The organism is Chryseobacterium sp. sg2396 (assembly GCF_042610505.1).
Lineage (GTDB): Bacteria > Bacteroidota > Bacteroidia > Flavobacteriales > Weeksellaceae > Chryseobacterium.
Genome location: NZ_JBHGAQ010000006.1, coordinates 1 through 90,000, shown reverse-complemented (window position 1 = coordinate 90,000; position 90,000 = coordinate 1). Strand labels below are relative to the sequence as shown.

General features: G+C 39.9%; 83 protein-coding genes and 1 rRNA gene (1 of these 84 only partly in view). 43 read left to right on the top strand and 41 right to left on the bottom strand.

Annotation, left to right across the window (positions count from 1 at the left end; all coding sequences use genetic code 11):
- The 21 genes from ACED20_RS08225 to ACED20_RS08125 all read right to left on the bottom strand — a co-directional run.
- A 16S ribosomal RNA gene (locus tag ACED20_RS08225) occupies positions 1-967 on the bottom strand; it reaches 550 nt to the left of the window's first position.
- Positions 968-1,575: 608 nt separating this feature from the next.
- Positions 1,576-2,058, bottom strand: a complete 483-nt coding sequence (locus ACED20_RS08220) for a hypothetical protein (RefSeq protein ID WP_294200741.1) — start codon at positions 2,056-2,058, stop codon at positions 1,576-1,578.
- 837 nt (positions 2,059-2,895) lie between these two features.
- Positions 2,896-3,567, bottom strand: coding sequence for a hypothetical protein (locus tag ACED20_RS08215; RefSeq protein ID WP_294200740.1), 672 nt, complete (start codon positions 3,565-3,567; stop codon positions 2,896-2,898).
- Positions 3,568-3,571: 4 nt separating this feature from the next.
- Positions 3,572-4,438, bottom strand: a complete 867-nt coding sequence (gene rfbD / locus ACED20_RS08210; RefSeq protein ID WP_378104157.1) for a dTDP-4-dehydrorhamnose reductase — start codon at positions 4,436-4,438, stop codon at positions 3,572-3,574.
- Positions 4,438-4,923, bottom strand: a complete 486-nt coding sequence (locus tag ACED20_RS08205) for a thioesterase family protein (protein ID WP_294200738.1) — start codon at positions 4,921-4,923, stop codon at positions 4,438-4,440. The genes rfbD and ACED20_RS08205 overlap by 1 nt, the downstream gene beginning before the upstream one ends.
- A 69-nt stretch (positions 4,924-4,992) precedes the next feature.
- The gene (locus ACED20_RS08200) at positions 4,993-5,496 is read right to left on the bottom strand and encodes an OmpH family outer membrane protein (protein ID WP_149247356.1); all 504 of its coding nucleotides are present in this window, start codon (positions 5,494-5,496) and stop codon (positions 4,993-4,995) included.
- A gap of 61 nt (positions 5,497-5,557) precedes the next feature.
- The gene (locus ACED20_RS08195) at positions 5,558-6,103 is read right to left on the bottom strand and encodes an OmpH family outer membrane protein (RefSeq protein ID WP_294200737.1); all 546 of its coding nucleotides are present in this window, start codon (positions 6,101-6,103) and stop codon (positions 5,558-5,560) included.
- Between the two features lie 8 nt (positions 6,104-6,111).
- Positions 6,112-8,649: an outer membrane protein assembly factor BamA gene (gene bamA, locus ACED20_RS08190; RefSeq protein WP_294200736.1), complete on the bottom strand. Its 2,538-nt coding sequence runs from the start codon at positions 8,647-8,649 to the stop codon at positions 6,112-6,114.
- A gap of 28 nt (positions 8,650-8,677) precedes the next feature.
- Positions 8,678-9,427, bottom strand: coding sequence for an isoprenyl transferase (locus ACED20_RS08185; RefSeq protein ID WP_294200735.1), 750 nt, complete (start codon positions 9,425-9,427; stop codon positions 8,678-8,680).
- 1 nt (position 9,428) lies between these two features.
- Positions 9,429-10,322, bottom strand: coding sequence for a DUF6089 family protein (locus ACED20_RS08180; protein ID WP_294200733.1), 894 nt, complete (start codon positions 10,320-10,322; stop codon positions 9,429-9,431).
- Between the two features lie 211 nt (positions 10,323-10,533).
- A complete protein-coding gene (locus tag ACED20_RS08175; protein WP_378104155.1) occupies positions 10,534-13,029 on the bottom strand; it encodes a polysaccharide biosynthesis tyrosine autokinase in 2,496 nt (831 codons plus the stop codon).
- A gap of 4 nt (positions 13,030-13,033) precedes the next feature.
- Positions 13,034-13,900, bottom strand: a complete 867-nt coding sequence (locus ACED20_RS08170) for a polysaccharide biosynthesis/export family protein (RefSeq protein ID WP_378104223.1) — start codon at positions 13,898-13,900, stop codon at positions 13,034-13,036.
- 31 nt (positions 13,901-13,931) lie between these two features.
- Positions 13,932-15,059, bottom strand: coding sequence for a glycosyltransferase family 4 protein (locus tag ACED20_RS08165; RefSeq protein ID WP_378104154.1), 1,128 nt, complete (start codon positions 15,057-15,059; stop codon positions 13,932-13,934).
- A 108-nt stretch (positions 15,060-15,167) separates the two neighbouring features.
- Complete coding sequence (locus ACED20_RS08160; protein ID WP_294200725.1) at positions 15,168-16,169, bottom strand: glycosyltransferase family 2 protein; 1,002 nt, start codon at positions 16,167-16,169, stop codon at positions 15,168-15,170.
- 3 nt (positions 16,170-16,172) lie between these two features.
- Positions 16,173-17,243 (bottom strand): formimidoylglutamase, encoded by a 1,071-nt coding sequence (locus tag ACED20_RS08155; protein ID WP_294292970.1) that lies wholly within the window; start codon positions 17,241-17,243, stop codon positions 16,173-16,175.
- A gap of 116 nt (positions 17,244-17,359) precedes the next feature.
- Positions 17,360-19,942, bottom strand: coding sequence for a type I DNA topoisomerase (topA, locus tag ACED20_RS08150; RefSeq protein WP_294241229.1), 2,583 nt, complete (start codon positions 19,940-19,942; stop codon positions 17,360-17,362).
- A 50-nt stretch (positions 19,943-19,992) separates the two neighbouring features.
- Positions 19,993-21,141, bottom strand: coding sequence for a hypothetical protein (locus ACED20_RS08145; protein WP_294200719.1), 1,149 nt, complete (start codon positions 21,139-21,141; stop codon positions 19,993-19,995).
- A gap of 135 nt (positions 21,142-21,276) precedes the next feature.
- Positions 21,277-24,786 carry a T9SS type A sorting domain-containing protein gene (locus tag ACED20_RS08140; RefSeq protein ID WP_378104151.1) on the bottom strand — a complete coding sequence of 1,170 codons (3,510 nt, stop codon included), beginning with the start codon at positions 24,784-24,786 and terminating at the stop codon, positions 21,277-21,279.
- A 400-nt stretch (positions 24,787-25,186) separates the two neighbouring features.
- Positions 25,187-26,248, bottom strand: coding sequence for an acyltransferase (locus tag ACED20_RS08135; protein ID WP_294241232.1), 1,062 nt, complete (start codon positions 26,246-26,248; stop codon positions 25,187-25,189).
- Positions 26,249-27,388 (bottom strand): EpsG family protein, encoded by a 1,140-nt coding sequence (locus ACED20_RS08130; protein ID WP_294202459.1) that lies wholly within the window; start codon positions 27,386-27,388, stop codon positions 26,249-26,251.
- Positions 27,389-27,391: 3 nt separating this feature from the next.
- Positions 27,392-28,393: a hypothetical protein gene (locus ACED20_RS08125; RefSeq protein WP_378104149.1), complete on the bottom strand. Its 1,002-nt coding sequence runs from the start codon at positions 28,391-28,393 to the stop codon at positions 27,392-27,394.
- A gap of 189 nt (positions 28,394-28,582) precedes the next feature.
- On the opposite strand from ACED20_RS08125, the gene ACED20_RS08120 reads away from it, so the two are divergent.
- The 24 genes from ACED20_RS08120 (at position 28,583) to ACED20_RS08005 (ending at position 49,172) form a co-directional block, all read left to right on the top strand.
- Positions 28,583-32,236: an MMPL family transporter gene (locus ACED20_RS08120; RefSeq protein ID WP_378104147.1), complete on the top strand. Its 3,654-nt coding sequence runs from the start codon at positions 28,583-28,585 to the stop codon at positions 32,234-32,236.
- A 40-nt stretch (positions 32,237-32,276) separates the two neighbouring features.
- The gene (locus ACED20_RS08115; RefSeq protein WP_294225796.1) at positions 32,277-33,191 is read left to right on the top strand and encodes a dialkylrecorsinol condensing enzyme DarA; all 915 of its coding nucleotides are present in this window, start codon (positions 32,277-32,279) and stop codon (positions 33,189-33,191) included.
- A 1-nt stretch (position 33,192) separates the two neighbouring features.
- Entirely contained in the window at positions 33,193-34,332 is a 1,140-nt protein-coding gene (locus ACED20_RS08110; protein ID WP_294202465.1) for a beta-ketoacyl-ACP synthase III, read from the top strand.
- Positions 34,332-34,763, top strand: coding sequence for a hypothetical protein (locus tag ACED20_RS08105; protein ID WP_294202466.1), 432 nt, complete (start codon positions 34,332-34,334; stop codon positions 34,761-34,763). Before ACED20_RS08110 ends, ACED20_RS08105 begins: the two co-directional genes overlap by 1 nt.
- A 4-nt stretch (positions 34,764-34,767) precedes the next feature.
- Complete coding sequence (locus ACED20_RS08100) at positions 34,768-35,211, top strand: ABC transporter permease (protein ID WP_294225799.1); 444 nt, start codon at positions 34,768-34,770, stop codon at positions 35,209-35,211.
- Between the two features lie 155 nt (positions 35,212-35,366).
- Positions 35,367-35,771, top strand: a complete 405-nt coding sequence (locus tag ACED20_RS08095; protein WP_294202469.1) for a hypothetical protein — start codon at positions 35,367-35,369, stop codon at positions 35,769-35,771.
- Positions 35,772-35,806: 35 nt separating this feature from the next.
- Positions 35,807-36,802, top strand: coding sequence for a BtrH N-terminal domain-containing protein (locus ACED20_RS08090; RefSeq protein WP_294202470.1), 996 nt, complete (start codon positions 35,807-35,809; stop codon positions 36,800-36,802).
- 1 nt (position 36,803) lies between these two features.
- Positions 36,804-37,559 carry an ABC transporter ATP-binding protein gene (locus tag ACED20_RS08085; protein ID WP_294225803.1) on the top strand — a complete coding sequence of 252 codons (756 nt, stop codon included), beginning with the start codon at positions 36,804-36,806 and terminating at the stop codon, positions 37,557-37,559.
- Positions 37,546-38,814 (top strand): ABC transporter permease, encoded by a 1,269-nt coding sequence (locus ACED20_RS08080; protein ID WP_294225806.1) that lies wholly within the window; start codon positions 37,546-37,548, stop codon positions 38,812-38,814. Before ACED20_RS08085 ends, ACED20_RS08080 begins: the two co-directional genes overlap by 14 nt.
- Complete coding sequence (locus ACED20_RS08075; RefSeq protein WP_294225808.1) at positions 38,804-39,229, top strand: thioesterase family protein; 426 nt, start codon at positions 38,804-38,806, stop codon at positions 39,227-39,229. The genes ACED20_RS08080 and ACED20_RS08075 overlap by 11 nt, the downstream gene beginning before the upstream one ends.
- Positions 39,230-39,276: 47 nt before the next feature.
- On the top strand, positions 39,277-40,419 hold the full coding sequence (locus ACED20_RS08070; RefSeq protein ID WP_294241238.1) for a beta-ketoacyl synthase N-terminal-like domain-containing protein: 1,143 nt from the start codon (positions 39,277-39,279) through the stop codon (positions 40,417-40,419).
- A 42-nt stretch (positions 40,420-40,461) separates the two neighbouring features.
- Complete coding sequence (locus ACED20_RS08065; RefSeq protein WP_378104143.1) at positions 40,462-40,713, top strand: hypothetical protein; 252 nt, start codon at positions 40,462-40,464, stop codon at positions 40,711-40,713.
- The gene (locus tag ACED20_RS08060) at positions 40,710-40,997 is read left to right on the top strand and encodes a type II toxin-antitoxin system RelE/ParE family toxin (RefSeq protein WP_294202481.1); all 288 of its coding nucleotides are present in this window, start codon (positions 40,710-40,712) and stop codon (positions 40,995-40,997) included. Before ACED20_RS08065 ends, ACED20_RS08060 begins: the two co-directional genes overlap by 4 nt.
- Before the next feature lie 18 nt (positions 40,998-41,015).
- Positions 41,016-41,567 (top strand): 3-oxoacyl-ACP synthase, encoded by a 552-nt coding sequence (locus tag ACED20_RS08055; RefSeq protein ID WP_294225817.1) that lies wholly within the window; start codon positions 41,016-41,018, stop codon positions 41,565-41,567.
- A gap of 82 nt (positions 41,568-41,649) precedes the next feature.
- A complete protein-coding gene (locus tag ACED20_RS08050; RefSeq protein ID WP_294225820.1) occupies positions 41,650-41,907 on the top strand; it encodes a phosphopantetheine-binding protein in 258 nt (85 codons plus the stop codon).
- A gap of 82 nt (positions 41,908-41,989) precedes the next feature.
- A complete protein-coding gene (locus ACED20_RS08045) occupies positions 41,990-43,189 on the top strand; it encodes a beta-ketoacyl-[acyl-carrier-protein] synthase family protein (RefSeq protein WP_378104141.1) in 1,200 nt (399 codons plus the stop codon).
- The gene (locus ACED20_RS08040; protein WP_378104139.1) at positions 43,186-44,247 is read left to right on the top strand and encodes a beta-ketoacyl synthase N-terminal-like domain-containing protein; all 1,062 of its coding nucleotides are present in this window, start codon (positions 43,186-43,188) and stop codon (positions 44,245-44,247) included. Before ACED20_RS08045 ends, ACED20_RS08040 begins: the two co-directional genes overlap by 4 nt.
- Positions 44,248-44,380: 133 nt before the next feature.
- Entirely contained in the window at positions 44,381-45,109 is a 729-nt protein-coding gene (locus tag ACED20_RS08035) for a polysaccharide deacetylase family protein (protein ID WP_378104137.1), read from the top strand.
- A gap of 185 nt (positions 45,110-45,294) precedes the next feature.
- On the top strand, positions 45,295-45,921 hold the full coding sequence (locus ACED20_RS08030) for an outer membrane lipoprotein carrier protein LolA (RefSeq protein ID WP_294202494.1): 627 nt from the start codon (positions 45,295-45,297) through the stop codon (positions 45,919-45,921).
- 61 nt (positions 45,922-45,982) lie between these two features.
- Positions 45,983-46,522, top strand: coding sequence for a hypothetical protein (locus tag ACED20_RS08025; protein ID WP_378104134.1), 540 nt, complete (start codon positions 45,983-45,985; stop codon positions 46,520-46,522).
- A 6-nt stretch (positions 46,523-46,528) separates the two neighbouring features.
- Positions 46,529-47,131, top strand: a complete 603-nt coding sequence (locus ACED20_RS08020; RefSeq protein WP_378104132.1) for an outer membrane beta-barrel protein — start codon at positions 46,529-46,531, stop codon at positions 47,129-47,131.
- Between the two features lie 4 nt (positions 47,132-47,135).
- Complete coding sequence (locus ACED20_RS08015) at positions 47,136-47,516, top strand: 3-hydroxyacyl-ACP dehydratase (protein WP_294202499.1); 381 nt, start codon at positions 47,136-47,138, stop codon at positions 47,514-47,516.
- On the top strand, positions 47,513-47,989 hold the full coding sequence (locus ACED20_RS08010) for a hypothetical protein (RefSeq protein WP_294202501.1): 477 nt from the start codon (positions 47,513-47,515) through the stop codon (positions 47,987-47,989). The genes ACED20_RS08015 and ACED20_RS08010 overlap by 4 nt, the downstream gene beginning before the upstream one ends.
- Positions 47,990-47,993: 4 nt before the next feature.
- Positions 47,994-49,172, top strand: a complete 1,179-nt coding sequence (locus ACED20_RS08005) for a DUF2062 domain-containing protein (protein WP_294241247.1) — start codon at positions 47,994-47,996, stop codon at positions 49,170-49,172.
- A 491-nt stretch (positions 49,173-49,663) separates the two neighbouring features.
- On the opposite strand, the gene ACED20_RS08000 is transcribed toward ACED20_RS08005, so the two are convergent.
- The 7 genes from ACED20_RS08000 to hutH all read right to left on the bottom strand — a co-directional run bounded on the left by ACED20_RS08000 (position 49,664) and on the right by hutH (position 57,892).
- Entirely contained in the window at positions 49,664-51,367 is a 1,704-nt protein-coding gene (locus ACED20_RS08000) for a C45 family autoproteolytic acyltransferase/hydolase (RefSeq protein WP_378104129.1), read from the bottom strand.
- A complete protein-coding gene (locus ACED20_RS07995; protein ID WP_378104127.1) occupies positions 51,357-52,895 on the bottom strand; it encodes a phytoene desaturase family protein in 1,539 nt (512 codons plus the stop codon). The genes ACED20_RS08000 and ACED20_RS07995 overlap by 11 nt, the downstream gene beginning before the upstream one ends.
- Before the next feature lie 94 nt (positions 52,896-52,989).
- The gene (locus ACED20_RS07990) at positions 52,990-53,874 is read right to left on the bottom strand and encodes a lipid A biosynthesis acyltransferase (RefSeq protein WP_294232918.1); all 885 of its coding nucleotides are present in this window, start codon (positions 53,872-53,874) and stop codon (positions 52,990-52,992) included.
- Between the two features lie 102 nt (positions 53,875-53,976).
- Positions 53,977-54,231, bottom strand: a complete 255-nt coding sequence (locus tag ACED20_RS07985) for an acyl carrier protein (RefSeq protein ID WP_146940807.1) — start codon at positions 54,229-54,231, stop codon at positions 53,977-53,979.
- Between the two features lie 4 nt (positions 54,232-54,235).
- Positions 54,236-55,456 carry a beta-ketoacyl synthase gene (locus tag ACED20_RS07980; protein WP_294314706.1) on the bottom strand — a complete coding sequence of 407 codons (1,221 nt, stop codon included), beginning with the start codon at positions 55,454-55,456 and terminating at the stop codon, positions 54,236-54,238.
- A gap of 114 nt (positions 55,457-55,570) precedes the next feature.
- Positions 55,571-56,302 (bottom strand): 3-oxoacyl-ACP reductase FabG, encoded by a 732-nt coding sequence (gene fabG, locus ACED20_RS07975; RefSeq protein ID WP_294225853.1) that lies wholly within the window; start codon positions 56,300-56,302, stop codon positions 55,571-55,573.
- A 69-nt stretch (positions 56,303-56,371) separates the two neighbouring features.
- A complete protein-coding gene (gene hutH, locus ACED20_RS07970; RefSeq protein ID WP_294225855.1) occupies positions 56,372-57,892 on the bottom strand; it encodes a histidine ammonia-lyase in 1,521 nt (506 codons plus the stop codon).
- 98 nt (positions 57,893-57,990) lie between these two features.
- Between hutH and ACED20_RS07965 the strand changes: the two genes are divergently transcribed.
- Positions 57,991-59,235 (top strand): NAD(P)/FAD-dependent oxidoreductase, encoded by a 1,245-nt coding sequence (locus ACED20_RS07965; protein WP_378104123.1) that lies wholly within the window; start codon positions 57,991-57,993, stop codon positions 59,233-59,235.
- Positions 59,236-59,273: 38 nt separating this feature from the next.
- Here the strand turns inward: ACED20_RS07965 and ACED20_RS07960 are convergent, their stop codons facing one another.
- Together ACED20_RS07960 and ACED20_RS07955 are read right to left on the bottom strand one after the other, a co-directional pair.
- A complete protein-coding gene (locus tag ACED20_RS07960) occupies positions 59,274-59,873 on the bottom strand; it encodes a hypothetical protein (protein WP_378104121.1) in 600 nt (199 codons plus the stop codon).
- A 21-nt stretch (positions 59,874-59,894) separates the two neighbouring features.
- Complete coding sequence (locus tag ACED20_RS07955) at positions 59,895-61,190, bottom strand: phenylacetate--CoA ligase family protein (protein WP_378104119.1); 1,296 nt, start codon at positions 61,188-61,190, stop codon at positions 59,895-59,897.
- 256 nt (positions 61,191-61,446) lie between these two features.
- On the opposite strand from ACED20_RS07955, the gene ACED20_RS07950 reads away from it, so the two are divergent.
- The 12 genes from ACED20_RS07950 (at position 61,447) to trpS (ending at position 74,161) form a co-directional block, all read left to right on the top strand.
- Positions 61,447-64,077: a hypothetical protein gene (locus ACED20_RS07950; RefSeq protein ID WP_378104117.1), complete on the top strand. Its 2,631-nt coding sequence runs from the start codon at positions 61,447-61,449 to the stop codon at positions 64,075-64,077.
- A gap of 969 nt (positions 64,078-65,046) precedes the next feature.
- Complete coding sequence (locus ACED20_RS07945) at positions 65,047-65,376, top strand: hypothetical protein (RefSeq protein ID WP_378104115.1); 330 nt, start codon at positions 65,047-65,049, stop codon at positions 65,374-65,376.
- 5 nt (positions 65,377-65,381) lie between these two features.
- The gene (locus ACED20_RS07940) at positions 65,382-65,642 is read left to right on the top strand and encodes a hypothetical protein (protein WP_378104113.1); all 261 of its coding nucleotides are present in this window, start codon (positions 65,382-65,384) and stop codon (positions 65,640-65,642) included.
- 70 nt (positions 65,643-65,712) lie between these two features.
- Positions 65,713-66,033 (top strand): hypothetical protein, encoded by a 321-nt coding sequence (locus tag ACED20_RS07935; RefSeq protein ID WP_378104112.1) that lies wholly within the window; start codon positions 65,713-65,715, stop codon positions 66,031-66,033.
- A gap of 111 nt (positions 66,034-66,144) precedes the next feature.
- A complete protein-coding gene (locus tag ACED20_RS07930; RefSeq protein WP_378104110.1) occupies positions 66,145-66,456 on the top strand; it encodes a hypothetical protein in 312 nt (103 codons plus the stop codon).
- A gap of 604 nt (positions 66,457-67,060) precedes the next feature.
- Positions 67,061-70,468: an isoleucine--tRNA ligase gene (ileS, locus tag ACED20_RS07925; RefSeq protein ID WP_378104109.1), complete on the top strand. Its 3,408-nt coding sequence runs from the start codon at positions 67,061-67,063 to the stop codon at positions 70,466-70,468.
- A gap of 61 nt (positions 70,469-70,529) precedes the next feature.
- Positions 70,530-70,910, top strand: coding sequence for a TraR/DksA C4-type zinc finger protein (locus ACED20_RS07920; protein WP_294225865.1), 381 nt, complete (start codon positions 70,530-70,532; stop codon positions 70,908-70,910).
- Positions 70,911-70,991: 81 nt separating this feature from the next.
- A complete protein-coding gene (locus tag ACED20_RS07915; protein WP_294197811.1) occupies positions 70,992-71,237 on the top strand; it encodes a DUF6576 domain-containing protein in 246 nt (81 codons plus the stop codon).
- Between the two features lie 18 nt (positions 71,238-71,255).
- The gene (locus tag ACED20_RS07910) at positions 71,256-71,447 is read left to right on the top strand and encodes a DUF2683 family protein (RefSeq protein WP_294197813.1); all 192 of its coding nucleotides are present in this window, start codon (positions 71,256-71,258) and stop codon (positions 71,445-71,447) included.
- Positions 71,447-72,088: a lipoprotein signal peptidase gene (locus ACED20_RS07905; protein ID WP_294197815.1), complete on the top strand. Its 642-nt coding sequence runs from the start codon at positions 71,447-71,449 to the stop codon at positions 72,086-72,088. The genes ACED20_RS07910 and ACED20_RS07905 overlap by 1 nt, the downstream gene beginning before the upstream one ends.
- A 17-nt stretch (positions 72,089-72,105) precedes the next feature.
- The gene (locus ACED20_RS07900) at positions 72,106-72,750 is read left to right on the top strand and encodes a vancomycin high temperature exclusion protein (RefSeq protein WP_294241349.1); all 645 of its coding nucleotides are present in this window, start codon (positions 72,106-72,108) and stop codon (positions 72,748-72,750) included.
- A gap of 442 nt (positions 72,751-73,192) precedes the next feature.
- Complete coding sequence (gene trpS, locus ACED20_RS07895) at positions 73,193-74,161, top strand: tryptophan--tRNA ligase (protein ID WP_378104107.1); 969 nt, start codon at positions 73,193-73,195, stop codon at positions 74,159-74,161.
- A 58-nt stretch (positions 74,162-74,219) separates the two neighbouring features.
- On the opposite strand, the gene ACED20_RS07890 is transcribed toward trpS, so the two are convergent.
- The 5 genes from ACED20_RS07890 to ACED20_RS07870 all read right to left on the bottom strand — a co-directional run bounded on the left by ACED20_RS07890 (position 74,220) and on the right by ACED20_RS07870 (position 78,948).
- A complete protein-coding gene (locus ACED20_RS07890; protein ID WP_378104105.1) occupies positions 74,220-74,915 on the bottom strand; it encodes a YjjG family noncanonical pyrimidine nucleotidase in 696 nt (231 codons plus the stop codon).
- Positions 74,916-75,116: 201 nt separating this feature from the next.
- Complete coding sequence (locus ACED20_RS07885; RefSeq protein ID WP_294197824.1) at positions 75,117-75,707, bottom strand: RNA polymerase sigma factor; 591 nt, start codon at positions 75,705-75,707, stop codon at positions 75,117-75,119.
- 198 nt (positions 75,708-75,905) lie between these two features.
- Positions 75,906-76,397 (bottom strand): hypothetical protein, encoded by a 492-nt coding sequence (locus tag ACED20_RS07880; protein ID WP_378104104.1) that lies wholly within the window; start codon positions 76,395-76,397, stop codon positions 75,906-75,908.
- A gap of 85 nt (positions 76,398-76,482) precedes the next feature.
- Positions 76,483-77,763 carry a methionine adenosyltransferase gene (gene metK / locus ACED20_RS07875; RefSeq protein ID WP_345766698.1) on the bottom strand — a complete coding sequence of 427 codons (1,281 nt, stop codon included), beginning with the start codon at positions 77,761-77,763 and terminating at the stop codon, positions 76,483-76,485.
- A gap of 234 nt (positions 77,764-77,997) precedes the next feature.
- Positions 77,998-78,948, bottom strand: coding sequence for a LysR substrate-binding domain-containing protein (locus ACED20_RS07870; RefSeq protein WP_294197830.1), 951 nt, complete (start codon positions 78,946-78,948; stop codon positions 77,998-78,000).
- A 133-nt stretch (positions 78,949-79,081) separates the two neighbouring features.
- Here ACED20_RS07870 and ACED20_RS07865 point away from each other — a divergent pair, with 133 nt between their 5' ends.
- From ACED20_RS07865 to ACED20_RS07845, 5 genes are all read left to right on the top strand, one after another.
- Positions 79,082-80,569, top strand: coding sequence for a catalase (locus tag ACED20_RS07865; RefSeq protein ID WP_294197831.1), 1,488 nt, complete (start codon positions 79,082-79,084; stop codon positions 80,567-80,569).
- A gap of 111 nt (positions 80,570-80,680) precedes the next feature.
- On the top strand, positions 80,681-81,448 hold the full coding sequence (locus ACED20_RS07860) for an enoyl-CoA hydratase-related protein (protein ID WP_345766699.1): 768 nt from the start codon (positions 80,681-80,683) through the stop codon (positions 81,446-81,448).
- Between the two features lie 48 nt (positions 81,449-81,496).
- Entirely contained in the window at positions 81,497-81,919 is a 423-nt protein-coding gene (locus ACED20_RS07855; RefSeq protein WP_294197835.1) for a dCMP deaminase family protein, read from the top strand.
- A gap of 7 nt (positions 81,920-81,926) precedes the next feature.
- The gene (gene xerD / locus ACED20_RS07850) at positions 81,927-82,841 is read left to right on the top strand and encodes a site-specific tyrosine recombinase XerD (RefSeq protein WP_294232955.1); all 915 of its coding nucleotides are present in this window, start codon (positions 81,927-81,929) and stop codon (positions 82,839-82,841) included.
- Positions 82,838-83,353, top strand: a complete 516-nt coding sequence (locus ACED20_RS07845) for an NUDIX domain-containing protein (RefSeq protein ID WP_378104103.1) — start codon at positions 82,838-82,840, stop codon at positions 83,351-83,353. Before xerD ends, ACED20_RS07845 begins: the two co-directional genes overlap by 4 nt.
- A gap of 67 nt (positions 83,354-83,420) precedes the next feature.
- Here the strand turns inward: ACED20_RS07845 and ACED20_RS07840 are convergent, their stop codons facing one another.
- From ACED20_RS07840 to ACED20_RS07825, 4 genes are all read right to left on the bottom strand, one after another.
- A complete protein-coding gene (locus tag ACED20_RS07840) occupies positions 83,421-83,879 on the bottom strand; it encodes a heme-binding domain-containing protein (protein WP_294225904.1) in 459 nt (152 codons plus the stop codon).
- A 1-nt stretch (position 83,880) separates the two neighbouring features.
- A complete protein-coding gene (locus tag ACED20_RS07835) occupies positions 83,881-85,638 on the bottom strand; it encodes an Ig-like domain-containing domain (RefSeq protein ID WP_378104101.1) in 1,758 nt (585 codons plus the stop codon).
- A 25-nt stretch (positions 85,639-85,663) separates the two neighbouring features.
- Entirely contained in the window at positions 85,664-86,920 is a 1,257-nt protein-coding gene (locus ACED20_RS07830; RefSeq protein ID WP_345766703.1) for a serine hydrolase domain-containing protein, read from the bottom strand.
- Between the two features lie 234 nt (positions 86,921-87,154).
- A complete protein-coding gene (locus ACED20_RS07825; protein ID WP_345766704.1) occupies positions 87,155-88,084 on the bottom strand; it encodes a 2-hydroxyacid dehydrogenase in 930 nt (309 codons plus the stop codon).
- Positions 88,085-88,180: 96 nt separating this feature from the next.
- Between ACED20_RS07825 and ACED20_RS07820 the strand changes: the two genes are divergently transcribed.
- The gene (locus ACED20_RS07820) at positions 88,181-88,540 is read left to right on the top strand and encodes a DUF1648 domain-containing protein (protein ID WP_294241329.1); all 360 of its coding nucleotides are present in this window, start codon (positions 88,181-88,183) and stop codon (positions 88,538-88,540) included.
- Here ACED20_RS07820 and ACED20_RS07815 read toward each other — a convergent pair.
- Positions 88,530-89,054, bottom strand: a complete 525-nt coding sequence (locus ACED20_RS07815) for an acyl-CoA thioesterase (protein ID WP_294241327.1) — start codon at positions 89,052-89,054, stop codon at positions 88,530-88,532. The two genes, ACED20_RS07820 and ACED20_RS07815, sit on opposite strands and share 11 nt — an antisense overlap.
- Positions 89,054-89,839, bottom strand: coding sequence for a hypothetical protein (locus tag ACED20_RS07810; RefSeq protein WP_294225922.1), 786 nt, complete (start codon positions 89,837-89,839; stop codon positions 89,054-89,056). Before ACED20_RS07810 ends, ACED20_RS07815 begins: the two co-directional genes overlap by 1 nt.
- Positions 89,840-90,000 lie beyond the last annotated feature (161 nt).

Sequence of the window (90,000 nt, the reverse complement as noted above, 5' to 3'; positions counted from 1 at the left end):
AGGTTCCTCGCGTATCATCGAATTAAACCACATAATCCACCGCTTGTGCGGGCCCCCGTCAATTCCTTTGAGTTTCATTCTTGCGAACGTACTCCCCAGGTGGCTAACTTATCACTTTCGCTTAGTCTCTGAACCCGAAAGCCCAAAAACGAGTTAGCATCGTTTACGGCGTGGACTACCAGGGTATCTAATCCTGTTCGCTCCCCACGCTTTCGTCCATCAGCGTCAGTTAAGACATAGTGACCTGCCTTCGCAATTGGTGTTCTAAGTAATATCTATGCATTTCACCGCTACACTACTTATTCCAGCCACTTCTACCTTACTCAAGACCCGCAGTATCAATGGCAGTTTCACAGTTAAGCTGTGAGATTTCACCACTGACTTACGGATCCGCCTACGGACCCTTTAAACCCAATAAATCCGGATAACGCTTGCACCCTCCGTATTACCGCGGCTGCTGGCACGGAGTTAGCCGGTGCTTATTCGTACAGTACCTTCAGCTACCCTCACGAGGGTAGGTTTATCCCTGTACAAAAGAAGTTTACAATCCATAGGACCTTATTCCTTCACGCGGGATGGCTGGATCAGGCGCTAACCCATTGTCCAATATTCCTCACTGCTGCCTCCCGTAGGAGTCTGGTCCGTGTCTCAGTACCAGTGTGGGGGATCACCCTCTCAGGCCCCCTAAAGATCATCGACTTGGTGAGCCGTTACCTCACCAACTATCTAATCTTGCGCGTGCCCATCTCTATCCACCGGAGTTTTCAATATCAAGTGATGCCACTTAATATATTATGAGGTATTAATCTTCCTTTCGAAAGGCTATCCCTCTGATAAAGGCAGGTTGCACACGTGTTCCGCACCCGTACGCCGCTCTCAAGATCCCGAAAGATCTCTACCGCTCAGCTTGCATGTGTTAGGCCTCCCGCTAGCGTTCATCCTGAGCCAGGATCAAACTCTCCATTGTATGTTTGTCTTGACTCACTCAAAGTTTTTTTACGCTTTAGTTTTTCCTTACTTGGTTGTTATATTGTATGTCAATGATCTTCTTTATCTCTCGCTTTTTTCCGAAGCTCCTTCTCTGTCAGTGTTGCTCCGTATTTGCGAGTGCAAAAGTAATAACTTATTTTTTAATGACCAAATCTTTTTGAATAAATTTTAAAGTTTTTTTATTAACCCCAAACATCCAAATCAATCAAATCATCCTACTCCTGCGCTCCCTTTATCGGGACTGCAAAGATACACTTCTTTTTTTATTCCGCAACTCTTTTCTTAAAAAAAATCGCAGCCTTCAAATCGATAGAACATATCTTGTAAGTAGTTCTCTTTACATTAATACCGCTTATCTAAAAGCTCTTCTGCGCTACTGATATACTCTCGTTTTCAGTGCGGCAAAGATAGGGCAACCCGACAACACAAAACAAGTTTATTTAACTTAAATTTCATCTTTACGTAATATTTAACCCTAAAAGACTGATTCATAAGACCAATATTTTTAAACAAAAGTTTGACTTTTTTTCCTACACCTCTGTTTGAATGTTCTTTTCCGCTTAAAATATATAGAACTGAACAATATCATTGGTCTGATTTTTTAGGTTTTTCGATAGTTAATCCGCATGGATGTATTTTAGCCGGCAAATAAGAATCGTATTTTATGTATTCCTTTTTCCAGCTTGCTTCTTTACAGTAGATGTAATCGGAATATAATAATCGGGGACTTTTAATACATATCAAAAGAAAAGATAATGTTAATAATGGCAATTGCAGCTTTGAAGAAATTCCCACATTGATCAATTCACAAAGTACTAGGAAAGAAGATCCTGTTATTATACAATTGTATCTTTCTGAATCCAAGTTTGGTAAAACCCTTGTAAGGTCTACAAATATTGTAATTCCCAACAAGGTTATTACCGTAATCAATTTTTCTCTGTTCATTTTACGATAAAAGCACAGAGCTGCAAAAAAGATTAAATAATAGTTTTTATAAAGAAATTTTAAATAATCCTTATCTTCGATCAGCTGTATTTTATAGGAAAGGTTCCAGACTAGTCTTTGCATCACCGTCGTTCTGTTATCTGATGTGTAAAACAGTACCGAGTACAGATGAAATAAAACTCCAACGGCTATAAACAGAAACAGAATTTTGTATTTTTTTAAATACTTTACATAAAGCAAGGGTATAAAAAGCAATCCCATAACCCCATTAAGAAGACAAATCAATATTAATACCTGCCTGGGAACAGAAAGTTCCTGATGGTTTTTAATAATGAAATAAATAATAAAAGGAGTTATAAACTGAAGGGTAATGGTATTTAAGAGTATTTCCTGGCCGCTTGCGATAATCAAAAATATAGTAAGGACGAAAAGTACTTTACTTATATTATCTGTCTTGTATTTATTATTGACATATAAAAATATCTCATAGAAAAGATAACACCAAAAAAATAGTGAGGTATACACCGTGAAATACGGAATATATTTTGTGCTGAAAAGAGAGCTCAGATAAATGGTTACACTTGGAATGATGCTATAATATCCCTGATGATTGGAAAATACGGATGAAAATCCGTTCAATACCGAATCCCGCAGGTAGACAATGCCTTCTTCATACCACAATCTTGGATCTGCTAACACGAATCTTGTTTTAAACAAAAAAATTGCAAGGATGAAGACATAAACCAAAACGATAGCTCCGTATTGTTTAAGTAAGGAAAAATTTATTTTTGCATGCATTGTGTTTAGAATCATTTTAGTGTAAAATATATTTAATGATTTATAAAAGTTTAATATCTGGCTATAAAACGCAGAAGGAATATTGTTTTATGTTAGCTCTCCTGTTAAACTATTTAGATAACTTATGTCGATTGCTTAGCCAGCAATCATTGTACAGGAATTTTACTGTTTCTTATATATCGTTCTCAGAAAGTTGCCGTAAGAAGATTCAAGGCCAATAATATCTCCGCTTTTCAGATTCAGCCCTCCTACTCCGGTATGGTCCGACTTAATTTTAGTGGCAGAAATCTGAAAATACTGATTGGAACTGCTGTCTTTAGGCTGTATTTTAATGGTAGAGCCCAAAAGTTTTTTCGTAGAAACAGTGTAGATTTCGCCCGGAACTGTTTCCAGCATTATGTATGATCTTGGTGAAATAACGTAATCCTTTTTGTTTACTGCAATCTTCTGGTCTTTATCGGAAGAAGCAAAAATATACATATATCCTGTCGGCTCAGTCATTTTATTTTTCGGCAGAAAATAAAGGCTTAGTCTGTAGTTTGAAGGATTAAAATCCTGCGCTGTGCCGTCGATATTTTCAAAAGGCTTCAAAGTATAAGTATTTGCTCCGATTTCTTTTGCCTTTTTATATATCAACGCGAAGACTTCGTCATCATATTTAGAAAAACCCTGCACTTCGATTTCACCCAGATATTCTGCGTCTTTTACTTCATCAATTTTATATAAAAACCGGTCTGTATTCTCATGGGTTTTTTCAACTTTTGTAAGGTATACATTCTGGGCATTAATAAGCTGTATCAGAAAAACAAGAGCAGCGATCAGTACTTTTTTCATTTTTTTATTTATTAGATTGAAGAATTTCAATACATTCTTCAAGGCTGTTTTCCCAGTGCCTGGTTTCGACGTTGTACACCTTTTCAATTTTATCCAGGCACATGGTGCTTCTCTTCGGTCTTTTGGCCGGAGTCGGATATTGATCGGTTGTTAATTTATTCAATTTTATTTTTGATCCGGAGAATTCTGCTATTTTTTCAGCAAATTCAAACCAGGTGGTTTCAGGGTAATTGGAAAAGTGGAAAATACCGTATTTCTTTTCCCGGGTTTCTATAATAGACATGATGGCTTCCGCAAGGTCAGTGGCATTGGTCGGCTGGCCAAACTGATCGCCGACGATTCCCAATTCGTCTTTTTGCGAGAATAAATTTAACATCGTCTTCACAAAATTTTTATTGAATTCTGAGTAAAGCCAAGAGGTTCTGAGGATAATGGTTTTCGGATTGATTTCCATAGCCAGCTCCTCGCCTTTTAATTTGGATTCGCCATAAACACCGATTGGATTGGTAAAATCATCTTCGGAATAGCAAAGATTGGTTTCACCGTCAAAAACGTAATCCGTTGAAACATGAATCAATATGGCGTTGATATCTTTACAGGCCTGCGCCAAATATCCTACTCCATCTGCATTTACGGCAAATGCTTTTTCGTTTTCTTTTTCAGCAAGGTCTACGGCCGTGTATGCCGAAGCGTTGATGCAGTAATCCGGTTTATATTCGGTAAAGAAACTGTTTACCTGATCTTCGTTTGTAATATCGACAGTCTGGGAATCGGTAAAAGAGAACTCATAATCAAGTTCGAATTCGGATGCTATTTTCCTGATGCAGCTTCCTAACTGCCCATTTCCTCCGATAACTAATATTTTCTTCATTATGAATTTTTTGCGTTTTGTGATCTTAAAAATTTAACCCTGGCCTGGAAGTCTTTCTGCTCCAGATCTACATAAAATTTATTGAATGTCCCTTTGATATCTTCAGGATGTACTTCGGATTTTCTCGTTTTGATGTTGAAATAAATTACCGTTACCCATAATACAGCGTGGACTGTTTTTTCATCCAGGCTCTTCATCAGAATCTCCACTTTTGCCGTCCGTTCCCCGACCTCGATGGTTTTGCTGCTGATGACTACCGAAGTATTATACCGTACTTCTTTCAGGTATGCAATTTCGTTTTGAATGGCAATCCAGGTACAGCCGGTGCGTTTGGTGTATTCTTCATAGGTAAAACCATAAAATGTTTCGACGTGATCTTCCCTGGCATTGAACATATAATCCAGATATTTTACATTATTTAAGTGTCCGATCGGATCACAGTCGCTGAACCTGACCTTTACCGTGGTCGATACTTCTTTTTCCATTCTGCAAAAATAAAAAAACCACCCCGATGAGAGATGGTTATTTTATAAATGTTTGTTAATTTCTGAAAATTACTGAACACCCAGTTCTTTCTTTACAGCCGCTGTAGCATCAGGTCCTCCTTTGAAAACAAATGCTGCAGAGTTTGCATCCATGATATAATCGTATCCGTTTGCTTTAGCTACTTTAGAAACCGCATCGTTAAGCTTCTTCTCGATCGGCTCGTATGCTGCATCCTGCTTTGCCACGAAATCCTTTTGCGCTTTGTCATTCATCTGCTGAATTTCTTCCTGCATTTTTGCCAATTCCGCTTCTCTTGCTTTGTTTTCGTCAGCCGTTTTCTTAGGTGCTTCTTCAGTATACTGCTTTACTTTAGCCTGTCCTGCATCTGCTTTTTTCTTAATTTCCGCTTGTTTAGTATCTAAGAAAGCTTTAAGATCAGTATCAGCCTTTTTCTTTTCAGGCATTGCGTTAAGAACACCTATAACATCTAAAGTAGCAATTTTTTGAGCTTTTGCCATACCTACCGATACAACCATCATTACCGCTGCAAATAATACACTTAATTTTTTCATAATGGGTAAATAAATAATTTAATTTGTTTTTAGATCTGTAAATTTAATAAAAGTTAAACTTTTATTTTCTTGTTTTGTTTTTTTCTTTTGGCTCGCTGTCTTTTAGCAGGATGGCCAGTACTTTATCTGAATAATCGGATCTTTTCTGAAGAAAAATTACGTTGTTGCTGGTTTTGTCAAGCACTATGGCCAGACCGTTTTTTTCGGCCATGGTCTTGATGGCTTCCCAGATCTGGTCCTGGAAAGGCTGTACAAGGTTCGCCCTCAGCTTTTTAATTTCACCGGTCGCCCCGAAACGTAAACTGGTGGTGGTTTTGATATTTTTATCCAAATCCATCACTTCCTTTTCCCTGAGTTTCAGCTGATCGCCAATTAAAAGTACTTTTTCACTTTCAAAAGCAGATCTTTTACGCTCATATTCCGCCTGCAGGTTCTGCAGTTCTGTCTGCCAGGTATCGATCTGTGCATTAAGCCTTGCTTCCGCTTCTTTATACTGAGGCATTTTGCCCAGTATGTATTCGGTATCCACAACGCCTACCTTCTGTGCATTGCTTAGCCCGAAAAGCAGGAATAATACAAATGAAAAAACAATTTTAAAATTTTTCATGTTTCGGATTATAATGATTGGTTCATTAAGAAGTGAGTCTTCCATCCGGAAGGATCAGTTCCTGTAATTGTTTTATCGAATCCGTAAGCGAAATCAAATCCAATCAAACCAAATGCTCCCATATATACTCTAACCCCTACACCAACTGATCTCTTTAACTGGAATGGATTGTAGTTCCCCCAAGAATTCCAAACGTTACCTCCTTCCGCAAACGTTAGGGCGTAAATTTTTGCCGTCTGGTTCAGTGAAATCGGATATCTTAATTCTAACGTAAATCTATTGTAAATAGTACCTCCTCCTGCAGGAGTAATATCTTCGGAAGTTCCTCCGTATGTAGAAGCGTTTTCGTAACCTCTCAACGGAATCAATTCCCTACCGTCATATCTACCTCCAAATAAGCCGGTACCTCCTACATAGAACCTTTCAAACGGCGGTGCTCCCAGCTTAGAGTTATACCCATCCATGAAGCCCATTTCAGCAGAAGATCTCAATACCAATTTACCAATGATCTCGTTGTAAACATCAGCCTTGAACTTCACCTTATAGAATTCCATCCACTTATACTTCTCTGTAGCGCTCAACGTAGAATAATCTTTGTTGTTGAATGCAGAGTAAGGCAGCGTGAACTTCACCGATAAATCGAGGTTGGAACCTGTTGTCGGGAAGATCGGGTCGATCCCTGCCGAGTTTCTGCTCAGCCCTAAGTTGATGCTTAAGTTGTTGGCCGAACCATAATATTCGGTTGTATTTCCAAACTGGAACGGATAATTCTTAAAGTCATACTTCTGGTACTGAAGACCTGTGTATAATGAGAAATAGTCATCCGGCCATCTTAGTTGTCTGTTTAACCCAGCAGAAGCAGAGAAAATATTCAGCTTTTGGGAGTTTCCGGAAATATCGGAATATTTAACCCTTGAGTTGTTCAAACTTACCGAAAGTGCGGTAGGCCTTGTTCCGAATACCCATGGTTCCGTAAATGAAACGCCATAGTTCTGGAAATACTGTCCGGCCTGTGCCTGAAGCGATAAGGTTTGCCCGTCTCCCTGAGGAACCGGCTTAAAGTCTTTAAACTTCAGGAAGTTTCTCAACGAGAAGTTGTTGAAAGTAAGTCCCAGGGTTCCGATGAAGCTGTTCCCTCCGTAACCTGCCTGCAGCTGAACCTGTGAAGATCCTTTCTCTACCAGTTTCCAGTTGATATCCACCGTGTTATCCTGCTGGTTCGGCTGGATGTCCTGCCCTACCTGCTGAGGATCGAAGAACTGCATCCCGGCAAGATCGAAATAGGTTCTTTTAATATCGCTTTTAGCGAAAAGATTTCCCGGTTTCGTTCTTAAGGCTCTCAGGATAACATGGTCATGAGTCGTGGTGTTCCCCTGCCATGTCACTTTATTCCACGTTGCTTTTTCTCCTTCGTTAATTCTGATTTCAAGATTGATTCTGTCTCCGTCTACAGATTTTTCAACCGGTGTTACGTTGGAGAAAAGATAACCGTTGTTCATGTAAACGGATTTGATATCCGAATCATCTTCCTTACCACCGTCTTCCCCAACTTTTTTGTTGAAACCTACTGCATCATAAATATCCCCTTTCTTATATCCCAAAAGTCTCTGTAAGTAATCTGTAGAATATACGGTATTCCCGGTGAAGGTAATATCACCGATATAATACTGTTTTCCTTCTTTCAGTTTTACATTGATCTCGTAATTGTTCCTTTTATTTCTCCATACCGAATCTGAAACAATGGTAGCATCCCTGTATCCTAAAGAGTTGTAATAATTGATCAGGTTTTGCTTGTCCTCCTGGTATTTATCTTCGATGAATTTTGAAGATTTCAGAATACCGCCGATCCCGAATCTTTTCTGTTTCGTTTCTTTGAATGCTTTGTTCCTAAGTTTTCTGTCGGAAACCTTTTCGTTTCCTTCAAACTCGATATGATCGATCTTAATTCTCTTGCCTTTGTCTACATTAATGGTCCAGTCTACCAGATTAGGATCTCCTGCATTTACTTTTTCCTGAATGGTAATTTTAGCATCTGCAAATCCCTTTTTCACATAGTCTTTCGGGACATTTGTTTTAAGGCTTGAGATTAAGTTCTGGGTAATTTTGGTTCCAGGCTTCAGATTGTTGTCTTTAGCCAGTTTTTCGTTTTTGGATTTACCAATCCCTTTTCCCGTAAATTTTACTTCTCCAAGGTCTTTGAGGTCCTGAAGATGGAATCGAAGGATGATGGTTTCGCCTTCAATACTCTGAACGTATACTTCCACCTCAGAAAAAGATTGGGTATCCCAAAGTTTTTTTACAGCGTTACTGATTTTCTGCCCCGGAATGTCTACCGTTTCTCCTTTTGACAAACCTGTAAACCTCAGGATCTGAGCCGGCGTATATTTTTTAACCCCATCTACAACGATGTCCTTCAGTGTGTATGTTCCTGCCTGGTTTTCTGCATGTACAGCATTGTTCACTTTCGTGCTGTCCTGTGGCGTTACCTGTCCATAAAAATGTGCAGAAGCAACAAACATGATGATGGGTAATAGTCTAAACTTCATTTTATCGTAGTCTTTCTTTTCTTAAATTTTACTGAATTTTTATTTGCTCGCCGGTCATCCCGAATCTTCTTTCTTTGTTTTGATAATTTACAATACACTGAAAGAAAATGTCTTTTGTAAAGTCCGGCCACAGAACATCTAAAAACTGCAGTTCCGCATAAGCGATCTGCCAAAGGAGGAAATTGCTGATTCTGATCTCGCCGCTGGTCCGGATCAGGAGATCCACAGGCGGAAGATCTTTGGTATAAAGGTAGCTTTCGAAAAGCTTTTCGTCGATATCACCGGCATCGATTTTTCCTTTTTTTACATCTTCGCTGATGCTTTTTATGGCATTCAGTATTTCATGCTGCGAACCATAGCTGATTGCAAGCACCAGATTGCCTTTTGTGTTTTCTTTTGTAAGCTCCACGACCCGTAAAAGCTGATCTTTTACCAGCGGCGGAAGTTTTTCCAGATTCCCGATCACATGCATTTTCAGCCCTTTGGTGAAAATTTCTTCAGCTTCCAGCAACAGGGTCTCCACAAGCAAATTCATCAGTGTATTTACTTCTTCAGCAGGCCGGTTCCAGTTTTCCGAAGAAAAGGTATACAGCGTCAGGTACGGAATATGTATTTCATTACATGCATTAATGGCATTCCTTACTGCATCAATGGCATTTCTGTGGCCGAAAGTTCTTTCCTCGCCACGGGTTTTTGCCCATCTCCCATTACCATCCATGATGATTGCCACATGTTTTGGTAAATTCTCAGGATCTATTTTATCTTTTATCAACGACATATTAATCACAATAGCACGGAGGTCTCCCGAATGAGTAAGTAAGTCCTAAACTTACGGTATTCATCCAGTCTTTTGACCGGGTATCTCCTATATTTCTTTGTCCTATAAGGGCAGCTTCCCTTTCTTTAGACACTACATAATAAGCACCTGTCTGTAAAAGGGAGCCATTGGTAACGGGGCTCAGGATATCTCCGTTATATGTAGCTACGACATCTTTATTAAGGACTTTGTTGTAATCCAACTGATCTGTAAGCGTATATCTGAAGGTAGCTTCTGCAAAAATAGCCCAGTTATAATTAAATTTATATTTCAGCCCCACTCCAAAAGGAAGATGCGCCGTCACTTTTCTACCGGTAGAGTATGTTGCGGTCGTAGTGAAATCAAGTTCATTAATGGGTGCCTGTGCAACACCATCAGCATCCCTTCTGAAGTCGTTGGTGATGGTCGCTTTAGGAGCATCAAACATCAAAGCACCTACTCCACCGAAGATATACGGGCTCACCATACCTTTCTGTTCATTATTCACAGGGAAAAAATTGTACTCGAAAACCAGACTCGCTTCATAAACATCATTTTTGCCGAATGAATTCCTGTTTCTTCTGTAATCTTCTTTTGCAACCTTATCATTAAACTGGATCTGGTTATATCCAAGATCCAATCTTACAGTCTGATGAGGATTAAAATTAAATCTATATAAAATACCACCATAAAACGGAACTCCCCAATCCGATGCTCTGCTTAAATCCAATGGCTTTTGTAAAAGATAATTCGATCTCCCTATATCCCCAACTAGGTTACTCATACCTAGACGAACCCCCAGTTCGTTTCTTTGTGCTTTAACACTTACCACAGTTCCTAGAGCGGCAAGGAAGCTAAACAATAATTTTCTATTCATAAAAGAATATGGATTTATGGTTATTTTAAAATTTAATTTTTGCAAATATAAAACTTTTTTATATTAATGATAATCTTAATGTATAGTTAAAAATAAACAAAAAAACATAATTTGTTATAAAGTAAACGACAAACTCGCTGAATTATTCTTTTTTTAATAGAATCAAAATTATCAGGATATAAAAACCCCCATTACTGAGGGCTTAAATGTATTATTTTTTATTGAATACTGACTGTACTTTGTTCCTAATTCTTATCAGTAAAGGTTCTTTATAGTTTTTATCTTCATCGAAATAGCCATAACCATACCCGTAACCGTAGCCATAACCGTAGCCGTAACCGTAACCCTGCTTGGTATTATAATCATTATATACAAGTCCTAAATGATCAATCTCCCCATTATGATATCTTTCCGTAATCATTTTCAGCATGTATTTTTCAGTATATTCATGACGTACCACATAGATATTCGCATCAGAATGCTTCATCAGTTCATAGGAATCCGCAACCAGACCAACCGGCGGAGAATCTATAATAATAAAATCATAGATGCTCTTAAGATCTTCGATAAACTGAATATTTCTTTCGCTCATCAAGAGTTCGGAAGGATTCGGCGGGATGGGTCCTGAAGTCGCCACATCCAGATTTGGGATCCTCGTTCTGTTGATAATCTGGCTCATTTCCACTTCGCCGGTAAGATAATTGGAAATACCAAATTTATTATCAATCTGAAAATCTCCGAAAATTTTCGGCTTTCTTAAATCCATTCCGAGAAGAATGGTTTTTTTATCACTTAAGCCAAGAACCGATGCCAGATTAATCGATACATAGGTCTTCCCTTCTCCTCCGATGGAAGATGTTACCAGAATAACTTTACTTCCCCCATTTTCGCCCGATAAAAACCTTACATTTGCCCGTATTCCCCTGAATGCTTCCGATACAGAAGATTTCGGCTGATCCAGAACAGTAAGCATATTTTCGTTGCTGTTATTACCAATTACTCCCAACAAAGGAATTTTGGTGGCGCTAAGAAGCTCTCTGATGTTTCTGATCTTACTATCCAGCAATTCTCCAATGAGAATAAACAATAAAGGTAATACAAGAAAACCTCCGATAATAGCGGCTTTCGCAGCTTTTACATTAGGACCGATCGGCGGCTGTCCTACATTTTTGGCAGGGTCAATCACTGTGATATCCGACTGGTTTGCAGCCATTCTCATTTGTGTTTCATTCTGCCTGCTGAGCAAGCTGTTATAGGTTGCCTCAATCATATTATACCCTCTTTCCGCATCGAGATACCTTCTCTGCTTTTCAGGGTAAGTCGCTAAATCTGAATTTGCTTCTGTAACTTTTTGATTAATTTTATTTATTTCGTTGTAATAACCGGAATAATAATTTCTCAAAGCCGTATTGGAAGTCATTTTAGCATCATCAATAAGCCTGTTGATCTCTTTCATCGGTTCGGAAGTAGGCTTATAAATTAATGCCAGCTCACGTCTTTTGAGATAAAGTGCCTTTAGTTCTGCTACGGATGCACTGAAAAGGCCATCCTGGAAACCTGCCGCCGTCGTGCTGATCATTTTTTCAAAATTCTGGGCATCCAGGCTTCTTTTGATTTCATTCAGAGAAGCGATTTTACTGTCTATATCTGCTTTTCTGGCTTCAAGATCCTTGATCTGACTTAAGGATTTTTCATCCCTGTCTTTAATATCATAAAGCTTTTCCGTAGTCTTCATATAATTCAGGACATTGGCACTTGAATCCAATTTTTTCCTGATATTGTTAAGATTTTCCTGTAAATAAACATCGGTATTTTTATCAACGGTAATTTTATCCGCTAATCTCTTCTTCTGAAGCTGATTTACCGACATGTTAAGAAAGCTAACGGTGCTGTTGAGATTATAGCCTTTTTTAGAAATAATCATAATGCTATTAATCTCTTTATCGAATTCAATTCCTACCGTAGAAACAATCTCGTTCACAGACTGATTCACCGTATTTAAATTAACAATAATATTTTCCAGTTTAATTTTCGGAACGATCGGATTACGGAGCAGTCTGAATCTCAGATTCGGTGAAGTATACCATTCACCTACCTTTATTATTTTATTGGCTGGCCTTTCATAAGGATGGATTGATGAATAACCCTCAAAATCATAACTGTACAAACTGGTCGACTGTCCCTCCTCAGGCAGTACAACTTCGTAGGTACCAGCTCCTTTTACAACCAATGTAATCGGATAATTTACCTGCTGAAGATGTTTTCTGTCCACCTGAAAAAGAATCGGACAATCGTCTTTATCCAGATAGGTCGACTTGATCATGCCTTTTGTAGAGTAATTTACGAAAAGATCAAGCTCTTTAACCAGAAATTCATTGTGGGTTCTGGATAAAAGCATTTTTTTAAGATATACTCCGTCCTGGTTTCCTCCCTGCCCCCAGATAAAATTAATCGACTGGTTCGGGGTAAAATAACTTGATGTATTGTTTGAAACACTCAAAGATAAATTGGAAGCATAAATATTCTGTGCATAATATTTACTGTACACCCATGAAATGCTATATCCGATAAACAGCATTAGTACGAACCAATACCAATTCTTCAGTACCCTCCTTAAAAAATGTTCGATATCGAAGAGGGCGAAAGAACCATGTTTTTCCTTCTGAGAATCAACCTTCTCTGCCTTAGCGTCGTTTCCTGGAATCATGATATTAAAGGTTTTTTAGAAGTAAATAGATGGATAACGCCGTGGTAATAACCGATACACCGGTAGTTAAGGTCTGAATAGGGTCTTTTCCGAGACCGTTCAGGCTTTTTGCTCTTGTATTCAGATAGATTTCGTCACCGTTCTGTACATAATAGTAAGGGGAGTTCATTACATCCTCCCGTGTAAGATCGATTCTCGCCATTTTAATTCCTTCCGGAAGTTTTCTGTGAATCATTATATTTTTTCTGTCCACCGTTCTGTTAAGCCCTCCGCTCATGGCCAAAGCCTCTGTGATGGTTAAAGTATTTTTATGAACTACTTTTTCACCGGTTACCCCTGTTGTTTCTATATCTCCCAGGACATAGAATGTAATTCCATTGGTATTTAAGCGTACTTCTGATTTCCCTTCCTGGAAATTCTCGTTTACCTTATCCTGAATTTCTTTGCTTACTTCGTCAATCGTGCGTCCTTCTGCTTTTATAAATCCGATACCGAAAACGTTAATATCACCATTTGAATCCACCTTTAGCCCGTTAAAATAAAAACTGGCATTTCCTCCACCCGAAGCTGATCCGGCTCCGACTCCACCAATTCCAATACCTGGAATTCCCACGCCGCCACTTCCACCAGATCCTCCTGAGGTGTTCAGGGCAGAATAGAACTGTGCCGCATCTCCTTTAGGAGTTGTGACAATATTAAGTGTTAAAATATCATTCTTTGTAATCCTGTATACCGGAATATTGTAAGGAACAAGCCCTTCTTCGTTGATCACGAGGCTTTCGCTCGGCTGCATGTACTGTACATCTTTTGTTGTAATACATGAGGTCATTATTAAGAGAGGTAAAAGGAATATATATTTATAATTCTTCATCATATTTTCAATTGTTTGCAAAAGTAAAGATTTAATTGATAGTCTTCTTATTATTCTTTAAAAGATAAACAAAATCCGGAAGGTAGGCTCCTAAAAAACCAAGAAAAACGATCACCAATAATAAAAGATTTATATTAATATGTCTGAAATAATAGGCTACTGCAACGATAAAAAGATAATATACGATAATATAAAAACTGGATCTTCTGTGCGTAAGATTCAGCGCTAATAATTTGTGATGGATATGGTTTTTATCGGCGTCGAAAGGCGATTTCCTGTTGATGATCCTGATAATGATCACATTTAAAGTATCGATGATCGGTAAAATAAGAATGGCAACGGCTACTACGGGCGCAGACTGCAGATGATATTTGGGAACACCAGGAACTTCCCTGTCGATAAAAATATCAATAAAACAGATGGATGTAAAAGCAAGCAGAAATCCCAAAAGCATAGAACCCGTATCTCCCATGAAAATCTTATTGGTTCTGTAATTGGATAAATTATAATACAGGAATGCCAGAACTGCCCCGATAATAATTACCGAAAGAACAACCAAAGGATAATTATATTCTCCTAACCGGTAATAACTTATCCCGAAAAGAGCACTGCATATTACAGAATATCCTCCAGCAAGGCCATCGATTCCGTCGATAAGATTAAAAGCATTGATCAGTATAATAAAAGTAATAATACTAAAAAAAACACTTATAAAATAATCCATTTCATAAATTCCGAAAATCCCGAAAAGGCTTCTGATCCGGATATCCGAACCTATTACGACTATTGAAGATACAATAACTTGAGCGACCAGCTTCTTATAGGCCCGCATCACTACAATATCGTCCATGACTCCGATATACAGAAGAATAATGAGTGATGCAAAAAGGAACTTATACAAATCGAAAAGTTCATATGCAAAAATAGATGTACAGATTCCTATGGAATAAAAAATAGCAATCCCCCCGAGATTTGGGATTTTCCTGAGGTGCGAACTTCTTATCCCCGGCTCATCCATGAGGTTTTTTCTTCTGGAAATCTTAATGATGGTAGGAACAGAATAATAGGTAATTAAAAACGAAAATAAAAAACCCAGCCCTATTTTTATATAGAAAATAGGAACACCGGATTGAGCTAAGAACAATTCAAAATTCTCCATCTTTTTTCTGACTAAGCACTTATGTCTTTATAAAAAGAAAAGTTTCGTCGACATTGTAAAAAACCATTTTATACGACTTTTACCAAAACTCAAGTGCTTACATTTGTGTTAAATTAATTTTCTTATCAGTTTTTTTTGGCCTGCAAAAAACAACAGATAAAATATCTTTTTTTTCAGGGGCAAAGATAACAGATAATTCTTATCAAAACGACTATACCTCAATATATCTTTTAATTTTATTTCCCGTTTTTTCATGAAACAGTCCAGCTGCTGAGACATGAACATAAAAGTTTCTTCATTTTTTACGAAAGCCAGATACGCCAGAAAAGAATAAACCCCTTCAAAAATCTGGAAGTTTTTCAGTTCTTCCCGCCGGGAAGCATACCGGGATTTGCTAAAAACCTCTTCTACCTCTTTTACCGCTTTTAAGATATCAAGACCCCTTTCCGTATGGGTCTTTGTAATGGAATCGGTACGTTCGAAATATTGGTAATGAAAATTTTGAGTCTGGGCAACCGTTTCACATTCCAGCAAAAGCTGAGGAACGAGCTGGATATCTTCAAAATGCGCCGCCTTTTTAAACCTCTTTTCTTTAAACAGTTCTTTCCTGAATAGTTTATTGCAGGCAAAATAGCTGAGATCCGAAAATAGGGAAAAGTTCTTTGCAAGATCTATTTTTTCCGGCATATTCGGAATCTGTGTCAGCTTCTGAACAATCCTGTCATGCTGATCCACCTTCTGAATATTACAAATGACTAATTTGGCATTATGTCTTTCTGCCAGATGCACCATTTCCTCAAACATCACAGGCGTTACATAATCATCGCTGTCTACAAAACCGATATAATCACCGGTTGCCCTGTCGATTCCAAAATTTCTGGCATCACTCAATCCGCCGTTTTCTTTGGTAAAAGATCTTATTTTTTCAGGATATTTTATGCTGTATGTTCGGATAACCTGCGAAGAATTATCCGTACTCCCGTCATTTACGACCAGGATTTCAATATTCTGATAGGTCTGACTGATTAATGAATCGAGACATTTCGCCAGATATTTTTCGACATTATATACCGGGACAATTACGGAAACTTTCGGAAGGGTATTTGTCATATCTTACATTTTCGTCAGCCTTGCATTCAGCCAGCCTTTTTTAGCTTCATCAAAATCTTTCCGTGAGCACGGAATGCAGTTTTCTATATTCTCATCATCCCCGAAATACCAAAGATTACTGAAGGTATCCCGTTTGAAAGCATATTGCCTGTCGTCCACCAATACATAAAACACCTCATAATGCCTCTCTTTGGGATGCGACCGCTGGATATTGATTCCTTCGATAAGATACCAGATCATCTGGGCAAGAAGCTGATGGTTCAGCTGGCTTTCAGAATAAATATTATAATTGAAGATGCCGACGGATTTTAAATTTTCACTTAATCCGATCTCTTTCATATAAGCGCAGACCTCTCTTCTGTTGAGCCCGTTTACCTGAGGATTCATAGAAAAGGGCTCTCCAAAGCTTTCAATAGCATCGCAGTTTACCGTTACCAGATCCGCTTTCCGGAAAAAAGGTTCCGTTTTCTCCGTAGAGTTCATCATTTCGGCCAGGCGGATAATGTCAAATTCCACCTCTTTGATCAGCCGGACTGAATCCGTCTCATTCAGATGTTTCTGGTAGCCTAAGTGATGATAATTTTTAATGGAAAAGTCTTTCGCTCCGAAAATTTTACCTAAAAACGTATGCTCATTAATGATTTCGCCCTGTTTGAGAGAAATAATATTGCTGATCTGGGTGTAATTGATGCTTTTCGTAAATAAATTTAACGCCGAGAAAAGCGAAAACGAAAAATCATTGGAGCCCCCAACAATTACAGGGATGGCCCTTCTGCGATGACAAACTGATAAAACCTCCTGCAGGATATAGTGAGAATCCTGTACCGATTTTCCCGACACCAGGTCCCCCAAATCGATAATAGGAATTTCAAAATCCAGTTGTGATAATTTATAAAACTCATTCCTGATTCCTGTGAAATCCTGGACTTCCGCATCGCCTCCTGCTCCTCTGTAATCCGAAATAAAGAGAAGAACAATACTGTCTTCCTTAATCTCCTTTGTGATTTTGGCACCGATCTGCCAGCTTTCTGTCCTGAAATTTCTTGGGGAAATGATAAAATCTTCGAAATCCATGTATACTTCGCATTATTTCCGCAAACTTACAAAAAGTTATTGAACACCGTTACCTTTAGCGTAAATGTAAAAGCACGGACGCTCGTTCTGTGCTTTTATTATTTTGCTTTATAAAACTATTTCTTTTTCGCTGCAGTAGTCTTTTTAGTCGTTGCCGTTTTCTTTACAGCCGCTGTTTTTTTCGGAGCCGCCGCTTTCTTGGCAGCCGGCTTTTTCTTTTCGGCAAACGCTTTCGGATCCTGATCGGTAATCCATTTTTTCACCTCATCCAGAGACACTTCTTTTAATTCATCAGCTTCGTATTTGGTATCATCGGCTTTTTTCGGAATCTTGAACATGGCTTTACCGAATTTTACAAACGGGCCCCATCTTCCGTTTTCGATAGAGATCTTTTCTTTTTCCCATTGCTGAATGTAACGGTTGGCTTCTTTTTCAAGCTTGGCATCGATCAGTTCATTGATGTCGCTTTGGGAAAGGTTTTCAAAGTCGTACCGCTTCGGGACGTTTACGAAAATATCTTTGTACTTGATGAACGGTCCGAATCTTCCGGATCCTTTGGTTACCGGCTCGCCTTTATACGTAGCGATCGGCGCATCGGCAATTTTCTTTTCATTGATAATTTCTTCAGCACGCTTCTGGTCAACCGAAAGCGGATCTTCCCCTTTAGGAATACTGATGAATGTCTCGCCCCATTTCACATAAGGTCCGAATCTTCCGACTCCTACCGAAACAGGCTGACCATCAACTTCTTTAAGATCAAAAGGAAGCCTGAACAGTTCTAAAGCTTCTTCAAAAGTAATGGTGGCAATATTCTGCCCGGCCATCAGGGAGGCAAAAATCGGTTTTTCCTCATCATCGGTTTCCCCAATCTGGATCATCGCGCCGAATCTCCCGATTCTTGCGTGTACATTCTTTCCGGTTTTCGGATCAACACCCAACAACCGGTCTCCGGTGGCACGGTCTGCATTTTCTTCCACATCTTCGATTCTCGGATGGAATTTGGAATAGAAATTTGTCATCATTTCTTTCCATTTCTGGTCACCGTTTGCAATTTCGTCGAAGCTTTCTTCCACTCTTGCGGTAAAACCGTAATCCAGGATTTCCTTGAAATTATCGGTCAGGAAATTACTTACCACTTCCCCGGTATCCGTAGGAACGAATTTATTTTTATCCCCTCCGAATTTCTCTTCAAGGACTTCTTTCTTTATATTATCTTTTGTAAGAGAAATTTTCACCACTTCCCTAGTCTGCGGTTCAATTTCTCTTTTATCGGCATATTCACGGTTCTGGATCGTCTGGATCGTCGGTGCATACGTAGACGGACGCCCTATACCCAGTTCTTCCAGCTTTTTCACCAGCCCGGCCTCCGTATATCTGGCACTTGGCCGAGTAAATTTTTCGGTGGCCGTAATTTTTTTATAGTCTAAAATTTCCCCTACGTTTACTTTCGGAAGTAATTTCTCGTTATTTTCATCATCTTCTTCTTCCGCCTTTACAATCCCATATGCTTTCAGGAAACCATCAAAAATAATAACTTCACCCTGTGCTTCAAAATGTTGGGGAAGCTTTGCATTTCCGATTTCGATAACGGTTTTTTCAATTTTAGCATTAGCCATCTGAGAGGCCAGGGTCCTTCTGTAGATCAGCTGGTACAATCTGTTTAGCTGTGCATCCCCGATACTTTTTACAGCAAAATCTGTCGGACGGATAGCTTCGTGAGCTTCCTGCGCGGAGGCAGATTTCGTAGTATAATTTCTCGACGAAGAATATTCAGCGCCATATTCTGAGACAATCTGTTTTTTCGCCCCTTCGATAGCTTCCTGGGAAAGGTTTACCGAGTCTGTTCTCATGTAGGTAATGTACCCTTCCTCATAGAGCCTTTGTGCCAGACGCATGGTATTGGTTACATTATAGCCTAATCTTGAGGAAGCTTCCTGCTGTAAAGTGGAAGTAGTAAACGGTGCAGATGCCGAACGGGTTCCCGGCCTGGTTTCAACATTCAAAACTTTGAATTCTGCACTTCTGGACTGCTCCAGGAATTTCACCGCCTCTTCTTCTTTGTCGAAATCTTTTTTAAGTTTTGCAGAAATTTCCTGCCCGGCTTGGTTCAGGAAAATACCATCCAGTTTAAAGCTGGCTTTCGGGATAAACTCACGGATTTCCTTTTCTCTTTCAACAATCAACCGTACGGCCACCGACTGTACTCTTCCTGCAGACAGTCCCGGTTTTACTTTTTTCCAGAGCACGGGTGACATTTCAAAACCTACGATCCTGTCCAGCACCCTTCTTGCCTGCTGGGCATTCACTAAATTCTGATCAATATCCCTTGGATTTTCGATTGATTTCAGAATGGCATTTTTAGTGATCTCGTGGAAAACAATTCTCTTTCTGTTTTCCGGCTTCAGTTTCAGTTCTTCCGCCAGATGCCAGGCGATCGCTTCCCCTTCACGGTCCTCATCGGAAGCCAGCCATACCATATCGGCTTTTTTTACAGCAGCTTTAAGTTCTGTAACCAGCTTCTTCTTATCAGCCGAAACTTCGTAATCCGGACTAAAGGTCGACAGATCAATCCCCATTCCTTTTTTAGGCAGATCCCGGATATGACCGAAGCTGGATTTTACCTCAAAATCCTTTCCTAAATACTTCTGAATAGTTTTTGCTTTTGCCGGTGACTCAACGATTACTAAATTTTTCGACATTCTAAAATTTTTGCAAAAGTAAAGTTTTTTTATCAGATAGCTTTTTTGAATCACATTTTATTTAGCAATTCTACCGGCGCAATGAAGATCCTGTACAGAATTCCTTCAAATGTAAAGCCCTTTCCGGACATTTCTACCCGGTAAAGCAATGAGGCAATAATGATGAATAAAGTAATATAGAATTTCTTATTAATTCTAATTTTTTCAAATGAAAGAACAGAGTGCCCATTCTTCAGCAACAGGGCGAAAAGTACAATGATGAGCATCATATGAATATACATCCACCTTCCCCAATCTATGGCTAAATAAAATAATGGAAGAGAAAATAGAAAAGCACCGATTAACAATATAGATAAAATCTTTCGGTTATTTAGAAATTTTAAATAATAGTAGAGATGCAGGATAGTGATCGCAAGACTGATAAGATATAAAATATATTCGCTGCTATGTTGTTTTATATAATCCCTTTCATTAATATTCCAGTAGAAAATTCCATAAGTAGGATGTACCCCCCGTTCCGCAAGAATCTGCAGAGACATTCCTTCATTTACATTCTTACCGAATAACAGAATCAAAAGTGTCGGAATACCAACTGCCAGAAAATACTTACTATATCTTTTATATTCAAATGTCCCGGTTTTCAGAAATAGGGCGATGGCAAAATAAGGGATATAAAATAAGGCAACCTCATGCAGAAAAACAGTAATACAAAGTGCAATACAGAATAGATATTCTTTCTTCCCGGAAAGCTTATCCCGGTCAAGCAGATAAACAAACCATGTAAAAAGCAGAAAAACAATAAATTCTTTTTTTCCAACGTATGTTACTGTATTGAGAAGTCCTACAAAACCGATGGAAGATAACAGAAGCGAAAGGTAAAGAAGATCTGTGATCTTATACCGGATCAGTTTGAAATACAGCCAGAAGAATCCGGAAATAATAAGAAACTGAACACAATACACCAGATAATTCAGCCTTACTCCCGTCAGATCCTGCAGCAAAAAAAAGAAACTTCCGGATAATCCCCTTCTCTTGAAGCCTCCGTCCTGGTAATTAATCAGCCAGTCGGCAAGAATATATCCATCATCCTTAAAATTGTAATAATAAGTAAAAGCAAGGGTGTAAACAGCCGTTATCGCAATTAAAAAATAAATGAAAATTTTAATATTAAAATACTGTACGACTTTATTCAGCCTCATAATGTGTTTTGAAAAATTGGAACAAAAAAAGAGAAACAAAACAGCTTTACGTTGTTTTCATCATTTATAATATCCAAAAATAATGAATTTAACTTAATTGCCGTTTTATTTCTCTTCAGAGAATTATTATTTTTTTTATTCTTTAATAATCTTTACAATTTCGTTTGAATCATTAATTCTTAAAAGATAAGCTCCGGTAGCAAGATTGGAAAGATCGGTTTTGTTGTTTTCAAACTTTCCGGATTTTACCAACTGCCCGGACATATTATATACTTGGTAATAGTACCCGTCTTTTCTATCCGTCGTCTGAATATGCAATTCGTTTTTTACAGGATTCGGGAAGAAAGAAACCTTATCTTTTTTAATTTCCTGAACATCGGCCGGTCTTAATAGAGCAGCCGGTGCCGTAGCAGGCAGAGCAGTAATCTGAAGTTTAGGAATAACTCCTTCTTCATTTCCGGCTGCATCATATTTAATTTTCACGCAACGGCAGCTCATCCCGAAATACGGATCATTGTTATCGTGGAAAGCAATCATACGGTTGGCTGAAGCAGCAGCATCGAACAGTACATTAACTGGTCTTCCGATATAGTTTGAATTCAGAGCAGCCGTCCATACGCCGGGATACTGGTAATTGATAAAATTGTAAGTTCCTGATGCAGACTGATTTGCCGTTACACTTCTGGAACCACGGGAACCTGAATTAGGATAATTACCGATACGGTAAGAGGAATCATTAAAAGTATAACCGATCGTATAACTTGCGGAAGAACTTCTTCGTACCCTTACTCCCAAATAATCATTGATAACACTGTATGCAGTGGTTACCACCTTATCTTTTTTATACCAGGGTGTAAATCCAAAATCCTGTCCGCCCGGCGCAACCCCTGTAAGATCCGGAATTCTCCAGCCCGCAGGACAAGGATCGAATGGCGATTTTTTACCGCCTCTTCCCCAACGGTCCGGTGCCAGGTTAGGCTCATTGGCCAGCCAGTCGGTTCCGTTAGTGTAAACAGGTGTCGTACTGTTATAAGGCGCATAGGTACTTGGAATCATGAATACCAGCGGATTTTTAACGGAGTATGATAAGACCTTTGCAATTTTGTCTGAAACTTTATCTGTTGTGGAAACATTAGCATTTGCTGAGTTGGTGTACGTATTATAGGGAACAATGTAATTTCCGGACATATCGTTGTAGGCAGCATTGCTGAGCGTTGTATAGTTCAACGTTCCGTTTGCCGCAGCCGAGCCTAAATATACAGAGTAGGAAGCCCGGTCATCGGCATACTGCAGCACAGGAAACGGATCTTTACGGCCCCACTGGTAATGGAGACCCGTAGAAGCTTTTATTTTTGCCAGTTCCGCAGCAGTAGGCGTTAACGGATTGGCAACAACAGGGAATGCATCGGTAGCTCCCAGGTTACGGTCCATAAATTCTGTCTCGAAAACATTATCACCTTTCGGAATATAATTCACATAATTGGTTACGGAAGACACCGGAAGTTCCGTTGTATAGTTATAGGAGCCGACAGCCGTATCCGTTACCCAGATATGCCATGACCAGTATACCGGATTTGAAATACTTCCGTTGTGTAAAGTTACCACCGCATTTCCGCTCTGGTTCGGATTGATGGTCACGGAGATTTTTGAAGAAGAAATGGCACTCAGAGAACCCGGTGAAGGATTAATGACCGCTACATTATTAATCAGGCCGGTATTTGTGGTCCAAAGAACATTAGCTTTAAGATTATTAAAATTGGCCGCATTCAGGATATCTTTATTGTTTAAAAGCTGGCTTTGCACGGAAAATGCCTTGCTCACAGGAACATCAACTGTAAATGCAGCCGTATTTTTCACAACCTGATAGGTATTGGGATTATTAAGCCCCTCCATGTAATTGGGTTCAGAAACCATATATTCGGTTGGGAAGTTATAATCGTTTACAAGATACAGCGGATCTTTGATGCATCGGCATGCGTTGGCATCAGATGTATTGGAAGAAGCCAGCGGAAAATACCAGTATCTGCCTTTTACATTCGGCTGGTTCGGATCAGGCACATCTGCCTGTAGCTTATCAGGAATCATAAAAAGAGATCGTGCACTTACAGCCGGAGTCGCATCAAAGAACTTCGGCATGGTAGCGGTCCACAAAGCCACTTGGTGCTGATCGGTATATTGCCCCTGATGTGCCAGAATAGAGACTCCACCCGTTCCAGGAAAAATCCCCATATTTTGTCCTCCCGCATTGGAAAGGTCAAAACCGAAATTAGGATAAAGCTTAAAGTTCGTCATGAAACTCGGCACACCTGAGTCTGTAGGTTTTATTATATGGTAGTTATTGGATTCGAAGACATTTTTCGGTGTATTGGTACGTATGCCAAAGGGCGAATAGTCTACCCGGATATCGTCTACATAACTTCCTGAAGCCAGATTGGCTACCAGAACCGACGGAATTCTCCACCCATTCGGACATGGGTCATAAGAAGATTTATTCCGGTAGGGAGCTCCCGCATCATCAGCATTGTAATTTGTATTTATTCTTCCCTGCGAATTATCAGACCACAGGTTAAGTTCGGGAAGCTTACTGTCGCTGAGACCCGGCATCCTTCCAAACCAGTTTACCATCAGGTTTGCGTTATTGTTATAATAAGCAATTCCCGAATTATCATCTTTATTTACATAAATTAAACTCAAAGGATTTCTTACAGCAAGCCTTAAATTATTGGCAATCGTCGCGTTGGAAAGCAGAACGAATTTTCTCAGATTATCAAAGCTTGTCGCTCCGTTGAAATTTTTTGCTCCGCGGTGTCTTACTCTGCCGACAGATCCTGAAACTTCGTAAAAATCGTTTCCACGGTACACAAGTGGCGGGAGAGGATCTTTTCTTCCCCACTGATACAGTAAACCGCCGTTTCTGTTCCAGTCGTTTGCTGTGATGGAAGCACTTATGGCACCAAGATTACGGTCCATCCATCCCCAGTCGGAATCCGGTATCGCTTCAATAACTCCATCCGTCCTTTGTCTTTTTAATTCAGAATAGCTTTTATAAGCAGAGCCATTAGAAGGATCATCCGTCACCCAGATATGCCATGACCAGTAAATTTGTCCGTCTACCCGGAAAACCACTACGGCATTTCCTTTTTTAGCTTTGTTTACAGGGATTTTAATTTTGGCATTCTCGCCGCTGTCGACCACTTCAAGTGTATAATTTGCGCCGGATCGTATAAGGCCATGAACATCTTCCCATAAGACATCGGCAGTAATTTTCCCGTTTGGAATGGCCGCACCACCCATGAGCTTATCCTGATCCCACATGGCATAAGCTTTTCTCACCGGGATATATAGCCCGTCATTATTTTGGGAAGGATCGAAAATGTAGCTGTTTGGTGCTTTCGTCCAGTCTACGACTGCTCTGCCAGATCCACTTGTAAAGTCGTTATTATTCGAAATAGTAGATTTTTTTTCAAGATCAATGCGGTTTTTCTCTGTAATTAAAGGTTTAAGCGAATCCGAGGTTTTGAAATACACGCTTCGCGACATTTCAAAGTAACCGGCTCTTTTTTCTCCTACGCTCTCCTTGGCGTAGATACCATGCGTAATCAGGCAGCATAAAATTGCCGCCACATTTTTAATTGACTTTTCCATTTCTTTAAACTTTGTGTATACTTATAAATACAACATTTAAACCCTTGTTAAAAAAAATCAATTTATTTTATAAATAATTAATACATAAAGCAATAAGAACACAAGGAGCATTAACAGTATTCAATTATCAATGAAGAAATTATTTTTTCAACTCAAGTATTACGAAAATACATTATTTTTCAATACACTGTTTATGTGCCTAAAATATTTTACCGAATATTAATATGAAGGCGATTCAAGAAACCCCTTTAAAACAAACACAATCAACCATTTAAAACATCAATTAATAATGAATAAAAATTAAAAAGGAAATAATCTCTGCTTGTTCTGCCGGATGTAGGTGTAGGTAATTTTGGAAACAGCGACTTTAAGTATACAGAAATAAAGATGCTAATGAACCTTAGATTATCTTTTTCAACCCTCTCTGAAAAGCGGGTTCTATAAAATAGGCAACGATACTTGCGATGCCTGCGATAAAGATAAAAGAAAGCACCGGAAGCAGGAAATAAGGGAGCTCTGCAAAATGATGATGCAGCTTGATGATAAGCGCAACCAGCATATTTTCATGCAGAAGGTATAACGGATAGCTGATATAGCCTACAAATTTGAAAAAACGAGTCGAAAAAATGGCGCCAAAACGCTTCCAAAATAAAGCGAAATAAAAAACAAGACAAAGCACGACCAGATAGACAAGCATCACAGCATCCTGAAACTTTACGAGGTACAGCAGAGAGCAAACCGTCGTAAAAATAAGCATCCGGAGATATTTCTTTTCCCTGTTATAAAAATAGATGTATGTGAGAGCACCGGCTGTAAACCACCCGAAGTGAATAAACGATCCGATATAAATTTTCATCCATGAAGTCTCAGTCAATACACCCCCGAAGCACAAAAGCTGTAGGACAAGCGCAGAAAGATAAATTAAAAATATTCCGCCCAATGCTGTATTTCTATTGAATAAAAAATAGAGCGCACCGAAAATGATATAAAACTTCACTTCCACAAACAGCGACCAAAAGGACAGCTCCAGCACAGGAAAATCGGTATGAAAAATCTTTTCCAGAATGCTGTTGTTGATAAAAGTGATGCCCGGAAGAATAGATTTCAGCGGAGGAATCCCAAACGGCCTTTCATAAAAAAAATGAGCGGTACAATACACGATCAGGCTGCAGATGAGCATGCTCGGAAAAAGCCTGATCCACCTGTTTTTGAGAAACTTCCAGAACTTATCGGTTCTTTCAACCGACATCAGGATCACAAATCCGGAGATCAGGAAGAACAGCTGAACCCCCAGACTGCCGTATTTAAATAAAATATTTTCACCATAGAGTTTTTTGTAAGGATAATATTCGAACCAGATATAATAACCGTGGAAAAGCAGCACCAGCATAATGGCGAGCCCTCTAAGCCCGTCAAGTACCAAAATTCTTTCTTTCCTCGGCGCATCCATACGATCAGCCATCTATGGCAATAAATGGTTTTTATACAGTTCTGCGGTAAATCTTCCTGATGTAATATTCTTGAAACTCGAAAAGACGATAAAATTGAATATGACAAAAGAAAAGATAAAAAGGTAGATCATCCTTCTGGTATTCGTGGAAACCACATACATGGTATTCGGAATGATAATGTAACCGAATCCTACGAATGTTCCCGCAAGCCTGGAAGCGAAGATCGGATTGTTTCTAAAGATAAAGAAGAAACATATTCCGATAACGGCATACATCCGGTGATACTCGTAATAGGGGTATTTTTCAACCATTTTGGTATCGAAGACAAACAGGAAGAACGTAAGGATCGCCATCAGGGCTTCAGGAATACCGAATCCTCCGTTAAGCCTTTCCACACTTTCATCCACGTATCCGTTAAAACCTACGGATATGGCATTATCCGCCGAAATATTGGTTAAAAATCCTCCGAATGCCCGATATACCTCAAAAGGTGATAAAAATATCGAAGTGATAATCAGGATCAGCATAAGCGCTTTATTCATTGGGAAACGCACCAGCCAGTACATCGGCAAAAACAGGTAACATACCGTGTGGATACCTCCCGCCAGATAAATACACAACAGGTAAGCCCACAATTTCCTTTCTTTAATATACCGTATGGCAAAATACACAATAAAAGATCCTAAGTTTTGCCTTATCTGACCGCTTTCCCCGATAAAGAACCCCGGAATAAAAAGCATAGCCATTACGGTAAAAGGATAAAACGAATTATCGTCGATATACTTTATCTTAAAGAAAATCGCAATCACGGCGACAACGAGCGTAAGCATATAAAACGGCGCATCGAAGATGTTCAGCAGAATTTTATTGATGAGTACAAACAGCCATTCGACCTCCATAGGCTGCGGAGGATCCAAGTGAAGTGCCGTAAAAATAAAGGTGACATAATCTTTCGTATCCGAATAAATATAAATCCCTTTATAACTTCCGTAATCAGGTCCTACACTATCCCGAAGCCCGGCAATGATCATAAGATAGACCCCCAGGAACCAAAGCATTCTTTTATCGACCTTACCATGAAAAACTTCCTGATAACTGAATATCAGCATGATGATAAGCGCAATAATATAATATGGGTGTAATAAATGCATTCGTTAGATATAATGTTTTTTAAACTGATAAGATGCCGACACAAATCCCGTAACGATAAGCGGCATAAATAACCTGGTTTCCCAAAAAAGTCCCACTAAAGCAATCATGATAAGATACGGCGAGGCGAAAAACAGGTAGTTCCTGATCATCGTTTTTCCAGGTTCTTCTGAAAAGCTATACGTGAAACAGACACTTAATATTCCGAATAAGAGTCCTGCAATATTATGTGGGCTCGTAAAATTTTTAATTATATAAAAGCCTTCTACAAACGAAGTCTGCTGCTGAATAAACAGTCGCAGTCCAACATAAGGCAGGATAAAAGCAACGACCAGAAAAAGGCACTCTTTTACGAAAGCGAAATTTCCATTTCTCAATTCATCTGTTTTAATAAAAATAGCCGAAAAAAAAGCAATATTGAGACAGGCCGTTTCCCGGACAAAGGTGGAGATGAAAATAATAATCCCTAAAAAAATTAGATCGGCTGATTTTCTCTTTTCCAGATACCTGAGCGTATAAAATATCCCAAGGGTATAAAAAAACAGCGCGATACAGTCACAGTTGGTAGGAACATACTGCATAATGACAATAAAAAATATCGCCAGAAGATGAACCATTTGCCTGATTTTATCATTTAAAAGGAGTTCCGCAGGGTTTCTCTGCAAAATTTTCCGCAGCACGACAGACGTTAACAGGAAAAACACAACATTGATCAGAAAAGTGCTGTGGTAAAACGCAGATCCCTGTTTCAGGATAAAACCTTTTGCAAAAGAAAAAGGATTATTGACGAGGTAAGTTACGGCATCCGTCACATGCACGCTCAGGTAATTCGGGATGACACGGTATGCATACACTGATGAAAACATAAAATCGGGCACTTTTTCCCAGGATTTGATGCCTATCACATAAGAAGTCTCAAACCCGTAATAGGATATGGAGAACAACAGGAAAGGGAAAACAACGGTAAATAAAAACCCGTTTATTTTTTCATCAAATATTTTAAACATATCAAATCTAAGCTTAATACTTAGCTATTTTGTCTTAAAATGTATTTCATCAGTCGGGAACTTTTGCAAAAGTAGATTTTTTTTTCAAGTCGACTAAATATTTTATTGATTTTCAAATAAAACTTATTGTTAAAACATTTTGAACTCATCGCGAAAAATTTAAATTTGCAAACTTGATTTTACGATACCATGCACCGGTTTTTTATCTTTTTATATTATCTGATCTCTAGAAACAGGCTCTTATCCGTGCTTTTTGCCATCGGTATTGCTGTTCTATGCGGATTTTTCGCTTCAAAAATTAATTTTGAAGAAGACATCAACCAGATCATTCCCAAAAGTGAAAAATCGGACCTTACAGCCAAAGTTCTGAAGCAGCTTAATTTTTCAGACAAGATCATTGTCATCATTGAAAAGACATCGAAGGAAGAAAACTTCCAGCTTTCGGAAACAGCCGATTCTTTCCTGAAAAAAACAGAGCCTCTGCACAAATATATCGGTTCCGTTCAGGGAAAGGTAAATGACAATGAGATTTCGGAGACCTTTGATTTCGTCAATCAGAATCTGCCTCTATTCTTAAATGAAAACGATTACCGTGAAATAGAAAGGAAACTGCAGAAAGACAGCATTGCCAGACAGGTGGAAAGCAATTATGTTTCCCTGGCTTCTCCTACGAGCCTTGTGACAAAAGAATTTATTAAAAAAGATCCGCTCGGCATTACTTTTTTAGGCATTAAAAAGCTCAATGCATTAAATATCAGCAAAGATTTCAAGCTGGAAGACAGCTACATCGTTACTAAAGACGGCAAAAACCTGCTGTTGTTCATCAACCCTAAAAACAAAAGCAACGACACCAAAAACAACGAAGCCTTTATTGATCAGCTTAATGAAATAAAGGACAAGCTAAATACACAGTTTAAAGGAAAAACCGAGATCAGCTATTTCGGTTCGCCGGTAATTGCGGTGGCCAATGCCCAGCAGATCAAAAAAGACATCCAGAATACGGTAATGATTTCCATGACGGTACTTCTGATTCTCCTTATGTATTATTTCCGGAATTTTTTCACGCCGATCATTGTCTTTCTGCCAACCGTTTTCTCTGTGCTTCTGGCTTTACTGATCTTGTATTTTATCAAAGATAAAATTTCCGCTATTTCATTAAGCGTCGGCGCCATCCTTATCGGAATTACAATTGATTATGCTCTGCACATTCTTACACATTACAAGCACAACAATAATATTGAGGAGCTGTACAAGGAAATCACACAGCCTATTATTTTAAGCAGTGCGACAACCGCGGTCTCATTTCTGTGCCTGGTTTTCGTACGTTCGGAAGCGCTGAAGGACTTAGGGCTTTTTGCAGCGATTACCGTTATTTTATCGTCCGTTACGGCTTTAATTATTGTCCCCCAACTTTATAAACCGAAGGAAAAAGGAGAACACATCAACACCAATTTTATTGATAAGATCGGGTCTTATCCGTATGAAAAGAACAAACCTTTAATTATCATCTGCTCCGTAATCATCATTGCCTGTATTTTCGGATTCCGGAAAGTCGGTTTCAATGAAGATATCAGCGACTTAAATTACATACCGAAAGATCTGAAGATCAGCGAGGCCAAACTTCAGAAACTGTCGGACATCACGTCAAAATCCATTTACACCATTTCTTACGGAGATTCTGAAAACGAAGCACTGACCAGAAACTCCGAACTGAGCCGGTTTTTAGAAAAAGAAAAGAAAGAGGGCAAAATTCTCAGCTACAATTCAATTGGAAACGTAGTCTTGTCTCAAAAAGACCAGCAGAAAAAGATCGAAGCATGGAAGAAATTCTGGAGTCCTGATAAGAAAGACCAGACGGTTTCCCAACTGGTTAAATACGGGAATCAGTTCGGATTCAACAGCTCGGCATTCGACGGGTTTGCGGAAAATTTAAACAAAGATTATACAACACTGAGCCTGAAGGATTATGAAAAGATAAAAGCCCTGCAGATCCCGGAATTCCTGAACCATGAAAACGGGTTTTATACCGTTTCAAACGTGGTGAAAGTGGACGAAAACAAAAGGGATGCTTTTATAAAAGATGTCGAAAAGAAACATGACGCGCTGGCCATCGACCGGCAGCAGATGAATGAAAACTTTCTGGGATTGCTGAAAAGAGACTTTAATACCCTGATCAATTACTCTCTTTTAGCGATCATTCTAACGATCATCGTTTTTTTCAGGAATTTTGAGCTGACAGTTCTCACTATGTTCCCGATTGTCTTAACAGGAATCGTTACGGCCGGAATTCTCTATTTTCTGGGACTTGAATTAAATATTTTCAGCACCGTGGTCTGTACATTGGTGTTTGGTGTGGGAGATGACTTCAGTATCTTCCTGACTCAGGCCATGCAGAAGGAACACACGACAGGGAAAAACGAACTTCCGACTTACAGGACTTCCATTATCCTGGCAGTTTTCACTACCATCCTCTCCATCGGTTCCCTGATCTTTGCCAAACACCCGGCCCTTCATTCACTGGCACTGGTTGCTCTGATCGGAATGTTTTCCGTGATCATCATTACCTCGACTTTATACCCTTTCTGGTTCCGGCTGCTCATTACCAACCGGGCGAAAAAAGGGCTTTCCCCGATTACCTTCAGGTTGTTCCTCAATTCGGCACTGTCATTCATTTATTACGGATTGGGCGGACTGTTTTTTTCGGTCATCGGAAGTATTTTCGTGAAAAGGTCAAAAGGCAGAACTTTAAACTTTATTAAATTAATTATCGCTAAGTTTTTAACTTCTGTCCTTTATACTAATCCATTTGTAAAGAAAAAGTTCATTAAAAACCCGAATGAAGATTTCAGCAGGCCGGCGGTACTGATTGCTAATCATACCTCATTCCTGGATACCCTGACGATGGCCATGACGACCCATAAAATTATTTTCCTGGTAAACGACTGGGTGTACAACTCTCCGGTTTTCGGGAAAATCGTGCGGGCATTGGGCTTTTACCCGGTTTCCCAGGGCATCGAAAAGGGAATGCGGCAGCTGAAGGAAAAAGTGGATCAGGGCTATTCGCTGATCGTCTTCCCCGAAGCGGAACGGTCGTACACCAACGATATCAAGAGGTTTCACAAAGGAGCTTTTTATATTGCAGAAGAATTTGGGCTGGATATTGTTCCGGTGTACATCCACGGGAATTCCGAAGTTCAGCCAAAAGGAGATTTCATTATCTACGACGGAACGATTACCGTAAAAGTCGGCGACAGGATCCGGAAAGAGGACGAAAGCTTTGGAAATACGTATTCCGAACGGGCGAAAAAGATCAATGCCTTTTTCAGGGAACGGTTTGCCGCGTTCAGAAACGAACTGGAAGATGAAAATTATTTTAAGAAAAAATTATTTTTAGCCTATTTATATAAAGATAATGAAGTCGTGCAGGCGGTGAAGGACGATTTCAACAGAAATAAATCCGTTTACTATGAGCTGAACAAACATATTCCGAAAGATGCCCACATTTTACATATAGCGGACGATTTCGGACAGAAAGATATTCTGCTGACCCTGCAACAGGCCAGTCGGAGGATTTTCAGCTTTATTAAAAATGAAGAGAAGAGGAGAATTGCCGAACAGACGTATCTGGTCAAAAAGAGAAAGATCACTTACATCAATAAGATGGAGGAAATCAACAAAAAAATAGATATCCTTCTGATTTCCGATAGAAGCTTTGATATTAGTACCTTGCTGGAGCTTCCGGAGACCATCATTTTTATGAATGTTAAAAGTGATTCATTTAACCATGCGGATTACAGCTCAAAGTTCGGATCTGAGACATTAAAAATATTTAGTCTCGAATAATACATCCGAAAACCATATTTTTGTAACTGATAAGAGAACTATGAAAAAAAATATACTCGTCATCTATTATACTCAGTCGGGACAGCTGGAGGATATTATGAAGAATGTCGCCCGCCCGTTTGAGGATAAGAACGGAGAATATGAAGTCACCTACTACAACATACAACTGAAGAAGGACTTCCCTTTCCCGTGGAGCAGTGATGTATTTTTCAATACGTTTCCGGAATCGTACCTCCAGATCCCCAGCGAAATCATTCCTCCGCCGGAAGAGGTACTGAATAAGAAATTCGATCTGGTGCTTTTCGGGTATCAGGTCTGGTATTTAACGCCTTCCATCCCGATCATTTCATTCCTGAAAAGCGGATATGCAGAAGGTATTTTAAAGGATACACCGGTAGTAACGGTTTCCGGAACAAGAAATATGTGGATGCTTTCCCAGGAAAAGCTGAAAGTTTACTTAAAGAATCTGAATGCAAAACTGGTAGGCAACATCGCTTTGGTAGACCGCCACGACAATTACACCAGCGTACTCACCATCCTCCGCTGGATGACGACCGGGAAGAAGGAAAAATCCGGGATGCTTCCTGCCGCAGGTGTTTCGGACCAGGAAATCGCAGGCTCAGGAAAGTACGGAAAGATCATCGAAAAACACCTTTCGGAAAATACCATGGAAACCTTACAACCCGACCTGATAAAAAACGGAGCCGTGGAAATCCGGGCATTTCTGGTACGGGTGGAAAAAGTAGGTAACAAAATTTTCACGGTATGGTCCAACCTTATCATAAAGAAAAAAGAGAAACGTCCATTGCTCATTAAATTCTTTAAGGTATATTTGATGGCTGCGATATGGATTATTTCGCCTGTTGTATTGGTTTTACACTTACTGACAACACCAATCTTCTGGTTTAAAAGAAAAAAACAGAGAGAATATTTACAAGGAATTAATTTAAAATAGAATGAACGACGTATTTATAACAAAAGCATTTACATATCTACCCAATGAACCGGTTTCTAATGATGAAATGGAAACGTATCTCGGTTATATAAACGGCGCCCCTTCAAAAGCTAAAGCAATTATCCTGAGAAACAACAAGATCACGACAAGATATTATGCTTTAGATAAAGAAGGAAACCCTACCCACACCAATGCACAGATTGCAGCGAACGCGGTGAAGGGTCTTTTTGACGATAAATTTAAAAAAGAAGACATGGAGCTGCTTTCAGTGGGAACTTCTTCCCCCGATCAGATCCAGCCTTCCCACGCTTCCATGATCCATGGGGAGCTTGATATTAATAAATCTTTAGCCGTCAACACGGCATCCGGACTCTGCAACTCCGGGATGAATGCCCTGAACTACGGTTTTCTTTCCGTAAAGGCAGGCGTTCACAAAAATGCGGTTTGTGTAGGTTCCGAGAGAATGTCGGCATGGATGACAGCAGATAAATTCAACCATGAAGCGGAAAACTTAGCGCTGCTGGAAGAAAGGCCGATCATTGCCTTCAAAAGAGAATTTTTAAGATGGATGCTTTCCGACGGTGCCGGAGCTTTCCTTCTGGAAGGACAGCCGAGAGAAGATGAAGTATCTTTGAAGATCGAATTTATTGATTTTTACTCTTATGCTCATGAAATCGAAGCCTGTATGTATGCAGGAACCGAAAAGCAGGAAGACGGCAGCCTTAAATCATGGGCCGATTACCCGTCCGACGAATGGCTGAAGCAATCGATCTTTGCTTTAAAGCAGGATACTAAAATTTTAGATAAATACATCCTGGTAAAAGGAGCCCAAAGTTTAAGGGCATCATTTGATAAACATAACCTAGATCCTGATACCGTAGATCATGTATTGGCCCATATCTCTTCAGGCTATTTCAAAGAAGGCTTAAAAGAGGAATTCGCCAATGTAGGACTGGATTTCCCTTGGGAAAAATGGTTTTACAATCTTTCAGAAGTTGGTAACATCGGTGCAGGCTCCATCTTTATTGCTCTTGAGCAGCTGATGAATTCAGGAAGACTGAAAAAAGGGGAAAAAGTACTGCTGTGCGTTCCTGAAAGCGGAAGATTCTCTTATTCTTGTGCGCTGTTAACGGTTTGCTAATGGAAAACAGACTCCCCACTTCCGATCCGCAATTTGTAGAAAGCCTAATCCCGCAAAGGTTTCCTTTCGTTATGGTCGACAGCATTGCCGAATACTCTGAATCACATCTGGTGTCAGGCTTTGAGATCAGAGAGGAAAACATTTTTGTTCTGGACGGAATTTTTCAGGCTTCGGGCCTGGTGGAGCACCAGGCACAGAGTGTTGCGCTGCATACCGGATATAAATTTTATTTGCTGGGGAAAGAGGCTCCCACAGGATACATCGGTGCGATTAAAACATTTGAAGCCATGGCATTGCCTAAAACCGGAGACCGGCTGAAATCCGAAATTTCCATCATCAACGAAATGATGGGGGTAACGCTGGTAGATGTGGTAACAACGCTTAAAGATGAGGTGATCGCAAGATCCCAAATGAAAACCGTTATCATGTAATACTATGGAAATCAAGGAAGAAAACATCATTAACATCCACAATTTTTTACCGCATCGCGAACCAATGCTGATGACGGATTACATTCTGGAACTTACCAAAGAAAAAGTGATTACTTCCTTTACCATAAAAGAAGACAATATTTTTGTTGATAAAGGCGTATTTGTGGAAGCCGGACTGATTGAAAATTCAGCGCAGACCTGTTCGTCCATTTTAGGACAGAGTTTCTTTGAAAACCCTGAAGCCGATACCAAAGTAATCGGCTTTATTACCAATATTAAAAAAATAGAGATCTTTTCACTGCCGAAAGCAGGAAGCACGATAATTTCCAGAGCCTCGCTGATCTCGCAATTTGAAAACATCTGCCATATTTTCTGCGAAACCTTTCTGGAAGACGAATTGCTGATCCGCTGTGAAATCAATCTGTTTATTCAGGAGATAGCATCATAAAAAAATTGAAATACCAAAATAGGCTGTCTGAAAAGTTTCAAACAGCCTATTTTTATGGTTTTAAATCAATTCCCGCAAAACCACGATGATCCTATGTTCCGCATTTTTATTATCTTAGCGAATTGATTTGAACCATAATTTAACAAAATCTTTGAGTGAAAAAGCAAGATCTTCCACAGGATGAGAGCAACTTACAATCCGCCAACATGACAGAGGTACTGTATGTAACGGATGAAAATAACAATTACACTACGGCAAACAGCATCGGCTGGGAGGCCAAAAAAGCTGCTTTGGACGAATCTTTAGCCTTGATCAACGAAAGGATTGAAGAAGCCAGGCAGAACGTAGCCAACAACATGGTCAGCCCGATCGTCTATTTTATGGAATTAAATAAAATGGACCTTCAGGTTCTGGCAGCTTATGTGGGGATGTGGCAGTGGCGTGTAAAAAGACATGGCAAACCAAAAATATTCAAAACACTAAGCGAATCTGTCCTGAAAAAATATGCCGATGCCTTCGGGATTTCAACAGATGAACTCAAAAATTTCAACGGAAAATAAAGGAACCTTGCAGGTTCTGTAATATCAAGCTAAGAATGAAACTTAATTTTGAACACCACCAGACTGCACATTGCGAGAACGGTGTTGCCTCCAATTTATTATTAAACAAAGGGTTGAAACTCAGCGAACCGATGATCTTCGGGATCGGTTCGGGATTATTCTTTGTATACCTCCCTTTTTTAAAAGTAAATTTCGCACCCGGATTCAGCTACCGTCCGATGCCCGGCGCGATCTTCAGCAAAGCCGCAAAAAGACTGGGAATTAAAATTAAAAGACTGAAATTCTCCAATCCGGATGAAGCTCAGAAAGCATTGGAAAAAAACCTGGAAAACAATATCCCCACAGGTCTGCAGGTAGGTGTTTTTAACCTGACGTATTTTCCGGAAGAATATAAATTTCATTTCAATGCCCACAATCTTGTGGTATATGGTAAGGAAGACGGAAAATTCCTGATCAGCGATCCGGTGATGGATTACACCACTACCCTTACCGAAGCCGAACTCGAAAAAGTAAGATATGCCAAAGGTGCGCTTCCGCCGAAAGGACACATGTACTACCCTACCTATATCCCGGAAAACGTGAATCTGGAAGAAGCCATTAAAAAAGGAATTAAAGATACCTGCAAAAATATGCTGGCTCCCGTTCCGATCATCGGCGTAAAAGCCATGAGATGGGTCGCGAAAAGCATTCCGAAATGGGCAGCCAAAAAAGGTACGAAAACTACCAATCACTATCTGGGACAACTGATCCGGATGCAGGAAGAAATCGGTACCGGCGGCGGCGGATTCCGGTTTATCTATGGAGCATTTTTACAAGAGGCTGCGGTTATCCTGAAGAATGACCAGTTAAACGAGCTTTCCAAAGAAATCACCATGATCGGTGACCTCTGGAGGGATTTTGCCGTAGATATTGCCCGGGTCTATAAAAACCGGAATTCCAAAAGCGATATTTACAACCAGCTTTCAAAAACCATGCTTCATATTGCCGACCTGGAAGAAGCTTTCTACAAAAAACTGAGAAAAGCAATATAACGTGGAGCATTTCATAGAAATAAAAAACCTGTACAAGAAATACAAAAACGCCGAAGACTTCTCGGTAAACGATATTTCTTTGACCATCGATAAAAATGAAATCTACGGAATCCTTGGTCCCAACGGAGCCGGGAAAACCACGCTGATTTCAATGCTTTCGGGACTCATAAAACCGACTTCGGGACAATTTAAGATCGACGGGCTCTCCCACCAGAAGAATGGTTTTAAATTAAGGCAGATCATGGGAATCGTTCCGCAGGAATATGCTTTGTATCCGACGTTAACCGCGAGGGAAAACCTGATGTTCTTCGGAAGCCTTTACGGGTTAAGCCATAAAAATTTAAAAAACTCCATCGATGAATCTCTGGAAATCATGGGACTTTCAAAATTCGCAGATAAAAAGGTTGAACAATTTTCAGGAGGGATGAAGCGGAGATGCAACCTGATTGCCGGAACGCTTCACAACCCGAAGGTGCTTTTTCTGGACGAGCCCACCGTTGGCGTGGATGTTCAGTCCAAAAAAGCGATTATCGATTATCTTTTGGATTTAAATAAAAAAGGAACCTGCATCATCTATACTTCCCATCACCTTTCGGAGGCCGAAGAATTCTGTACCAAAATCGCAATTATCGATCATGGGAAGATCCACGCAGTAGGAACACCGGAAGAACTGATCGGTAAAGTTGCCCATGCGGAAAATCTAGAAGATGTTTTTATTTCATTAACCGGAAAAGAATTACGCGATGTTGTTGTATAAATTGTGGAGAAGCTTTGTGAAGGAAATCCTTCTGCTGAAAAGAGATATCGGAGGAATCGTTATTATTTTCGTAATGCCGTTGCTGCTGATCATTACGATTACCCTGATCCAGGATTCCACGTTTAAAAATCTGGAAGGCTCGAAAATTCCGGTCATTTTCATCGATCACGACAAATCTGAAGTCTCACAGAACATAAAAAAGGAACTGGAGAACAGCAAAACATTTGAACTGCTGACCGATTTCACTGAAAAATCCGCACAGGATGCCGTATTCTCCGGAGATTACCAGATGGCGATCGTTATTCCTGAGTATTTAACGAAAGACATCAATTCCAATATCGATTCCAAGGTACAGGCGATTGTAAGTTCATTCGGACTGGAAACGGATTCTGTTAAAGTTAAAAAGGAAGCCCCGAAAGCCAAAGAGATTCATTTGTATTTTGATCCGGCGACCAATATCGGATTCAAGAATAATGTGATGAATTCCATCAACAAAATGGTCTTTGAAATCGAAAATAAAAAAATCTACAAAGCATTCCAGGATCAGCTGGGCACCACGGAAGACCTCGAAAAAGACAAAAGCCTGATCGGGTTCAAAGAAATTACCCCGAAAAAAGGGGAAATGGAAATAATGCCGAATTCCGTCCAGCATAATGTTCCGGCATGGGCACTGTTTGCGATCTTCTTTATCGTTGTGCCATTATCAATTAATTTAGTTAAAGAGAAAAGCCAGGGAACCAGTGTCAGGGCAAGAATCAGTCCGACGCCTTATTTCGTTCACATCCTGGGAAAAACATTCACCTACCTCATCATTTGTGTCATCCAGTTTTTGCTGATGGTAGCCGTAGGAATTTACCTGTTCCCGTATATGGATTTGCCGCAGTTCGACGTTACCGGGAAGATGTTCCCGATGATTATCGTTACGATCTTTGCCGGCCTGGCTGCTATTGGGTTTGGTGTTCTATTGGGAACAATAGCGGATACACAGGAACAGTCGGCCCCTTTCGGAGCGACTTCCGTGGTGGTTCTGGCAGCCATCGGAGGAATATGGGTTCCGGTATTTCTGATGCCTGAATTTATGCAGACCATCGCTAAATTTTCCCCGATGAACTGGGGATTAAATGCGTATTATGATATTATTTTAAGAAACAGCGGAATCGGAGGCATTGCCAAAGAGATCACGTTCTTATTTTTATTTTATATTGCCATGGTAGGCATTTCATTATTTTACGAAAGAAAACAGCATGCAGTCTAAAGAAAATCTTTTAACGTGTACCGAAGAAGTACGGGTTCGCTTCAACGAAACGGATCCGCTGGGAATCGTATGGCACGGCCATTATATCGTCTATTTTGAAGACGGAAGGGAAGCATTCGGGAGACAACATGGGCTGACCTATCTGGATATTCAGAAAGCAGGCTACGTAACACCCATCGTAAAAAGTACCTGTGAACATTTTTTACCTCTAAAATACGGTGAAACCTTCAGAATCGTAACAACTTTCATAAACTCGGTTTCCGCAAAGCTGATTTACCGGTATGAGCTTTTCAACCAACAGGATCAATTGATCTGTTCCGGGGAAACCATTCAGGTTTTTCTGGATTCCGATAATAATTTATGCTTATACAATCCTGAATTTTTTCAGACATGGAAAGATAAAATGGGACTTTAGCCGGATTTTGGCTTTTCCAGATATGAATCGAAAATTTCATTAATTAAATGAACAACGAAATTTACATCACCGATTACAATTGCGTCACGCCATTAGGTTTTGATGTTTCATCGAATTGGAATGCTCTCTTAGAAGGGAAATCCGGTGTTTCCTTACACAAGATCATAGAAAATCAGGAGCCTTTTTATGCTTCCATGATAGAGGATGAAAAACTCAATGAAAAATTCGATAAAGTCTTTGAAGCTCAAAACCCACAGCATTTCACCCGATTGGAAAAAATGTTCCTGTTAAGCCTGAAACCTTTGGTTGAAAAACATCCTGTTTCAGAGGATACGGCTTTTATTTTATCTACCACCAAAGGAAATATCAGCTTACTAAAAAATCAGGAAACCTTACCGGAAGGCGCTTTCCTTTCAGGTCTGGCTCAAAAAATCGCCGATTTTTTCGGATTTAAAACCAAACCTGTCGTGGTTTCCAATGCCTGTGTTTCCGGAGTGATGGCCATAGCCGTGGCGAAAAATATGATCCGGGCAGGAAAATACAAAGATGCTTTTGTCATCGCCGGCGATGAAATTTCAGAGTTTGTGATTTCAGGCTTCAATTCTTTTCAGGCGATCGGAACCGGGATCTGTAAACCTTATGACAAAAACCGGGACGGCATCAACATCGGTGAAGCCGCAGCAGCCGTTTATATAACCTCCGAATCTAAAGGGAACGAAAAATTTAATTTTAAAATAACCGGAGATTCGGCCGTGAATGATGCGAACCATATTTCCGGCCCTTCCAGAACAGGCGACGGGCTGTTTGCCAGCATCAGGAATGCCATGAAAGAAGCACAGGTTTCCCCGCAAGAGATTGATTTTATTTCCGCCCACGGAACCGCTACCCTTTACAATGATGAAATGGAAGCCATTGCCTTCAACAGAATGGAACTGCAGGATATTCCCCTCAACAGCATGAAAGCCTATTACGGACATTGCCTGGGCGCGTCGGGACTGTTGGAAAGCATTATTTCCATGGAGAGTGCCCTGAACAATATTTTGATTCCTTCCAAAAATTTTGAAGAGCCGGGAATTTCTCAATCTTTGAACATCATTAAAGAAAACCAGCCTGCGGACATCAGGTATATTCTGAAAACCGCTTCGGGATTTGGAGGATGTAATGCGGCTGTTGTTTTGGAAAAAATATAAATAATAATTTTGTATTTTTGATAGACCTAAGTTTTGAGAAAAATGGAATCTACATTAGAGATCAGAAAAAGAATTCATGAATTCATTGACATTGCGGACAATAGGATCCTGCGTATTTTCAATGGGATTATTGACGCGGAAGAAAAAGAAAATTTCGACAATGACCCATCAGGTTATCCACAAGTTCCTGATTATGTCTATGACAGGATCGAAGAAGCACGTGAAAAATATCTAAAAGGCGAACTGAAGACATCTTCCTGGGAAGAAGTTAAAGAAAGGCTAAAAAACATATGAATTATTCATTGGTTTTATCGCCAAATGCCGAAACCGATTTAGCAGAAGGTAAATTATGGTACGAAAATAAACAGCTAGGCCTCGGCGAAAAGTTTTTGCAACAGGTCAACCTGTATTTTTCGAAAATTCAGGATTATCCTAAACATTTTCCTGTCAGGAGGGGAAATCTTAGCGAAGCTTACATTAAAAAATTTCCTTATCTCATTATTTACCAAATTATCGATAAAGAAATTGTAATATTCTCTGTTTTCAACACACATCAAAACCCAACGAAAAAGCCTTAACCCTTCTCAAACGTATTCATGAAGAAAACAGACATCTGCACCATAGAAAACTCAAAAATCATTCTGAATAACGAAATTATTTTTCAAGCTCAGGCAAGGAATTTTTCAGATTTTTCGAAGGAAGCTTATAAAAATTTTGAGCTGAATTATCCGAAATTCCACAAAATGGATAACCTCAGCAAGCTGGCCTTTCTGGCCTCCGAACTTATTTTAAAAGACGCGGATCACAGCCGGACCGGCCTGGTTTTTGCCAACCGTTCCTCCAGCCTGGATACCGATTTCAAATATCAGGAAAGCATCAATTCACCTGAAAGCTATTTCCCGAGCCCTGCCGTTTTCGTGTATACACTGCCTAACATCTGCGTGGGGGAAATCAGTATCCGTCACAAAATGCAGACTGAGAATGCGTTTTTTGTCCTGGATGAATTCGACGAAGAATTTGTAAACAGCTATGCGGGACAGCTCATACAATCAGGAAAGGCCGATAAAGTATTATGCGGCTGGGTAGAACTTTATCAGGAAAGTTATAAAGCTTTTGTATATTTGCTGACTGACAATGTAACAATTTAACGATATAACAATGTAACAATAATTTGCAGTCATCCATTCGTAAACTGGTACACTGCTGGATTGATACATTAAAATAATTTTTATGGAAAACTTAAGAGAAGAATTAAAACACAAAATTATCGAAGTTCTTAATTTAGAAGACGTTGCAGTAGAGGAAATCCAGGATACGGATCCTTTGTTCGGCGGCGGCCTTGGCCTTGACTCCATCGACGCGCTTGAGCTGATCGTTCTTCTGGATAAAGAATACGGCATCAAATTATCCGATCCTAAAAAAGGAAAGGAAATTTTCACCTCTATCGATACGATGGCGAAATTTATCGAAGAAAACAGAACAAAATAATTCAATCTAACAATATATCAATCTAACAGTGTAACAATATTGGTAAACTGTTAGATCGATGCATTGTTACATTACCAAAAACATGGGTCAAAAAATTGCCATCACAGGAATGGGCATCATCTCTTCCATCGGGAACAACGTGGAAGAAAACCTGAGTTCATTACAGTCCGGGAAGCACGGGATTTCAGACATCCAATTGTTTGAAACACGCCATGCCGGACATATCAAAACCGGAGAAATCAAGCTTTCCAACACAGAGCTGATGGAAAGACTTCAGCTGAAAGATGAAAAGAATGCGACGAGAACGTCCCTATTGGGAATGATTGCCGCAAAAGAAGCTATCGAAAGTGCCGGGATTTCGTATATCAATGAATACAAAACAGGCCTGATCTCCTCTACCAGTGTCGGCGGAATGGATGTTACCGAAAACTACTTCTACACGTACGAAGATTTTCCTGGCAAGCAAAAATATATTGACTCCCATGATGCGGGCAATTCCTCATTATTAATCGCCGATTATTTAGGTTTAAAAGGCATGGTTTCCACTATCAGCACCGCCTGTTCGTCAGCGGCCAACGCGATTATGATGGGGGCAAAGCTTATTAAAAACGGTGTTCTGGACCGGGTAATCGTCGGCGGAACAGACTCGCTTTCCAAATTTACCTTAAACGGTTTCAATACGCTGATGATCCTTACCGATTCCTACAACACACCTTTTGACAATGACCGTAAAGGATTGAATCTTGGAGAAGCCGCAGCGTTTATTGTTCTGGAATCTGATGAGGTGGTCCGAAAAGAAAATAAAAAAGTTATCGGCTATCTTTCAGGATACGGAAATGCCAACGATGCGCACCATCAGACAGCTTCTTCGGAAAACGGACAGGGTGCTTATCTCGCCATGAAAAAAGCCCTGAAAATCTCCGGTTTAGATAAAGAAAATATCGATTACATCAATGTTCACGGGACAGCAACGCCAAATAATGATTTATCGGAAGGAATCGCAATGATCCGGATTTTCGGAGAAGGAAAAGTTCCTGAATTCAGCTCCACAAAAGCATTTACAGGACATACGCTTGCTGCTGCGGCAGGAATTGAAGCCGTATATTCATTACTGGCCATCCAAAACGGCCTTATTTTTCCCAACCTGAATTTCAAAACCAAAATGGCAGAATTTGATCTGACCCCGGTGACGGAACTGAAAGAAAAAAATATAGATCACGTCCTTTCCAATTCATTCGGATTCGGAGGAAATTGTTCAACCCTAATTTTCTCGAAATCATGACAGACGTTTACATCAACAGTGCAGCCTGTATTTCCGTACAGGATACTTTAAACGAAAATTTCTTTGAAAACCTGCAGCCTTTTGACTCAAGCCAGGTTCTTAAAGCTGTTGAGCCCGTATACAAAGAATTTATTCCGCCGGCAATGATCCGGAGAATGTCAAAGACCGTAAAAATGAGTTCCGTGGCGTCCCAATATGCTTTGAAAGAAGCAGGAATCGAAAACCCGGATGCCATTATCGTAGGAACCGGAATGGGCTGTTCGCAGGATTCCGAAAAATTTCTGAAAAATGTGCTGGATAACAATGAAGAGTTCCTTACGCCGACTTATTTTATCCAGTCGACCCACAATACCGTTGCGGGACAGATCGCACTGGGGCTTCAGTGCCATGCTTATAATTTCACTTATGTAAACAGTTCTTCATCGCTCGAGTTTTCATTCCTGGATGCTAAACTTCAGATTAACGATGGTGAAGCCGAACATGTTCTGGTAGGTTCCACAGATGAACAAACCGAAAGAACGATGGAATTGTATGAACTCAGCAAAACCATTAAAAAAGAAGAACATCTTCCTGTGGATTATCTGAACTCCGCTACTAACGGTGTCATCTGGGGCGAAGGGGCAAGCTTCTTTGTGTTGGGTAAAGATAAGACAGATTCTTCCTATGCCGGGTTGAAAGACATCCGGATCAGCAACAAAGTAGATTTTGAAGAAACGCAAACGTTTATTGAAGAATTTTTAATTAAAAATAACCTGAACGCTCAGGATATAGATGCTGTTATCCTGGGATTCAGCGGCGATGCAAAGTCTGATGATTATTATACAAAGGCAATGGAATTGTTTACAAACTCCGCTTTGCTGTATTATAAACATTTGAGCGGCGAATTCAACACGGCCAGTGGCTTTTCTACTTTTATGGCATGCCATATTCTTAAGAAACAGGCAATTCCGGAAGTGATGATGATTAATGCTTTTAAAAAAGAAGAAATAAAAACCGTTCTTCTGTATAACCATCTTCGCGGGAATGACCATAGCCTGGTTTTATTGGAAAGAGCCTAGCTGTTGAAATACTTTTAACGCAAAGATTGCTTGTAAAGTTTGAAAATATTCCATTCGTAAAGGCGTTTCACTCAGCAAGGGATATTTACAGATATAAATTATTGATTTTTTAGCCCAAATTTAAAAAATAAAGATGAAACACTACTACTTTATCCTGTTCTACCTCTTTTGCAACGTTTTTATTTATACGTTTCATGGGACGATCTGGGTGTATCTGTTCTGTTTCCTGATGTTCTCAGCCGTGGTGATCTGGGGATCCTTCGATATCGGACTGGGTTATTTTGTTCATAGCCTTACGCACAAAATGACAAAAATAAAAGAAGCGGCCCTGACTTTCGATGACGGCCCTACCGAATTTACCCCAAAGTTTTTAGATCTTTTAAAAGAAAATAATATTAAAGCCACCTTCTTCTGTATCGGAAAACAGATCGAAAAATATCCCGAAACCTTTCAGCGGATTATTGATGAAGGCCATGCTGTTGGGAATCATACCTATTCCCACTCCAATCAGACCGGTTTTTTATCCACCTCAAAAATGGCGGAGGAAATTAAAAAGTGTGATGAAGTCATGCTGCAAACCGGAAATCTGAAGACCCGTCTGTACCGCCCGCCTTTCGGTGTTACCAATCCGAATATAGCCAAAGCGATAAAGCTGACCGGCAAAAAAAGCATCGGCTGGAATGTCCGTTCGCTGGACACTATTACTGAAAATGAGAACAAAATTTACCGGAAAGTTACCAAAGGGATGAAAAAAGGCAGCATCATCCTGCTTCACGACACTTCGGAAAAAACGTATAATGTTTTGGTAAATTTATTAGTATTTTTGAAGCGTGAAAAATATTCGACTTTTACCATCGAATAATTTAATGCAGAAGTTTTTTTGAACCACAAAAGCCACAAAAGATTTTGTCCTGCTCATAAAAGTTTATGGTAGACCAACTTTAAAAAGAGCACATGAGCTAAAAAATCAAAGATTTTTTAATTAAATGATTCAAAATTTTGACTTTTTAAGGTTAGACAGAACTTGTTCACTTAAAAAATAAAACAATGATTAAAAATATTTTCATCACTGCGCTTCTATCCGTTTCAGGATTATTCTTCGCACAGAATACGGCCATGTCAGGCGCGGAAGCCAAAGCTTTTGTCAGCAAAGTTTCCTCGGAGACCAAAGAAATAAAAACGCTGCAGAGTGATTTTACCCAGACCAAAAAAATGGATTTCCTGGATAAAAATATCGTTACTTACGGGAAAATGTCTTTAAAAACCCCGAATATGCTGAGCTGGAAATACACAAAGCCATATCAGTACAGCATCGTCTTTAAGGAGAATAAAATCTTCATCAACGACCAGGGGAAAAAGTCGGCGGTAGATGCCAAAAGCAAAACCTTCGAGAAGATCAATAAGCTGATTGTCGGAAGTTCCAACGGGCAGATGTTCAATGATCCGGAATTTTCCGTGGCTTACTTCAAAAACGGCAGTTTCAATATCGCGAAATTCACCCCAAAATCTGCACAGCTGCTTAAATACATTAAGCAGATCGAACTGTATTTCCCTAAAAACCAGTCAACGGTTTCACAGGTGAATATGACGGAAGCTTCGGGAGACACGACCAACATTGTTTTCAAAAATACAAAGATCAATGCACCGGTTGCTGCTTCGGAATTTAGCTTATAGCCTGATTTTCATATCGTTCGTATCCTGTAAAACTTACAAGCTTACGGATGCAAAGCCTGTCTTGAATACTGAACAGACGGTCGAAAACCTCTATTTTTCTTCTAAGGAAGATTACGTGTATAAATGCCAGATAGACATTTACAAAAATCACGTCAGCGGAATCCTGATATTAAAAAAAATTAATGAAACGACCCACCGCGTTGTGCTGACTTCAGATTTCGGAAACAAATTAATCGATTTTGAAATTTCCGGAGATGATTTTAAGCTTAATTATGTTCTTCCCGATCTGGATAGAAAAATTGTCATTAATTTCCTGAAAAATGACTTTCAGCAGCTTTTAAGGCAGAAATATCCCGTGACCGAAAGTTTTGAAAATGAAACCAGCCGCATTTACCTTTCAAAGATCGATGCGAAAACCTATTATTTATTTTTTAACAAACAGAACGGTCTGCTGAAAAAAATCATTTATACTAAAAACAATAAGGAAAAAATCGATTTTACTTTTGAGGCAAAAAAACATATCTTCGCGGACAGTATCAACCTTCAGCATAAAGATTTTAAAATAAACATAAAACTATTTCAGATAACCGAAAACGAATAAATTCACATGAAAAAAATTATTTCTTTATTTACTTTACTTATTTCAGCCATTGCTTTATCGCAGGTAACCTTTAATCCGGGAATAAGGGCGGGTGCCAATTTTTCGCACTTTACCAATAAAGCGCAGTGGTATTCCTATATGGATTCAGATTACTATGGCAATGCCGATCCCAATATGGAGTTTAAGAATAAAACCGATTTCTATCTTGGACTTTTCGGAAATATCCGGTTTGCAAAATTCTATGCTTTGCAGCCGGAGATCAACTATTCCAGACAGGGTGCAAAAATGGATACGAATATCAACAACTGGAACGGGCAGATGCTTACCGCCTCTTATGTAAGTCTTCAACTGGTTAATAAATTCTACTTTAATAAATTCAATGTTCATTTCGGCCCGACCTTGGAATTTCTGGTGGAACAGAAAAATTTCGATGCCGCTAATGAAATCGACCTGGGAATTACGGCAGGCGCAGGTTTTGAAATTACCGAGCATTTCGGGGTTGAAGCCAGGGTAAAAAAAGGTTTCATCCCGGTGTATTCCTTTTACAACGACCACTCGAACATCACGTTCCAGGCCGGTGTGTATTATACCTTTAACATGAAAAAATAATTCTATGCAGACTATTCTTACAGATTTTTATACTTTACAGTCTTACGAACAGGCAGAAAACGGAAGCTACACCGCCTACATCTCTCTGAATAAAGACCATGACATCTTCAAAGGGCATTTTCCGGGAAATCCGGTAACGCCGGGTGTGTGCATGATGCAGATCGTAAAGGAACTTTCTGAAGAATTTACAGGTCTGTCTCTGTTTCTGAAGACGGCTTCCAACGTAAAATTCATGGCCATCATCAATCCTTTTGAAACCCCGGACCTAAAGCTGCAGCTGGATATTACCCAGGCCGAAGGAGAAGTGAAAGTAAAGAATACCACATCTTTTGGCGAGACTATTGCATTGAAAATGTCAGTGAACTACCAAAAATTGACCTCATGAAATTTATTTTCTCACTTATAACCGCCTTCGTTCTTTTCTTTCAGTCGAATCTTGAATCGTTGAGAGAAAGCTATGCGAAAGCCAATGCTTCCAACGCCAATACGGAATCATTCATCAACATGGCTGAAAAGGCATCAGGTTCCGAACCTGTAATCCAGGGATATAAAGCAGCCGCACAGATCATGGAAGCAAAGATTACCAAATCGAACCGTAAAGCTTTGGTAAAATCGGGAGCGACGAGCCTTGAAGCGGTAATCAAAAGCAATCCCAATAATGCCGAACTCAGGGTAATCCGGATGAGTGTACAGGAAAATATTCCTAAAATCGTAGGATACAGGGGAAGCCTGAAAGATGATAAAACATTTCTTCTGGATCATTACAGCAAACAGAACGCGGCCCTGAAAAATTACATCAAACGTTTCGCCGCACAGTCCAAAACCTTTACACCCGCTGAAAAAGCAACCCTAAAATAAAACGATGACCCTGCCTGAAGTGCAAAACGTGATTTCCGAAAAGAAAATCTGTGTTTTAATCCCGACTTACAACAACGAGAAAACCCTGAAAAGAGTCATTGACGGCGTTCTCGATTACACGCAGGACATTATTGTAGTCAATGACGGCTCTACCGACTCCACCAAAGAGATTTTAGGACAATATCCTCAGCTCCACGTCATCCATTTACCGGAAAACAAAGGCAAAGGGAACGGCCTTAAAACCGGATTTAGAAAGGCAAAGAAACTCGGTTATCATTATGCCATTACCATCGATTCAGACGGACAGCATTATCCCGATGATATTCCCGTTTTCATAGAAGCATTACTTTACGAAAAAGAGGACGTTCTTTTGATCGGGAACCGTAATATGGCACAGGACGGCATTCCAAAAAAAAGCAGCTTCGGAAACCGGTTCTCCAACTTCTGGTTCTGGTTTGAGACCGGGATCAAACTGGAAGACACCCAATCCGGATACCGCCTTTATCCTTTACATAAAATTCCAAAGAAATACTTCACCCCGAAATTTGAATTTGAGATCGAAATCATCGTACGGACTGCCTGGAGACACGTCCCAGTAAAGAACGTCCCGGTAAAGGTGTTGTACGATCCGGCAGAGCGGGTATCGCATTTCAGGCCGTTCAAAGATTTTACGCGGATCAGTATTCTTAATACGATTCTGGTAGCAATTGCCCTGCTGTACATTATTCCAAGGAATTTCATCAATAATTTCAGAAAAAAAAGCATCCGGCGGTTTATTAAGGAAGATGTGCTGGAAAGCGACGGAACCAACCGTACGAAGGCATTTTCAATTGCGCTCGGGGTATTCGTTGGTTTTTCTCCTTTCTGGGGATTCCATACCCTGATCGTTATTTCGCTGGCGGTGCTTTTCAAACTTAACAAAGTGCTGGCTTTCTTCGCTTCCAATGTGAGCCTCCCGCCGTTTATCCCGTTTATTATTGCAGCTTCCCTTTTCCTGGGATCTCCTTTCGTAGACGGCAACAGCAACATCCTGAGCCAGGAACTGAATTTCGACCTGGTAAAAAATAACCTTTTGCAATATGTCATCGGAAGCATGATTCTGGCCATCTCAGCATCTGCATTAACCTGGATTATCACCTTCTTTTTACTGAACAAAGTAAGCCCGGACAAAACCGATTTTTAGGAGCTATTTCCCGCTATCCACTTCTACTCCTCACGCCAATGCTATGCTATGCCTTCGCCTGCTGCGGGGTAACCGTTTCTATCGGGGCTAGGCCGGTCGTCTTTTGTTTATCCCTTAGTCGGAAGTTAACAGTGAATCCGCTTTGCTTGTTAATGGTCAATTTTTAACGAATGAAATTTTGATTGTTGCTGGAATACGCAAAGACGCTAAGATTAGTAAAAAAGCAACGTTAAAAGGTGCAAGGAATTTGACAATGTCAAATTTTCATGCCGTTGACCAGATAGGCTTTCCAAATTTCAGTATCAGGAAATCAATGTGCAGTATTCAATTTTATCAAAGATAAAATCCTCACGCCTTTTCCACACAAAGCATTAAAAACCCTTTTGCGCCTTGGCGTATTCCAACATTGGTTTTCTGTAAAAAATTGACCATTAACAAGCAAAGCGAATTCACCATTCACCATCGAACATTCACTTGCGCAGCAAAATTCACTATTGACCTTTCAGCTTTTTCTCCGTCTTCTTCAGGTATTTTTCGACATTCTCCCGGTCCGGAACGGTGGTGATTTCTTTGGATAATGCTTTTTCAAACTCGGGCTTCGCTTTGGAATATTCTTTCCTGCTGAAATAATACCTGCCGGCTTGGTAATACACCAGCCAGAAATCCGGGTTCAGTGACTGGTAATGGAGAATGAATCCATCGGAAAGTGCTTTTGTCTTATCGTTTACCGCATCACTAATTTCGGAATTGGCAATCTTGTACTCTTCATAATTTTTAAATTCCCGGGAATCTAAAAAGGGATCTTTAGGAATATTCAATTTTGATTTTGCCAATGTGCCGGTGCCCGGTTTTCGGCCTGAGAAAACTTCATTCAGATCATAGCACACAAATTCTCCAAGCTGATAAGGATTGGCAGAGACCCAGACCAGTTTTTTCTGAGGCGAAAAAATCACCGCATGATGTGCCAAAAGCTGATTAATGGCTTTTTCGTTGCCGTAGCCGATTTTCTCTCCTTTCAATCCCGATTGATCCCTCAGAATGGCCGCCATCTTTTCGGGATTCAGCTTTCTGTTTTCCTGTAAAAGTTCCTGCAGCTTTTCGTAGCGGTATTCGGAATGGCTTTCCAGGATATGCTTCTGATTTCTCTTGTCATTTTTATACGCCTCCGACTGGAAATGATTGGTACAGAAAACCTTCGCGCTGTTTTCAACCCGGTACACCCCGAAATTATCCGGCGAAACCTCGATGATCACGGCATTTTTATCATTTGCACTTCCAACCAGGATGGATTCTGATACGAAAACCTTTCTTTTTCGGGCAATCGCAATAGCTTCATCGATATTTCTAGCATACTGTAAAATTTCCCGTGCCACCAGCGAAATCGGTGTTTTTGCCGTCAGCGGAATTTTCGACTTTCCGGCATTGATGGTAACCGTAAGGCCTTCCTTATTCATCCCGGAAACCACGCCGATCATACCGGGCCAGCTTACAGAAAGGTAAGGAATCCCGTCCTCCGGCTCTACAAATTGGATTAATTTATTCTTTGCAAAATCGTCCCCTACATAAAAATCGAAATTCCGGCCGATGAGCAGGTCGCCGTCTTCTGTATTTTCGTTCCAGACAGCCAGTGAAGTACAGCCAACCATCATCAGATCCTGCATCGCGTGGCCGATGTCATGTGCGCCGTGCAGGTACATGCTTCTCAAAAATTCAGGAGCGATAAAATTGTATTTGTCCGAAGAATACCGCGACAATCCGTAGAGTTCCGCCTGATCATCTTCCCGGATATTCAGGTACATTTTCCGGTTATACCATTTCAGAAAACCTCTCAGCAAATTTTGCTTAAATTTTGAAGGCACAAATCCTTCCACTTTTGAGAAAAAGACTTCTTCCTGCTTCTGCATCAGGTTTTGCGTTAATGCTCCGTTGTTATAGCCCAGCTGCAGAGGATTTCCTTTGATATACAATTCCCAGAGCTGCTGTTTGTTTTTGGTTAAATAATTTTCACGAAAACTAAATGTCGAATCATTAACCTTATTCACTTTCGGAACTTCCAGCGCATATTGTCTGATTTCCGGAAGATGCCGTACCGATTTTCTTATGCCGCAGGAAATAAGGCTGAGATTCAGGATAAGGCCAAGCAAAAGAAATACTATGCGAAAAGAAGAGCGGCTGGTTATAATCTTATTTTTCACCTTTGATTTTATTAATCAGTTGTATTAATCTTTCATCAATCACTTCTTTTCCAAGAATTTCAGCACAGGTATTAAAGGCACCGATCGTACAGCCTAAAATCCCATGCATGTTTACGGACTGGCCCGTCAGGAACAGATTGTCGATTTTCGTCCTTGGAGAAACCATGGTTTTCAGAGGATTTTCAGAACTCTTCATATACCCATACATATTTCCGTCGGCACTGCCAATGTAATCGCGGTAAGACAGTGGCGAAGAAGTATATATTCTTTTGATTGATGTTCTCAGATCAGGAATTTTTTTCTCCAGGGCGGCAATCATTTTTTCAGCCTTTTCAAGCTTGAATGTATCGTAATCCCCTCCACGGTCATGCCCCTCAGCGACCGTATTGAATGTATCCTGCCATTCTTTTACCTCTTCAAAATCCATATAGGAAATGGCCGTCAGGCTTTCGGCGAAATCAGGGTTGTGCTTCGACTGTGTCGAGGACAGCATATAGGTTTCCGGCCAGGCATCTTTCCTGTAACGATAGGCATTCCAAACCGATTCTTCACTGGAAAAATGGTAAAGGTTATAATTAAAATTCTGAACTGTTCGGGGCTTTAACACAAGATACACACTGAAACAGGAAGATACCGGTTCCCAGCTTCTAATTCTGTTTAAGAAAGATTTTTTCAGCCGGTTTTCACCGATCAGTCTGATGGCGGAACGGATCTCAATATTGGAAATAAATTTTTCAGCAAAATATTCTTTTCCGGCTTTTGTCCTTACTCCGGTCAGCACATTTCCGTCATTAAATATGAATTCCGAGACTTCAGAATGTTTATGGACTTCCGCCCCATGTTCACGAAGCCTTTTGATCAGTAATTTTGAAATCTGGCTTCCGCCTTTCACGCACTTATAAGCACTCTGAATGTAAGAATTTACCGTGAGCGCATGTACAAAAAAAGGAACATTTTCAGAATCTCCGGCGTATAAAAAATTAGATCCCAGCAACACCGACTGAAGTTTCCTGTTGGGTGTAATGGATTCGATAAACCGTTTGGTATTGAGGTGCAGGACTTCTTCATTATAATGGTCTTTCCCTACCAGGTTATACCTTGGAAACTGATTGCATATCCTCTGGATTTCCTCACAGTAATTCTGCAGGTTTTCCCTTTCGTCAGGAAAATTTTTAACCAGTTGCTCTATAAAATTATCGTAACCCTGTGCATGCGGATATTCGGTCTGATCATCCCCGAAAGTAATTCTATCATATCCGTCCGGATCCATCTGCTGAAGCTGAAGGTCATCCATAATACCGAGATATGAAAAATACCGATGAAGGTTCTGCCCTTCGGAAAGTCCGCCCAGATAATGCACACCGGTATCGAAAATCAGCTTGTCGCGGGAAAAGGTCTGGAGGTTTCCGCCATATTGGTTATTTTTCTCTAAGACACAGACTTTCAGGCCTTCTTTGGCGAGCACCAGCGCCGAAACAAGACCTCCCAATCCGCTGCCGATTACCAGTATGTCGAATTCTTTTTTCAAGGAGAAAAGCTGTGTTTAGTGATCTTGAATAAACTTCGCAATCACTTTGATGTTGCGTTAAATATCAGTTTTATTTGTGATAAAAGTAGGAAAATTAATCAATATCATCCCAAAAATCGAAATAATTGAACCACTGTAAAGGATATTTTCTGATCATCGATTCCAGGTTTTGCGTATAGGAGTTGAGAAGCCCTTGGGCGTCGCGCTTTTTTACATTTTGGGCAACCCTTGCATACAGGTGGTAATGAAGATTTTTTTCTTTCATTACATAAACATACACGACCGGGACACCCAGTCTCGAAGCGATAAGGAAAGGCCCAGCCGGGAATTTCGCCGTTTTTCCGAGCAAACTACCTTCCAGAAACTTGGAACCCTCGAAATAACGGTCGCCGGTAAAGCAGATCAGTTCGTTGTTAGACAGTGCCTCATTGATCTCGAAAATATGGGACATATCTTCTTTTACATAAATGAATTTAATGCTGCTCCGTTTTACGGAAACACTTTCCAGATATTCTTTGATCACCGTAACTTCCTGATCAGTGGTAACTAAATTGATCTGACAATCAAAATCAATATCGGCAAAGAAATGTTCCGCGATTTCAAAGTTCCCGATGTGGGCACTGATGAGAACACCGCCTTTTTTCTCCGCTAAAAGGTTTCTTAGGTTTTCAATTCCGTCGAATTCGTAGGTATATTTATCTCTTAATCCTGCGGAAATGGCCGTTTTATCAATTAAAACCGTTCCGAAGGTAAAGTAATTTTTAAATAAGGACAGTTTGGTTTTCCAGTAGCCGTACTTCAGCCTTTCCCGAAAGTAATACCGGTAATAGGTGTTGCTCTTTTTTTCGAATAAAAAATAGTAAAATGCAACGAAATACAGTACAGCGTATGAACTCCGGATTCCGATATTTCTAATGCACCAGACAAAAATCCTGTATCCCAGGATGGTCCCTTTAGATTTGCCTTTCCATTTGTTCATAGCATGGGCAGTAATGTAACAATTTATCAATATAGCAGTGTAACAATTATTCAATGAAACATTGGTAAACTGTTATATTATTTACATTGTTATATTAGTAAATCATTTATTCTTTTCTGTGATTTTGTTTTCGATGGTCGTGTAGAAATCATCGAACGTCACCATCTTCTTGAAATCGGCTTCGCCAAGCTTTACGCCGAAATTAGATTCGATCACCACCACCATATCAATATAATCCAGGCTGTCCAGCCCAAGCGTGGTTTTTAAGTTTGCCTCGTTGCTGATTTCATCACCGTCCACCTCAAATTCATTCACCAAAAAATCATTAACGATCGCAATAATTTTTTCCCTTTCCATGTTTTTAATTAAATTTTTTTACGATTAATGCGGAGTTGGTTCCCCCAAATCCGAAAGAATTCGACAAAAATACGTCAATTTTTTGACTTTTTGTTTTAGCTACCAGATTTATCTTTTTTGCCTCATCATCAGGATTTTCCAGATTGATGTTCGGGGCAATAAAACCATTCTGCATCATCAGAATCGAGTAAATCACTTCACTGGCACCGGCCATCCAGCATTCGTGTCCGGTCATGGATTTTGTGGAGCTTACCGGAACTTCACTGCCGAAAATTTCGAAGATCGCTTTTGCTTCATTGGCATCGCCGATCGGTGTTGAAGTGGCATGGGCATTAATATAATCAATATCTTTTGCCGTCAAGCCCGATTGTTTCAGCGCCCGTTCCATCGCCAGAGCAGGTCCGTCGACATTCGGGGTGGAAATATGTCCGCCATTTGAGGAAAATCCGTATCCTACAATTTCTGCAATAATATTCGCTCCTCTCTTCTGTGCGGACTCTAAACTTTCAACGATTAAGGTGGCTGCCCCTCCGCTCGGAATCAGGCCGTCCCTTCCCGAGTCGAAAGGTCTTGAAGCTTTTGTCGGCTCATCTTCTCTTAAGGAGAAAACACCCAGCCCGTCGAAGCTCGCCATGGAATATTTATTGGTTTCCTGCGCGCCTCCGCAGACGATCATCTCCTGAAAACCGTTTTTGATCATCATAAAAGCCAGTCCCAATGAATGAGATCCACTGGCACAGGCAGCACTGATGGTAAGATTAATCCCCCTCAGTTTAAAAATTGTGGAAAGATTCATCGTTACCGTAGAGTTCATTGATTTGAAAATTGCTCCCGAACCCATCAGGGTCGTATCTTTTTTCTCCCTGGCAATATCTATAGATTCCACCACCGCCTGAGATACACTATCGTTTCCGTATAAAATTCCGACTTCGTGGTTATCTAAAAAATTCTGGTCTATTCCTGCCTGCTTTAAAGCAGCTAAAGTCGCGATATAGGCATACTCACTCTCTTCCCCCATGCTTACACGCTGCCGGCGGTTCAGGAGATTTTTCAGATCCGGCTTCGGGACAACGCCCGTTAACCCCGACCTGAAACCGAATTCTTTTCTTTCATCCACTAAAAATATCCCGGATTTCCCCTGAAATAAAGATTCTTTCACCTCTTCCAAAGAAGTTCCGATGCAGGAATAAATTCCCATTCCGGTAATGACAACCCTGTTTTCCATTTATTAAATGTAACAATTTATCAATGTAACAGTGTAACAATTTTTAACCGATCTGCTTTTATTGGTAAACCGATAGATTAATCTATTGTTACATTAGTACATTGTTATATTATTTTACGAGTAGATTCCTCCGTTAATATTAATGATTTCGCCGGTAATATAAGATGACTTTTTAGAAGCTAAAAATGCCACCAGATCTGCTACTTCTTCCGCCTCGCCGAATCGATTGGCAGGAATCATTGCCTTTAATTCATCTTCGTTAAACTCCTGCGTCATATCCGTTTTGATGAAACCCGGTGCTACGGCATTTACCGTAATATTTCTTTTAGCCACTTCCTGCGCCAGAGCTTTTGTAGCGCCTACCACAGCTCCTTTTGCTGCAGAATAATTCGTCTGTCCGGCTGTTCCTTTCACACCGGAAACGGACACCATATTGATGATCCTTCCGTATTTGTTGCGCAACAGTTTCTGGATAAAGAAATTCGTTACATTAAAAAAACCGTTTAAACTCGTATTAATCACCGCGTTCCAGTCTTCGCTCGGCATCCACATGAACAGCCCGTCCCTGGTGATCCCGGCATTATTTACAATTACCTCAACGATCGCTTTCGGGTTGTTTTCCTGCCATTGGGTTAAAACCTGCTTTGTTTCTTCGGCATTACCGACATCGAATTTCAGAACCTCTCCAGTAGCTCCCAATGCTTCTATCTTGGAAAGCGTTTCTTTTGCTGCAGCCTCGTTTGAAGTATAGTTAATCAGCAGATGATAATTTTTCTCTTCTGCCAGTTTGATACAGATAGCTCTTCCAATTCCCCTGGAGCCGCCTGTGATGATTGCACATTTCATGTGTTGTGTATGTTAGTTTTAGTTTTTAGTATATTTTATTCTTTTATGACAACGTATATAGGCCTGAAGTTACATACATTTAAGATAATTTTTCACCTCTTCCAGATACGGATACATTACCATATCATTGGAAAACGCCGGAATGATCCTTCTTATTTCGTCATACAGCTTTTTTGTTGCGGATGAAACTTTGTCCTGAAAGCCAAGATATTCAATAGCCTGAACAATGGTAATGGCTTCAATGGTCAGCACTTCAAAAGCATTGTCGATCACTTTTCTGCAGATGACCGCCGCATTGGTTCCCATGCTTACAATATCCTGATTATCATTGTTATTCGGGATGCTGTGCACATACATCGGGTTGGAAAGCATCTGGCTTTCTGCCGTAGTGGAAGTAGCGGTAAACTGTACACCCTGCATCCCAAAATTGAAACCCAACTTCCCGAGATTCACAAACGGAGGCAGAATCTCGTTGATTTTGGAATTTAAAAGGTAGTTCAATTGTCTTTCCGCCAGCATCGTGAGTTTCGTCACCACGATTTTCAGCTTGTCCATTTCCAACGAAATATAATCTCCGTGGAAATTTCCGCCGTGGTACACGTGCTGATCTTCAACATTAATGATAGGATTGTCGTTTGCTGAGTTGATCTCATTTTCCAATACTTTTTCAGTATATTCCAATGTATCCAGGACAGGCCCCAAAATCTGCGGAACACATCGTAAAGAATAATATTCCTGGACTTTTTCCTTGAATACTTTTTCCTGCTCTTCAAAATGGGTGTATAAATGATCGGCTCTCTTCCGGATCAGCTTGCTGTCAGACAGGTGGGCACGCATTTTGGCGGCAATCTTCTGCTGACCTTCATGGAGCTTGGTTCCGTTCAGCACTTCCGAAAGATGATCATCGTAAGCCTGGACAATTTCATTGATCGCACAGGATAATCGTAAAGAAATATCCGTTAACTGATTTGCTTTGTGCGCATTAACCGCACCGATTCCCGACATCACGGAAGTCCCGTTCATCAATGCCAGACCTTCACGGATCTCCACCTGAATCGGTTCAAGGCCTTCCGCAGCGAAAACTTCTTTTGTCGGTTTTCTTTCTCCTTTATAAAAGACTTCCCCTTCTCCGATCAGCACCAAAGCCAGATGAGCCAGCTGTACAAGGTCACCACTTGCACCTACGCCTCCGTGTTCAAAGATTAACGGTATAACATCTTTGTTTATTAATTCTTTAATTAAATTCACAACCGACTGATGAACCCCTGATTTTCCTAGAGACAGGGTGTTTAATCTCGCAAGCATACAAGCCTTCGCTTCATCGGCAGGAAGCGGATTTCCGATTCCGGAAGAATGGCTCCGGATCAGATTGTACTGAAGCTGGTGTGTATCTTCGTCACTGATCTTAAATTGAGCCATTGGACCGAAGCCTGTATTTACACCGTATATTACTTTATTTCTAGAAAATTCCTTAAGAAACTGAAAACTCTCATCTACTCTGGCAAGAAGCGTTTCATCCAGTTCTATTTTTTCATTCTCAATGATGACTTTTGTAAAGTCGCTCAGTTTTAAAAAGTTATTTATTTTCATTAATTAAAAGTAATAATAAGATAATTTTGTAATTATTAATTAATTGTCATTAATTTTGCGGCAAAGATAGAAGTTATTATTAAAATAAAAAATCAAAGATGAGCAAAGAATTTGTTGACGTTCTTGTAATCGGTGCCGGGCCTTCCGGGTGCGTATCTTCTTCATACTTAAAGAAGAACAACGTCAGCGTAAAAGTTGTTGAAAAAACGAAGTTTCCCAGATTGGTGGTGGGGGAAAGCCTTATCCCGCGGGTGATGGATCATTTTGACGAGGCCGGCCTGTTTCCGGCACTGGATAAAATGGGATTTGAAAAGAAACTGGGCGCCCGTTTTTTAAGAGGCAACGAAGTCTGCATTTTTGATTTCAGCAATAAATTTGGGGAAGGATGGGACTGGACCTGGCAGGTTCCGAGAGCGGATTTTGACAATGTACTCGCTCAGGAAGTCATCAATAAAGGCATCGATCTGGAGTTTGAAACAGAAGTAATCGATATTGAATTTAACGGAACCGATTCCGTAACGACTGTAAGAACCAAAGACGGGGAAACAAAAGAGATCCACGCCAAATTCGTGATCGATTCCAGCGGCTACGGAAGGGTGCTTCCAAGGCTTCTGGATCTTGAAAAGCCATCGAAACTATCGCCTCACTCTGCGATCTTCTCCCATGTAAAGGACCTCAACCGTGAAGAAGGAACCGAAGGAACGCTGATCTCATTCGATATTATTGAAACGGAGGTCTGGCTTTGGGTGATCCCTTTCTCCAACGGAAATACCAGCGTCGGAATCGTAGGACCTACAGAATACATCGATAAATTATCTGAAAACGGTAACACGGCGGAAGCTTTACGGAAAGCCATTTCTTTGTCGGATTATTATGTAAAACGTTTCGGGGATGTGGATTTCCTTTTTGAACCAAAACATTTGAAAGATTATTCGTGTTCGGTAAAAAAATTATACGGCGACGGATTTGCCTTAACGGGAAATGCTTCGGAATTCCTGGATCCCGTTTTCTCTTCAGGAATGGCCTTTGCCACCGAAGGCGGAATGACAGCCGCAAAATTGGCCTTACGACAACTGAACGGTGAAAAAGTAGACTGGCAGAAAGAGTTTTCGGATTACATCCTGTACGGCGTTGATGTTTTCACCACTTATGTGAAAGAATGGTACACCGGAAATCTTCAGGAACTGTTTTTCCACCAGCCGGAAAACCCGGACGTGAAAAGAAAGATATGTGCCGTGCTGGCCGGATATGTCTGGAACAAAAAGAATACATTCGTCAGGATACACGATACGGCAATCAAAAATTTAGCTGAATTTATTAAAACGGAAAAGCAACAGGCATAAAATAAATCCGCTCCCGGAATGGGAAGCGGATTTATTTTTTATCTGATTTTGTTTTCGATCATGCGAGCCAGCGTTTTGGCTGTTTTGGCATAGCCTTCAGAAATCCTGTCATTGTTATTCGGCAATCCTACAAAATTATCCCCGGGTGCGTTTTTACTGTCAATTTCCAGTAAAACATGAGATCGGTCAGCAGTCTCTACAAATTTCAGGAGGGTGCTGAGCTTCGACGGCTGGTTCATAATTCCTGCGAACCATCCCGGATAAATCCAGACGGTTTCAACAATCAGGGTATATTTTGCGGACGGATTATTGACGGAGGTTTTAATGTCCGTATTCTTGTTCATTGAAGCCAGGAATTTTTCCGTAAACTGCGTATCTTTGGAATACGCCCAGTCTTTTTTCCATTTTTCAAATTCTTCGGGACTTTTACCGGCCTTCTGAATATCTTTTTCCTGCTTGGCGATATAGGACGTCTCATCCATATTTTCTTTGTAGAATTTCACATGGCTGTAATCCATCTGCAGGTTTAGTTCGGTCTGCCCTTTCAGGAAATCAAAATTTCCGGAAGTGACTTTCATCTTTTGAGCAGAGACCATGCCCATTAAGAAAACAAAAAAGGTTAATGCTAATTTTTTCATGAGTTATTAATTTATGTAATGTTAGTTCCGTAAATCGATAAAGGTAATCGGTTTCCTGTTGTTCGGATTAAACACGGTTTTAGATAATATTTCAAAATCAATGATTTCAATTTTTGGGCTCACCCTTAACTTGGCGCGGAAATGATCCCTCACTTCATTTACGAACGTACCGGAATCGCTGCCGGTACTGATCTTAATGATAATTTCATCCAGGCCTATCTCATTCGATTGGATCACGATCTGGTAGCACAGAATGTTGTTGAAATCATTCAGGATATCATTCATCGCCGGCGGATAGAGCGTGGTTCCTTTGTATTTGATCATCTGCTGTTTTCTTCCGAGCACAGGTCCCAGCCTCATGGTGTTCCTTCCGCATGGGCAGGGCTCGTAATGGGCTTTTACGATATCCCCGGTTTTAAATCTTAGCAAAGGTAAAGCTTCGACACCCAACGTCGTGATGGTCAGTTCGCCACTTTCTCCTTCTTGTACGGGTTTTTCGTCATCATCCAGGATTTCTGTGATGATCAGTTCCGGGTGGTGGTGACCGCCGATCTGTTGTTCGCATTCCGTAAAGGCCGTACTCATTTCCGTAGAAGCATAGGTTGAGAAAAGCCTGATGTTCCACTTCTCTTTGATCTTTTTTGATAGAATATTATCCGTAAAATCCTGATTTTTGATGCTCTCCCCGATACAAACGGCTCCATAAACACTGGAATTCTGATAATCGATTCCGTGCTTTTCAGCATAATCAATCATTTTCAACAGGAAGGAAGGAACGGTAATCAGGTATTTCGGTTTGTACCGAAAGATGGAATCCCACTGCAGTTCGGGAATTCCCGGCCCCATTCTCACAACGCTGGCTCCCATTTTCCGTAAGCCTAAAAAGTAAGCCAGCCCGGCCATGAACCTTTTATCGATGGTAGTGATCATCTGTACCACATCTCCTTTCTGGATTCCAGCACAGGCGAAGGAAATGGCTTCGTTGTACGAGAGGCGTTCCAAGTCGTTATCCGACAATCCAAATGTGACAGGATCACCCAGGGTTCCCGAAGTCGTGCTGTAATCCACTATTTTATCAGGTGTAATGCAGAAGAAATCATCATTGTTCTGCTGAATATCGTTCTTTGTCGTGGTAGGGATCTTCTGCAGATCTTCCAAAGTCTGAATGTCGGCAATACGGATCCCGTTTTCTTTAAATATCCTTTGGTAAAAAGGGGAATGCATTTCAAGATACACCAACAGTTCCTGAAGTTTTTGCTCCTGAAATCTTTTGATTTCCGCAGCTTCTGCTTTTTCGATGGATGGATGGAATTCCAATGGTTCTTATTTTTAAAGGACAAATGTATTTAAAATTAAAAGACTATTGAGCAATGAATCTTAAAAATAAAGCCCGGCAGTTTGCAGAAAATATTTTTACAAAAATTTAAAAAATTAATTTTTATACGTCGAGTTTTATCGTTACCAGCATTGATCTTTGCATTAGAGAGATTAAGATGATGCTATAAGACCATCTCTATTTATCTAAAACGTAATATAAACCAAAATACAATATTAATCATGAAAAAACCTGAATATGAATTTTAAAAATACTTTAAAAGGAATGGACGATTTTGATAAGATCGCCCGGGAGATATGGGCCGATATGAGAGGAGAAAAAATTGCCACCAATTCCATAGAACCCTTTTTTACCAACCTTTGGGTGGATGAAAGGAAGATTTTCTCATTACTTGTTTCGTCAACCGATTTTAATACCTACCTGTTTGATGCAGAGAAAAACTTTATCAATTATTCTCAGGAAGTAGAAAAAGTAAATCTGAAAGACATACCTCCGGCAAAGATCGATAACGTAAGAGTAAAGGCTAAAATGATTGAGAAATTAATTATCCAAGAGCCTAAATTGGATGAAAAACAATTTCAAAACTCATTTCTGGAACGCCTTGATAAAAAGGTCTGGGTGAATATAAGCCCGGGGTATATTGACCCCCGAAAATATACCCATCATACGGCGATCGGAATTCGGGAGAGAAAGATAGAATGCACCATCAACATCCCTTATCGTAATTACCATCGGGAAGCCACAAAAACCGTAATAAATGAGACGGAAGCCACTGTCCATTATTCTTCAGAATCTCCTGATGCCATACAGATCAGGCTGAGTGATGCCGAAGACTACATGGCTGCCATCACTTACCTTTTTCCGTACCATCAACAGGAAGCGCAGGTTGCGCTTATAGCTCATTTTGAAGAGGCAGGAAACGGGCTTACTTCTATTGATGACCTGATGTTCTTCTACAATCAGCTTCCAAATTTTGCCCTGACCGGGGTGGATTATAAAGGAAAAGCAAAGAAGCTTTCAGACGAGCTGTTATGGGATCATTTTTTACAGTTTTTGAATTTTGATTCTCAGCTAATCCGCGATGTAGATTCAATAGGGAAAGCTGCTGCTCTGGCAGCAGAGCCGTTCAGAGACAAGAGCCGTTATGCGATCCGTATCCTTACGGCAATATCCGGGGAGTTCGTTTACCGAAAGATTAAAAACGACCCTAAGCTCATTCTGCATATTTATCATTCTCTGGATGGAGAAAGCGTGTACATGGGAAAAGGCATTATTTCAGATACGAATCAGGCTGCCCATGGTCAGTTGTTTGAAAACAAGGAACTTTTTGTCATCTATGTAACCGCTTTCATGCAGGCTCAGCATGCAACGGATGACGCCCACCAACCTTTACAAAGCGGTTCTCTTTTCGCACTGGGCGTCAGCAGGGATTCCGATACGACAGAAAGACATTGTGAGCTTACCGGATATTTTATGGAAGGAGACCTTGATAATATCGTCACCCTGATCAATACGGTAAAAGTGTTTAATCTGAAAACAGAGAAAATTGAAGCTGAAAACGAAACTGAAAACGGAGAATTCAGGCCTCTGGATATGCTGCACCTCAAAGTGTATGAAAAGGAAAAACTTCGGACGGGTAAGGTTCAGACTCATGAAACCGATACTGAAGTGCCTGCTGTGTTTCTTTATCATATCGCTCAGAAAAAAGCTGCTGAAGATGTATTAAGATGTCTTCGCGTCGCCGCGGATCTCATGGTGATTTCCGCCAGCCTTGCAACCATTGAATCCGGAGTTTCAGGATTGCCTTTATATGCGGCTTATGCAGATATCGGAGTGGCCCTTTCAGATTTTTATATAGAGACCCGGCTCAGAGATGAGCTTAAATTCACCACTAAGGGGAAGAAGCTTCTGGAATTATGGGATGATATTTATATGGTCCAGGGAACAGCAGGTGCCATGGCGAGCATGTTAACAAAAGCAGAAAAAGCATTGGATGTCACCGTAGAAGTCCTGTATACATCCAGGTATCCGCGTCAGCAGGAAAGCTTACAAAAATTAATTAAAAATGCATTATATTCGTTTCCTTTAAGGAATTATTCTAAAAATGGATTAAGGGTTCTTTCAAAAGATGGTATCAGAAGTATCACCAATCATGCTGCTGATTTTGAAAAACTGAGAGTGCTTTTTATAGAAAATGCAAAGAAAGAGGTAGCAGTACTTTATAAAGGGAAAAAGTTCTTTCAAGCAGATTCCGCTGGAAGAACGGGAAAATTCCTAGATTATCTTTACAGGAAAGCCGGCGGTAACATTACAAAGCTTGATCAAGAGATGAGCCGTCTTGCGGGAATGGCAGAAAATCTTACGCCACGTTTTAGCATGACAGCAGAAGAGTTTGAAGCGGGATGGAAAGCTATTCAGGAGGCTATAAATACAGGTAAAATTACCGCTGAAAATGCACTTGATTATATTTATGAAGTACTACCATATTTTAATCATCATGTAGTAAATGGAGAAGTCGTAATGATTTCTAATACCAACTGTGTAAATGTGGTGAAAAAAGTTGTAGAATACTTAAGAACAGGAAAAATATCAAGTGCTTTACACTCTGCAGGACAAGAAGTAGAGCTATTAGAAGAAATTTATGGTAATAAATTTATTAAAATAGCTGAATTAAAAGATCTAAAGGGAATAAATGGAATGCAAGAAGGAGAAATAGGGGTTATCTATGCTTATGTGAATGAAATGAAACCTGGTCATGTTTTTAATATTGTTAGAGAAAATGGAAGATTAATATTGCCTGATGGACAATTTGGCGTATTAGCAAAAATAGGAGAATACAAATATTTTGAATACTTAAAAATAGATTAATATATGCTATCAGAAAATGAAATGCTTTTAGTAGCTAAAAAATATGTAAAAGAAATTGAACAAGAAATTAATGTAGAGTTAATGGTTAATAATGACTTTACAATTAAAAAATCTTATGGAAATATTTATTATTACCACNATGTTTTAAAAAAGAGTGTAATAATTATGATTAATAAAGAAAAAATAGATAAAATCGCGGAAAGATATGTAAAAATGATATCTGAAAATATAAATGTAGAATTAATTATTCCCAAAGATATTATAATTGATAAACCTTATGGAAGAATTTATTTTTATGGAGCTAAAGATTACAAGAAACATCGATTGGCAGGAAATGGACCTTTTCTGGTGAAAAATGACACCAGTATTGTTATTCCATTTGGTACCGCTATGGATGTTGATTACTATATTAGAGGATATGAGGATGGTACCTGGAAGCCTGCATCATATGGTGTTTGGGATCCTAATCAAAATTAATAGATTTACTTATATTAAATTAAAAATCATGATGTTAACAGAACAACAAGTCATAGAAATCGCAAAAATTACGTAAAAGAAAGAAAAGAGAAAAGTGGATTAGACCTTGTCATTTTAGATAACGAAGCAATAAAAAAGCCTTATGGTATTATATTTTTCTACAATACAAAAAAATATAATGACACTAGAAATGATGATGATAATACTTTACTTGGGAATGCTCCTTTCCTGATAGAAAACAAAACAGAAAACATTATCGTATTTGGAACCAGCAAATCTGAAGAATATTATATTCAAGAATACGAAGCAGGAAGATTTACTAACATTTTAGGATCAAATAGTAGCCTGGAATAATGCATAGCCACCTTCGGATGGTTTTTTTATTATTTATATTAGTATTTGATAAAATAAAGCTACTTTCCGAATATATGGATACCTCCAACTATTTGGATCAGAAAGGATGTTACAGACTTAGAAATGTTTCATGAATGCATGCATTTTGAGGATTATTTAAGAAGAGGAAGAAAGCGATACTTAACAGGAGAACAGATTATCGAGATACCAAATAATGGAAAATTAGAAGAATTTGAAAAACTACTCTTAACACGAAAAATCCCTGAAAAAGACAGATTAATAAGCACATATATCAAAGAAAAATATGTTTATGATAAAGTAGTGGAAGAACAAAATAAATGGTTAGATATATTTGGTAAAGGTAGATTTAGCCCACAAGATATGAGATTGAGTAAAGCAAATATTGATGATGCCATTAATGCATGTAAAAAAGCAGGAATTGATATAAATAAAGTGGTAATAAAGTAATAATTATGATAAATAAAGAAAAAGAAGCCCTTGATAAAATTAAAGAGCTTATGAAAGTAGATCCTACAATATCTGTAATTAATTCATTTTATAAGGAAAAGGATATTCTAAGGGATGATTCTATAAAAGATGTTATAGTAGTAAGTTTATTAGATGATATTTATGGTAAAGCGTTTTATGTCTATATAGATGCAGAAACCTTAGACTTATTATACGTCCAGGGTCCACATCGGTATATTGAAATAGCTGACTTTTTTGAACTTTAAATTTTATAGATTTAATTGTAAATCTATAGGAGAAAAAAATTAAACAACACAGCAAGAAACAGATAGGTGTATGTTAACAGAACAAGAAGTAATAGAAATCGCAAAAAATCATGTGAAAAACCAGAGTGAAAAAAGTGGATATGATCTTGTCATCTTGGATAATACCGAAATTAAGAAACCATACGGAATAATATTCAGATACAATACAAAAAAATTCAATCAGACAAGAGATTACAATGATAAAACATTAATTGGAAACACTCCATTCCTGGTTGAAAATAAAACTGGTAAAATTATAATATTCGGTTCTTCACAAGGCTTAGACTATTATATTGAAGAATACGAAGCAGGAAGATGGCCAAATATGCCGAGGCTCAGCGATTTTCAATAAATTACAGCCACCTTCGGGTGGTTTTTTGTTATTTGATACTGGTATTTGACAAAATAAAGCTAGTTTTCCGTAGCCAAGAAACAGAATGTTTTAAAAAAGAGTGTAATAATTATGATTAATAAAGAAAAAATAGATAAAATCGCGGAAAGATATGTAAAAATGATATCTGAAAATATAAATGTAGAATTAATTATTCCCAAAGATATTATAATTGATAAACCTTATGGAAGAATTTATTTTTATGGAGCTAAAGATTACAAGAAACATCGATTGGCAGGAAATGGACCTTTTCTGGTGAAAAATGACACCGGTATTGTTATTCCATTTGGTACCGCTATGGATGTTGATTACTATATTAGAGGATATGAGGATGGTACCTGGAAGCCTGCATCATATGGTGTTTGGGATCCTAATCAGAATTAATAGATTATTTTTATATTAAATTAAAAATCACCATTTTAACAGAACAATAAGTAATAGAAATTGCGAAAAGTCATGTGAAAAACAGAGTGAAAAAAGTGGATATGATTTTGTCATCTTGGATAATGCCGAAATTAAGAAACCATACGGAATAATATTCAGATACAATACAAAAAAAATTCAATCAGACAAGAGATTACAATGATAAAACATTAATTGGAAACACTCCATTCTGGTTGAAAATAAAACTGTAAAATTATAATATTCGGTTCTTCACAAGGCTTAGACCATTATATTGAAGAATACGAAGCAGGCAGATGGCCGGATATCCCCAGAATCAGCGATTTCCAATAACAAAAAGCCTTCTTTTGACAGGTGCCTTTCTTAAAAAGGTAAGCTTTAATACCAATTACCCCTTTGAATAAATTTAATTTCTAAAAAATTCACTCATTCAAGATTCACAATTCACCTTTACCCATTCACCTTCACTTTATTTTTCTGAAACAGAACATTTTCATGGGAAATATCAAAATAAAACATATATTATAAACCGGTAAATTTTAGTAAATTTGCCAACTTAATTAATCAACGATATTGAGATATTACAATGAGCCAGTTTAAAGAGTACAAAAACCTCAACCTTATTGACGTAGCCGAGAACATCTCGGAATTCTGGAAGCAGAATAAAACCTTCAATAAAAGTGTTGAGATCCGTGAGGGGCAGCCTGAGTTTGTTTTTTATGAAGGTCCGCCTTCGGCAAACGGTATGCCCGGAATTCACCACGTAATGGCCAGGGCATTAAAGGATATTTTCTGTCGTTACCAGACCCAGAACGGAAAGCAGGTTTTCCGTAAAGCGGGTTGGGATACCCACGGACTTCCGGTAGAGCTTGGTGTGGAAAAAGAATTAGGAATCACCAAAGAAGATATTGGCAAAAAAATTTCAATTGAAGATTACAACAAAGCCTGCCGTGAAGCGGTAATGCGCTATACGGACGTGTGGAATACCCTGACCGAAAAAATCGGGTATTGGGTAGATCTTAACGATCCTTACATCACGTACAAGTCAAAATATATGGAGACCGTTTGGTGGTTGCTGAAACAGTTGTACGATAAAGAATTATTGTACAAAGGATACACCATCCAGCCTTATTCTCCGAAAGCAGGAACCGGACTTTCCTCTGCAGAACTGAATATGCCGGGGACGTACCATGATGTTTCAGATACGACGGTGGTGGCCCAGTTCAAGGTTAAGAAAGAATCTTCTGAATTATTCAGCGATGTAGATGGAGACGTGCACATCCTGGCCTGGACGACCACTCCTTGGACGCTGCCTTCCAATACGGCATTAACCGTAGGAAGAGATATTGAATATGTCCTGGTAAAAACATTCAACCAATATACTTTCGAGCCAGTAAACGTTGTTTTATCCCGCGTGCTTTTACCTAAGGTTTTCGGTAAGAAATATGCGGAAGGCACGGATGAAGATTTTGCAAATTATTCTGCAGAAAACAAAACAATTCCATTTAAAATCCAAAAAGAATTCACCGGAGAAAAATTAGTGGAAACCCGATACGAACAGCTTGTTCCATGGTTTACCCCGAATGACCATCCTGAAAATGCGTTTAGGGTAATTTTAGGGGATTTCGTAACAACGGAAGATGGTACGGGAATCGTTCATACGGCTCCGACGTTCGGTGCGGATGATGCACGGGTTGCCAAAATGGCTAAGCCTGAAGTTCCGCCGATGCTGGTAAAAGATGAAAACGACAATCTGGTTCCACTGGTGGATCTTCAGGGAAGATTCATCAAAGGAGAATATGTTCCGGAATTATTCTCCGGAAAATACATCAAGAACGAATATTACGATGAAGGCACCGCTCCGGAGAAATCCTGGGATGTAGAACTCGCGATTTTACTGAAGACGGAAAACAAGGCCTTTAAAGTAGAGAAATATGTCCACAGCTACCCGCATTGCTGGAGAACGGACAAGCCGGTATTGTATTATCCGCTGGATTCATGGTTTGTGAAAATGACGGCCGTAAAAGAAAGGTTGGTGGATTTAAACAAAGAAATCAACTGGAAGCCGAAATCAACGGGAGAAGGGCGTTTCGGGAACTGGCTGGAAAACGTGAACGACTGGAATCTTTCAAGGTCAAGATACTGGGGAATCCCGTTACCGATCTGGAGAACGGATTCTTCGACAGGTTCAGGACAGGAAGAAAAAATTATCGGTTCCGTAGAAGAATTATACAATGAAATCGAGAAATCCGTTGCGGCAGGTTTCATGAAAGAAAATCCTTTTAAAGGTTTTGTGATCGGCAATATGGCCGAATCCAATTATGAGCTTGTCGATCTGCACAAGAATGTGGTGGACAAGATCATTCTGGTTTCGGATTTGGGAGAGCCGATGAAGCGTGAAAGTGATCTGATCGACGTCTGGTTCGATTCGGGTTCCATGCCTTATGCGCAGCTGCACTATCCTTTTGAGAATAAAGAATTAATCGACAACAACAAAGCCTTCCCTGCCGATTTTATCGCGGAAGGCGTTGACCAGACCCGCGGATGGTTCTATACGCTTCATGCGATCGGAACTGCGGTATTCGATTCGGTAGCTTATAAAAATGTAATGAGCAACGGGCTTGTGCTGGATAAAAACGGACTGAAAATGTCGAAATCAAAAGGCAATGCTGTAGATCCGTTTGAAACCCTTTCGGTTTATGGGCCGGATGCCACGCGTTGGTATATGATTTCCAATGCCAACCCTTGGGAAAACCTGAAATTTGACATCGAAGGAATCGACGAAGTTAGAAGAAAATTCTTTGGAACCTTATATAACACCTACTCTTTCTTTGCTTTATATGCAAATGTTGACGGATTTAATTATTCTGAAAAAGAAGTAGAGAATAGGCCTGAGATCGACCGTTGGATTTTATCGGAATTAAATTTATTGATTAAGGAAGTTAAAGCTTTCTACGAAGATTACGAACCGACGAGAGTCGCCAGAGCGATCAGTAATTTTGTGAACGACAACCTGAGCAACTGGTATGTAAGATTATGCAGACGACGTTTCTGGAAGGGCGATTATTCGGAAGATAAAATCTCCGCGTATCAGACTTTATATACCTGCCTGGAAACGGTAGCCAAATTATCCGCACCGATTGCGCCGTTCTTTATGGATCAACTGTATCAGGATTTAAATAAAGTCACCGGAAAAGAAACGGCGGAATCTATCCACTTAACAGATTTCCCGGTAGCAGATGAAAGCCTGATCGATCAGGATCTGGTTGAAAAGACCCATCTGGCACAAACTATAACGAGCCTCGTACTGTCAATCAGACGTGCAGAAAGTTTGAAAGTTAGACAGCCTTTGCAAAGAGTATTGATTCCATTCTTAGATAAAAAAACGGAAGAGCAGATCCTGGCAGTTGCAGAACTGATCAAGCAGGAAGTTAATGTAAAAGAACTTCAGTTAATTAACGCCGAAGAAGCATCGCATCTTATTGTAAAACAGATCAAACCGAATTTCAAAGCGTTAGGACCTAAATTAGGGAAAGACATGAAAACGGTAGGCGGAGCGATTGCCGGTCTTGAAGCGGAGCAGATTTCCCAGCTTGAAAAAGAAGGAAAGCTTGACATTCAGGGGTACGAAATCACCCTTGATGATGTGGAAATTTCTACCAAAGATATTCCGGGATGGACGGTAACTTCCGACGGAAAAACAACTGTGGCATTAGATTTGACGTTGACAGAAGAATTAAAATCTGAAGGGGTCGCCAGGGAATTCATTAACAGAATCCAAAACCTGCGAAAGGAGAAAGATTTCGATTTAACGGACAGAATTATCATCTTCCTGGAAAAAAACTCACCATTCCTTGAAGATATCAGGAAGAATGAGGAATATATTTCTTCGGAAGTCTTGTCAAGTAAAATAGAATTCGTACCTTCACTTTCAAATTTTAACGAAATCGAAATAGATGAGGTTAATTTTAAGATAAATGTTGAAAAAATTTAACATATAGTTATTGTTTTTCAATTTTGATTTCATAATTTTATTAAAAAAGAGAAAAATGATTATGTCAGACGAAAGAGTAAGATACAGCGATGCTGATTTACAGGAGTTTAAAGCAGTTATCCGGGAAAAAATAGAGAAAGCGGAAAGGGATTTACAACTGATCAGAGAGAGTTTCATCAATGACCAGAATAATGGCACGGATGATACTTCCCCTACCTTCAAAGCATTTGAAGAAGGTGCTGAAACGTTGAGCAAGGAACAGAATTCTATTTTGGCAGGCAGACAGGAAAAATTCTTACGTGATCTGAAAAACGCTCTGATCAGAATTGAAAACAAAACGTACGGCATTTGCAGAGTGACCGGTAAGCTTATCCCTAAGGAAAGATTATTTGCCGTTCCCCATGCTACCTTAAGCATCGAAGCGAAAAATATGCAGAAATAACCAGCCGGTTATCTACAATACATTGGGTTTATATCGTATTTCACGGAATACTTTATAAACCTGATTTTTTAATATGAGCCCATGAGCGAAATACTGATTTTAGGAATTATTGTGGTTGCCGTAATGGCGTTTTTCAACAGGGATCGGATCAAAGACAGATTCTTTCCGGATGAAAAGCGAAATTATACGATCGATGATCAATTTAATTCGGATAAACGCGACCGGGAAAAAGAAATCGACCGTCTTCTCAGCAAGATGGGCAAAAACGGAGTCAGTGACCTTTCGGAGAAAGACAGGAAAAGACTCGACGAACTTTCCAGAAAATAGAAAACTTATATCAAAACAATGGAATCCATTATTGTGCACACCAAGAATGCCATGGAGCTGAGCGCACTGAAAAGCGTTTTAAAAGAAATGAACATCAAGTTCGAGAAATTCCATACGAAACACACACACCACAACGAGAAGACAATTAAAAAGATCGTTGACCGGAAAAATGAGAAAATAGGGAAACCTTCTAAACCCAAAGGCCTGTAATGAAGAAGATCGCACTTGTAACCTTTCTTATTTTACTGATCGATCAGGCTTCCAAGATGTATGTGAAAACCCATTTTGAGCTGAATGAGAGTATTCCCGTTATTCAGGGATTTTTTAATAAAACTTTTGTAGAAAACCCGGGAATGGCTTATGGGTTTCATTTCGGAGGAATTATCGGTAAATATTTCCTGGTGATTGTAAGGATCTGCCTGATCGGAGGAATGGTGTATTTGTTTAAAAAATGGCTTCAGAAAGGCGAATCGAATTACCTGCTGATTCCTATGGCCATGATTTTCGCAGGGGCCATCGGAAATTTAATTGATGGTATGTTCTACGGAATGATCTTCGACAGCGGAACGGTTTTCGATGAAAGCACGGGCCGGTGGATCGGCTACGGCGGTGTTTCGCATTTCGTACCTTTCGGGCATGGATATTCAACATTCATGAAAGGCTGTGTGGTCGATATGCTCCACTTCCCTATCGTTGACTGGAACGTTCCTGAAAGCTGGCCACTGATCGGCGGAAAGCACATTGAGTTTTTCAAATACATATTTAATGTTGCCGATTCCGCAATTACGGTAGGCGCTGCCCTGCTTCTGATTTTTAGGAAAAAAGCCTTCCCCAACGGACTTGAATTCTAAGAGTGATTTTATACACAATGAAAAGATCAATTAAAAATATCCTTAAAATTTTCCTGCTTCTTTTTGTTGCAGGAATTATTTTTATTGCCTGGGCCAATTACAGCATGAAAAGAAATACCGAAAATTATATTTCTTATCTGATCGACGATCTTCCCGACACCAAAACGGCCCTGCTGCTGGGAACGAGCAAAACTTTAGACAACGAGCAGCCAAATGCTTATTTCAACAACAGGATCCGCGCCGCTGCCGACCTTTTCAAAAGCGGGAAAATCAAATACCTGATTGTAAGCGGAGACAACAGCCGGAAAGATTACAACGAACCGGAAGATATGCAGCAGGCTCTTCTAAAATATGGAGTTCCCGAAAATAAAATCTTCCTCGATTTCGCCGGATTCAGGACCCTGGATTCCGTGGTGCGGGCGAAGGAAATCTTCGGGCAGAAAAAGCTGATCATTGTTTCGCAGAAGTTCCATAACGAAAGAGCGGTCTTCCTGGCCCGTGAGCACGGGATAGGGGCTTACGGCTATAATGCTCCGGATGTCAACAAATATGCGGGATTTAAAACGAACGTGAGGGAATATCTTGCGAAAACGAAGGCCTACCTGGATCTGATAACAGGAGTCGAGCCGAAGTTTGGCGGAAAGAAAATCCAGATTCCTTGATACTTATTTTCTACTCCGGCCATCCAGTTTGCCTCTGAGTTATTGATCCTGTTGTTTTTCTAACATTAAGAATTTAAGGCAATAAGGCTTATCAGTTTATTTAATTCCTACCTTATTCAATAAACAGCTATTATTGTTAAAGTTAAGAATAAACAAAGTTTATTTTGATTTAGAAAATTAAGAATTAAGATTTAACTTCTTAATTAACTTAATTTAAATCAATTAATTGATTTCTTATTTTTTCCGCTTAATAAACTGAATTCATTAATGTTAAAATTAAGCAGAAGTCTGTAAAAAATTAGTAGATCAAAATGAAACAGGCTCTAAGAAAATCAACAGGAAATAAATTTGAACAAAATTTAAACTTATTCTTCACTATATGATCTGTTGAAGAATTGATTAAATTTGCAATTCATTAATTTTAAATAATAAATTTTAAACAATGTCAAGAATTCTTACCGGCATTCAAGCCACCGGAACCCCGCACCTTGGGAATCTACTGGGTGCCATTATTCCTGCAATTGAGCTATCCAAGCAGGAAGGAAACGAATCATTTTTATTTATCGCGAATCTTCACTCGCTTACCCAGATTAAGGACGCGAGAGAACTGAAACAGAATACCTACGAGATTGCTGCGGCTTGGCTTGCTTGTGGGCTGGATACCGAAAAAACATACTTTTACAGACAGAGCGACATCCCTGAAACCTGTGAACTTTCTTGGCATTTATCATGTTTTTTTCCATATCAGCGACTTACGTTAGCGCATTCATTCAAAGATAAAGCAGACCGTCTGCAGGATGTGAATGCAGGATTATTTACCTATCCGATCCTGATGGCTGCCGATATCCTACTGTACGATGCAGAAATAGTTCCTGTAGGAAAAGACCAGCTTCAGCATTTGGAAATAGCCCGTGACGTGGCTTCCCGTTTCAACAACCAGATGGGAGAAGTTTTTGTGCTGCCTCAATCCGAGCTTCAGGAAAACACCAAATACGTTCCCGGAGTAGACGGTCATAAAATGTCCAAATCCAGAGGAAACATCATTAATATCTTCCTGCCAGAAAAAGAGCTTAAAAAACAGGTGATGAGCATTGAAACCGATTCCAAATCCCTGGAAGAGCCGAAAGATCCTGAAACCGATAAAGTATTTGCGATCTATCAGCTGGTAGCAACGCCTGAGCAGACCGAAGCATTAAGAGCTAAATATTTAGCCGGAAACTTCGGGTATGGCCACGCGAAAAAAGAATTGCTGGACCTGATCCTGGTACGATTCGAGAAAGAAAGAGAACTTTTCTCGTGTTACATGAACAATTTGGACGAGCTGGAAGCCAAGCTTCAGGAAGGAGCCGCAAAAACGAGAGTGATTGCTACGAAAACGATCAAAAGAGTGAGGGAAAGCTTAGGGATTTAATGATTTTAATTTATAAATATAATTCGGCGGTCTTGTTTATGGCAAGACCGCCGAAGTTTTATAGATACTCTTTAATCTGCAAAAGATGCTTAATCATTTTTAATTCCTCTTCCTCCCTGTTTTCATTCAGGACATCAAAGAAGATCACATCCATTCCAAAGCGTTGGGCTCCGGTGACATCCGCGATCCAGTCGTCACCGATGAGAATACTGTTTTCTTTTTCAGCACCGGCAAGATTCAGGGAATATTCAAAAATTTCAGGACGGGGCTTCCGTACGCCTACGGTATCCGCGCTGGTGATGGTCTGGAAATAAGTATCAATTTTAGATAAAATGCATTTCCGCTCCGTCACTTCTTTGAATCCGTTGGAAATAATGTGAAGGCTGTACTTTTTGGCTTTGAGATAATCCAGGATATACTGTGCACCTTCTACCAGTTCATTATGGTTAAGGATTTTATCCAGGAAATGCTCCTCGAAATACATGGATAATTCTTCATCATCCACTCCGAAATGTTTAAACGTATCATAAAAACGATGTTGCCTCAGGTATTCCTTATCGATGAGACCGTCCCGTATATCTTCCCAAAGCTTTTCATTGATCTCATGATATACCGCATGAAAGTCATCAAAACCGATGCTGTATTTCAGCCCGATTTCTTCTTTTTCAAAAAGGTCTTTAATGGTAAGATAGGCGTTCCGGCGGTGATCCCAGAGGGTATTGTCAAGGTCAAAAAAAATGTGCTGAATTTTCATACAGCACAAAATTAATTTTAATTTTTGGAAATCGGATAATTCTTGCCCGGGGTTTTTACAACCTCGACACTCTTTGAAAAGCTGAGCAAAAACTCAATGGTTTGTTTCTTAGGTTTCAAAGCTTTCACTTTTAAGGAATCATTTTTTCTCATAGGCGACTAAATGTTTTTCCTTAAAACGAGAATTTTCCGAAATTATTATCTATCGTGTCAAGACAATATGATTTTCATCCATGATTTTTCTCAGGTTGATTAACGCATACCGTACGCGGCCCAATGTGGTATTGATGCTCATGTCGGTATGGTCTGCGATTTCCTTAAAGCTCAACCCGTCAAAGAACCTTAATTTGATCACTTCCTGCTGATTTTCAGGCAGAAACTGAAGCATTTTTAAAAGGTCTTCCTGGATCTGGTTGGTAACCAGCTGGTCTTCTATATTCTCGGAAGGCTCTCTCAGCAGGTCAAAGATAGAATATTCATCGGTTTCGAAAGTTGTTTCGGAAACCTTGATATTTTTGGCTTTTGCTCTGAAATGGTCGATAATAAGATTATGGGCAATCCTTTTAGCCCAAAGAATAAACTTACCTTCTTCGTTGTAGCGTCCTTCTTTCAGCATCACAATGATCTTCATGAATGTATCCTGAAACACATCGTTTGCCAGATCTTCATCATTAATTTTGTAAAAAATGAATGTAAACAGTTCTCTCTGATGGCGGTGTATAAGGGTAGACAGCGCCGCTTCGTCTCCTTTCTGGTAAAGGGAAATTAGTAAACTATCCGATTTTGATTTCATAACTTCTTCTCAATAAATATATTTGCTGAAGATAATTTTTCCAGATATTTCATCTGGCTTCAGCGGTAAATACAAAACAATTCTTCAGAGTAAAGTATAATCAATAGGCGGATACAATTTTTCTATGTTGTAAATATAATAAATTTTTAATAACTGTTAACCATTTATTAACTTTTTACATGAAAAATCTAAAAAAAATCACTTAAACATATCGTGAATGAATACAGTAGGGATATTTAGTGTAAAATTAACATTCACACCCTTCAGTTCTTTGCCATTTATTCCGCTGTTTCCTATAGGAAAAGCATACCCACCGGTAAGATCGAGGATCCCGAAAAGGGTTACCCCCACTTTCGGAGCAATATATTTATTGGTACCTTCGGCTCCGATCAGGAAATAATAGGAATGGTAAAAATCAACATTTTTTTCAAAATTCAACAGGACATCGGCAGAAACTTTCGGCATGATGGCAAACTGAGAGTGCACGGATCCCATCAGTGTGGAGGCCCCCAAACGGTAAATCACATCATCATTTTTTAAGAAGAGCAGCTTTCCTCCCACTTCTCCGAAGCTTTGGTTCTGATAGGTATAACCCACATTGATCATTTTGTGCACCGTTACCTGTGCTTTGGCAAAAGTACTCAGGAAGAATACGGATAGGATCGCAATGGCGGATCTGGCGTTCATCATCTTTAATTTATTATTGTATGTAAAAATAAAAAAAACTGCCTTACCGTGAAGATAAAGCAGTCATTTATTATATCGGTTTTAAAAATTAAATTCCGAAAGCGGCTTTAATTTCATCTACTTTGTCCAGTTTCTCCCAGGTAAAGAACTCCAGGTTTTCAAGAGTAAGCTCATTCTTATGCCCTTTGTTAAAAGTCTTGCTTGCTGTGTAGCTTTCTCTTCCCATGTGTCCGTATGAAGCTGTATCCTGGTAAATCGGATTTCTAAGTTTCAGGTTCTGCTCGATGGCATAAGGTCTTAAATCGAAAACCGTAGAAACTTTCTTCGCGATTTCTCCATCGTTAAGATCTACTTTCGCGGTTCCGTAGGTATTGATGTACAATCCGCAAGGCTCTGCAACTCCGATTGCATAGGAAACCTGCACCAGAACTTCATCAGCAACTCCTGCCGCCACTAAATTTTTAGCGATATGCCTTGTTGCGTACGCTGCGCTCCGGTCTACTTTGGAAGGATCCTTTCCTGAGAAAGCACCACCTCCGTGAGCTCCTTTTCCACCATAGGTATCCACAATGATTTTTCTTCCCGTAAGACCGGTATCCCCGTGAGGGCCTCCGATTACGAATTTTCCCGTAGGATTGATATGATATTTGATCTGATCATTGAAAAGAGCTTTAATCTCCTCAGACTGTAAAGCCACAACCCTTGGGATCAGGATATTTTTGATGTCTTCCCTGATTTTATTCAGCATTTCTTCTTCCGCTCCAAAATCATCGTGTTGTGTAGAAACGACGATAGAATCGATACGGATCGGCTTATGATCATCAGAATATTCAATCGTCACCTGGCTTTTCGCATCAGGACGAAGGTATTTGATCTCTGTATTTTCTCTTCGGATTGCAGAAAGTTCTTTAAGAATGGTATGGGCAAGATCCAGAGCCAAAGGCATATAGTTTGCCGTTTCATTGGTAGCATACCCAAACATCATCCCCTGGTCACCGGCTCCCTGAGCATTGGCTTTGGCTTCAAAAGACTCATCAGCAACAGCCCTGTCCACACCCTGGTTGATATCCGGAGACTGTTCGTGGATCGCAGAAATCACCCCGCAGGAATCCCCGTTGAACATATATTCTCCTTTCGTATACCCGATTCCGTTGATCACTTCTCTGGCAATCGTCTGTACATCAAGATAGGCATCGGATTTTACTTCCCCTGCCAGCACTACCTGTCCTGTCGTTACAAGCGTTTCACAAGCTACTTTTGAAGATTTATCATACGCTAAAAAGTGGTCGATTAGTGCATCGGATATCTGATCGGCGATTTTGTCCGGATGTCCTTCTGAAACGGATTCAGATGTAAATAAATAAGACATGTTATTCTGTTGTTTGAGATTAAAAATTTACGAGGAAAATAAGAATAATTGTCTAAAGGCCTAAAAAAGAATACTGTTTTAGCATTTTTTTATAGAGGTTGCAATCAGGTCAAATTTTTCCTCGTCCGTAAACGTTGGCAAATTTAAGTACTATTTTTTAATACTCAAAATTTTTGCTTACTTATTATAATTTTCTTGGAATTAACGGTTTAACAGCCTTTTGGCAATAAAAAACTATTGTGGTTTTATACTTACGAATTCCTTCGGGCTTTCGTTATAATTCAGTTTTTTTTCTAAAGAATTCCTGATGGAATGCGACAATTCATCAATAATTTTTTGTTTGAAGGTCGGCTTATAGTAGATAACGCTGATTTCTCTGTACGGAAAAGGCTTTTTGAAGCGGTATACATTCTTTTTCTGCTGATCGGAAAGCTGATTTAGAGCCAGCTCCGGCAAAATGCTGATCCCGCCTACCTTATCAACCATGTGCACCAGCGTCTGAATATTAGATGCCAGGAAATCCAGGTTTTTCGGCTTCAGCGTGTTTTCTTTCAGGTGGCAGATGTTTTCAAACTGATTTCGCAGACAGTTCCCTTCTTCAAGGAGCCACACTTTTTCTACGTTCAGCTCTTCAGGAACAACATAAGAGTTCTTCTTGTTGGTCTCTGTTTCAGAACTGTAAATCATCAACTCTTCATTGAACAGAAAATCCTGATAAAATTCATCCGCAGCATCATAAGGGGTAGAAATAATCCCGGCGTCCAGTTCCCCTGCTTTTAAAGATTTGATGATATTGTCGGTCGTCATTTCCTTTACATTCATCTGGATCTTCGGATTGTCTTTCAGGAACTTGAAGATTTCCGTCGGCAGAATAAATGAAGAAACGGTTGGAATGATTCCGATATTGATGGTACCGCCCAGAATATTGTTCAGCAGATTGGCCTTGTTTTTCAGTTCATTGACAGACTCTATAATCACTTTGGCCTGATCGATGATCTGAAGTCCTACATCCGTTGTGCGGATAGGGTGTGTAGTACGGTCGAAAACCTTTACATCCAGCTCATCCTCGAATTTCTGTATCATGGCACTTAACGTAGGCTGGGTAATGAAGCATGCCTGTGCCGCTTTCCCAAAATGCTTGTACTTATCCACTGCGATAAGATACTCCAGTTGCTGAATGTTCATCTGATTAATATTATCTATTACAAAGATAAAATGTTTTTACTATTGACAATTAAAAATTCAAGTAATTTTGATTATTACTACCTTTACATAATCAAATACCACTCCAAAAAAACTTATACAAATTACAACTATTATGGATTCAAAAAAATTAACCCTAAGCAACGGCTCCCCTTATTACGAACACCAGGATTCGCAGACGGTCGGCCCGAGAGGTCCCGTATTGCTGCAAGACTTTATCCTGCAGGAAAATCTTGCCCATTTTGTAAGAGAAAGAATTCCGGAAAGGATTGTTCACGCCAAAGGAACCGGTGCTTACGGAACATTTACGGTTACCCATGATATTACCCAATATACAAAAGCCAGGTTATTTTCCAAAATCGGCAATTCATGCAGGATGTTTGCCCGCTTCTCTACTGTTGGCGGAGAAAAAGGGAGCGCCGATACGGCCAGGGATCCCAGAGGATTTGCCCTGAAGTTCTACACGGAAGACGGAAACTGGGACCTTGTAGGAAATAATACTCCTGTCTTTTTTATAAAGGATGCCAAGAAATTTCCTGATTTTATCCATACGCAGAAAAGGGTTCCGAAAACAAACCTGAAAAGCGCTACCATGATGTGGGATTTCTGGAGCCTTAACCCTGAATCTCTTCACCAGGTACTAATCCTGATGTCTGACCGGGGAACACCCTACGGATACAGGCATATGCACGGTTTCGGTTCGCACACTTACTCCATGATTAACGATAAAAATGAAAGAATCTGGGTTAAATTCCACTTTATTACCAAACAGGGGATTAAAAATTTCACCAATGACGAAGCGGTGAAAATGGCCGGCGAAAATCCGGACTTTGCCCAGGAAGATCTTTGCAACGCCATCGAAGAAGGAAATTTTCCGAAATGGACCATGTACATCCAGGTAATGACAGAAGAGCAGGCAAGAGATTTCAGATGGAATCCTTTCGACATCACCAAAGTCTGGTTTCATGATGATTTCCCGATGATTGAAGTAGGAGAAATGGAGCTGAATGAAGTGCCCGTTAATTATTTTGCCCACGTGGAACAATCTATTTTCTCGCCAAGTAATCTGATCAACGGAATCAGTTTTTCACCAGACAGAATGCTTCAGGGAAGATTATTTTCCTATCCCGATGCTCACCGGTACAGAGTGGGCGTAAATGCCCATCAGCTTGAGGTAAACCGCTGCCCTTTTGCCATAAACAATTACCAGAGAGACGGATTTATGGCGGATTCCAGCCATTATCAGGACAAACCTAACTATCATCCGAACAGTTTTGACGATATCAAACCGGACTATGCCTATAAAAACTATGAATACGAGCTGGACAGCGCCCACGTAGCCAGCTACAACAGGAATGAAAATGATGACGACCATTACACGCAGCCGGGCCTTTTATACTCAAAAGCCATGACCCCTGAAGAAAGGCATAATCTTATAAACAATATCGTCGGCAGTCTGAAACAGATCACAGGCCCGAAGAAAGATGAAATCATCAACAGGCAGCTGTGCCACTTCTTCAGAGCCAATATAGAACTTGGTATGAAAGTGGCCTCTCAACTCAATGTAATTATTGATGCCAATATGATGAATCATACGAAGTAACAATTATTTAAAAATACAACTTTTGATTAAAAGGAAAAAAGATTAACATTTTTTCCTTTTTTTTGTAAAAATTTTTATAATTTGCACGAAATAATATTTTATTAGTGGAAAATGAGTTACGAAAATATATTATTGCAAAAGGAAGGTAATCTTTCTATCATAACTATAAACAGACCTGAAAGCTTGAATGCACTGAATGCCAAAACAATCAGTGAACTTAGTTCAGCCCTGGACGAATTGAATTCCGATACTGCCTGCAGGGTAATTATTCTAACCGGAAGCGGCGTAAAATCCTTTGTAGCCGGCGCAGACATCAAAGAATTCAGTGATTTCGGACAGGATCAGGCTGAAGAGCTTGCCAGAAACGGACACAACTCTTTATTCAATAAAATAGAAAATATGACCAAGCCAGTAATCGCAGCCGTAAACGGTTTTGCTTTGGGCGGAGGTCTTGAGCTTGCCATGGCATGCCACATCAGATATGCATCGGAAAATGCGAAACTCGGACTTCCGGAGGTAACATTGGGACTGATTCCCGGTTACGGAGGAACCCAGCGGTTGCCGAAGCTTGTAGGAAAAGGTATTGCCAACGAAATGATTTTTTCTGCCAAAATGATTCCCGCTGCAAAAGCAAAGGAAATCGGACTGGTAAATGAAGTGTACCCTATCGAAGAACTATTAACCAAAACAAGAGAATTAGCACATACAATTGCCAACAATTCACCCATGGCAATTTCAAAAGCAATTCACGCTGTCAATCTTTCGGACACGGATAAAGGCTTTGAAACCGAAATCAAATATTTTGGAGAGCTTTTTGAAATGGACGATAAAAAAGAAGGCGTTTCGGCGTTTCTTGAGAAAAGAAAACCGGTATTCTAACTTTTTACCCTTAATACAAATTATTTCGAAAACCAACAATGCTGCTGTATGAATAAGTTTGATAAAGCTTATCTAAAAATGGCTCAGGAATGGGCAAAACTTTCCTACTGTAAACGAAAGCAGGTAGGAGCTCTTATCGTAAAAGATAGGATGATTATTTCAGATGGTTATAATGGTACCCCCTCAGGATTTGAAAACTGCTGTGAGGACCCTGAAGGCAATACCCACTGGTATGTACTGCACGCCGAAGCGAATGCCATTTTAAAACTGGCCGCTTCCACACAGTCTGCCAAAGGGGCTACGCTGTATTTAACGCTTTCTCCGTGTAAAGAATGCAGCAAGCTGATCCTGCAGGCAGGAATTACCCGGCTGGTCTACATCAACGAGTATTCGGACGACGACGGAATATCATTTTTAAAAAACCATCAAGTTGAAATAGAACAAATTTCGGATTATGAACTAAAAAAATAACACACCAATGACTTGGGATGAAAAAATTAAGGATTTTGAAATCTTCCTACGTTTTGAAAGAAATTTTTCAGAAAACACATTAGATGCCTACATCAGGGACATCAAAAAATTAAAAGAATATGCAGAAGGAGATCTGGAAAATATGGGTCCGGATTCAATCGACTATGAAAATCTGCAGGAATACATCTTCAACCTTTCCAAACAGAAATTCAGCGAAAGATCGCAGGCAAGATGGATCTCTTCCATTAAAGCATTTTTCAAATTTCTTTTGGAAGACGAATGCCGCGAAGATAATCCGGCCTCTCTGCTGGAAGGCCCTAAACTCGGTCTTTATCTTCCGGATACCTTGAGCCTTACCGATATCAATAAGATTATCGGCGCCATAGAAATCAGTACAGATCTCGGTAAAAGAAACCAGTGCATCATCGAAGTCCTGTACGGCTGCGGGCTGCGCGTTTCAGAACTGATCGACCTGAAGATTTCCAATATCAATTTTAAAGAACAGTATATCAAAGTAGTCGGAAAAGGAAACAAAGTACGTTTTGTTCCCCTGGCCGATTATACGGCAGAGCTGATCAAATGCTACATCAACGATATCCGTTCCAAGAACAAGGTCAACCGGAAGCATGAGGATACTTTATTCCTGAACAGCCGCGGAACCTCGATGTCCAGGGTAATCGTATTTTTAATTATCAAGGAACTGACGGATAAGGCCGGCGTGAGTAAGAAAATCTCACCGCACACCTTCCGGCATTCTTTTGCGACCCATTTGCTTCAGAACGGGGCCGATCTCCGTTTTATCCAGGAAATGCTTGGTCATTCGAGCATTACGACAACGCAGGTATATACTCACCTGAAAACAGAAGAGCTTCGTGATGTAATCCTCAATTACCATCCGAGAAATGCTAAAATTACGCAATGAAAATATTGAAATACTGCCCAAGTTGCGGTAAAGAATCCCTCAATTGGGACGGCGAAAAAAAATGGAGCTGTCCCAACTGTAATTTCACGCTCTACAACAATGTGGCCGGCGCGGTAGCTATAGTGATCCGTTATGAAGATGAAATTTACCTGACCAGGAGAAACAGAGACCCTAAAAAAGGGAAACTGGATCTTGCCGGAGGTTTTGTAGACCCCCGGGAAAGCGCTGAAGAAACCTGTAAAAGGGAACTTTTTGAGGAGTTGCAGCTTGATGTGGATGTTTCAAATTTACAATACCTCACCAGCCTTCCGAATGTGTACCAATACAAAGAAATTGATTACAATACAATCGATCTTTTTTATGAATATAACGTTTCGGAAAAATTTGAAGTGAACCTGGAGCTTTCCGAAATATCGGAAGCAGTCTGGATTCCTTTAAAACAGCTTCAGCTGGAAGATTTGGCCTTTGATTCCCAGAAAAAATTTTTTGAAGGGTATTTAAAGAGTCTTTGATATTTATAAAATACAATCCCCCGCAGGTTCACTATCTCTGCGGGGGATTTTTATTTAACTTATATCTTTAATAGGTTTTTGATTTCAGGATTTCCTCAAAATATTTCGTAAGCAGTACTCTTTCCGCTTCGGATAAGTTGGCTTCTTTGTGATACACAATATATCCCGGCATCGGCATGGATTTATTATGAATTGTCTGAACGGCTTTGTTCAGCATGCTTTCTTTCAGTTCTCTATTATACGTTCCCCAGATTGAAAAATTGAGGTGTTCCCGCCCTTCGTTTACGTGGCTTTTTACCGACCATGAAACCGGAGCAATATACGCGTATTTGGGATAAACGGTTTCGTAAGAATGACAATCGTAACAGGCCCCCTTCAGCAATCCCTGGATCTTTGATGGTGTTTTCCTGATGTCGGTAAAATTGGCCTTACGGTCTACCGGCGGATTAACCTTATCGGTCGGGATAAACTGAATCAAAGCAAATCCGATCAGGCTCCAAAAAAGGATTTTTTTAAATGTTTTCATATCATCTCGTAAGTGTCGATCCTGTTGGGGAAAGCAAGGTATTGTTGCTCTTCAGATCCGGTTTTTTCGCATCTTTTGGCGGTACAGTGGTCGTTTTCGGGAAGCTTAACTTTGAAGTATCCAACACCCTTGTATCCTTCAGGTCCCAGTTTTCATTACTGTCCCAAAGCGGTCTTACAACGGCTGTCTTGTAATAGATATAAGAATCTTCGGCAAATACATTATTCTGGAAATCCGCTTCATCCCAATAGCCGTTTCCATTATTATCCACCAGAATCCTCACGATATATTCGCCCGGTTTCAGGATATCAAATTTCACTTCGCTGCCTTTTGCATATTTCTGATAAAGCACTTTATCCGAAGTATCGAGCAGCTGAATCCAGTAGCTTGAAGACGGTGCATTTTGTAATATGAACTTCAGGCTTCCGTAATTTTCCACTTTATCCGCATCAAAATCAAAACGTTTCGACTGAGAATTTTTAGCATAGAAAGAAGAAACGGTTTCTTTAGGAACGGTCAGCTGGTATTTTTTTCCTGCTATAAAATCCGCTTTTATCAAAATCTGATAAGGATTTTTTTCAGAGATCCTTGCCGTAAAAGGAATGGTGTTCAGACTGTCGCCTGCAGTCCTGAAAACCCACTTATCCGTATTGATCTTATCGATGTAATAATTGGAAACCATCTTAAAGTCTTGCCCCGGCGGAAGAAGGCTTCCTCCGTTGTCGCTGTTGATATCCATGGCATTTTTTGCATTGTACTTATAGAACAGCGAGGCAGTGTACAGGGAATCTTTTTTCCCGACTCCTGCATTATAGCCGAATTTAAGATTTTCCGTGGTATTTTGTCCGACGTCGCTTTTTAAGGCATCAAACCATATTTTTACCGTATCGGATTTCGGAGCGTGTGTTACTTTATAGTCTTTGATTTTTTCATTCAGCGGCTGAACCTTTACTTCTTCCGGCTTTCCCTCAAAAGCCATCAGCACACCTCCCGGGCTCTCCTTCATTTCAAGATATTTCACCGGTTTTTTAGAAGGATATAATTTAATATTCAGACCGGAAATCGATTTTTCTACTACGACAGGGTCTTTCTGAAATCCGACTTTTTCTTTTCCCGCATCATACATCGAGTTTCCGTTTTCGTCTTCAAAAGCAATGATCCGGTATTTTCCGGGAGACAGGTAATTCAGCTCAAAATAGCCGTCATCATCCACTTTTGTGATATAATAAGGCTTCTGTTTATAATTCATCGTGTCTTTTACCTGATACAGCCCTACCACGTATTTATTCTCACCCGGCTTCTTGGTAGACAAAGCATCTTTTACATCACCGCTGATATACAGATCGTCCAGTTTACTTCCCGTTGAAAAAGCAAAATTGAAGTATCGTAAAATATTTCCTTCATTGTTATCACCGATGGAATTTCCGAAATTGAAATTGTAAGTCGTATTTGCCTGAAGCGTATCTTTCCACTGGATCAGGATGAACTTATTGGCAATATTCGACGGAATGATCCGGGTGATATTTTTGATCGGCGGAGAAATGATCAGGTTTTTGCTGACATCTTTCAGGGTCACATATTCATCAAAATCAAGGCGAAGTTCCTTAATATCAGTCGGGACATTTACCCTTGTCGTATCAATATTGGAACTTAAAAACTTTGGGGCCAGCGTATCTTTCGATCCCCCGATAGGCGAACCTACTCTTGCACACGACTGCAACAGAAAACCGATAACAAATAAAAAAAGGAATCTTTTCATGAATATGTTTACGCAAAAATAAACATTATTCTCCATAAACTTCACCATGTCCTTTCAATGTATCTGTTTCGTCGCTCATAATGCTGTGAAGCTTGTCTTTCTGGGGCGGGAAATCTTCAAACAGCCCTGAAAGGGAAAGTGCAGTGTAAACACGGTTTGAATATTTGTTTCCAATCGCAATGATCGTCACTTTGGATTTCAGCAGATGGGCAAATACCGAGTTCGTCCCATGCCACCATCCGTTATGATACGTCAGTTTTTCTCCATTATCATAGATCTTCATCCGGAAACCAAAGCCATAGTTGTTCATCCCGAATTTTTCATTGCTGTACGGGGTAAAGACCTGCTCCATCAGTTCAGGCTTCAGGAAATCTTTGGAAAACATCGCTTTTGAAAAATTATACAGATCCCTCGGCGTTGTATAAACGTTTTTGTCTCCGTAGATAAGATCCAGCCTGTCGAGAGGATACAGCTTGCTTCCGCCATAATAAAATGATTGTGAAGCGGTAGGAATATATTTTTCCTGGAAGATGTAGGTATTTTTCATTTTCAAAGGCTCGAAAACCATTTCTTTCATCGCCTGCGGGAAAGGAGTCTTGGTTATTTTTTCAATAATCAGGGCCAGCATGGCGAAATTGGTATTGCAATACATAAAGCCCGTATCCGTATCCCTTGCCAGATCCGGTTTGTATTTGATGAGCATGTTCAGAATATCCTGATTGGTGAGGAAAGCCTTGGAAAGTTCTGCAGGAGCAGGTTGTATTTTGGTAATGAAATATTCGTATTTCGGAAGGCCGCTTCTTTGGTCCAGTAAGGTCTTAACGGTAACCCGCGGATAGGGAAATCCCGGGAAAAATTTCGTCAGCGGATCCGATAAATTAATTTTTCCTGCCTCGACCAGCTTCATCATGGCCATTGCCGTCAGGGTTTTGGAAACCGAGGCTACGTGAAGCGGTGTATTCCGGTCGATCGGTTTCTGATTTCCCTCTCTTGCGAATCCCCTGTAATTTTCATAAAGGATATCATCTCCTTTGGCTACCAGGATCCCTCCGCTAAGATCACCTTTTTCCCAAACTTTTTTATAATACTGGTCGATGTATCTTACCAGCGATGCTTTATCATCAACACGGCTTTCTGCCGGTGTAAAGGCCTTGCTTAGATCTACATTTCCGTAGTTGGGAAGATTGGAAGTATAAGTCTGTTCAACTTCCTGTTTTTCAGATTTATTTTTACAGGAAAAAAGAGATAAAAAGACCGTTACAATAAGGACAAGATTACGCATTCTCAGGAATTTCAAAATGAGCGGCAATTTAATAAAACTCAAAATAATTATAACCTCCTGGCTTTATATTATGAATTATTTAACATAAAATAATCATCGTGAAATTTTGAATCCAGCCAGGTATTTTGTTTGGAATAACTGTACAAAATTCAATCTGTAAAACAGAAGTCTTTTTATTTTGTCATCGCCGTGTGAAAATCCGACATTTGTATTACATGCAATGGCCTTAACAGACTAGGCAAACTGTGTGATAATCTTATCCACAATCACCTGCGCCAGTTTTTCTTTGCTTTGAACCGTCCATCCTGCGATATGCGGCGTAACAATGGCTTTCTCGGATTTCAACAGGTAGTTCAGGTCTTCATTTTCCGTTTCCAGATTTTCAAAGGAAGATTTTTCATATTCCAGGACATCCAGACATGCGCCTTTTACTTTGCCTGATTTCAATGCCTCGACTAAACTTTTCGTTTCTACATTTTTCCCTCTCGCCGTATTTACAAAATAAAAGTCATGCTTCATGCCGTCAATAAAGGAGCCATCGATCATATAATGGGTATGTTCCGTTAAAGGAATATGTAAACTTAAAACCTCCGCTTTTTCTTGCAGTTCTTCCAAAGAAACCTGTTCGGCAAACTCATCGGAAAGGTCCGGCAGGATATCATAGAAAATAACTTTACACCCGAACCCCGACAATCTTTTTGCTGTAGCCTTTCCCATATTTCCGTAGCCAATTAATCCGACTGTTTTCCCTAAAAGCTCATCGCCACGGTTTTCTTCCCGCAGCCAGATGCCGTTTTTCACTTCCTGCGAAGCGATGAAGAGCCGGTTCATTAAGATCAAAAGCATTCCGACCACATGCTCTGCCACGGAATCGCGGTTTCCTTCAGGAGAATTGATGAGCTGAATGCCCATTTTTTTAGCCACCGGAATATCAATGTTTTCCATCCCCGCTCCTACCCTGGCAATAAATTTCAGGTTTTTGGCTTTCTTTAGAAAATTCTGATCCAAAGGAATTCTGCTTCGGATAATCACCCCGTCGTAATTTTCAATTTTCCTGCAAACCTCATCATAGGAAGACGTAAAATCTTCTTCCAGAATAAAATTTTTTGCACTAAGCCGTTCGGTAATCAAAGGATGATTCTTATCTAAAAGCAGTATTCTCATTGAAGGCATAATTCTTTATATTTGTTGGTGCAAAGGTAAGTTAGAAAGAAATAGAAACTGATTTTGCGGGATAGAATTTTTCAATTTTGCGTTCTGATGAAGTTACCTAAAATTATTTTCGGAATATCCGTAGTGCTGCTTCTGGTCTACAGTGGGGTACTGTTGATGAAATACCCTTTCGTTGCGGAAACTATTCCGATTCATTACACCGCGGAAGGACCGGACGGATTCGGAAACAAAATATTTTTGTGGCTGGGTGTTGCCGTTAATGCCCTGCTCCTTGTTTTTATAGGATGGATCATCTGGCTTCCTCAGAAAATGTTCAGCAAAAACGATGATTATCTTGAAACTTCACCGGAAAAGGCAATAAAAAACCGACAAATAGTTCTGTCGGTTGTATCTGTAATCGTAACTTTAATCTTTTGTGGACTGTCCTTGAAGGAAATTATTCCGTAGGTTCCTGGAAAAGCTTTTTAAGCTCGATGGATTCTGACGGTTTCATTCTTCCGGAAAGGATTAAGGAAAGTTCTTTTCTTCTTAAAGCGGCAGCATAACGTTCTTGTTCCAGATCGGTTTCCGGTTCCATCTCCGGGATTGGGATCGGGCGGTTGAATTCGTCTACGGCTACAAAGGTATAAATTCCTTTATTAGTCTGGATTTTTTTGTGGTTGATCGGATCATCCAGCCACACATCCACATAAATTTCCATGGAAGTGGAGAATGCCCTGGAGACTTTGGATTCCATCACCACAATTCCGCCTTCGGGAATGGGATGATCGAAGGATACGTGGTTCACGGAAGCCGTTACCACCCTTCTCTCGCAGTGGCGGGTTGCCGAAATCGAAGCACAACGGTCCATTCTGGCCAACAACTCGCCTCCGAAAAGGTTTCTCAGCTGGTTGGTATCGTTGGGAAGAACAATATTCGTCATCACCGTCAGGGAATCTGACGCTTTTTTTATTTTTGCCATTATTTCTTAGTGTTGTTTGGAATTGCCTGGTTTTTGTTCTGGCTTTTAGCTGCCGTTTGTACCGGAACGGTTTTCTGCGGTACCGTCTGAACCTGCTTCTGAATAACAGAATCTTTTTTCAGAGAATCTACTGCCGGAGATACATGCTGCTGAACTTTCACCGTATCTTTCTGAATCCGGTGGGTTTTGGTCTGAACGGAAATTGGGGTATCATCAAATGATTTTTTTCCAAACAGAAGTTCCTGCTGGGTATAAGCTACATAAATAATCCCCAGCACCGGAATAATAATCAGAAATGCCCAGAGAATCGATTTATTAAATTGATAATCCTTCTCAGTGTTTGATAAAGCCGCAGGTTTGGAGCCGTCGGTATGCATATCCGAAATTCTGATTTCCTCCAATCCGTAAAAATCCGGATGGTCCGACTGTAACCTGTTGCCTTTGAAATGCGTAATTCCGTCTTCAGTGTAAATGATTCCCAGACCCTGAACTTCCAGGGTTTGCTCGGCCTGAAGTTTTTTCTTCCAGAAATCCGTCTGGATCTGCAGGTCGGTTTTTGAAGCTTCCAGAGACATCTGTTTCTGCCCGGCAATAAAGGCCGCCAGATCATCTGACTTCATCCCGTAATCTGCAGTATACATGATCGTGCTGGCGGGAGGTAGAATGCTCCCATTTTCGGAATTGATCACCGCCTTGGATTTTTCCAGGGAAAAAACTCCAAAATCCGGTACTATAACGGTTCCGAACTGTTTCAAATATTCTAAAATGTAAGCTGAAATATTCATTTGGCAGCAAATTTATGACTTTTTCGGGACTTTTGGTGCATGAGTGCTGTTCTGGATCATAAGTTTAACGTGAACCTGGAGAAGTCTGATTTATGGCTGTATGAAGAAAACCGGATGAAGGAAATTTTAGAAGCTGTTTGAGTTATTTATTTTGAAAAAAA

Excerpts from the sequence above, each read along its gene's own strand:
- ACED20_RS08220 (WP_294200741.1), bottom strand. The coding sequence starts at position 2,058 with ATGCAAAGACTAGTCTGGAACCTTTCCTATAAAATACAGCTGATCGAA.
- ACED20_RS08215 (WP_294200740.1), bottom strand. The coding sequence starts at position 3,567 with ATGAAAAAAGTACTGATCGCTGCTCTTGTTTTTCTGATACAGCTTATT.
- rfbD (WP_378104157.1), bottom strand. The coding sequence starts at position 4,438 with ATGAAGAAAATATTAGTTATCGGAGGAAATGGGCAGTTAGGAAGCTGC.
- ACED20_RS08205 (WP_294200738.1), bottom strand. The coding sequence starts at position 4,923 with ATGGAAAAAGAAGTATCGACCACGGTAAAGGTCAGGTTCAGCGACTGT.
- ACED20_RS08200 (WP_149247356.1), bottom strand. The coding sequence starts at position 5,496 with ATGAAAAAATTAAGTGTATTATTTGCAGCGGTAATGATGGTTGTATCG.
- ACED20_RS08195 (WP_294200737.1), bottom strand. The coding sequence starts at position 6,103 with ATGAAAAATTTTAAAATTGTTTTTTCATTTGTATTATTCCTGCTTTTC.
- bamA (WP_294200736.1), bottom strand. The coding sequence starts at position 8,649 with ATGAAGTTTAGACTATTACCCATCATCATGTTTGTTGCTTCTGCACAT.
- ACED20_RS08185 (WP_294200735.1), bottom strand. The coding sequence starts at position 9,427 with ATGTCGTTGATAAAAGATAAAATAGATCCTGAGAATTTACCAAAACAT.
- ACED20_RS08180 (WP_294200733.1), bottom strand. The coding sequence starts at position 10,322 with ATGAATAGAAAATTATTGTTTAGCTTCCTTGCCGCTCTAGGAACTGTG.
- ACED20_RS08175 (WP_378104155.1), bottom strand. The coding sequence starts at position 13,029 with ATGATTCCAGGAAACGACGCTAAGGCAGAGAAGGTTGATTCTCAGAAG.
- ACED20_RS08170 (WP_378104223.1), bottom strand. The coding sequence starts at position 13,900 with ATGAAGAATTATAAATATATATTCCTTTTACCTCTCTTAATAATGACC.
- ACED20_RS08165 (WP_378104154.1), bottom strand. The coding sequence starts at position 15,059 with ATGGAGAATTTTGAATTGTTCTTAGCTCAATCCGGTGTTCCTATTTTC.
- ACED20_RS08160 (WP_294200725.1), bottom strand. The coding sequence starts at position 16,169 with ATGACAAATACCCTTCCGAAAGTTTCCGTAATTGTCCCGGTATATAAT.
- ACED20_RS08155 (WP_294292970.1), bottom strand. The coding sequence starts at position 17,243 with ATGGATTTCGAAGATTTTATCATTTCCCCAAGAAATTTCAGGACAGAA.
- topA (WP_294241229.1), bottom strand. The coding sequence starts at position 19,942 with ATGTCGAAAAATTTAGTAATCGTTGAGTCACCGGCAAAAGCAAAAACT.
- ACED20_RS08145 (WP_294200719.1), bottom strand. The coding sequence starts at position 21,141 with ATGAGGCTGAATAAAGTCGTACAGTATTTTAATATTAAAATTTTCATT.
- ACED20_RS08140 (WP_378104151.1), bottom strand. The coding sequence starts at position 24,786 with ATGGAAAAGTCAATTAAAAATGTGGCGGCAATTTTATGCTGCCTGATT.
- ACED20_RS08135 (WP_294241232.1), bottom strand. The coding sequence starts at position 26,248 with ATGGCTGATCGTATGGATGCGCCGAGGAAAGAAAGAATTTTGGTACTT.
- ACED20_RS08130 (WP_294202459.1), bottom strand. The coding sequence starts at position 27,388 with ATGCATTTATTACACCCATATTATATTATTGCGCTTATCATCATGCTG.
- ACED20_RS08125 (WP_378104149.1), bottom strand. The coding sequence starts at position 28,393 with ATGTTTAAAATATTTGATGAAAAAATAAACGGGTTTTTATTTACCGTT.
- ACED20_RS08120 (WP_378104147.1), top strand. The coding sequence starts at position 28,583 with ATGCACCGGTTTTTTATCTTTTTATATTATCTGATCTCTAGAAACAGG.
- ACED20_RS08115 (WP_294225796.1), top strand. The coding sequence starts at position 32,277 with ATGAAAAAAAATATACTCGTCATCTATTATACTCAGTCGGGACAGCTG.
- ACED20_RS08110 (WP_294202465.1), top strand. The coding sequence starts at position 33,193 with ATGAACGACGTATTTATAACAAAAGCATTTACATATCTACCCAATGAA.
- ACED20_RS08105 (WP_294202466.1), top strand. The coding sequence starts at position 34,332 with ATGGAAAACAGACTCCCCACTTCCGATCCGCAATTTGTAGAAAGCCTA.
- ACED20_RS08100 (WP_294225799.1), top strand. The coding sequence starts at position 34,768 with ATGGAAATCAAGGAAGAAAACATCATTAACATCCACAATTTTTTACCG.
- ACED20_RS08090 (WP_294202470.1), top strand. The coding sequence starts at position 35,807 with ATGAAACTTAATTTTGAACACCACCAGACTGCACATTGCGAGAACGGT.
- ACED20_RS08080 (WP_294225806.1), top strand. The coding sequence starts at position 37,546 with ATGTTGTTGTATAAATTGTGGAGAAGCTTTGTGAAGGAAATCCTTCTG.
- ACED20_RS08075 (WP_294225808.1), top strand. The coding sequence starts at position 38,804 with ATGCAGTCTAAAGAAAATCTTTTAACGTGTACCGAAGAAGTACGGGTT.
- ACED20_RS08070 (WP_294241238.1), top strand. The coding sequence starts at position 39,277 with ATGAACAACGAAATTTACATCACCGATTACAATTGCGTCACGCCATTA.
- ACED20_RS08065 (WP_378104143.1), top strand. The coding sequence starts at position 40,462 with ATGGAATCTACATTAGAGATCAGAAAAAGAATTCATGAATTCATTGAC.
- ACED20_RS08060 (WP_294202481.1), top strand. The coding sequence starts at position 40,710 with ATGAATTATTCATTGGTTTTATCGCCAAATGCCGAAACCGATTTAGCA.
- ACED20_RS08055 (WP_294225817.1), top strand. The coding sequence starts at position 41,016 with ATGAAGAAAACAGACATCTGCACCATAGAAAACTCAAAAATCATTCTG.
- ACED20_RS08050 (WP_294225820.1), top strand. The coding sequence starts at position 41,650 with ATGGAAAACTTAAGAGAAGAATTAAAACACAAAATTATCGAAGTTCTT.
- ACED20_RS08045 (WP_378104141.1), top strand. The coding sequence starts at position 41,990 with ATGGGTCAAAAAATTGCCATCACAGGAATGGGCATCATCTCTTCCATC.
- ACED20_RS08040 (WP_378104139.1), top strand. The coding sequence starts at position 43,186 with ATGACAGACGTTTACATCAACAGTGCAGCCTGTATTTCCGTACAGGAT.
- ACED20_RS08035 (WP_378104137.1), top strand. The coding sequence starts at position 44,381 with ATGAAACACTACTACTTTATCCTGTTCTACCTCTTTTGCAACGTTTTT.
- ACED20_RS08030 (WP_294202494.1), top strand. The coding sequence starts at position 45,295 with ATGATTAAAAATATTTTCATCACTGCGCTTCTATCCGTTTCAGGATTA.
- ACED20_RS08020 (WP_378104132.1), top strand. The coding sequence starts at position 46,529 with ATGAAAAAAATTATTTCTTTATTTACTTTACTTATTTCAGCCATTGCT.
- ACED20_RS08015 (WP_294202499.1), top strand. The coding sequence starts at position 47,136 with ATGCAGACTATTCTTACAGATTTTTATACTTTACAGTCTTACGAACAG.
- ACED20_RS08010 (WP_294202501.1), top strand. The coding sequence starts at position 47,513 with ATGAAATTTATTTTCTCACTTATAACCGCCTTCGTTCTTTTCTTTCAG.
- ACED20_RS08005 (WP_294241247.1), top strand. The coding sequence starts at position 47,994 with ATGACCCTGCCTGAAGTGCAAAACGTGATTTCCGAAAAGAAAATCTGT.
- ACED20_RS07990 (WP_294232918.1), bottom strand. The coding sequence starts at position 53,874 with ATGAACAAATGGAAAGGCAAATCTAAAGGGACCATCCTGGGATACAGG.
- ACED20_RS07985 (WP_146940807.1), bottom strand. The coding sequence starts at position 54,231 with ATGGAAAGGGAAAAAATTATTGCGATCGTTAATGATTTTTTGGTGAAT.
- ACED20_RS07980 (WP_294314706.1), bottom strand. The coding sequence starts at position 55,456 with ATGGAAAACAGGGTTGTCATTACCGGAATGGGAATTTATTCCTGCATC.
- fabG (WP_294225853.1), bottom strand. The coding sequence starts at position 56,302 with ATGAAATGTGCAATCATCACAGGCGGCTCCAGGGGAATTGGAAGAGCT.
- hutH (WP_294225855.1), bottom strand. The coding sequence starts at position 57,892 with ATGAAAATAAATAACTTTTTAAAACTGAGCGACTTTACAAAAGTCATC.
- ACED20_RS07965 (WP_378104123.1), top strand. The coding sequence starts at position 57,991 with ATGAGCAAAGAATTTGTTGACGTTCTTGTAATCGGTGCCGGGCCTTCC.
- ACED20_RS07960 (WP_378104121.1), bottom strand. The coding sequence starts at position 59,873 with ATGAAAAAATTAGCATTAACCTTTTTTGTTTTCTTAATGGGCATGGTC.
- ACED20_RS07950 (WP_378104117.1), top strand. The coding sequence starts at position 61,447 with ATGAATTTTAAAAATACTTTAAAAGGAATGGACGATTTTGATAAGATC.
- ACED20_RS07945 (WP_378104115.1), top strand. The coding sequence starts at position 65,047 with ATGCATTTTGAGGATTATTTAAGAAGAGGAAGAAAGCGATACTTAACA.
- ACED20_RS07940 (WP_378104113.1), top strand. The coding sequence starts at position 65,382 with ATGATAAATAAAGAAAAAGAAGCCCTTGATAAAATTAAAGAGCTTATG.
- ACED20_RS07935 (WP_378104112.1), top strand. The coding sequence starts at position 65,713 with ATGTTAACAGAACAAGAAGTAATAGAAATCGCAAAAAATCATGTGAAA.
- ACED20_RS07930 (WP_378104110.1), top strand. The coding sequence starts at position 66,145 with ATGATTAATAAAGAAAAAATAGATAAAATCGCGGAAAGATATGTAAAA.
- ileS (WP_378104109.1), top strand. The coding sequence starts at position 67,061 with ATGAGCCAGTTTAAAGAGTACAAAAACCTCAACCTTATTGACGTAGCC.
- ACED20_RS07920 (WP_294225865.1), top strand. The coding sequence starts at position 70,530 with ATGTCAGACGAAAGAGTAAGATACAGCGATGCTGATTTACAGGAGTTT.
- ACED20_RS07915 (WP_294197811.1), top strand. The coding sequence starts at position 70,992 with ATGAGCGAAATACTGATTTTAGGAATTATTGTGGTTGCCGTAATGGCG.
- ACED20_RS07910 (WP_294197813.1), top strand. The coding sequence starts at position 71,256 with ATGGAATCCATTATTGTGCACACCAAGAATGCCATGGAGCTGAGCGCA.
- ACED20_RS07905 (WP_294197815.1), top strand. The coding sequence starts at position 71,447 with ATGAAGAAGATCGCACTTGTAACCTTTCTTATTTTACTGATCGATCAG.
- ACED20_RS07900 (WP_294241349.1), top strand. The coding sequence starts at position 72,106 with ATGAAAAGATCAATTAAAAATATCCTTAAAATTTTCCTGCTTCTTTTT.
- trpS (WP_378104107.1), top strand. The coding sequence starts at position 73,193 with ATGTCAAGAATTCTTACCGGCATTCAAGCCACCGGAACCCCGCACCTT.
- ACED20_RS07890 (WP_378104105.1), bottom strand. The coding sequence starts at position 74,915 with ATGAAAATTCAGCACATTTTTTTTGACCTTGACAATACCCTCTGGGAT.
- ACED20_RS07885 (WP_294197824.1), bottom strand. The coding sequence starts at position 75,707 with ATGAAATCAAAATCGGATAGTTTACTAATTTCCCTTTACCAGAAAGGA.
- ACED20_RS07880 (WP_378104104.1), bottom strand. The coding sequence starts at position 76,397 with ATGATGAACGCCAGATCCGCCATTGCGATCCTATCCGTATTCTTCCTG.
- metK (WP_345766698.1), bottom strand. The coding sequence starts at position 77,763 with ATGTCTTATTTATTTACATCTGAATCCGTTTCAGAAGGACATCCGGAC.
- ACED20_RS07870 (WP_294197830.1), bottom strand. The coding sequence starts at position 78,948 with ATGAACATTCAGCAACTGGAGTATCTTATCGCAGTGGATAAGTACAAG.
- ACED20_RS07865 (WP_294197831.1), top strand. The coding sequence starts at position 79,082 with ATGGATTCAAAAAAATTAACCCTAAGCAACGGCTCCCCTTATTACGAA.
- ACED20_RS07860 (WP_345766699.1), top strand. The coding sequence starts at position 80,681 with ATGAGTTACGAAAATATATTATTGCAAAAGGAAGGTAATCTTTCTATC.
- ACED20_RS07855 (WP_294197835.1), top strand. The coding sequence starts at position 81,497 with ATGAATAAGTTTGATAAAGCTTATCTAAAAATGGCTCAGGAATGGGCA.
- xerD (WP_294232955.1), top strand. The coding sequence starts at position 81,927 with ATGACTTGGGATGAAAAAATTAAGGATTTTGAAATCTTCCTACGTTTT.
- ACED20_RS07845 (WP_378104103.1), top strand. The coding sequence starts at position 82,838 with ATGAAAATATTGAAATACTGCCCAAGTTGCGGTAAAGAATCCCTCAAT.
- ACED20_RS07840 (WP_294225904.1), bottom strand. The coding sequence starts at position 83,879 with ATGAAAACATTTAAAAAAATCCTTTTTTGGAGCCTGATCGGATTTGCT.
- ACED20_RS07835 (WP_378104101.1), bottom strand. The coding sequence starts at position 85,638 with ATGAAAAGATTCCTTTTTTTATTTGTTATCGGTTTTCTGTTGCAGTCG.
- ACED20_RS07830 (WP_345766703.1), bottom strand. The coding sequence starts at position 86,920 with ATGCGTAATCTTGTCCTTATTGTAACGGTCTTTTTATCTCTTTTTTCC.
- ACED20_RS07825 (WP_345766704.1), bottom strand. The coding sequence starts at position 88,084 with ATGAGAATACTGCTTTTAGATAAGAATCATCCTTTGATTACCGAACGG.
- ACED20_RS07820 (WP_294241329.1), top strand. The coding sequence starts at position 88,181 with ATGAAGTTACCTAAAATTATTTTCGGAATATCCGTAGTGCTGCTTCTG.
- ACED20_RS07815 (WP_294241327.1), bottom strand. The coding sequence starts at position 89,054 with ATGGCAAAAATAAAAAAAGCGTCAGATTCCCTGACGGTGATGACGAAT.
- ACED20_RS07810 (WP_294225922.1), bottom strand. The coding sequence starts at position 89,839 with ATGAATATTTCAGCTTACATTTTAGAATATTTGAAACAGTTCGGAACC.